This window comes from Muricoprocola aceti (assembly GCF_025567005.1).
In the GTDB taxonomy this organism is placed as follows: Bacteria; Bacillota; Clostridia; order Lachnospirales; family Lachnospiraceae; genus Marvinbryantia; species Marvinbryantia aceti.
On the sequence record NZ_JAOQKE010000003.1, the window covers coordinates 57,672 to 173,014 of the forward strand.

Annotated in this window: 98 protein-coding genes, 3 pseudogenes and 1 riboswitch (2 of these 102 cut by a window edge); of the genes and pseudogenes, 84 read left to right on the forward strand and 17 right to left on the reverse strand. The window is 43.8% G+C overall.

The annotated features are described in order from the left end of the window. The 8 genes from OCV47_RS04155 to OCV47_RS04190 all read left to right on the forward strand — a co-directional run. Positions 1-509 carry the 3' portion of an ABC transporter ATP-binding protein gene (locus OCV47_RS04155; RefSeq protein WP_262653992.1) on the forward strand. 196 nt of this gene lie to the left of the window's left edge, so only the last 509 of its 705 coding nucleotides appear in the window; its start codon lies beyond the left edge, outside the window; the stop codon is at positions 507-509. Positions 510-531: 22 nt separating this feature from the next. Next, complete coding sequence (locus tag OCV47_RS04160; protein ID WP_262653995.1) at positions 532-4,512, forward strand: FtsX-like permease family protein; 3,981 nt, start codon at positions 532-534, stop codon at positions 4,510-4,512. 23 nt (positions 4,513-4,535) lie between these two features. Continuing rightward, a complete protein-coding gene (locus OCV47_RS04165) occupies positions 4,536-6,083 on the forward strand; it encodes an RsmF rRNA methyltransferase first C-terminal domain-containing protein (protein WP_262653997.1) in 1,548 nt (515 codons plus the stop codon). A gap of 68 nt (positions 6,084-6,151) precedes the next feature. After that, positions 6,152-6,739, forward strand: coding sequence for a TetR/AcrR family transcriptional regulator C-terminal domain-containing protein (locus tag OCV47_RS04170; protein ID WP_262653998.1), 588 nt, complete (start codon positions 6,152-6,154; stop codon positions 6,737-6,739). Between the two features lie 147 nt (positions 6,740-6,886). Continuing rightward, positions 6,887-8,032: a lactaldehyde reductase gene (gene fucO, locus OCV47_RS04175; RefSeq protein WP_262654000.1), complete on the forward strand. Its 1,146-nt coding sequence runs from the start codon at positions 6,887-6,889 to the stop codon at positions 8,030-8,032. 137 nt (positions 8,033-8,169) lie between these two features. Beyond that, the gene (locus OCV47_RS04180) at positions 8,170-8,370 is read left to right on the forward strand and encodes a type II toxin-antitoxin system Y4mF family antitoxin (RefSeq protein WP_117449578.1); all 201 of its coding nucleotides are present in this window, start codon (positions 8,170-8,172) and stop codon (positions 8,368-8,370) included. A gap of 3 nt (positions 8,371-8,373) precedes the next feature. Further along, complete coding sequence (locus OCV47_RS04185) at positions 8,374-8,706, forward strand: HipA N-terminal domain-containing protein (protein ID WP_117449573.1); 333 nt, start codon at positions 8,374-8,376, stop codon at positions 8,704-8,706. After that, on the forward strand, positions 8,703-9,677 hold the full coding sequence (locus tag OCV47_RS04190; protein WP_262654005.1) for a HipA domain-containing protein: 975 nt from the start codon (positions 8,703-8,705) through the stop codon (positions 9,675-9,677). Before OCV47_RS04185 ends, OCV47_RS04190 begins: the two co-directional genes overlap by 4 nt. A gap of 34 nt (positions 9,678-9,711) precedes the next feature. Here OCV47_RS04190 and OCV47_RS04195 read toward each other — a convergent pair whose 3' ends face one another. Continuing rightward, positions 9,712-10,560, reverse strand: a complete 849-nt coding sequence (locus OCV47_RS04195) for a glycosyl hydrolase family 28 protein (protein ID WP_317244133.1) — start codon at positions 10,558-10,560, stop codon at positions 9,712-9,714. A gap of 35 nt (positions 10,561-10,595) precedes the next feature. Between OCV47_RS04195 and OCV47_RS04200 the strand changes: the two genes are divergently transcribed. The 6 genes from OCV47_RS04200 (at position 10,596) to OCV47_RS04225 (ending at position 16,068) form a co-directional block, all read left to right on the forward strand. Further along, a complete protein-coding gene (locus OCV47_RS04200; protein WP_262654006.1) occupies positions 10,596-11,480 on the forward strand; it encodes a LysR family transcriptional regulator in 885 nt (294 codons plus the stop codon). Positions 11,481-11,762: 282 nt separating this feature from the next. Continuing rightward, a complete protein-coding gene (locus tag OCV47_RS04205; RefSeq protein ID WP_262654008.1) occupies positions 11,763-12,566 on the forward strand; it encodes a class I SAM-dependent methyltransferase in 804 nt (267 codons plus the stop codon). A gap of 55 nt (positions 12,567-12,621) precedes the next feature. Then, a complete protein-coding gene (locus tag OCV47_RS04210) occupies positions 12,622-13,707 on the forward strand; it encodes an ABC transporter substrate-binding protein (RefSeq protein ID WP_262654009.1) in 1,086 nt (361 codons plus the stop codon). Positions 13,708-13,709: 2 nt separating this feature from the next. Further along, entirely contained in the window at positions 13,710-14,780 is a 1,071-nt protein-coding gene (locus tag OCV47_RS04215; protein ID WP_262654012.1) for a FecCD family ABC transporter permease, read from the forward strand. Next, positions 14,780-15,532: an ABC transporter ATP-binding protein gene (locus OCV47_RS04220; RefSeq protein WP_262654014.1), complete on the forward strand. Its 753-nt coding sequence runs from the start codon at positions 14,780-14,782 to the stop codon at positions 15,530-15,532. The genes OCV47_RS04215 and OCV47_RS04220 overlap by 1 nt, the downstream gene beginning before the upstream one ends. Before the next feature lie 14 nt (positions 15,533-15,546). Beyond that, positions 15,547-16,068, forward strand: a complete 522-nt coding sequence (locus tag OCV47_RS04225; RefSeq protein ID WP_256300593.1) for an FmdE family protein — start codon at positions 15,547-15,549, stop codon at positions 16,066-16,068. 193 nt (positions 16,069-16,261) lie between these two features. On the opposite strand, the gene OCV47_RS04230 is transcribed toward OCV47_RS04225, so the two are convergent. The 3 genes from OCV47_RS04230 to OCV47_RS04240 all read right to left on the reverse strand — a co-directional run bounded on the left by OCV47_RS04230 (position 16,262) and on the right by OCV47_RS04240 (position 17,970). After that, positions 16,262-16,666 carry an ACT domain-containing protein gene (locus OCV47_RS04230; protein ID WP_262654016.1) on the reverse strand — a complete coding sequence of 135 codons (405 nt, stop codon included), beginning with the start codon at positions 16,664-16,666 and terminating at the stop codon, positions 16,262-16,264. Positions 16,667-17,080: 414 nt separating this feature from the next. Next, the gene (locus OCV47_RS04235) at positions 17,081-17,296 is read right to left on the reverse strand and encodes a hypothetical protein (RefSeq protein ID WP_262654019.1); all 216 of its coding nucleotides are present in this window, start codon (positions 17,294-17,296) and stop codon (positions 17,081-17,083) included. 158 nt (positions 17,297-17,454) lie between these two features. Then, complete coding sequence (locus OCV47_RS04240) at positions 17,455-17,970, reverse strand: ATP-binding protein (protein WP_262654020.1); 516 nt, start codon at positions 17,968-17,970, stop codon at positions 17,455-17,457. Positions 17,971-18,261: 291 nt separating this feature from the next. On the opposite strand from OCV47_RS04240, the gene OCV47_RS04245 reads away from it, so the two are divergent. From OCV47_RS04245 to OCV47_RS04285, 9 genes are all read left to right on the forward strand, one after another. After that, the gene (locus OCV47_RS04245) at positions 18,262-19,218 is read left to right on the forward strand and encodes an Rpn family recombination-promoting nuclease/putative transposase (protein ID WP_262654022.1); all 957 of its coding nucleotides are present in this window, start codon (positions 18,262-18,264) and stop codon (positions 19,216-19,218) included. A 794-nt stretch (positions 19,219-20,012) separates the two neighbouring features. Next, complete coding sequence (locus tag OCV47_RS04250) at positions 20,013-21,536, forward strand: 4Fe-4S dicluster domain-containing protein (protein ID WP_262654023.1); 1,524 nt, start codon at positions 20,013-20,015, stop codon at positions 21,534-21,536. A gap of 16 nt (positions 21,537-21,552) precedes the next feature. Continuing rightward, positions 21,553-22,554, forward strand: coding sequence for an ABC transporter substrate-binding protein (locus OCV47_RS04255; protein WP_331481171.1), 1,002 nt, complete (start codon positions 21,553-21,555; stop codon positions 22,552-22,554). Continuing rightward, positions 22,541-23,938: an ATP-binding cassette domain-containing protein gene (locus tag OCV47_RS04260; protein WP_262654025.1), complete on the forward strand. Its 1,398-nt coding sequence runs from the start codon at positions 22,541-22,543 to the stop codon at positions 23,936-23,938. The genes OCV47_RS04255 and OCV47_RS04260 overlap by 14 nt, the downstream gene beginning before the upstream one ends. Before the next feature lie 177 nt (positions 23,939-24,115). After that, complete coding sequence (locus OCV47_RS04265) at positions 24,116-24,958, forward strand: SMP-30/gluconolactonase/LRE family protein (RefSeq protein WP_262654026.1); 843 nt, start codon at positions 24,116-24,118, stop codon at positions 24,956-24,958. Next, entirely contained in the window at positions 24,948-25,715 is a 768-nt protein-coding gene (locus OCV47_RS04270) for an SDR family NAD(P)-dependent oxidoreductase (RefSeq protein WP_262654027.1), read from the forward strand. Before OCV47_RS04265 ends, OCV47_RS04270 begins: the two co-directional genes overlap by 11 nt. A gap of 3 nt (positions 25,716-25,718) precedes the next feature. Next, positions 25,719-27,389, forward strand: coding sequence for a dihydroxy-acid dehydratase (gene ilvD / locus OCV47_RS04275; protein ID WP_262654028.1), 1,671 nt, complete (start codon positions 25,719-25,721; stop codon positions 27,387-27,389). 3 nt (positions 27,390-27,392) lie between these two features. Continuing rightward, positions 27,393-28,082, forward strand: coding sequence for an RraA family protein (locus OCV47_RS04280; RefSeq protein ID WP_256300577.1), 690 nt, complete (start codon positions 27,393-27,395; stop codon positions 28,080-28,082). Positions 28,083-28,097: 15 nt separating this feature from the next. Beyond that, positions 28,098-28,955, forward strand: coding sequence for an AraC family transcriptional regulator (locus tag OCV47_RS04285; protein WP_262654030.1), 858 nt, complete (start codon positions 28,098-28,100; stop codon positions 28,953-28,955). Here OCV47_RS04285 and OCV47_RS04290 read toward each other — a convergent pair. Further along, positions 28,942-30,012, reverse strand: a complete 1,071-nt coding sequence (locus OCV47_RS04290; RefSeq protein ID WP_262654031.1) for an aldose epimerase family protein — start codon at positions 30,010-30,012, stop codon at positions 28,942-28,944. The genes OCV47_RS04285 and OCV47_RS04290 overlap by 14 nt on opposite strands. Positions 30,013-30,314: 302 nt before the next feature. Here OCV47_RS04290 and OCV47_RS04295 point away from each other — a divergent pair, with 302 nt between their 5' ends. The 3 genes from OCV47_RS04295 to OCV47_RS04305 all read left to right on the forward strand — a co-directional run bounded on the left by OCV47_RS04295 (position 30,315) and on the right by OCV47_RS04305 (position 34,063). Then, positions 30,315-31,823: a sugar ABC transporter ATP-binding protein gene (locus OCV47_RS04295; protein WP_262654032.1), complete on the forward strand. Its 1,509-nt coding sequence runs from the start codon at positions 30,315-30,317 to the stop codon at positions 31,821-31,823. Next, positions 31,816-32,823, forward strand: coding sequence for an ABC transporter permease (locus OCV47_RS04300; protein WP_256300569.1), 1,008 nt, complete (start codon positions 31,816-31,818; stop codon positions 32,821-32,823). Before OCV47_RS04295 ends, OCV47_RS04300 begins: the two co-directional genes overlap by 8 nt. 241 nt (positions 32,824-33,064) lie before the next feature. Next, positions 33,065-34,063 (forward strand): substrate-binding domain-containing protein, encoded by a 999-nt coding sequence (locus OCV47_RS04305; protein WP_262654034.1) that lies wholly within the window; start codon positions 33,065-33,067, stop codon positions 34,061-34,063. Between the two features lie 62 nt (positions 34,064-34,125). On the opposite strand, the gene OCV47_RS04310 is transcribed toward OCV47_RS04305, so the two are convergent. Beyond that, positions 34,126-34,989, reverse strand: a complete 864-nt coding sequence (locus tag OCV47_RS04310) for a helix-turn-helix transcriptional regulator (protein WP_262654036.1) — start codon at positions 34,987-34,989, stop codon at positions 34,126-34,128. Between the two features lie 238 nt (positions 34,990-35,227). On the opposite strand from OCV47_RS04310, the gene OCV47_RS04315 reads away from it, so the two are divergent. Further along, entirely contained in the window at positions 35,228-38,527 is a 3,300-nt protein-coding gene (locus tag OCV47_RS04315) for a DUF5107 domain-containing protein (protein WP_262654039.1), read from the forward strand. A 137-nt stretch (positions 38,528-38,664) separates the two neighbouring features. On the opposite strand, the gene yiaK is transcribed toward OCV47_RS04315, so the two are convergent. Further along, positions 38,665-39,666 carry a 3-dehydro-L-gulonate 2-dehydrogenase gene (gene yiaK / locus OCV47_RS04320; protein ID WP_262654040.1) on the reverse strand — a complete coding sequence of 334 codons (1,002 nt, stop codon included), beginning with the start codon at positions 39,664-39,666 and terminating at the stop codon, positions 38,665-38,667. Positions 39,667-40,048: 382 nt separating this feature from the next. On the opposite strand from yiaK, the gene OCV47_RS04325 reads away from it, so the two are divergent. The 4 genes from OCV47_RS04325 to OCV47_RS04340 all read left to right on the forward strand — a co-directional run bounded on the left by OCV47_RS04325 (position 40,049) and on the right by OCV47_RS04340 (position 44,726). Beyond that, positions 40,049-41,047: a LacI family DNA-binding transcriptional regulator gene (locus tag OCV47_RS04325; RefSeq protein WP_262654042.1), complete on the forward strand. Its 999-nt coding sequence runs from the start codon at positions 40,049-40,051 to the stop codon at positions 41,045-41,047. A 38-nt stretch (positions 41,048-41,085) separates the two neighbouring features. Further along, on the forward strand, positions 41,086-42,159 hold the full coding sequence (gene uxuA / locus OCV47_RS04330) for a mannonate dehydratase (protein WP_262654044.1): 1,074 nt from the start codon (positions 41,086-41,088) through the stop codon (positions 42,157-42,159). 436 nt (positions 42,160-42,595) lie between these two features. Continuing rightward, positions 42,596-43,828, forward strand: a complete 1,233-nt coding sequence (locus tag OCV47_RS04335; protein WP_262654045.1) for a glycerate kinase type-2 family protein — start codon at positions 42,596-42,598, stop codon at positions 43,826-43,828. A gap of 247 nt (positions 43,829-44,075) precedes the next feature. Further along, entirely contained in the window at positions 44,076-44,726 is a 651-nt protein-coding gene (locus tag OCV47_RS04340) for an IS110 family transposase (protein WP_262654047.1), read from the forward strand. A 48-nt stretch (positions 44,727-44,774) separates the two neighbouring features. Here OCV47_RS04340 and OCV47_RS16160 read toward each other — a convergent pair. After that, positions 44,775-44,873: pseudogene (locus OCV47_RS16160) on the reverse strand (AraC family transcriptional regulator); the annotation flags it as partial. Between the two features lie 87 nt (positions 44,874-44,960). On the opposite strand from OCV47_RS16160, the gene OCV47_RS04345 reads away from it, so the two are divergent. The 6 genes and pseudogenes from OCV47_RS04345 to OCV47_RS04370 all read left to right on the forward strand — a co-directional run bounded on the left by OCV47_RS04345 (position 44,961) and on the right by OCV47_RS04370 (position 51,016). Next, positions 44,961-45,203: a hypothetical protein gene (locus OCV47_RS04345; RefSeq protein WP_331481176.1), complete on the forward strand. Its 243-nt coding sequence runs from the start codon at positions 44,961-44,963 to the stop codon at positions 45,201-45,203. Positions 45,204-45,402: 199 nt separating this feature from the next. Further along, complete coding sequence (locus OCV47_RS04350; protein WP_117448949.1) at positions 45,403-46,092, forward strand: D-lyxose/D-mannose family sugar isomerase; 690 nt, start codon at positions 45,403-45,405, stop codon at positions 46,090-46,092. 35 nt (positions 46,093-46,127) lie between these two features. Further along, positions 46,128-46,994: a class II fructose-bisphosphate aldolase gene (locus OCV47_RS04355; protein ID WP_262654048.1), complete on the forward strand. Its 867-nt coding sequence runs from the start codon at positions 46,128-46,130 to the stop codon at positions 46,992-46,994. Between the two features lie 64 nt (positions 46,995-47,058). Next, a pseudogene (gene glgA, locus OCV47_RS04360) lies at positions 47,059-48,498 on the forward strand (glycogen synthase GlgA); the annotation flags it as partial. A 794-nt stretch (positions 48,499-49,292) separates the two neighbouring features. Then, the gene (locus tag OCV47_RS04365; protein ID WP_331481178.1) at positions 49,293-50,099 is read left to right on the forward strand and encodes a GTP pyrophosphokinase; all 807 of its coding nucleotides are present in this window, start codon (positions 49,293-49,295) and stop codon (positions 50,097-50,099) included. Beyond that, positions 50,096-51,016, forward strand: coding sequence for a LysR family transcriptional regulator (locus OCV47_RS04370; protein WP_117448946.1), 921 nt, complete (start codon positions 50,096-50,098; stop codon positions 51,014-51,016). Before OCV47_RS04365 ends, OCV47_RS04370 begins: the two co-directional genes overlap by 4 nt. 58 nt (positions 51,017-51,074) lie before the next feature. On the opposite strand, the gene nagA is transcribed toward OCV47_RS04370, so the two are convergent. Together nagA and nagB are read right to left on the reverse strand one after the other, a co-directional pair. Beyond that, positions 51,075-52,223, reverse strand: coding sequence for an N-acetylglucosamine-6-phosphate deacetylase (gene nagA, locus OCV47_RS04375; RefSeq protein ID WP_262654051.1), 1,149 nt, complete (start codon positions 52,221-52,223; stop codon positions 51,075-51,077). Between the two features lie 80 nt (positions 52,224-52,303). Next, positions 52,304-53,032, reverse strand: coding sequence for a glucosamine-6-phosphate deaminase (gene nagB / locus OCV47_RS04380; RefSeq protein WP_117448945.1), 729 nt, complete (start codon positions 53,030-53,032; stop codon positions 52,304-52,306). Positions 53,033-53,209: 177 nt separating this feature from the next. Here nagB and OCV47_RS04385 point away from each other — a divergent pair. From OCV47_RS04385 to OCV47_RS04415, 7 genes and pseudogenes are all read left to right on the forward strand, one after another. Next, positions 53,210-54,134: pseudogene (locus OCV47_RS04385) on the forward strand (MalY/PatB family protein). A gap of 22 nt (positions 54,135-54,156) precedes the next feature. Next, positions 54,157-55,356: a transglutaminase domain-containing protein gene (locus tag OCV47_RS04390; protein WP_262654053.1), complete on the forward strand. Its 1,200-nt coding sequence runs from the start codon at positions 54,157-54,159 to the stop codon at positions 55,354-55,356. Between the two features lie 256 nt (positions 55,357-55,612). Further along, entirely contained in the window at positions 55,613-57,370 is a 1,758-nt protein-coding gene (locus OCV47_RS04395) for an ABC transporter ATP-binding protein (protein ID WP_262654054.1), read from the forward strand. Then, entirely contained in the window at positions 57,354-59,114 is a 1,761-nt protein-coding gene (locus OCV47_RS04400; RefSeq protein WP_262654055.1) for an ABC transporter ATP-binding protein, read from the forward strand. The genes OCV47_RS04395 and OCV47_RS04400 overlap by 17 nt, the downstream gene beginning before the upstream one ends. 29 nt (positions 59,115-59,143) lie before the next feature. Beyond that, entirely contained in the window at positions 59,144-61,720 is a 2,577-nt protein-coding gene (locus OCV47_RS04405; RefSeq protein WP_262654056.1) for a glycoside hydrolase family 3 protein, read from the forward strand. Between the two features lie 27 nt (positions 61,721-61,747). Next, positions 61,748-62,362 carry a uridine kinase gene (gene udk, locus OCV47_RS04410; protein ID WP_262654058.1) on the forward strand — a complete coding sequence of 205 codons (615 nt, stop codon included), beginning with the start codon at positions 61,748-61,750 and terminating at the stop codon, positions 62,360-62,362. A 112-nt stretch (positions 62,363-62,474) separates the two neighbouring features. Continuing rightward, positions 62,475-63,605 carry a BMP family lipoprotein gene (locus OCV47_RS04415; protein ID WP_331481182.1) on the forward strand — a complete coding sequence of 377 codons (1,131 nt, stop codon included), beginning with the start codon at positions 62,475-62,477 and terminating at the stop codon, positions 63,603-63,605. A 72-nt stretch (positions 63,606-63,677) separates the two neighbouring features. On the opposite strand, the gene OCV47_RS04420 is transcribed toward OCV47_RS04415, so the two are convergent. Both OCV47_RS04420 and OCV47_RS04425 read right to left on the reverse strand, forming a co-directional pair. Next, entirely contained in the window at positions 63,678-65,672 is a 1,995-nt protein-coding gene (locus OCV47_RS04420) for a hybrid sensor histidine kinase/response regulator (RefSeq protein ID WP_262654059.1), read from the reverse strand. 66 nt (positions 65,673-65,738) lie between these two features. Continuing rightward, entirely contained in the window at positions 65,739-67,118 is a 1,380-nt protein-coding gene (locus OCV47_RS04425) for a cellulase family glycosylhydrolase (RefSeq protein ID WP_262654061.1), read from the reverse strand. A 340-nt stretch (positions 67,119-67,458) separates the two neighbouring features. Between OCV47_RS04425 and thiM the strand changes: the two genes are divergently transcribed. The 7 genes from thiM (at position 67,459) to OCV47_RS04460 (ending at position 74,329) form a co-directional block, all read left to right on the forward strand. Continuing rightward, a complete protein-coding gene (gene thiM / locus OCV47_RS04430) occupies positions 67,459-68,280 on the forward strand; it encodes a hydroxyethylthiazole kinase (protein WP_256300530.1) in 822 nt (273 codons plus the stop codon). Next, positions 68,267-68,908 carry a thiamine phosphate synthase gene (gene thiE, locus OCV47_RS04435; RefSeq protein WP_262654063.1) on the forward strand — a complete coding sequence of 214 codons (642 nt, stop codon included), beginning with the start codon at positions 68,267-68,269 and terminating at the stop codon, positions 68,906-68,908. The genes thiM and thiE overlap by 14 nt, the downstream gene beginning before the upstream one ends. Continuing rightward, positions 68,905-69,567 carry an HAD family hydrolase gene (locus tag OCV47_RS04440; RefSeq protein WP_262654065.1) on the forward strand — a complete coding sequence of 221 codons (663 nt, stop codon included), beginning with the start codon at positions 68,905-68,907 and terminating at the stop codon, positions 69,565-69,567. The genes thiE and OCV47_RS04440 overlap by 4 nt, the downstream gene beginning before the upstream one ends. Before the next feature lie 104 nt (positions 69,568-69,671). Beyond that, positions 69,672-70,484 (forward strand): bifunctional hydroxymethylpyrimidine kinase/phosphomethylpyrimidine kinase, encoded by an 813-nt coding sequence (thiD, locus tag OCV47_RS04445; RefSeq protein WP_262654066.1) that lies wholly within the window; start codon positions 69,672-69,674, stop codon positions 70,482-70,484. Between the two features lie 3 nt (positions 70,485-70,487). Beyond that, complete coding sequence (gene cytX / locus OCV47_RS04450; RefSeq protein WP_262654067.1) at positions 70,488-71,657, forward strand: putative hydroxymethylpyrimidine transporter CytX; 1,170 nt, start codon at positions 70,488-70,490, stop codon at positions 71,655-71,657. Positions 71,658-71,899: 242 nt separating this feature from the next. Next, positions 71,900-72,080, forward strand: a riboswitch (cobalamin riboswitch). Positions 72,081-72,662: 582 nt separating this feature from the next. Then, entirely contained in the window at positions 72,663-73,949 is a 1,287-nt protein-coding gene (locus tag OCV47_RS04455; protein ID WP_262654181.1) for a sirohydrochlorin cobaltochelatase, read from the forward strand. A 53-nt stretch (positions 73,950-74,002) separates the two neighbouring features. Further along, the gene (locus OCV47_RS04460) at positions 74,003-74,329 is read left to right on the forward strand and encodes a hypothetical protein (protein WP_256301262.1); all 327 of its coding nucleotides are present in this window, start codon (positions 74,003-74,005) and stop codon (positions 74,327-74,329) included. Between the two features lie 160 nt (positions 74,330-74,489). On the opposite strand, the gene OCV47_RS04465 is transcribed toward OCV47_RS04460, so the two are convergent. Together OCV47_RS04465 and OCV47_RS04470 are read right to left on the reverse strand one after the other, a co-directional pair. Beyond that, the gene (locus OCV47_RS04465; RefSeq protein ID WP_262654070.1) at positions 74,490-75,869 is read right to left on the reverse strand and encodes an aldehyde dehydrogenase; all 1,380 of its coding nucleotides are present in this window, start codon (positions 75,867-75,869) and stop codon (positions 74,490-74,492) included. Between the two features lie 3 nt (positions 75,870-75,872). Continuing rightward, positions 75,873-77,105 carry an iron-containing alcohol dehydrogenase gene (locus OCV47_RS04470; RefSeq protein WP_262654071.1) on the reverse strand — a complete coding sequence of 411 codons (1,233 nt, stop codon included), beginning with the start codon at positions 77,103-77,105 and terminating at the stop codon, positions 75,873-75,875. Positions 77,106-77,396: 291 nt separating this feature from the next. Here OCV47_RS04470 and OCV47_RS04475 point away from each other — a divergent pair, with 291 nt between their 5' ends. The 11 genes from OCV47_RS04475 (at position 77,397) to OCV47_RS04525 (ending at position 90,331) form a co-directional block, all read left to right on the forward strand. Beyond that, the gene (locus OCV47_RS04475) at positions 77,397-77,972 is read left to right on the forward strand and encodes a thymidine kinase (RefSeq protein ID WP_117448924.1); all 576 of its coding nucleotides are present in this window, start codon (positions 77,397-77,399) and stop codon (positions 77,970-77,972) included. 249 nt (positions 77,973-78,221) lie between these two features. Beyond that, a complete protein-coding gene (locus tag OCV47_RS04480) occupies positions 78,222-79,037 on the forward strand; it encodes a methyltetrahydrofolate cobalamin methyltransferase (protein WP_117448923.1) in 816 nt (271 codons plus the stop codon). Positions 79,038-79,115: 78 nt separating this feature from the next. Next, the gene (locus tag OCV47_RS04485; protein WP_117448922.1) at positions 79,116-79,757 is read left to right on the forward strand and encodes a corrinoid protein; all 642 of its coding nucleotides are present in this window, start codon (positions 79,116-79,118) and stop codon (positions 79,755-79,757) included. A 99-nt stretch (positions 79,758-79,856) separates the two neighbouring features. Next, on the forward strand, positions 79,857-81,581 hold the full coding sequence (locus tag OCV47_RS04490; protein WP_262654073.1) for an ASKHA domain-containing protein: 1,725 nt from the start codon (positions 79,857-79,859) through the stop codon (positions 81,579-81,581). A 2-nt stretch (positions 81,582-81,583) separates the two neighbouring features. Then, positions 81,584-82,123 carry a DUF2284 domain-containing protein gene (locus OCV47_RS04495; RefSeq protein WP_117448920.1) on the forward strand — a complete coding sequence of 180 codons (540 nt, stop codon included), beginning with the start codon at positions 81,584-81,586 and terminating at the stop codon, positions 82,121-82,123. A 36-nt stretch (positions 82,124-82,159) separates the two neighbouring features. Then, positions 82,160-82,819 carry a cobalamin B12-binding domain-containing protein gene (locus tag OCV47_RS04500; protein WP_262654074.1) on the forward strand — a complete coding sequence of 220 codons (660 nt, stop codon included), beginning with the start codon at positions 82,160-82,162 and terminating at the stop codon, positions 82,817-82,819. Further along, a complete protein-coding gene (locus OCV47_RS04505) occupies positions 82,816-84,369 on the forward strand; it encodes a PucR family transcriptional regulator (RefSeq protein ID WP_262654075.1) in 1,554 nt (517 codons plus the stop codon). The genes OCV47_RS04500 and OCV47_RS04505 overlap by 4 nt, the downstream gene beginning before the upstream one ends. Positions 84,370-84,952: 583 nt before the next feature. Next, a complete protein-coding gene (locus OCV47_RS15985; protein ID WP_416888005.1) occupies positions 84,953-86,026 on the forward strand; it encodes an ABC transporter substrate-binding protein in 1,074 nt (357 codons plus the stop codon). An 18-nt stretch (positions 86,027-86,044) separates the two neighbouring features. After that, positions 86,045-87,055, forward strand: coding sequence for a FecCD family ABC transporter permease (locus OCV47_RS04515; protein WP_262654077.1), 1,011 nt, complete (start codon positions 86,045-86,047; stop codon positions 87,053-87,055). Then, complete coding sequence (locus tag OCV47_RS04520) at positions 87,052-88,158, forward strand: ABC transporter ATP-binding protein (RefSeq protein ID WP_262654079.1); 1,107 nt, start codon at positions 87,052-87,054, stop codon at positions 88,156-88,158. The genes OCV47_RS04515 and OCV47_RS04520 overlap by 4 nt, the downstream gene beginning before the upstream one ends. Further along, complete coding sequence (locus tag OCV47_RS04525; RefSeq protein ID WP_262654082.1) at positions 88,142-90,331, forward strand: alpha-galactosidase; 2,190 nt, start codon at positions 88,142-88,144, stop codon at positions 90,329-90,331. Before OCV47_RS04520 ends, OCV47_RS04525 begins: the two co-directional genes overlap by 17 nt. Positions 90,332-90,430: 99 nt before the next feature. On the opposite strand, the gene OCV47_RS04530 is transcribed toward OCV47_RS04525, so the two are convergent. After that, positions 90,431-91,231, reverse strand: coding sequence for an MBL fold metallo-hydrolase (locus OCV47_RS04530; protein WP_262654083.1), 801 nt, complete (start codon positions 91,229-91,231; stop codon positions 90,431-90,433). Between the two features lie 117 nt (positions 91,232-91,348). On the opposite strand from OCV47_RS04530, the gene OCV47_RS04535 reads away from it, so the two are divergent. The 4 genes from OCV47_RS04535 (at position 91,349) to OCV47_RS04550 (ending at position 94,636) form a co-directional block, all read left to right on the forward strand. After that, a complete protein-coding gene (locus OCV47_RS04535; RefSeq protein ID WP_262654084.1) occupies positions 91,349-91,606 on the forward strand; it encodes a kinase to dihydroxyacetone kinase in 258 nt (85 codons plus the stop codon). Positions 91,607-91,801: 195 nt separating this feature from the next. Then, a complete protein-coding gene (locus OCV47_RS04540; RefSeq protein ID WP_256301237.1) occupies positions 91,802-92,305 on the forward strand; it encodes an L-rhamnose mutarotase in 504 nt (167 codons plus the stop codon). Between the two features lie 183 nt (positions 92,306-92,488). Next, positions 92,489-93,577 (forward strand): M20 metallopeptidase family protein, encoded by a 1,089-nt coding sequence (locus tag OCV47_RS04545; protein ID WP_262654085.1) that lies wholly within the window; start codon positions 92,489-92,491, stop codon positions 93,575-93,577. Between the two features lie 30 nt (positions 93,578-93,607). Further along, complete coding sequence (locus tag OCV47_RS04550; RefSeq protein WP_262654087.1) at positions 93,608-94,636, forward strand: aldo/keto reductase; 1,029 nt, start codon at positions 93,608-93,610, stop codon at positions 94,634-94,636. 107 nt (positions 94,637-94,743) lie between these two features. Here the strand turns inward: OCV47_RS04550 and OCV47_RS04555 are convergent, their stop codons facing one another. Beyond that, positions 94,744-95,331, reverse strand: a complete 588-nt coding sequence (locus OCV47_RS04555; protein ID WP_262654088.1) for a GNAT family N-acetyltransferase — start codon at positions 95,329-95,331, stop codon at positions 94,744-94,746. 332 nt (positions 95,332-95,663) lie between these two features. Between OCV47_RS04555 and OCV47_RS04560 the strand changes: the two genes are divergently transcribed. The 16 genes from OCV47_RS04560 (at position 95,664) to OCV47_RS04635 (ending at position 112,442) form a co-directional block, all read left to right on the forward strand. Then, complete coding sequence (locus OCV47_RS04560; RefSeq protein ID WP_262654090.1) at positions 95,664-96,683, forward strand: LacI family DNA-binding transcriptional regulator; 1,020 nt, start codon at positions 95,664-95,666, stop codon at positions 96,681-96,683. Positions 96,684-96,805: 122 nt separating this feature from the next. Next, the gene (locus OCV47_RS04565; RefSeq protein ID WP_117449428.1) at positions 96,806-97,792 is read left to right on the forward strand and encodes an aldo/keto reductase; all 987 of its coding nucleotides are present in this window, start codon (positions 96,806-96,808) and stop codon (positions 97,790-97,792) included. 28 nt (positions 97,793-97,820) lie between these two features. Further along, entirely contained in the window at positions 97,821-99,341 is a 1,521-nt protein-coding gene (xylB, locus tag OCV47_RS04570) for a xylulokinase (protein ID WP_262654093.1), read from the forward strand. A gap of 15 nt (positions 99,342-99,356) precedes the next feature. Then, a complete protein-coding gene (deoC, locus tag OCV47_RS04575; protein ID WP_330606482.1) occupies positions 99,357-100,052 on the forward strand; it encodes a deoxyribose-phosphate aldolase in 696 nt (231 codons plus the stop codon). A 15-nt stretch (positions 100,053-100,067) separates the two neighbouring features. After that, a complete protein-coding gene (locus OCV47_RS04580) occupies positions 100,068-100,943 on the forward strand; it encodes a D-psicose 3-epimerase (protein WP_262654095.1) in 876 nt (291 codons plus the stop codon). Positions 100,944-101,012: 69 nt separating this feature from the next. Beyond that, a complete protein-coding gene (locus OCV47_RS04585) occupies positions 101,013-102,053 on the forward strand; it encodes a substrate-binding domain-containing protein (RefSeq protein WP_117449432.1) in 1,041 nt (346 codons plus the stop codon). Positions 102,054-102,143: 90 nt separating this feature from the next. Continuing rightward, complete coding sequence (locus OCV47_RS04590) at positions 102,144-103,655, forward strand: sugar ABC transporter ATP-binding protein (protein WP_249307659.1); 1,512 nt, start codon at positions 102,144-102,146, stop codon at positions 103,653-103,655. A 31-nt stretch (positions 103,656-103,686) separates the two neighbouring features. Continuing rightward, positions 103,687-104,655: an ABC transporter permease gene (locus OCV47_RS04595; protein WP_262654100.1), complete on the forward strand. Its 969-nt coding sequence runs from the start codon at positions 103,687-103,689 to the stop codon at positions 104,653-104,655. A 200-nt stretch (positions 104,656-104,855) separates the two neighbouring features. After that, complete coding sequence (locus OCV47_RS04600; protein ID WP_262654101.1) at positions 104,856-105,362, forward strand: flavin reductase family protein; 507 nt, start codon at positions 104,856-104,858, stop codon at positions 105,360-105,362. Between the two features lie 9 nt (positions 105,363-105,371). Next, a complete protein-coding gene (locus tag OCV47_RS04605) occupies positions 105,372-106,220 on the forward strand; it encodes a DegV family protein (RefSeq protein WP_117449435.1) in 849 nt (282 codons plus the stop codon). A gap of 28 nt (positions 106,221-106,248) precedes the next feature. Next, the gene (locus OCV47_RS04610; RefSeq protein ID WP_262654102.1) at positions 106,249-106,644 is read left to right on the forward strand and encodes a VOC family protein; all 396 of its coding nucleotides are present in this window, start codon (positions 106,249-106,251) and stop codon (positions 106,642-106,644) included. A 49-nt stretch (positions 106,645-106,693) separates the two neighbouring features. Continuing rightward, positions 106,694-107,569, forward strand: coding sequence for an aldose 1-epimerase family protein (locus OCV47_RS04615; protein ID WP_262654103.1), 876 nt, complete (start codon positions 106,694-106,696; stop codon positions 107,567-107,569). A 289-nt stretch (positions 107,570-107,858) separates the two neighbouring features. After that, positions 107,859-109,364 (forward strand): class I SAM-dependent methyltransferase, encoded by a 1,506-nt coding sequence (locus tag OCV47_RS04620; RefSeq protein WP_262654104.1) that lies wholly within the window; start codon positions 107,859-107,861, stop codon positions 109,362-109,364. A gap of 3 nt (positions 109,365-109,367) precedes the next feature. Beyond that, positions 109,368-110,378, forward strand: a complete 1,011-nt coding sequence (locus tag OCV47_RS04625; protein WP_262654106.1) for a LysR family transcriptional regulator — start codon at positions 109,368-109,370, stop codon at positions 110,376-110,378. After that, positions 110,368-111,027 (forward strand): phosphoribosylanthranilate isomerase, encoded by a 660-nt coding sequence (locus OCV47_RS04630; protein ID WP_262654108.1) that lies wholly within the window; start codon positions 110,368-110,370, stop codon positions 111,025-111,027. The genes OCV47_RS04625 and OCV47_RS04630 overlap by 11 nt, the downstream gene beginning before the upstream one ends. Positions 111,028-111,452: 425 nt before the next feature. Next, entirely contained in the window at positions 111,453-112,442 is a 990-nt protein-coding gene (locus tag OCV47_RS04635; protein ID WP_262654110.1) for a sugar ABC transporter ATP-binding protein, read from the forward strand. A 24-nt stretch (positions 112,443-112,466) separates the two neighbouring features. On the opposite strand, the gene OCV47_RS04640 is transcribed toward OCV47_RS04635, so the two are convergent. Then, positions 112,467-113,345 carry an alpha/beta hydrolase gene (locus tag OCV47_RS04640; RefSeq protein ID WP_256301206.1) on the reverse strand — a complete coding sequence of 293 codons (879 nt, stop codon included), beginning with the start codon at positions 113,343-113,345 and terminating at the stop codon, positions 112,467-112,469. A gap of 233 nt (positions 113,346-113,578) precedes the next feature. On the opposite strand from OCV47_RS04640, the gene OCV47_RS04645 reads away from it, so the two are divergent. Together OCV47_RS04645 and OCV47_RS04650 are read left to right on the forward strand one after the other, a co-directional pair. Next, positions 113,579-114,589: a sugar ABC transporter substrate-binding protein gene (locus tag OCV47_RS04645; RefSeq protein ID WP_262654111.1), complete on the forward strand. Its 1,011-nt coding sequence runs from the start codon at positions 113,579-113,581 to the stop codon at positions 114,587-114,589. 63 nt (positions 114,590-114,652) lie between these two features. Further along, positions 114,653-115,343 carry the 5' end (the start) of a sugar ABC transporter ATP-binding protein gene (locus OCV47_RS04650; RefSeq protein ID WP_262654112.1) on the forward strand. It continues 794 nt past the right edge of the window, so only the first 691 of its 1,485 coding nucleotides appear in the window; the start codon lies at positions 114,653-114,655; the stop codon falls past the right edge of the window.

A 115,343-nucleotide genomic window follows, 5' to 3' on the forward strand; every position in this document is an offset into this window, starting at 1 on the left:
TGGTAGATGGCAGAGATATTGCAAAATATAATCAGAAGCAGCTGACCGGATACCGGAGAGATGATATTGGCTTCGTTTTTCAGTTTTATAATCTGATTCCGAATCTGACTGCTCTGGAAAATGTAGAGCTGGCGCTGCAGATCTGCAAGCACCCACTGGATGCGGGACAGGTAATGGAAGAAGTGGGTCTGGGGCATCGCATGAAAAACTTTCCGGCGCAGCTGTCCGGCGGAGAGCAGCAAAGGGTATCGATTGCCCGTGCGCTGGCCAAAAATCCCAAACTGCTGTTGTGTGATGAGCCGACCGGGGCACTGGATTATCAGACTGGAAAAGCAATTTTGAAGCTGCTGCAGGATATGTGCAGAGAAAAAGGGATGACGGTGATTGTCATTACTCATAATTCGGCTATTGCACCGATGGCTGACCGGGTGATTAAGATCAAGAACGGAAAAGTAGCAGACATGAGACAGAATGAGTCTCCGATGTCTGTGGCAGATATTGAATGGTAAGTGGAGTATAAAGGAACTGTCTATGAAGAAAAAGGCACTGAGAAAAGATTTTTATATGGAAGTAAAAAAGAGTCTGAATCGATTTATTTCCATTTTTCTGATTGTGGCGCTGGGTGTGGCATTTTATTCCGGCATTCAGTCTGCAGCCCCGGATATGCGGTATTCCGGAGATGCTTATTTTGATCAGCATCAGTTGATGGACCTGAAGGCAATCAGTACCATGGGACTGACGGAAAAGGATGTGGAGGCCATCAGCCAGACGGATGGTGTGGAACTGGCCGAAGCCGGTTATATGACAGATGTGTTATGTGAGAAAGAAACAGACCGGTATGCGCTGCGGGTAGAGTCTGTCACCCCGACATTGAATCAGTTGACCGCCAAAGAGGGACGGCTGCCCCAAACATCCGGAGAATGTTTTGTAGACATTGAGTTTCTGAATAAAACAGATTACAGAATCGGAGATACTATTACCTTTTTTCTGGAGGAAGAGGATGATTATAAGCTGAAGAAAAAGGAGTTTACCATTGTCGGAGCAGGAAGCAGTCCACTGTATATTTCTTTTAACCGGGGAAATACCACGCTGGGAACAGGGGAATTGGCAGGAGCGGCATATATACTGCCGGAAGACTTTGATTATGAAGTCTATACGAATGTGTATATCAAAGTAAAAGAAGCAGATATACTGACGGCTTATACGGATGCCTATGATATGCTGATAGCAGAAGTACAGCAGAGACTGGAAGATATTTCCGGAGAGCGCTGTGAGATTCGTTATCGGGAAATACAGGATGAGGCGAATGAAAAGCTGGAGGATGCCAGAAAAGAGCTGGCAGATGGTGAAGCGGAGGCTGAGAGCGAACTGTCCGAAGCCTGGGATGAGATCTATGATGGAGAGAATGAGATCTATGATGCAAAGCTGAAGCTGGCGAGGGCGAAGCGGGATCTGGAAGACGGGGAGAAAAAGATCCGGGATGGAGAGAAGGAGCTGGCAGACGGCAGAACACAGGTTGCAGAGAATGAGCAGAAGCTGGCAGATGGACGCGCGCAGTTAAATGATGGATGGAATAAACTGAATCAGGGAAAAAAGACACTGAAAAGTAAACAAAATAAATTCGATACCACTTATAAGGAGACCACTGCGAAGCTGGATAGTGCGCAGGAGCAGCTGGATCAGAAAAAAGCAGAGCTGGCAGACGGACGGACGCAGTATGAGGCTGGTAAGAAAGAGTATGAGGAACAGCTTGCTCAGTATCAGGCCGGAGAAGTGGCTTATACAGAGGGAAAAGAACAGTATGATGCGGCTGTGGCAGCCTGGCCGGCACAGAAGGCAGAACTGGAAGCACAGAAGGCAGCCTGTGAGCACGGGCTGGCAGTGCTGCAGAGTAATGTATCTAGCCTGACGGATGCAGTATCTCAGGCACAGGCGGCAGTGGCACAGCTTCAAGATGCGGTAAATGCTGCTTCGGCGAATCTGACAACACTGCAGAATCGAAAGGCAGAACTGGAGCAAAAGAAAGCGCAGCTGGAAGCAGAGAGAAAGGCTGCACAGGATGCTCTGGGAGAGGATGAGACGCTGGATGAAAATAAATATCGATTATCGCCAGAAGAACAGGCAGAACTGGATGCACTTCCTGGGCAGATTGCCAGTGCCAAGGCAGAGCTGGATGCACAAAATGCAGCTCTTGTTCAGGCACAGGAGCAACAGGCACAGGCGCAGGGAGCGTTGGACGAGGTAAACGCACAGATTCAGCAGCTGCAAGGTAATATTGCAGAGATTGAGACGGGAATTGCCACTGCGGAAGCAGCATTTGCAGAAAATGAAGCACAGCTGACAGCTACCAGAGCACAGCTGGACGAAGGAAAGCTACAACTGGATGCAGTACCGGCTCAGCTGGAAGCATCTTTGCAGCAAATTGAAGAGGGCGAGGCTGCGATTGCATCTGCACAGGCTGAGATTGATTCCGGACGGGCGCAGCTGGAGGATGGGAAAAAACAGCTGAAAGAGGCAAAAAAGAAGATCAGAAAAAATGAGCAAAAGCTGAATCATTCAGAAGCAGAATTACAAAGCGGAGCAGCTCAGCTGGCAGATGGAAAAGCAAAGCTGGCAGACTCGGAACAAAAACTTGCAGATGCGAAAAAGAGCGTGGAAGACGGTAAAAAAGAAATCGCAGATGGAGAAAAAGAACTGGCTGAAAATGAGGATAAGCTGGCAGATGGAAAAATCGAGTATGAAAAGGGGAAAAAAGAGGCGGAGGATAAGATCGCTGATGGGAAAAAGAAGCTGGCGGATGCAGAAAAAGAAGTCGCAGATCTGAAGATGCCGGAATGGACCGTCAGCGACCGCAGTGATTTGCCGGAAAATATCGGATATGGAGAAAATGCAGACCGTATGAGAAATATCGGTCAGGTATTTCCGGTAATGTTTTTCCTGGTAGCAGCGCTGATCAGTCTGACCACTATGACACGAATGGTAGAAGAAGAACGGACACAGATCGGTACGCTGAAGGCGCTTGGATACGGAAAAGCAGCCATTGCATCCAAGTATCTTTGTTATGCTTTATTTGCTACATTGGGAGGCAGCCTGGCAGGTATCGCATTCGGAGAAAAATTCCTGCCGTTTGTCATAGTGACATCTTACCGGATTATGTACCATCACATGACCAATATCGAGCTGCCTTATAACATGAAATTTGCAATAATTGCTACCGTTGCGGCTCTGGCAAGTACCATGTTGGCTACGCTGGCGGCCTGCTATAAAGAGCTTGCCACTACACCGGCGGTATTGATGCGGCCGCCTGCACCAAAAGAAGGAAAGCGGGTATTTCTGGAGCGTGTACCGTTTATCTGGAAGCATTTAAGCTTCAGCTGGAAATCAACAGTGCGAAATCTGCTTCGTTATAAAAAGCGATTTTTCATGACAGTATTTGGTATCGGTGGCTGTATGGCACTGATGCTGGTGGGATATGGTCTAAGGGATTCGATTTCCAATATCGGACATCTGCAGTTCAACCAGTTACAGCTTTATGACGCCCTGGTAATTTTAGATACGGATGCTTCGCCGGAAGAAAAAGAGGCATTGAAGGAGCGTGTTGACAAAAATGATATGGTAGCAAATGCTACTGAGGCATTGATGCAGAAAGAAACCGTGAGACGTGATAAGAAGTCCTGGAATGTATACCTGATGGTACCGGAGGATATGGAACAGGTCAGCGAGTTTCTGGTATTTCGTGACCGCGAAAGTGGTGAGCATTATCAGCTGACGGACGAGGGCGCTGTGATTACAGAGAAGATTGCCGATCTGTGTGGCGTAAAAGCCGGAGATACGCTCATACTGGAGGACGAAAAACTGGGAGCTATCGAGGTGCCGATTGCAGCAGTGACAGAAAATTATCTGTCCCATTACATCTATATGACAACGGGATTATATGAAGCATGTACACAAAAAGTACCGGAATACAATGAAATCATGTTCCGGGCAGAAAGTGGCACAGATATGGCATCACTGGAAACGCTCGGCCAGGGCTTTTTGAATGAACCGGCGGCACTGAGTATCAGCTATACTATATCAACAATGAGTCAGATTGACAGTATGCTGTCTACGCTGGATTCTGTAATTGTGGTATTGATTATATCTGCCGGACTGCTGGCCTTTGTGGTGTTGTATAATCTGAGCAATATCAATATCAATGAGCGAAAGCGGGAACTGGCGACGCTGAAGGTACTGGGATTTTATGACCGGGAGGTTGATGCCTATGTGTACCGGGAAAACATACTGATTACAGCGATTGGCATACTGGCCGGCATGGGAATGGGAAAAATACTGCATTACTTTGTTATCACCACAGTGGAAGTAGATGCAACCATGTTTGGACGGAATATTAATCCACCAAGCTATCTGATTTCCGCAGTATTTACGGTTGTATTTTCCGTACTGGTCAATGCAGTCATGCATCAGAAGCTGAAAAAAATCGATATGGTGGAATCGCTGAAGAGTATTGAATAATATGGTAGAAACGAGGAAAGAAAATGGTATCATTACCAAGAGAATTTGAGATAAAAATGAAGAAGCTCCTGGGAGCAGAATATGAGGAGTTCCTGGATTCCTATGACCGGCCGAGAAATTTTGGCTTGCGGGTAAATGTGGATAAGATTTCAACGGAGGAATTTGAAAAAAAGGCACCCTTTCATCTGACAAAAATTCCGTGGACAGAGAATGGATATTATTACGAAGAGCAGGATATGCCTGCCAGACATCCGTTTTATTATGCCGGGTTATATTATCTGCAGGAACCAAGTGCCATGACGCCGGCATCCAGACTGGTGTCACAGCCGGGAGACCGGGTGCTGGATCTGTGCGCCGCCCCGGGTGGCAAGGCAACGGAACTGGGAGCCCGTCTTCATGGAAAAGGGGTACTGGTGGCCAATGATATCAGTGCATCCAGAGCAAAAGCTCTATTGAAAAACGTGGAGGTTTTTGGTATCCGCAATTCCTTTATTGTGAACGAGGTTCCGGCGAAGCTGGCAGAAAACTTTCCAGAATTTTTTGACAAAATTCTGGTGGACGCACCGTGTTCTGGAGAAGGAATGTTTCGAAAGGATCCTGCTGTAGCCAAAGTATGGGAGGGAAATAAACCGTATGAATGTGCAAAACAGCAAAAAGAGATCATTACCAGAGCCGCACAGATGCTGGCACCGGGAGGAGATTTGTTGTATTCTACCTGCACCTTTTCACCTGAGGAAAATGAACAGGTGATACAATTCCTGCTGGATAGCAGAGAGGATATGGAGATCCGGGAAATAAAGCCATTTGAGGGATTTGCACCGGGATGTCCGGATGTGGCTTATGAAGGATGGGACAGTGAAGAGTCTGAAAACAGAAAAATGGGAAGCGCTGACTTGAAAAAGTGTGTTCGTATCTGGCCGCATAAGATGGCAGGGGAAGGTCATTTCCTGGCGCTGCTTCATAAGAGAGTACCTGAAGAAACAGCAGGAGAACAAAAAAACGATAGAGTTGTGTCGAATAAGAGCGAGACAACGGTGGACGAACAGAAGAACCAGGTACAGGGGGGTATTTCTGATATCAAGGGTATCGGCAAGCCGGAGACAAAGGCGTTGACAGAATTTTTTGCAGATGTTTCCATGGAGATGAACTGGAAGCAGGTAGAGGTCCGCAAGGGACAGGTCTATCTGGTGCCGGAAGCACTTGGCGCCCGTAAAGGTCTGGTATTTCTGCGAAATGGTCTGTATCTGGGAGAAATCCGCAAGGATCGTTTTGAACCAAGTCAGTCGTTTGCCATGGCATTGAAAAAAAAGGAGTACATGGCAGTCATCGATCTGGATTACAGTGATATGCGTGTGGAAAAATATCTCAGGGGAGAGACATTGGACGTAGATGATATCGTAGCGAAGAATCTTCAGGCAGCGTCTGAGGCAGACCTGCCGAAAGCAGTCAGAAAGCGGCTGGAAAAGGGCTGGCAGCTGGTATGTGTCAACGGATATCCACTGGGATGGGGCAAGCTGGTGAACGGAACCCTGAAAAATAAATATCATGCCGGATGGCGTATGAAATATTAAGCGGGAAGCCGATGAGCAAGTAGCGAAGCGGATTACGAATGTCCGCTTTAATGGAAAGAGGTGGGCAGATGCCGGAAGATACGGAAATAAAAAAAGGGGAAAAAAGCAGGTACCGGCTGGCAAGGTCTATGAAGGAATGTATGAAGCATGCATCTGTGGAATCCATTACGGTAAAGCAGATCACAGAGAACTGTGGACTGACCAGGCAGACCTTTTATCGGAATTTTCTGGATAAATACGATCTGATTAACTGGTATTTTGATAAACTGTTGATGAAATCCTTTGAACATATGGGACAGGGAAAAACGATATATGATGCACTGGTAAAGAAATTTACTTACATAAAGGAAGAGCAGAATTTTTTTGCGGCGGCCTTTCGCTATGACAGTCAGAATTCCCTGTGGGAGCATGATTTTGAACTGATTCTGGATTTTTATGAAAAGCTGCTCAGGGAAAAGACCGGGAAAGAGCCGGAAGAAAGAGTGCATTATCTTCTGGAGATGTATTGTCGAAGTTCGATCTACATGACAGTACAATGGGTGTTGGGCGAAATAAAATGTACCCCGGAGGGGCTGGCTTATATTCTGGTGGAAGGCATGCCGGGAAAGCTGGCAGATATTTTTACAGAATGTGAAATGCTGGAGGAAAAACTATAGATATTCTGTGATCAGTTGCTATGTTCAGAAAGTGACAGAAAGAGTGACACAAACCTCTTTTTGTCACTTTCTTTTTTCACTTAAATTTGTTAATCTAATAACAAACAAAGACGTAGAAATGAACTATAGAAAGGATGAGAAACGATTATGGCAAACAGAATTAATTTAAACGGAACATCTTATCATGGAGCAGGAGCAATCGCAGAAATCGCAAATGAAGCAAAGACACGTGGATATAAAAAAGCATTTGTATGCTCTGATCCAGATCTGATCAAATTTCAGGTAACCAGCAAAGTAACCGATATCCTGGAACAGAATGGACTGGCATATGAGATTTACTCAGATATTAAGGCAAACCCGACCATTCAGAATGTACAGAATGGTGTAGCGGCATTTAAAAAGTCTGAAGCAGATTATATCATTGCAATCGGCGGTGGATCTTCCATGGATACTGCGAAGGCAATCGGTATCATCATCGCCAATCCGGAGTTCGAAGATGTGAGAAGTCTGGAAGGAACCGCGGCAACGAAAAAGCCTTGTGTTCCAATTATTGCAGTACCGACCACAGCCGGAACAGCCGCTGAGGTAACAATCAACTATGTTATTACAGATGTAGAAAGAAAACGTAAATTCGTATGTGTAGACCCACATGATATGCCGATTATTGCCGTAGTAGACCCGGAAATGATGTCTTCTATGCCAAAGGGACTGACAGCTTCTACCGGTATGGATGCTCTGACACATGCCATTGAGGGATATACCACAAAAGCAGCATGGGAAATGACAGATATGTTCCATCTGAAAGCAATCGAGCTGATCTCAAAATCTCTGCGCGGTGCGGTGGATAATACAAAAGAAGGCCGTGAGGGAATGGCACTTGGTCAGTACATTGCCGGTATGGGATTCTCCAATGTAGGTCTTGGAATTGCACATTCCATGGCTCATACACTGGGAGCTGTATACGACACACCACATGGTGTTGCCTGCGCTATGATGCTTCCGATCGTAATGGAATACAATCAGGAATGCACCGGTGAAAAATATCGTGAAATCGCAAGAGCGATGGGTGTTAAAGATGTAGATTCCATGACACAGGAAGCATACAGAAAAGCAGCTATTGACGCAGTAAAGAAACTGTCAGAAGATGTAGGAATTCCTACGAAACTGGAAGCCATCAAAGAAGAAGATCTGCAGTTCCTGGCAGAATCAGCATATGCAGATGCCTGTGCACCAGGCAATCCAAAAGATGCCAGTGTGGAAGATCTGAAAGAACTGTTCAGAAAGATTATGTAAATAAATGATGTTATAAAAATCCGTTGATACTTTAAAGTGTCAGCGGATTTTTGCAATGAAGATGAGATTATACCCGATCGGGATCTTTTACTTTAATATACTTGAAATTATACCCGAACGGGATTATAATGTATAGCATGAGTAGGATTGGAGAATATATTAAAGAAGAAAGAAAAAAGGCAGGCCTGACACAGGAAGAATTTGCATTCCGTTCAGGTCTTGGTCTTCGATTTGTAAGAGAACTGGAACAGGGAAAAGAAACTGTGCGTCTGGATAAGGTGAATCAGGCTCTGGCTATGTTTGGGTGTGAGGCAGTACCGGGAAAGAAAGAGAGGTAAAACGTGGAATCGGAATATCGGAAAGGCTATGTGTATATTCAGAATCATTTTGCCGGGATGATCGCAGAGACAGAAGAGGGCTATTGTTTTTCTTATGATAGGGAATATCTGAAACGAGAAGATGCAGTATCGGTAAGTCTGACACTTCCGCTGCGTGAGGAGGCGTATGAGACTACGATTCTATTTCCATTTTTTGACGGACTGATTCCAGAAGGGTGGCTTCTGGGGGTAGTTTGCCGAAATTGGAAGATTGACCGAAATGATCGGTTCGGTCTGCTGTTGTCAGCGTGTAAAGATTGTATCGGAGATGTTTGTATCAGAGGAGAAAGAATATGAAGTGCCTGTGTTGCGGTAAAGAAATCTCAAGTAATGCAACAACATCTGAAAAAGACTGGTGTTGGCATAAAAAATGTGTGAAAGCTTTTTTTCATACAAGGGAAATGCCGATATTAGATGTTACAAGAGAACAACTGGAGAAATTAGCTAATGAGGCAGTAAATGAAGGCTTTACGATACCAGGAGTGCAGAAAAAATTGTCACTGCATTTGACCAGTGATACAAATGCCCGACTTACTATTGTGAACTATTCTACTGGATATATTTTAAAACCACAGACAGAAGAATTTCAGAATATGCCAGAATTTGAAGATCTGGCTATGCGAATGGCGGAGCTGATGGGAATTCAGACGGTATCACATGCCCTGATAAAGATGAATGGAGAGTATGCATATATTACAAAAAGAATTGATCGAGAGATAACGGGAAAAGAGACACATCTGTATGCGATGGAAGACTTTTGTCAGCTGTCCAACCGTCTGACACAGGACAAATATAGAGGATCTTATGAAAATTGCGGAAAGATTATAAAAAAATATTCGGATACACCAGGACTGGATCTGATAGAAATGTATTTACGGGTGATTGGATCTTATATCATGGGAAATTCAGATATGCATTTGAAAAATTTTTCTCTTGAAGAAACAGAACCAGGAAATAGAATATTCAGATTGTCAAGGGCTTACGATATGTTGCCGGTAAATGTAATTATGCCAGAAGATCAGGAACAGCTTGCGCTTACCATAAATGGGAAGAAAAGAAATATACACAAAAAAGAATTTCGGATATTGGCGGAATCCTGTGGAATATCGTTGCATGTGGCAGAGCGTATGATAAAGAGAGTTTGTGGATTAGAGGAAAAACTTTTTAAACAGATCGATATGGCATATTTGTCAGAGGAACAAAAAGAACGGGTAAAGATACTTGTGCAGGAACGAATAAGCGTGCTGAAAATGGCAGCGATTTCATGATTGTATGAAATCACTGCCATTTTTTTGAAGAAGCTTATTTATTAACAACTGCATTTTCAAAGCAAATATCGCGATCAACCCATTCCTGCATTTCTTCCTGTACGGTAACTTTTATATTTCGAACAGTTACATCTTTGGCATTTTTTACATAGATTCCGTGAATTTTACCTTCCTGGAAAGAAGGACCGCTGCATGGACGGAAATCGTAGCCTTTGATAGGATATTTTGAATTTTTTTCCAGTGTCAGACGAATGTTGTCCAGAGTAAGATCCTCGATCGGAGAGGAATCTTTTCCGGCAATATAAATACTGCCTTCTCCGATGCAGCGTAAATTGGTAAGAGAGAGCCCGCGGATTTTACCAGATGGAATATCGTCTCTTCGGTTGATGGTGGTAATATTAACAGGCTCGGCACATCCCCACCAGCATTCTGACGAATTCCTGGTCTGGATCATATAATTCGAAATAAGAACATTTTCGATATTGCCCTGATCTCTCAGCTGGAAAGAAATTCCGCGATTGGCGTCATAAATGCTGCATCCTGTGACTACAATATTGCGAAAATCGTTGACACTTTCTGTTCCGATTTTGATGGCAGCACTGGTAGAAGCAAGTGTACAGTTGCTGATCAGAATATCTTCACAATCGCCGTACTGGCTGTTTGCCTCCGTTGTTTTCAACACGATACAGTCATCAGCAGCTTCAATATGGCAGTTTGTGATACGAACATGTTTGCAGTGGTCAGGGTCAATTCCATCACAGTTTGCCATCATGCGATTGTTCAGAATACGAACACTATGGATGTCTACTTCTTCACAAAAAATGCATACACAACACTTTTTGGACTGTAAAATGATTGACTCAGATAAAAGCAAAGAATACAATATGTATTACCACGAAACAGGAAAGAGGACCTCAAATGGAATTACGACAGCTCCAGTGCATGGTGATCTGTGCACAGACAAAATCATTCAGTAAAGCAGCATCGCTGATGTTTACCTCTCAGTCAAATATCAGCAAAATGATTGCCTCGCTGGAAAAAGAACTGGGAAGAAAAGTATTTGAACGAAAACAGCATGGAATTGAACTGACGGATAAGGGGAAACAGATTTATCAGTATGCATTGAGTATGGTAGAATGCAGTGCAAAGATTCTGGATTGCGCCGAGGAAGACGCGACAGAAGAACTGCGAATATCCTTTCAGCCGAGCTCCTGGTTTGCGGATGCATTTTGCGAGTATTATTTGCAGCAGGCGGCAGGAGAAAAGTACAATATCATCAGTGCGCCGGCAGAAGAAATCATCAGAAGGATTATAGCCAGTCAGGATCAGCTTGGTTTTGCATATTTTGAAGAGTCACAGTTGGAAAAAGTAAAAAAGATGTTTCCGGAAAATCATGTCGGTTATTATATTCTGAAAACAACGAAGACGGTATTGTACTGTAGAAATAAGGCAGAGCATGAGAAGCAAAATGAGATCTTACTGATTCAGGGTGTGGAAGACTACTATTCCGGTATCTCTTTATGGAAAAATCAGACGGATGGAGAAGAGGAAAAAAGAAAACTTCAGGTAAAAGTGACAACCAACAGCGACTATATTATGCAGACAATGCTGCAGAAAACAGAACTGGGTAATATCAGTCCCAATTGTCTGAGTCATACTGAGCATACCATATCGCATGATACGATGCAGCTGGAAAATCAGGAACAGTCTGTTCAGTTTGTCTGCCTTTTTCGCAATGACCAGAAAATGGAAAATTTGCCGAAAAGGTTTTTATCATTTATAAAAAAATATATGGAAGAATAAAATCCGGCGGTTCTGATTCATATATCCAAAACAGATACAGGTATTCCATTTATTCATAACAAAAACCCAAATATATCCCCCCGGGAGGCTTGTTACGACATAGAAAATGAGGTATATTAACAGCAGGTTAACTTAAATGTTTCCGATATGATACTCCAGCAAATGCACATATTGGAAATAATGTCATTAGCATCCTTATCTAAAAGAGCAGTTTTTGGTAGGACTGCTCTTTTTTGACGCATCAGATATTCTACAATGGAATATAAAAAAGAGGAAAAAATTATGTTGGGTATAGATACAATCAAAGAATTATGGGGCAGAGAAGTAGAAGATGTGGAAGCGGAAATTGCCTCATGGGACAGTGTGGCATCAGAATATCTTCTTGAAGAAAAAAACAATTTTACGCAAGATCCATTCTTGAAGTTTATGGATGAAAAAGTCCGGTTATGTAAGGACATGCAGATTCTTGATGTCGGTTGTGGTGCAGGAGCGTATTCGTGCAGAATTGCGGAACGTACAGGAAGTGTGACGGGAGTGGATTTTTCATCTCGTATGATAGAAGAAGGAGAAAATTACGTCAGAAAAAATCATATAAAAAATGTAAAATTTCTGAAACGCAACTGGCATACCTGTGATGGAGAAGAGTTTAGGGGAAAATATGATATTGCATTTGCACATACCACACCGGCTGTGATAGATTATGAGTCTTTTAAGAAAATGAATGATGCCAGCAACCGATATTGCTTTATCAGTAAACCTACAAGGCGCCGGGATCCGATTTTTGATGAAATACGCAAAATTGCAGGGGACTCTTCTATGAAAAGGAGAGACGACATGCCACTTTTATTTGACGCACTGTGGCTCTGGGGATACCATCCGGAACTGAGATATGATCCGGTTACCTGGAAGGCAGAGCGGACAGTGAAAGAGGCAGAGCAATGGTATCTTGGCAGATTAAAAGGAATGATGCAGGTTGATGCATCTGTAGAAAAGCAAATAAAAGAATATTTGCGGAGTGTCAGTGTAAACAATGTTGTCTGTGAAACAATTGAAACAACACTTACCAGTGTTTTCTGGCCTGTGTAAAGAAAAAGCAGAATGAAATTGTTGCAGCAACATTATATAAAGGGGGAAAAGAAAAATGAGAAACAAAAAAGTAATGGCAATGGTACTGGCAGGAATAGCTGTGATGGGAACAATGGTATGTTCTGCAGCGGCAGAGGAAGGCGCAACGAGAGTTGTTACGGATGTCTTTGGGAGAGAAGTAGAGATCCCTGAAGAAGTGGATAACTGCGTTGCACTTGGAAGCGCTGCCAGACTGATCGTTTATGCAGGCGGCACAGAAAAGATTATTGGCTGCACAGAAATGGAACTTCGTGGTGACCCGGGAATGCCGTTTGCATATGCAAATAAAGACTTTTTTGCTAATTGTGAGGCGATGGCGTCTGGCGGAAGTGGAAATGCGGACTATGCAGAAGCAATTGTTGCATTAGATCCGGATGTTATTTTCTATCAGGATTCTGATCCGGTTGCAATGGAAGATCTTGCTGCCAAGACAGGTATTCCTGTGATCGGTGTCTATGGAGATGCATTCAATTCTCATTATCTGACAGATTCTATCAGTCTGATCGGTGATGTACTTGGAACAGAAGAACATGCAAAGAATGTGTCAGACGCTATTACAGGATGGGTAGAGGAACTGGATACACTCACAAAAGATATTCCGGATGAAGAAAAACCAACCGTTTATCCGGGTGCGGTGAGCTGGAATGGTGGACATGGATTTACAGGGACGTATGTAAACTACGCACCATTAGAAGCCATTCATGCAATCAGTTTGCCAGATGAATTGGATGCCAATTCTGGTGTTGAGGTAAGTATGGAACAGATTCTGGAATGGGATCCGGATGTAATTTTCCTTAATCCGGGAAACATGAATCTGGTAAACGAAGATTATGCTGCAAATCCAGATGCTATTGACAGTCTTACGGCTGTTCAGGAAGGAAAAGTATATGCGCAGGTGAACTTTAATTATTACTGGTGCAATATGGAACTGGCAATTGTAGACTCTTATTATGCAGGTTCTGTTCTCTATCCTGAGGCTTTTGCTGATATCAACTTTGAAGAAAAAGCAGAAGAGATCTTTAATACGATGATTGGTATGGATTACTTAGACGTATTAGATGAAAATAATTATGGCTTTGGAACGATTACCATTGGAGAATAAAGATGACGGAAGATAGAATAAGGAGCGGTCTGGAATACCGCGCCTTTGTCAAAAAGAAAATATATTTTTTAATGTTTCTGTTTTTATTTACGATTGTTGTATTTTTACTGGCGATTGCGCTGGGATCTTCTTCTGTTCCGCTGGATCGAGTGTTGCGTACACTGTTTGGCTATGGAGAGAAAAAGGATAATATTATTATTTTAAGCATTCGTCTTCCAAGAGCAGTGACGGCAATCGCAGCAGGATTTGGACTGGGAATAGTCGGATGTGTGATGCAGAGTGTTCTGAGAAATCCTCTGGCATCCGCATCTACAATCGGTGTATCGCAGGGAGCTGCGTTCGGTGCAGCGTTTGCAATCATTGCACTGGGAGGCGGAATGATGTCAGCGGGCAGTACCGGTGCCCAGTTAAATGTAAATAATCCGATAGTCACGACGTTGTGTGCATTCTTTTTTGCAATGGTATCGACTATATTTGTGCTGTGTCTGTCGCGATTCAGAGAGATCAATGCAAGTACGCTGGTTCTGGCAGGTGTGGCATTAAGTTCTTTATTTTCTGCAGGAACTACATTACTGGAATATTTTGCAGATGATGTTCGCGTTGCAGCAGTAGTGTATTGGACGTTTGGTGACCTGGGAAGTACTTTCTGGAAAGAAATTCTGATTATGGGTACCGTTGTAATATTTGCGGCAATATATTTTCAACTGAACAGCTGGAATTATAATGCCATGCAGGGGGGAGAGGAAACAGCAAAAGGACTTGGCGTGAAAACACAGAGTACGATATTGTGCAGTATGGTCGTCGGATCCTTTACAGCAGCTGTTATCGTATCGTATATTGGTATTATCAGCTTCGTCGGATTGATTGCACCACATCTTGTGAGGAAATTTGTTGGTTCAGATTATCGATATCTTTTGCCGGCGGCGGGACTTGCAGGAGCTGATCTGTTGCTTTTGAGTGATCTCCTGTCCAGATTGATGATCAGTCCGATCGTGCTGCCGATAGGTGCTATTACATCGATACTGGGAGCCCCGGTGTTCCTTTGGATCATATTGAAAAGGGGGCGACATTGATGGTACATGCAGAGCATGTGAGATTTTCCTATCATGCAGATAAAAATGTCCTGAGGGATGTCTGTCTGAAAGAGGAAACAGGGCACTGTATTGCATTACTTGGGAATAATGGTGTCGGGAAAAGTACGTTTTTAAAGTGTTTTAACAGAATATTAAAACCGGATAGTGGAACAGTGCTGGTAGAAAATCTGAACATCAGTAAAGCGTCCAGAAAAGAAATAGCGCTCACGCTGGCATATGTGGAACAGCATACCTCAGCAGGACGACTGACCGTATATGATACGGTTTTACTGGGACGAAAACCACATATGAAGATGACACCATCGGAAGAGGATTATGCGATTGTGGACAATGCAATCGAACGGTTGCATCTTACCGGTCTGAAATTGAGATATACAGATGAATTATCAGGAGGTGAGCTGCAGAAGGTTATGCTGGCAAGAGCACTTGCTCAGCAGCCAAAGGTATTGCTTCTGGATGAACCTACGGCAAGTCTTGATATTTATAATCAGCATGAAGTGATGAAAATAGCGTCAGGAATAGCATCAGAAGACAATATGACGGTCATGGTTGTAATTCATGATCTGAATTTGGCTTTAAAATACTGCGATCGATTTTTATTGATGCATGAAGGAAAAGCATTTGATTACGGTGATATATCCGTGATCACATCCGAAAATATAAAGGCTGTGTATGGAGTGAATACGGTGATTACCGAAATGGAAGGAAATAAAATAGTAATAGTAAAATAATGGAGGAATTACAGATGACAAAGTGGGAAAAATGTGTTGCATTTCACGGACATGAGTGTGGAGGTCTTACAATAGGATATAAAGCTGCAATTTATGCAGAAAAACTGTTAAACATTACCTTCTCGGAAGATGAAGATGTGGTTTGCATTTCAGAAAATGATGCCTGTGGTGTAGATGCCATTCAGGTACTTCTCGGATGCAGCGTCGGGAAAGGTAATCTGCTGTTCCATATGAGAGGAAAACAGGCGTTTTCATTTTATAACAGAAAAACAGGAAAATCGGTAAGACTTGTTCTGAAAGAAAAACCAGAAGGAATGTCGAGAGAAGAATCTTTTGCATATTATCAGAATACAGAACCGAAAGACATGTTTGAAGTGAAAGAGACTACTATCAAATTACCGGAAGAAGCAAGAATCTTTGATTCTTATAAATGTGAATGCTGTGGAGAAATGACAGGAGCAAACTGGATCCGAATAGCCGGCGGAAAAAAGATCTGCCTGGACTGCTATAAAACCTATGATCGTTTTCAGGTGTAAAAGTGTGGGCAGAACCACTGAATCCAAGGGAAATTTTGGATGCTGCAGAAAAGATAGCTAGACAGAACAGATACGAAACAAAGTAAAGAGACTGTTGCAAAATAACCGCTCCCCAGAGCAGTGATTTTATATAATCCATGCCCTGAGGAGCGGTTTTGTCTAAACAATATGGCTTGAAACAGAATGTATAAGCCTAAATAGCGGAGAATCCTTTGGACAAGATACAGGATTCTGCCTCTTCCATATCTTCGGTATGGAGTACCAGAACCGGTTTGCCGGTGTCGCGGTTAAAGGACAGATATACATAGTCCACGTTGATATTGGAATCAAGAAATGCAGTCAGAAGCGCATTTAAATTTCCCACTTTATCTTCTACTTCCACACCAATTACATTGGTCATCCGGCAAAGATAATCCTGAGCGGAGAGCTCTTTCAGAGCCTTGTCCGGGTCGGATACAATCATGCGAACCATACCGAATTCAGAACTTTCATTAGTAACAGAACCCCAGATATTGATATTGTGGCTGGCAAGAATACCAGTGATATCCTTCATAGTTCCTTTCTTATTTTCTGCATAAACAGTAATCTGCTTTAACATGTAACATGCCTCCCTGTATTTATTAAAAAATGCTGTCACAATTACGCTTTAGCACTTTCAACCATAAAAGCATTGTCGCACATTATCCAGAATAAGTCAACCAGTGGGGACGGAGTTTAGTGGCTTTTTTATTGTCCCTGCTGGCTTTTCAGGATATAAATTTATTGGAAAAATAGCGCTTCACGTGCTAGACTTATTTTGTTTGGAAAGGGTGTCGGAGGTCAATGCCATTTCAGCAGTCCTCCGGGGAGTGTATATTTAGAATCAAAGCTTCTGCATTTCTACAAAATGTGCAAATCTTGGCAGTGCAAAGGAGATCTTTCCATATTCCCTTGTATCAATGACACCTTTCCTTTTCAGATGGTCACGATATACGGAAAAAAGTTCAGAGGACATCTGAAGACGGTCGCGCAGTTATTTTACTTTCAGTTCTTCATCAGGAGAGATGTTTATTAGCACTTTCTGATCAAGGCTGGACAGTTCAGACCAGATTTTACTGTAAACATATTCTTCCAGATACTGGTCGTATTCTGGCAGGATATCTTCTATGTTTTTACAATTCCGATTTTCCCAGTACAGATATCCCAGAACCTGAAACGCAAAAGGATAGCCTTTCGTTAAACCAGTCATTTTTCCAGCTGTCTTTGTATCAATATCGAAAATTTTCTGATAATGATTTCTTACTGAGGAATAATTCAATGGTTCCAGCAGTAACTTTGGCGCGCGGTATAAAAAAGTAAGAGACCTGTCGTTCTGCAGATCATAAATATTCTCATATAATCCAGTCATCAGCAGGAAAATGGGCTAATCCTGACGAAAAAAATCTGAAAGGAACTGGCAAAAATCCGAATATATTCAGAAGGAGTCACTTCGTCCACCGTTACTAAAAGTCGTTTTCCAGATTTTTTGATCTGTTCCAACATTAGTTCCAGAACATTTTCAATATCTGTAACTGGAGCAGTGTTTTCTACAGACACACCAAGACTGAATGCAGAGAAATCCAATCTGGCATTCAGAAAACGGGTATGCATATCTGGCAGGCTATAGATCTTAGCAGCCAGACTTTGCAACAGATCTCTGGCAGGGTTCAGTTCGATTACGATCCATGAATCGTCTTTTTTCAGTTCACTGGCAATGCTGGTCATCATAACAGTCTTTCCAGAGCCACGTACACCGGTGATCATGAAAATCTGAGTGGACGGAACATCAGAGCGGAAGGTCTCCAGAATCTGATTTGTTTGAGAAATACGAGAAATATATTGTAAAGGCTTTTTCCCGAAGGACAGAGTAAAAGGATCGTTCATGTGATTCACCTCTTATATAACTTTCGTCAAACAAAAAAATACAAGCCTGCCTGACAAACCAGATGATAAAGCGATCAGTGAATTTGTGGCAAGTGTAAATGAAAGGGTGGTCAGGGAACTGGGGTCAGTCAGATAGTGAAAAAAGAAAATTTAGTCACAAAATTTGTCGAACGATTTTGTTTGTAAACGTATTTCTTCTGTGATAAGGTAGAATTACATTTCAGGAATTTACAGATCCTGCCATTCGGCATTTATTCCACAGATGTAATAAATAAAAAGGAGAGTTTGCTTATGACAGAGAAAGAAAGCAAAGAATTAGAGCGAGAGAAAGATGAAGCAATTTTGTGTGCAATTGACGTAGAACAAGAAGTTGAGTATGGGTTGACTAATGATTATATGTTTCGTTCCGTATTTCAAACTTCAAAAGAAGCATTGAAAGGGTTGTTAAGTGCATTATTGTACATACCGGAAGAAGAAATATTGTCCTGTGAGATTTGTAACCCTATTATTCTGGGAACTGCCATTGATGAGAAGACATGTATTCTGGATATACGAGTGTTGTTAAATGGTAACAAACAGATTAATCTGGAAATGCAGATGGGATCAGTAGAGAACTGGACAGACCGCTCCGTGTTCTATCTGTGCAGGATGTTCACAGATATGAAAAAAGGCCTGGACTACACTCAGACAAAGCCATCTATCCATATCGGAATCATGATGAAATCTCCGATACCGGAAGATGCGGCATTTTATAACGAATATGCACTGAAAAACCGCAGAACAGGATATGAATTTACTGGAAAAATAGCGCTTCACGTGTTAGACTTGTCTTGTCTGGAACAGGTACCAGAGGAAGAACGAAACAGTGCATTGTACTACTGGGCCTGCGTATTTAAGGCGAAAACATGGAAGGAGGTTCTTGCGATGACAGAACAGTCAGAATCCATAAAAAAAGCAGTAGTTACATTACGCGAATTATCAGAAGACGAAAAAATCCGCCTGCAATGTGAGGCCAGAGAACGCTATCAGATGGATTGGCAGAGTTCCATGAGAACAAGCAGAGAAAAGGGACGAGAAGAAGGAAGAAAAGAAGGAAGAGAATCTGGACGCAAGGAGATAATAGAGTTAATGAACATATTAATAAATTCTGGACGCCAGGAAGATATGAAGAGAGCCATTGAGGATGAAGAATATATGGAGCGTCTGATGAAAGAATTGAAACTGACAGATAAGATTTCTCGGTCATAAAAAATCAAAACATAAAATATCAGGGAGATGGATGGAAAAGCAAAATAATTTTCATCTATCTCTTTTTTTGACCGAAAAAGTGTACCACCATTACGCATTTTCTATTAAAATACTGTTTCTTTATATAAAAAGAGAATACTGGGATAGATGAAACAGCCAGGACTTATACGATAGATATCCCGGATGGTGTATTTTCTGGAGAAGTGCCATTTATGCTGCCTTTATTTCTGAAAAAAGGTATTCGCTCATTGGATCAGGATGAGTTCTATGTCGAAGAAATAAAATAGGCACTTTACAAAAAATGGGGGACTGCCGTTTGGCAGCCCCCGGAGAGTGTATATTCTGTGTCGTAAGTATCAGATTACATGTGATATCCTTTAGCGAAACTATAGTAATATTCGGATAACATTTCTTTAAACTTTTTCATGATCAGTTCCTCCTTTCAACATTATGAGAAATAATAGTTAATTGAGTGATTTCACATCTTGTTAAGTCTGGCCTGACTTTTTATCTGTCTATAATATAGCACGGGATACAATGACTGTGAAATATTTAGTTTAATAGAATAATCATACCTTAAAAGTATGATTAGATGAATTTTGGCTAAAAAATTAATCAGAGTATAGCTCTTATATAACTTTATAATATTTCAATAGCTATTTCAGACTATATTTGTTAAAATAATATCGTGCCGGGGCATCAGAAAAGATGTCCTTTTATGCGGAAATACATATGCGGATAATACAAGTTAATAAGGTATCAGGAGAGTCTATAGAAGCACGGGAGGAAAAAGAGTGCGAGGAGTAGAAACGAGAATACAGGAAATTCGTCATGCGATTTTTACAGAAGTGGCAAAAATGGCTTATGACACGGATATTCCTGCAGCAAACACAGTGGAGGAGATACCTTATCACATTATACCGGGAGAAACCGGAAGCTTTCGAAGTGATGTGTTTCTGGAAAGAGCGATCGTGGGAGAACGGGTACGTCTGGCCATGGGGCTGCCATGCAGAGATGCAACAGAGCATGCACCGATATCTGATAATGTGGAGCTTGCAGATAAGCCGGAGACCTATTATACACCGCCTCTGATTAATGTGATCAAATTTGCCTGCAACGGATGCCATGAAAAAAGAGTATGGGTATCTGATGGCTGCCAGGGCTGCCTGGCACATCCTTGTGTGGAAGTCTGCCCAAAAGGTGCCATCACACTGGACCGGACAAATGGCAGATCCATTATTGACCAGAAAAAATGTGTGAAATGCGGCAGATGTGCAGATGTCTGTTCTTATCATGCCATTATCATACAGGAGCGGCCATGTGCGGCGGCCTGCGGAATGGATGCGATTCATTCTGATAAGAATGGAAAAGCAGAGATTGATTATGAGAAATGTGTATCCTGTGGACAATGTCTGGTAAATTGCCCGTTTGGAGCTATTTCAGATAAGTCCCAGATCTTTCAGGTTATTCGGGCTATTCAATCTGGAGAGCAGGTATATGCAGCGCTGGCGCCGGCGTTTGTAGGACAGTTCGGTGCAAAGGTAACCCCTGGAAAGCTGCGGGCAGCAATGAAAGAACTAGGATTTACCGATGTGTTTGAGGTGGCAATCGGTGCAGACCTTTGTGCAGAACAGGAAGCAGAAGATTTTATAAAAGAAGTGCCGGAAAAGCTGCCATTTATGGCGACATCCTGTTGTCCTGCATGGTCAGTTATGGCCAAAAAGCTGTTTCCGGATTATGCAAACTGTATTTCTATGGCGCTGACACCAATGACCTTAACAGCAAGGTTGATCAAAAAGCAGAATAAAAATGCGAAAGTTGTGTTCATTGGTCCATGTGCAGCGAAAAAATTGGAGGCTATGCGCAGGACGGTAAAAAGTGAAGTCGATTTTGTCCTGACATTTGAGGAGATGACGGGGATCTTTGCGGCGAAAAATATAAAAGTAGAATTACTGGAGGAAGATCCGGCCGGAGTCAGTGATGCATCTGCGGATGGCAGAAATTTTGCTGTATCCGGTGGCGTTGCAAAGGCAGTAGAAAATGTGATACATGAAAAATATCCGGACAGGGAAGTGAAGATTGCCAATGCAGAAGGACTGAAGGAATGCAGAAAGCTTCTGACTGTGGCCAAAGCCGGAAAATACAATGGATATCTTCTGGAAGGAATGGCATGTCCGGGAGGCTGTGTAGCCGGAGCGGGAACCATGCAGTCCATAAAGAAATCACAGACAGCAGTAAATAAGTATGCGGCGATGGCCGGGCATACAGTAGCCAGTCAGACAGAGTATGTAAAAGAACTGGAAAAACTGGTGTATTAGAGAGGGTGATGGAAAGATGGACAGAAAGAAGAATAGAAAAAGATACCGTGCGCTGGCGGTGCTGACAACAGGTGCTATGGTGCTGTGTACAGGAGCAGGTGTTCGGGCAGAAGATTCCGTGAATGTTCTGGCATTAAAGGGACCGACAGCAATGGGAATGGTGTCCCTTATGGATCAGGCAGACCAGGGCGAGATTACAGGGGAAAATTATGATTTTCAGATTGTGGCATCTCCGGATGAAGTATCTCCGGCGATTGCGCAGGGAACTACGGATATTGCAGCTGTTCCTGCCAATCTTGCCAGTGTGCTTTATCAGAAAACGAACGGTGGCGTGCAGGTACTGACGATTAACACATTGGGGGTTTTATATCTGGTGGAAAATGGTGAACAGGTTCAGAGTGTTTCTGATCTGAAAGGAAAAACCATTTATGCCAGTGGCAAGGGCGCTACACCGGAATACGCATTGAATTATATATTAAAAGAAAATGGACTGACGCCGGGAGAAGATGTACAGATTGAATGGAAGAGTGAGCATACAGAATGCGTGGCAGCACTTGCAGAGCATGAGGACGCAGCAGCCCTCCTTCCGCAGCCATTTGTGACGACAGCACAGAGTAAAAATGATTCTCTGCGCGTGGCTCTGGATCTGACAGAGGAATGGGATAAGATTCAGAAAGACAACGGTGGAAACAGCAGTCTGGTGACTGGTGTGACAGTGGTGAGAACAGAGTTCGCCCAGGAACATCCGGAGATCGTGGAAGATTTCATGGGGCGTTATCAGGAATCGGTATCTTATGTAAATGAGCATACCGAAGAGGCGGCAAAGCTGATTGGTGACTATGATATCGTTCCAGAAGAGATTGCGAAGAAAGCACTTCCGGAGTGTAATATTGTATACATAGACGGAGCGGAGATGAAAGAGAAGCTCTCCGGTTATCTGGAGGTTCTGGAGCAGGAGAATCCGCAGGCAGTCGGCGGAGTACTTCCGGCAGACGAATTCTATTATGATGCAGAATAAAAGAAAAAAGCAGAGTAAGATGCGCTGGTGGGCAGTTGCATTCTGGCTGCTGGCATGGCAGATATTGAGTATGCAGATTGGACAGGAGATACTGATAGTATCTCCTGTTGCTACAGGAAAAAGACTGATTTGGCTGATTTGTGGTATTCGATTCTGGAAAATTATCCTACATTCAACGATAAGAATCATGGGAGGATTTTTACTGGGAATCTTTGCCGGAAGCAGCGCAGCAGTACTGGCATTTCGATATAAAAGGATAGAAGAGCTGTGTTATCCTATGATATGTGTGATGAAAACAACTCCGGTAGCATCTGTGATTATTTTGTTATTAATGTGGATATCTTCAGGAAATCTGTCTGTATGCATTGTGTTTCTGATGACATTTCCGATATTATACACAAATGTATTGGAAGGACTGCAGCATCTGAATCCAAAATTGAATGAAATGGCGGAGGTATTTGAACTTCCTGTCTGGGTAAGACTGAGATGGATCGGAATTCCTCAGCTGATGCCTTATATAAAAGCCGGCTGTGCTCTCGGAATCGGTCTGGCATGGAAGGCGGGGACTGCGGCGGAAGTAATCGGAATCTCTGGTGGAACCATCGGGGAAAAGCTGTATCAGGCGAAGATCTATCTGGAAACAGCAGATCTGCTGGCCTGGACGACGATGATTCTGGTAATGAGCTATCTGTTTGAAAAACTGTTCCTTGGAATGCTGGATATGGCAGGAGAACGGCTAAAAAGAATACAGATATCAGATTCAGGAAAAACAGATGAGGTGAAAAACGTCCCAGTAAAAGAGCAGCAGGATATTATACTGACTCATCTAAGTAAAAGTTATGGGGAACATTGCGTCATCCAGAATCTGTCGCGGACATTTCCGCGTGGACAGACAACCTGTATCATGGCTCCTTCCGGCGCTGGAAAGACTACCCTGCTCCGACTGCTTATGGGGCTGGAAGTGCCGAACAGTGGAAGGATAACCGGTATGGATGGACGAAAGAAAAGCGCTGTTTTTCAGGAGCAGATTTTTGGTGAGGATCTGAGTGTCTATGCCAATATTCGGATTGTGAGAAAAAGAAAACTCTTTGAGCCGGAAAAGCAGGAATATGAGAAGATAAAGACAGAACTGGAAGCGGTCGGACTGCTAGACTGCATGGATCAGAAAGTAAAGGAACTGTCCTTTGGAATGCGACAGAGAGTGGCGCTGGTGAGAGCTTTCTATGCAGACTGGGATGTGCTCTTTCTGGATGAGCCATTTCGCGGTCTGGATAGAAGTACCAGAGAACTGGTGATGGAATATACCAAAAGAAAGTGCAGTGGGAAACAAGTGTTGTTTGTCACACATGATGCAGAAGAAAAGAAACTGGTCATCGGAAAATGATGGCCAGTTCTTTTAACCATAGATAAAGAATGTAGCGGAATAAGGATGCGATTTTTTTTGATTAATGATAAGTTCCGTTTTGGATAAATCTGTATCTGATTCATTCCGAAAAGGAGTAGCCATTTATGGAGAAACTTTGTATAATTAGCATAAATATCCGGTTAGGAGATGAAAAAAATGGAAAAAATGACGGATCTACATGGGCGATTACTGGAAGGCTGTATCTGGGATGAGTGTTCTGAGAAGTTATATTTTGTAGATATTGAATGCCGAAAAATATACTGTTTCAGACCGGATTGTGAAAGCCTGAATCAGATGGAGCTGCCGGACTATGTCAGCGACCTTGTGCTGAAAAAGGATGGAACTTTAATCGCTGCATTGCCGGATGGTCTGTATCATGTGGATTTTGACAAACGGACAGCAGACAAAGTCATGGAAAGCTGTCTGCCCGATGGTATCCGTTACAACGATGGCAAATGCGATCCGAAAGGACGCTTATGGCTTGGCAGTATGGCCATGGCGCAGGATGAATCGGCACCTCATGCAGGCGCATTATTTTGTATCGAAAAAGATCAGATCAAGACGATTTATTCCGGATTTACCATACCGAACGGTCTGGCATGGGATACAAAAAAAGCATTGTTTTATCATGTGGATACAGCAACGGATAAGGTGGATCGTTACCGGATGACAGAGGATGGACAGATTACGGAGAAGAGGACAGCCATTGATCTGAAGAAGGAAAAAGGCTCACCGGATGGCATGTGCATGGACAGTGAAGGACATCTGTGGATTGCCATGTGGGGCGGATATCAGGTGATCTGCGCAGATCCGACCACCGGAGAAGTGTTAGAGAGAATTCCGGTACCAGATGCCAATGTCAGCTGCTGCTGTTTTGGGGGAAAGAGCAAAGCGCAGCTCTATATTACAACAGCAAGAGATGACACTGGCAATGGCGGAGAATTATATGTAGAAGAGGTACAGGTAACAGGAGGCGAGGTGTACAGATATGGGGATTAGGAAGACAGCACTGGTAACAGGTGCAGCAAAAGGGATTGGAAGGCAGATTGCTTACTGTATGGCAGAGGCAGGCTATAATGTCATTGTGAATTATCACAGCAACAAAGCGGCAGCCGAAGAACTGTGCAGAGAAATGGAAAAGTTTGGTGTGCAGACCATGACTGTATATGCTGATATGGGAAAAGTAGCGGATATCGAAGAAATGTACCGACAGGTATTTGAAGTCTTTCCGGTGGTAGATGTACTGGTGAACAATGCAGGAATCAGCAGTGAAGTGTATTTCCTGGATGCTACCGAAGAGATGTTTGACCAGATGACCGCGATTGACTGGAAGGGCGTCTACTTCAGCAGCCAGATCGCAGCAAAGAAGATGATTGAACAGAAGGTAAAGGGAACGATCATCAATCTTTCATCGAATCAGATCAACGGATGCTGGCCGAGAGCAACGATCTATGCTCCAAATAAGGCAGCAATCTCTAAATTTACAAAAAACGCGGCAATGGAATTGTCTCTGTATGGCATTCGTATGGCAGCGATTGCACCGGGTTATACCGATGTGGGCTGGGAGCCGGGAGATATTCGTTTGAAAGCGGCAGAGAGACTGCCATTTGGCAGATTTGCAACGACCACAGAGATTGCAAAAGGAGTCGTATATCTGGCATCGGAAGAAGCGGCCTATATTACAGGAACCACACTGGTGATGGATGGCGGCGCTACCCTTCCGGTAGTTGCGGCCAATGATTTCGTGGAGGATTAAGCAATGAGCGAATATTATAACAGTCTGCTGCAGGGAGATAAAGGCGCATTAAAAAGAGCACTGTACAAGGCAATGGGATTTACAGATGAAGCTCTTGGCAAACCGCTGATCGCTATCGTCAATACCTACACCAATGCCACGCCTGGACATTATAATATCAATGAACTGTGTGAGCAGGCTAAGAAAGGCATTGAGGCAGCAGGAGGAACGGCCATGACATTTGGAGATATTGCTCCATGTGATGGAATCGCAGAAGGACATGAGGGTATGCGTTACATTCTGCCATCCAGAGACCTGATTGCTTCAACTGTGGAATGTATGGTGCGGGCGCATCGGTTTGACGGACTTGTTTTGTTGGGATCCTGTGACAAAATCGTACCGGGACTTCTGATGGCAGCAGCCAGACTGGATATTCCGGCGGTATTTTGCAATAGCGGTCCAATGATGCCGGCCTGTTATAAAGGAAAACATTATGATGGAAATATCGTGACAGAAGCCGTTGGCTGGAAACAGCGAGGCGAGATTGATGAAGAAGAATTCCGTAAGATTGAGAATCTGGCGGAACCGTGTGCAGGCTCCTGTGCCATGCTGGGAACGGCGAATACCATGGGATGTCTGGCAGAAGCCATGGGCATGAGCCTTCCGGGAAGTGCAGTGATTCCTGCTGTTTACGCAAAGCGCCTTCAGATGGCATATGAGACCGGACGGGCAGTCATGGGACTGGTGAAAAAAGGCATTACAGCCAGACTGGTGATGACAAAAGAAGCGATTGAAAATGCAATCATGGTGCTGATGGCCATGGGTGGTTCTACCAATGGTATCATGCATCTGCAGGCAATTCATAAAGAAGCCGGTCTGGGCCATCTTCCACTGGAAGCTTTTGACCGGTTCAGCAAGCGAATTCCACAGATCGCTTCCGTTTATCCTGCTTCTCCATATGATATGGTGGACTTCTATGAAGCAGGTGGAGTACCTGCGGTGATGAAAGAACTGGAACCGCTTCTTCACGGAGACTGTATCACAGCCAGTGGAAAGACGGTAAAAGAGAATCTTCAGCATACAGAGTATTCCACATTCCGGGAGGTAATCCGCACCGTGGCAGAACCGTTCCATTCGGATGGAGGTGTGGCAATTCTGACAGGTAATCTGGCACCACTTGGAGCCGTGGTAAAACCGGCAGCGATCCCGGAACATCTGATGACTGTGACTGGGAAAGCCAAAGTATATCAAAGCGAGCAGGAAGCCTGTGAGGCGATTCTGGCCGGAGAGGTACAGCCCAATACCATGGTAGTTCTTCGTTATGAAGGACCGAAGGGAGGTCCGGGGATGCCGGAGATGTATCGTCCGATGAAATGTCTGGAAGGAATGAATCTGTCGGACAGCTGTACGATTGTCACAGATGGAAGATTCTCCGGATCCAACCGGGGATGCTTTGTGGGACATATCTCACCGGAGGCATACGAAGGCGGCAATCTGGCACTGGTAGAAGATGGAGATGAGATCACCATTGATGTGCCGAATCGCAAGATCATCCTCCACGTAAGCGATGAGGAACTGGAAAAAAGAAGAACGTTATGGAAGCCGGTGGAAAAGCAGCTTCCGGACGGCTACCTTAACATATATCGAAAAATCACAAAATCTGCGGCAGAAGGCGCCGTGATGGAAATGGAGTAAGACATGATTACATGGAAAGATGACAATGAGTTATTTGCAATGATGAAAAAAGAACTGTATTCAGCGGTCATTGGAGATATCCTGGATAAGATGAATTATCGTCATCAGTTTCTTCCACAGCGGATTCAGCCAATGCGTGAAGAGATGGTAGTGGCCGGAAGAGCCATGCCGGTACTGGAAGCAGATGCATTTGAAGAATTGTCTGATGGACAGAATCCGATCATGAAAAAGAACTTTGGCCTGATGCTGGAAGCACTGGATGATCTGAAGGAAAATGAAGTCTATATCTGCAGCGGTTCTTCACCAAGTTATGCGTTGGTAGGGGAATTGATGTGTACCAGAATGAAGATCTTAAAAGCAGCAGGTGCAGTGGTAAATGGCTTCCACAGAGATACCAGAGGCATTCTGGAACTGAACTTCCCATGCTTCTCCTATGGAAGATACGCACAGGATCAGGGACCGAGAGGAAAAGTCATTGATTATCGTGTGCCGATCGAGATGGATGGCGTCAGAATCAATCCTGGTGATATCATTTTCGGAGATCTGGATGGTGTTCTGGTCATTCCAAAAGAAGTGGAGACTGAAGTCATCCAGAAAGCTTACGAGAAAGCAACCGGTGAAAAAATGGTTGCAGAAGCAATCCGCGGTGGAATGAGTACGGTAGAGTCTTTTGCGAAACATGGGATCATGTAAAGGACACAAAGAAGCATGAATGAAGTTAAGAAAAAGGCATTGAAATTACTGGAAGAGGAAGAAAGCCTGGCAGAAGTCCGAAAGTCCGGAACTTATCGTTTTCTCCCAAGTTACCGGTATGAAGCGCACAGGCATATCGAGTATGAGATTAATTACGTGCTTCAGGGAAAATGCATGATGATTTTTGACACAGAATATGTTCCCCTGAAAGCTGGAGAATGTATTGTGATTACGCCGTTTCAAAATCATGGATTTCTGGTAGATGCCAAAAGCGGCTGTAAGATTCAGCAGACAGAGATGAGTATTCGGATACCGGAAGATATGAAAGAGATATTTCCTTTCAGCGAAAAAAAGCGAGAATATCAGGTACTGAAAAACTGTGAGGATCTGGTACCGGTTATGGAGCAGATCTCCCGGATCTGCCGTGTGGATAAAGAATCTTATGGGATGACAATGCTGGATCTGTCAGTTCTTCAGCTGGTGGTAGCCCTGGGCTATCATGGAAAGAAAACTCACACAACAGAAGCCGGGATTCGTAATGAGAAGATCCGGGATATTCTGAAATATATTCAGGAGCATTACCAGGAGCCATTGCAGATCGAGGATCTGGCTGCCAGACAGGGTATCAGTTCCCGTTTTCTGCGCCGGTATTTCACACAGGAAATCGGGATGTCCTGCCTGGATTACATACAGGCCCTTCGCCTGAACAAGGCAAAAGAATTGCTGTGGGAGACTTCTAAAAGTGTCACAGAGATCGCACTTGAGACAGGATATGGAACGCCACAGTATTTTAGTCGGATCTTCCGGCAGGAGATCGGAATGACACCATCAGAGTATCGTAGCAGCTGGAAAGAAAAAGTCAGCGGATCGTAAACTGATAACAGATCTGACGTTTCCATGGAGTATTGGCTTTGGTGATATGGTATGGAAATCCATGGTCACCAGGAGCATCCGGATAATCCTGAAATTCAAAAGCCAGGGCACAGGACGGGACAGTATGCTGACCATTGATCAACTGCTGTCTGTCATCGATATAGCCACCGGAATACAGCACCATGCATGGCGCATCGGAAGCAACAGCCATCTGTACGGAACCATCCGGCAGGGTGCAGAGCAGATCCGGAGAGTCGGACGAGTGATTTAGAAGGAATCCATGATTGTATCCCTGATTGCGCCTGATCTGAATATCTCCCGGATACTTCTGAAGTTGTGCAGACAGAGCCAGCGGATGGCGGAAGTCAAACGGCGTACCGGTTACGTCAGCAGTCTCTTCTGGGATAAAGTCTGGAGCGTTACAGATGTAGCGGTCAGCGTGAATCTGAAGAATATGATCTGTGGCCGGACGGGAAAAGTCGCCGGACAGATTAAAGTAACTGTGGTTGGAAATGTTGAAATACGTATCCTGGTCGGAGATGGCGTTGTAATCCATGGTAAGCTGATGGGCTTCTGTCAGAGTATAAGTAACGGTGATATGGCGATTACCAGGAAAGCCATCCAGTCCGTCAGGAAGAGTGCAGGTGAAACTTACCTGTGCATCACCAGAAGGAGTGACTGACGCAGAATGTAATTCCCAGACGAGGAAAGAAGCATTTTCAAAACCGCCATGAAGGGAATGAATGCCGCTCTCATTTCGGGAGAGCTTATACAGATGGTCGCCCACAGGGAGGGAACCATGAGAGATGCGGCCGGCGGTTGGTGCCAGTGTGGCTCCCGCATACAGAGGGTTGGAAAAATAAGTACTTTCCTGCGAAAAAGAAAGAGCAAGATTTTGTAAATCCATTTGTCTGGATGGAAAACCAATCTGCCGAATGGACGCACCGGTGCCAAGAAGAGATACAAAAAAGCCGTCTTCACATATCAGGCGCAACATATAGTTTTTCGGATGATTAGAAAAATGAGTGTCAGTTAAAACTGATTTAGAAATCTGCATAATGATAACCTGCTTCCACTTGTATTTTTTGCTATTTACTGTAACGCAGAATAGAAAATTATGCAAGAAGTGCAGAAAAAAAGTGGGAAAAAGAAAAAAACAAACAAAAGATCTGAAGAAATGGCGGCTGCTATGCAAAAACATATATAAAAAATAACTAAAAAACGAACCATAATAAAAGGACATATACACAGAATATACAAAAATAGCAATTTTTTTAAACTCCATAGCAATTTCAAGTAATGAAATAAGCAGGAGACACGGATATAATAACAGGTAGATAATGTAAGGAGGGAAAGAATATGGGCAGTGTACTTGAGTTTAAGAATATCTCAAAGTATTTCCCTGGTGTAAAAGCACTGGATAATATATGCTTTAAAGCCTATGGCGGAGAAGTCCTGGCATTCCTTGGCGAGAACGGTGCCGGAAAGTCTACGCTGCTGAAGGTACTCAACGGAGATTATCAGCCAACCAGCGGCGAATATTTGCTGGATGGTGTACAGAAGCACTTTAACTCTCCACACGAAGCAATTCAGGAGGGAATCAGTATTATTTATCAGGAACGACAGATTTTGTTGGAACTGAGTGTAGCTGAGAACATATATCTTGGAAGAATGCCGGTTAATAAGTTTGGCATCATTGATATAGCGAAAGCCAATAAGATGGCGAAAGAGATTATCGATGATTTTGGACTTCCGATTTCACCATCTACGAAGGTAAAGGATCTGAGTATTGCTTATCAGCAGATGGTTGAGATCATGAAAGCCTACAGCCGTGAGAACCTGAAGGTCATCTGTTTTGATGAACCGACAGCCAGCTTAAGTGATGCAGAGATAGACAGTTTGTTCGAGATCATTGCCAAGCTGAAGGCACAGGGAAAGATCATCATTTATGTATCCCATCGTATGGCAGAGATCCAGGAGATCGCAGATAAGGTTGCCATTTTTAAAGATGGTCATTATGTAGATACGGTTGTTACAAAAGAAGTGCCAGAGCAGCAGCTGATCAAGATGATGGTCGGCCGCGATCTGGGTGACATCTTTAACAGCCTGGACAGAAATGATAAGATCGGAGATGTTCTTCTGGAAGTGAAAGGTGTTTCTTCCGATTATGTAAAAGAGAATTCTTTCGTATTACATAAAGGAGAAGTACTTGGATTCTCCGGACTGGTCGGAGCAGGAAGAACTGAACTGATGCGCGCCATCATTGGCGCAGACAAGATGAAGAACGGTGAGGTGATCCTGGAAGGCAAGAAGATTGTGAACCGTTCCCCGAAGGAAGCCATGGATAATGGTATCGTGCTGGTACCGGAAGATCGCAAGCTTCAGGGTATCCTGAGCAACTTAAGTGTAGCGGGAAATATCAATATTGCACTGATGGATAAGAATTCCAATAAGCTTGGTATCATAGATGCAAAGAAGGAAGCGGAAGAGGCCGATAAAGGTATTCGGGAATTTAAAGTAAAGACACCATCCCCGGAAAAGAAGATTGTAGAACTTTCTGGAGGAAACCAGCAGAAATGTATCGTAGCCCGCGGTATTGCAACGAATCCAAAGGTACTGATTCTGGACGAGCCAACCAAAGGTATTGATGTTGGAGCCAAGTCTGAATTCTACAACATGATCTGCCAGTTCGCCAAACAGGGACTGGGAGTCATCCTGATTTCATCTGAGATGCCGGAAGTTATGGGACTTTCTGACAGAATTCTGGTTATGAAGTCTCTGAAGATTGTAGGAGAAGTCAGCAGAGAAGAGGCAACAGAAGACAGATTGCTGAGTCTGGGAATGATGGGGGAAGAAGCACATGAGTAATATAGAGACAAAAAAAGAAAAAAATGGAATTTTAAGTAAGATCGGCGGTGACAAGCTCATTCTGATCGGCGCAATTATTGTAGTATTCGCATTATTTACTGCATTGAACAAGAACTTCCTGACATGGACCAACATGATCAACCTGATGGTTGCAGCCTCACTGGTAGGTCTGGTAGCCGTAGGACATACTTACCTGATCATTGCAGGGCAGAACGACCTGTCACCTGGTTCACTGGCAGCTTTCTGTGGAACACTGGCAGCATTATTGCTTTCCAAAGATATGCCGATGATTGTGGCAATCATCATTGTTTTACTGGCAGGCGTTCTGGTTGGACTTTTCAATGCATGGATGGTAAATAAGATCAAACTGGAGGCATTCATTGCCACACTGGTTACACAGAATATCATTCGTGGTTTTGCTTATATCATCTGCGATGGTAAACCGGTATCTATCAGTAACAAAGCATACCTGGCTATTGGAAAAGCAAGATTTTTAACCATTCCGGTATCTGTATGGCTGATGATTCTAGCATTCGTAATCTTTGGATTTGTTCTTGCAAAGACCAAATTTGGCCGCAGCGTATATGCAATTGGCGGAAGCCAGGAAGCAGCCAGACTGGCCGGTCTGAATCCACAGCAGATTGTAACAAAATGTTTCGTTATCATTGGTGTACTGACAGCCCTCGGCGGAATCGTATTCTCATCTCGTATGAACTCCGGACAGCCGGCAGCAAACGTCAACCTGGAATTCGATGCCATCACAGCCGTTATTCTCGGTGGTGTATCTTTCGCAGGTGGTGTGGGTGATATGTTCGGTACTGTACTTGGTGTAATCCTGATCCAGGCATTCAATACAGGTCTGATCATGGTAAATGTGTCCACGTTCTGGCAGTATGTAGCCCGTGGTGCACTGCTTCTCTTCGCACTGACATCTGACTTCATCCGTAAGCAGAGACGTGAGAAAGAACTTCTCGAAGCAAGCATGAGAAACGTGAAATAAGATGCCAGGGTTAGAAGCCAGAGACCACGATGTGCTTGCACGGGAGTGGGCTTGTGGCTGAGTGACCCGCCAAGATATGAGAATAAAAGCGGAATTTATTCCGCGATATTCGAATATCTTGCAGAATTGCGAGAGTGCGAAAGCACGAAGCAATTCGTAGGGCATCTTAGAGTAGAAATGAGGTTTGAGCTTCACACACGCAAGTGTGCAAAATTATATAATTTCAAGGAGGATTTAAAAAATGAACAAGAAAGTGATGAGTGCGGTATTAGCAGCAGCAACAGTAGCGGGACTGGCAGCAGGATGCATGACAGCAAGCGCAGAAGATGATAAGCTGGTAGTATATGGCATTTACAAAGCTGGTGACCAGACATGGTTCATTGATGAAGGTGCAGCAGCTCAGGAAGCAGTAGAAGCAGCAGGTGGAGAATTCATCTACGTTGATGCTAAGATGAACCCGGAAGAATACTTAAAGGCAATTGACAACGCAGTGGCAAACCATGCAAGCGGTATTGTAACCTGTATCCCAGACCAGACACTGTCTCAGGCAGCTATTGACAAAGCCGAAGAAGCTGGTATTCCAATCGTTGCAGCTGATGATGCTCTGCAGGATGATGATGGCAACAAGCTGGCTCCATGGGTAGGTATCAACGCATATGTAATCGGTGAAGCAAACGGCGAATGGCTTGCTAACTACGCAAAAGACAATGATCTGATTGGAAAAGAGGATGTAGGACTTCTGATCATGACAATGGATACCGTATCCAGCTGTGTACCTCGTGCAGAGGGTGAATATGACAAGTTCACAGAACTTTGCCCTGATTTCAGCGAAGACAATATCTTCAAAGCTGACTATGATGGAACAACAGATAAAGGTAACACCGCAGCAGCAGCAGTTATCACAGCGAATCCACAGATCAAGACATGGCTGGTAACAGGTGCTAACGAAGAAGGTACTATCGGTGCATGCCGTGCCCTTGAAACAGCTGGTCTGGATGCTGACGCTTGTGTAGTAGGTCTTGGCGCTTACATGGCAAAAGATGAATGGAATGACAAAGGTGCTGATGGTACATGTATGAAAGCAGCAGCATACTTCTCATCTGACTCTGTTGGTAAAGGTTCTATTGATGTTCTTCTGAAACTGATCGATGGCGAAGACGTTGAAATGGAAACAGCAGTGGACGCAGTTGTAGTTACTCCAGAAACATACAAAGATGAAATGGGTAAAGCAGCAGAGTAAGTAAAATAGCGAACAATAACATCTGTATACAAAAAGACGGGGAGCTGCAATGCAGCTCCCTGTTATCGTATCTGCTCTGGAAACGTCAGATTCCGGTATTCTCCCGGAGTCATATGCTCCCATTTTTTAAATGTAGAACAAAAACTGCTTTCACTGTTGAAACCAGAGCGGAAGGCAATCTCTTTGATCGGAATGCCAGGCGTACGAAGCAGAAACTTGGCAGAATTGAGACGGGTGGCAATCAGATACTGATGTGGTGTAAAGCCAGTCTCGGCAGTAAATACTCTGGTAAAATGAAACGGGCTCATATTGGAGTTCTTTGCAAGAACATCCAGAGAAAGCGGTTCACTAAAGTGTTCATTGATATAGGCAAGAGAGTTCTCCACAATCTGAGAATGGGAAAAATTACTGCCGGTGTCAGAACGAATATTCAGCAAACTTGTGAGCATCTGTGTAATATAAGAAGACACACGGGCTTCTTTGATAGGCTCCGAGTTACGGAACATACTTAAAATCTTATTCATATCATGAATAACCGGATAAAGATTGCCAGAGGAAAAGATATTTCCCTGAGAAGCTGTGATCAGGTCATAATAATTGCGCGCCAGTGGACCGTCAAAATGTATCCAGCATACATTTGAATCCTTGAGGAATCCGTATTCGTGAGGAGAATAACAATCCAGCAGAACGAGCTGATCCTGTAAAACGGTGCCGATCTGATCCGGATGATAAACCTGACAGCTTCCTTTTTCGATATACATCAGCAGAAAGCTGTTATAACTGGAGCGCTTCAGACGATAACCGGACTGGTAATGAAAGCGGCCAAGAGCAACAGGATAGAGATAGACCTTAGAAGCAATTGTGCTTGGCTGGTAGGGAAAGTAATCGGAATCATCTGGTAAAATACCATATTCAATCGGACGCATAAATAGTCTCCTTCTCATCTGTATATGCAGAGCAATTTTTTTAAACTTACAAGCAAAATCAAATAATGACTTTTGTATCAGACGTGAGATATAATCAAACCAGAAACAAAAGGTATATAGTGATAAAATCAGTTCAGAAAGAATACATGACAGTTTTCTGAATCAGATTTCAGATCATATATTATGACAGTAACATAAAAGGAAACGAAAAGCAATAAAAAGATATAAGGAGGTTCCTATGGAAGAAGTAAAAATCTGGGAAGAAGACGTGGTCATCCCTACTTATGAGATCGGAGCAGCAGAGAAAAATCCAATTTTTTCAGAGAAACGTGTATACCAGGGAAGTTCGGGAAGAGTATATCCATATCCGGTCATTGAAAAAATTGAAGATACGAAGCATGATAAAGTATGGAAAGCGCTGTATCTGGAAAATCAGTATCTGAAGGTTATGGTTCTGCCACAACTGGGTGGAAGAATTCAGAGAGCTTATGATAAGACCAACGATTATGATTTTGTATACTATAATCATGTGATTAAACCGGCGCTGGTTGGCCTGACAGGCCCATGGATCTCTGGCGGTATCGAATTCAACTGGCCACAGCATCACCGTCCGACTACCTATCAGCCGGTGGATTATACCATAACTGAGCATGAAGATGGCAGCAAGACTGTGATGGTCAATGATGTAGACCAGATGTATGGCACCAAGGGTATCGCATCTTTCACGTTATATCCGGATAAAGCTTACATTGAGATCCGGGGACAGCTGTATAACCGTACTCCGATGGCACAGACATTCCTGTGGTGGGCAAACCCTGCAGTCGCAGTGAATGATAATACCCAGTCTGTATTCCCGCCAGATGTTCATGCGGTAATGGATCATGGCAAACGTGACGTATCTAAGTTCCCGATTGCGACAGGGGTATATTATAAACATGATTATAGTGCAGGTGTGGATATTTCCCGTTACAAAAATATTCCGGTGCCGACCTCTTACATGGCTGAAAAGTCCGACTTTGATTTTGTGGGCGGATATGATTACGGAAAAGAAGCTGGTATCCTTCATGTTGCGGACCATCATATCTCTCCTGGTAAAAAGCAGTGGACCTGGGGCTGCGGCGATTTTGGAAAAGCATGGGACCGCAACCTGACAGATGAAGATGGTCCATACATCGAGCTGATGACTGGTGTATATACGGACAACCAGCCAGACTTCACTTGGTTAAAACCATTTGAAGAGAAGACTTTCAAGCAGTACTTTATGCCATATAAGAAAGTGGGTTATGTAAAGAACGCTACCATCGATGCTATGGTCAACATGGAGATTCATGATGGAAAAGCAGATCTGTGCGTATATACTACAGGCGAAGAAAAGAATGCGAAGATTGTATTGGAGCAGAATGGAAATGTGGTATGGGAGACAACGGAAGATCTGTCTCCGGTAAAAGTATATGAGACGGAAGTAGAGCTGCAGGTAGAAGATAAGACAAAAGTGACGGTTCGTGTATTGAATGCAGATGGAAGAGAACTGGTATCCTTCACGCCTTTAAAAGAAGAGATCCCGAAGATTCCGGAACCGGCACAGGCAGCAAAAGATCCAAAGGAGATCCAGACCTGCGAGGAACTGTATCTGACTGGTTTACATATCGAACAGTATCGTCATGCTACCTATTTGCCAGATGATTATTATCTGGAGGGATTGAAGAGAGATGAGGGCGATATCCGCCTGAATACTGCATATGGTATGTTGCTTTTACGTCGCGGCCTTCTGACAGAGAGTGAGAAGTATTTCCGTAAAGCACTGGAGCGTATGACCTGGAAGAATCCAAATCCATACAACAGTGAAGCATATTATGATCTGGGTCTTACCCTATTTTATCAGGGGCGTTACGAGGAAGCATACGATGCGTTCTTCAAAGCAACCTGGTCCAATGAACAGCAGGAAATGTCCTTCTATTTCCTGTCAGCCATTGCAGCACGTAAAGGTAATCTTCCACTGGCACTGGAACTGATTGAAAAAGGTCTGGTAAAGAACAGCCACAATATCAAAGCCCGTGGACTGAAGGCAGCGATTTTAAGAAAACTTGGAAAGAAAGAAGAAGCAAAACAGTGGATTGCAGAGAACTTAAAAGTCGATCCATTTGATTATGTATCAGGCTACGAAGCAGTACTTCTGGCTGAAGAGACGGAAAAAGCTGCAAAAGTGCAGACCTTAAAGGCTCAGATGCGTAACTTCCCACAGAACTTTATTCAGGCAGCAATTGATTATTGTGAGAGCGGCTGCTTCGAAGAAGCACTTGGACTCCTGAATCTGTGTGATGCACAGTGGCCGATGCTGGATTACTATCGTGCAGCATGTCTGTATAATCTTGGAAGAGAAGAGGAAGCCAAAGCAGCTGTGAAGATTGCAGATGCAGTCGATCCATATTGCTGTTTCCCGAACCGTCTGGAAGATATCACCGTACTGCAGCTGGCAGCAAAATTGCAGCCTGAATTGCCGAAAGCATATTATTACATTGGTAACCTCTGGTATGACAAACGCCAGTATGAAGCGGCACAGGAAGCATGGGAGACTTCTGCGAAGCTGGATGACACCTATCCGACCGTACTGCGTAACCTGTCTCTGGTATATTACAATCAGAGTGATATGCCGGAAAAGGCAAAAGAAGTACTGGAAAAAGCATTTGCGCTGGATACCACAGATGCACGTATTTTCCTGGAACTGGATCAGTTATATAAGAAGCTTGGCTATTCCGTAGAAGAACGAATTGCATTTTATGAAAAGTATCCGGAGACTTTTGCAAAACGTGATGATGTGTTTATTGAATACATTACCATGCAGAACTTTGTTGGAAATCATGAAAAAGCATATGAGCTTCTCATGAGCCGTAAGTTCCATCCATGGGAAGGTGGAGAAGGAAAGGCAACAACCCAATACACTACTTCTCTGGTAGAACAGGCAAAGAAAGCGATCGCTAAAGAAGAATTCACCAGTGCAAAAGAATTACTGGAAAAGGCACTGGTTTATCCGGAAAACCTGGGAGAAGGCAAACTGGAGGGAACCAAGGACAATCATATTCATTATTATCTGGGACTGGTGGAAAAAGCACTGGGTAATGAAGACAGAGCGAAAGAGCTGTTTGCAACAGCCAGCACTGGTACAGACGAACCAGCCGGCATGATGTTCTACAATGACCAGCCGGCCGATATGATTATGTTCCAGGGCATGGCACTTCGGGAACTGGGAGAACCGGTAGCATCGAACTCCAGATTCTATAAGCTGATCAGTTATGGAGAAGCACATATCTATGATAAAGTGAAGATGGATTATTTTGCAGTATCCTACCCGGATCTTCTCATCTTCAAGGAAGACTTTACCAGAAAGAATCGTGCGCATTGCTGCTTCCTGATGGGACTGGGTAACATGGGACTTGGCAATAACGAAAAAGCAATAGAATACCTGAAAGAAACACTGGAACTGGATCCGCATCACCTGATGGCAAGATTGTATTTGAGAAGTGTGGAAGAAACAAAATAATAGAGTTACTGGATGTATTGTGATGTGCAATACACTGGGCAATGTATAAAGAGATCCCCGAAGCAGTTTAAATGCTTCGGGGATCTCTGGTATGATGAGCGCTGTAGCTGACAACTCTGAAGCAGATGTCTGAATTTCTACATATGTAAGACTTCATCCCAGATTTCTTCCACAACAGGGATTCCAAGTTCTTTATTTTCTTTGATGCTGCGTAAGGCCAATTCTCCAGGATAGTATACTGCCTCTCCTTCTTTGACTGGCTCTGAAGATTTCACATCAGCAAGGATGGCATCTATGATAGCATCGGTCTCTTCAGCAGTGTTAAACCGGGAAGGATCAATGGCAATCATGATCTGGGTCAGTCCCACTTCGTCATCAAAGGTACCGATTTTTGCTACCGAATTCCCATTGGAGAGAACCGTTGCGATCAGGTCAAGAACAATAGACAGTCCGCTGCCTTTCCAGTAGCCCATTGGAAGTACGCGCCAGGTCTTCTCGATCTCAACAGGATCGGTAGAAAGGTTGCCTTTCGTATCATAGCCGCCAGGTACCGGGAGCTGAGTGCCCTGAAGTTTGCACTGTTCGATTTTTCCATAAGAGAACTGAGACACCGCACAGTCCAGCACCACATGTTCTCCATTGGATCTTGGGACAGACATGACCAGGGGATTATTGCCGATTTTCCGATTCTTGCCTCCCCAGGCTGGCATATTTGGCATAGTGTTGGACCAGCAGATGCCGATACATCCCTGATCAGCGGCCTGCCATCCATAGGTACCACCGCGCATCCAGTGATTGTTATTACCAAGGGCTACGATGCCGGCGCCGTTTGCCCTGGCCAGTTCACAGGCACGATCCATGGCACGTTTGGCATTCAGAGGGCCGAAGCCACGGTGGCCGTCCCAGCGCTCCATGATCCCCATACTCATTTCGCAGGTCGCTCTGGCCGATGGATCAATACTTCCTTTTTCCAGGTAGGTGACAAATCTTGGAAAACGATTCAGTCCGTGGGAATACACTCCGGCAAGACTGTTTTGTGCAAAAATCATTGCTGCATCAGCAGCATCCTGTGGAGGAAATCCTTTCTTTTCCAGGACTCTTGTAAACTCTTTGACCATATCTTCATATTTGATTCTCATAATACATGCTCCTCTCAATGAAATATGAAAACGCTTTCAGATAAAACTATTATATCCTGAATTTTTAAGAAGTCAATCTTTTTTGATAAGAAAGAAAAATACTATGAAATTCAACAAAAATGTAAGTAGAATCTCAGAAAATAATATGAAAGCGTTTTCTGCAAATTTTCTTGAAAAATGAAATGTGATGTGATACACTGCAAGAAATAATGACAGACAAAAAGGATATTCCCTGGAAAAGGGAAATAGTGTCAAGATCAGGGTGCAGAGCAGTGAAACGAAAGCAGATCTGACCCCGGAAAATGGGGAGAATGATAAATCCGCGGCTACCAGCACGGAAATTATAGAAAACAAGGTATAGTATCGGGAGAGAAAGAAGAATATGAATATTTATGATATTGCCAGAGAGGCCGGTGTCTCGATCACCACAGTATCTCGTGTGATCAATCATCGGGAACAGGTGAATGCAGTAACAAGAGAGCGGGTGGAAAAGGTTTTAAAAGCACACAATTACAAGCCCAATGCCACAGCCAGGAATCTGGTGACCAAGTCTTCCAGAACGGTTGCAGTGTTAACGATAGATATTCGGGAACCGCATTATGCAAGAACGGCATATACGATTGAACGAGAGCTGAGTCATCGTGGCTATGAAGCCATCATATGCAATACCGGAGGAGAATTGAAAGAGACGGAACGATATCTGCAGTCTTTGATGGAAAAGGATGTGGATGGAATCATTCTGGTAGGATCTGTATTTAATGAAATTGGAAAAGATGCCAGAATCCGGGATATGCTGAAGACGTTTCCGGTGGTATTGGCGAATGGAAGGCTGGATCTGGAGCGTTCGTATTCGGTATTGGTAGATGATCAATATGGCATAGGACTATCAGTGGATCATCTGGTAGAAAATGGACACAGAGAAATCTGTTACTTTATGGATCTGGATACCGGAAGTGCCAGAGAGAAGAAAACAGGATTTATTCAGAGTATGAAGAAGCATGGCCTGGAATGTGGACAGAAACAAGTGATCAAGGTGGCACACTCTGTGGAAGGTGGACGGGTTGGCGTCCAGCAACTAATAGAAGAGAATCGACAAGTGACAGCGATCGTATGTGGCAATGATGAGATCGCGGTTGGGGCAGTAAAGGAGTTGACCAGTCGGGGAATCAAGGTGCCGGAACAGATTTCAGTGACAGGATATAATCATTCCGAATATGCCCGTATCTGCCAGCCAGAGCTGACCACAATTGATAATAAGCCAGAGCTGGTAGCCATGCTGTGTGTGCAGCTGATTATCAGCCTGATTGAAAAGACAGACAGTTATTCTTCCGGAGTGATCCGCCCTGAGTTGGTGCCGGGAAAAAGTGTTGCGCAGTTATAATAGGCGGAAAAATATATATAAACAGGAGGAAAAAGGTTATGCAGATGACATTTCGCTGGTATGGAGAAGGAAATGACAACATTACTCAGGATATGATTCGCCAGATCCCAGGAGTGACGGGACTGGTATGGGCGCTTCATAACAAGCAGCCAGGCGAGGTCTGGGAAGTGGACGAGATTGAAGAGGTGAGAAAACAGATTGAAGGTCACGGATTCCATATGGATGTGGTAGAAAGTGTGAATGTACATGATGATATCAAAGTGGGACTTCCGACCAGAGACAAATATATTGAAAATTATAAGACAACACTGAGAAATCTGGCAAAGTTTGGCGTAAAGGTAGTGACCTATAATTTTATGCCGATTTTCGACTGGACCAGAACAGATTTGTTTCATCCACTGCCGGATGGATCCAATGCTTTATATTATGAAAAAGCAAGAATACAGGATGATTATAAAGAAATGGCACAGTACATTCTGGAAAATCTTCATGGCATGACATTCCCTGGATGGGAGCCGGAACGTATGGCGAAGCTGGATGAATTGTTTGCACTGTATCGTCCGGTGACGAAAGAAAAACTCTGGGAGAACCTGAAATATTTTCTGGAGCAGCTAATGCCGGTGTGTCATGAGACAGGCATCAAGCTGGCAATTCATCAGGATGATCCGCCATGGGACATTTTTGGCATTCCACGTCTCCTGGTAGATAAAGAATCCATAGGGCGTTTTTTGTCCATGGTAGACGATGAATACAACTGTCTCTGCCTCTGCTCTGGTTCCCTGGGAGCCAATCCGAACAACAATGTCCCAGATATCATACGCACGTATTGTGACCGAATTGCATTTGCACATATCCGAAATGTGAAACATTATAACAATGGAGATTTTTCAGAAGTATCCCACAGAGACTGCGACGGAGATACACAGATTCTGGAAATCATGAGAGCATATCATGACTGCGGATACAAAGGATATATCCGCCCGGATCACGGACGCCATCTGTGGGGCGAAGAAAAACAGTGCCGTCCGGGATATGGATTATATGACCGGGCACTGGGAATCATGTATTTGCTTGGATGCTGGGATATGCTGGATCGCATGGATGGAAAATAGCAGCTGGTAGTCAGCCTGGGGAGTAATCCACACTGCCAAAACGGAATAAAAAAGTCCCTGAAGATCGCACCTTCAGGGATTTTTGTTTTGCTGCGTCACTAAGAACACATTTCTTCATTTCGCCTATTAGCATTATGGCATATGAGATTTTAAAGTGCAATATGCGTTTTGAACTTTGAAAATAACCTTTCCGAAATATTGTTGATGTCGATAAAGCGGAAATGGATTTTTCTCTATATGAAAAAGATGTAATAGAAAACCATATTCGAATTCCACAACTTAGAAATTTGTATGAGAAGAAGCGAGAAAAACTCTGAGGACTATGAGTTTAATATTTTTTTATTTTTGTAAAAAAGTGGAATAGATATGTCTGGAAAAGTGTGGTACCGTAGAAATGACAGGAAACAAAAAGAATATATGTGGAGGAAAGCAGGTAATGACATTACGGGAGGATGCAGATTTTATTATAAAAGAGGCAATTCGTCATGTGCTGCCAGACGAGGCAGTAAGGAAGGCTTTAGAGGGAAAAGCATTTGGGCAGGGCAGGTTGTATCTGGTGGCGGCAGGTAAAGCTGCATGGCAGATGGCAAAAACTGCCGGGATGCTGCTGGGGGATCGGCTGGAAAAGGGTGTTGTGATAACAAAATATGATCATGTAATGGGAGAACTGCAGCGAATCAGTTGTTATGAAGCTGGCCATCCTGTTCCGGATGAGAATTCTTTTCGGGCAACGCAGGCGGCTCTGGATCTGGTTATGGATTTGCAGGCGGAAGATACCGTATTATTTCTGCTTTCTGGTGGAGGTTCTGCACTTTTTGAAAAACCGCTGATTTCAGGAGAAGAACTGGCAGATGTTACGAAGCAGCTACTGGCGTGTGGAGCGGATATTGTGGAGATGAATACGATTCGAAAACGTCTTTCAGCGGTAAAGGGTGGAAGATTTGCAAAGTTGTGTGAGCCTGCTAAAGTGTACAGTATCGTATTAAGTGATATATTGGGCGATCCACTGGATATGATTGCTTCTGGTCCGGCTTATCCGGATACATCGACCTGTGAGCAGGCAACGGCGATTGCAGAGAAATATCATCTGAAGTTATCAGAACAGGCGACTGGATTGCTGCGGCAGGAGACACCAAAGATATTGAATAATGTGACGACAGAGATTACAGGCAGTGTGAGAAATCTTTGCCAGGCTGCAAAAGAAGCCTGTGAATCCCTGGGATACGAAGCGGTGATTCTGACAGACCAACTGGATTGTGTGGCAAGGGAGGCAGGAGCTTTTCTGGGGGATATTGCAAAAACCAATCAGATTACAAAGAAGAGTCTGGCTTTTATCGCCGGCGGTGAGACGGTGGTTCATTTGACCGGCTCAGGTCTGGGAGGCAGGAATCAGGAATTGGCGCTGGCGGCCGCTGAAAAAATATCCGGATTAAAGGAGGTAGCAGTTTTTTCAGTAGGATCAGATGGCACAGATGGTCCAACGGATGCGGCAGGAGGTTTCGTGGATGGTGAGACGAAGAAAAAACTGGCAGATGCCGGATACCGGATTGAACAGGTACTGGAAGAAAATGATTCCTATCATGCACTGGAAAAATGCGATGGTCTGATCAAGACCGGAGCTACGGGAACGAATGTGAATGATGTGGCAGTGGTGTTGATAAGAAGGTAGAACTAAAATATTATATGCTATAGGCTATAGAGTGCAGTTCTGGAAAATTATGTAACATGAAAAACCAGTGGAATGTGAAAATGGGGTTCGCATTTCACTGGTTTTGTTATATCAGATGTGAGATGACTCCCACCTCTTTAGATAATATGAAGGACCTCACATTTGTAGCAACGTGGATTTACCTGTATACTAAAGTTTGAACAAGAACAATGGTAACAGGGATTACCGCATACAAAAGGAGGCCACTATGTATAGAATAATCAAAATCGGGATGGATGTCCATAGTAAAAATTACACACTTTGCGCAATGGAGCCAGTGATCGGCGAGGAAGACCGCATTTTTGCAAATATCCAGGTAACGGCAGACTACAAAAACGTTCTGATGTTTATCGAGGAACTGAAATTGAAGCTGGGTCTGGACAATGAATATGATATTGTCTGTGGATATGAGGCGGGCTGCCTTGGATATTCATTATATAACCAGCTCACAGCGGCAGGGGTAAAATGTGTGATTCTTGCGCCGACAACCATGTTGACACAGCAGGGGAAACGGGTAAAAACGGATGCAAGGGATGCCCTGACGATTGCACAGTGTTTATCCTATGGCGGCTACCATGCTGTATACATTCCTACGGAGGATGATGATTCGGTCAAAGAATATCTGCGGATGCGGGATGACCACAAGGATGCACTTAAGAAAATCAAGCAGCAGATTAATGCGCTGTGTCTTCGCCACGGATATCATTATGATGGCACAAAGTGGACAATAAAACATGTGACATGGCTGAGGTGGCGCAGGAGCAAATTAGTATCAGTGGTGGGAGTCAATCCCCCATCTGATATAGCCTCCGGCAGGATTGCAGAGATGCGCAAAAGAAATATGTCATGCTTTGCATGACGCGCATCTCGCAGCAAGAATGCCGAGGCATTCTTGAATTCGGAATCATTAATGTGAAACCGGAATAGAGGTGTTTTTCCGATACTGATTTGGGGTAATACCCATTTTCTTTTTAAAGATAGTACAAAAGTATTTAGCATCAGAGTAACCGGCTTTTTTGCAATTTCACTGATTTGAAAGTTTGTTTCTGACAGCATAATCTGAGCCTGTTCCAGACGACAGACAGGTACACCAGTGATCCGGCCCTATGTGAATGAATTGATGGAAGATCAGTATCTGTTTGGTCCGGATATGGTGGTGGCACCGGTATTGTATGAAGGATGCCAGACACGGCAGATCTATCTACCGGAGGGGGAATGGTGTGACATTCATACTGGTGAAATATTCCAGGGAGAAAATTCTTATACAGTAGATACACCAGTTCAGAAAATACCAGTCTATGTGAGAAAAGAAAGATATAACAGAAATTGCTGTTGAGTATGTTTTGCAGTGTCGATAATTCATTTTTAATGAGTTATCGACACTGCTTTTGTCTAGTATTCTATTTTATAACAGGTCTTTCATTCCTGTGAAAGAGCATAATTCTGAGATTTTTACAAACAGAGGTGGAAGAATATTGAAAAAAATGGTATGATAGAACGGATCTAGAGATTTTCTATCAGAAAGGATGCGGGATATGAAGAGATCAGAAATCAACACGGCATTGAAAAAGATGGAAGATATGGTAAACAGACTGAATTATTATCTTCCACCATTTTGCCAGTTTACTCCGGAAGAATGGAAGACAAAAGGACATGAGTATGATGAAATCCGGGACAATATGCTTGGATGGGATATTACAGATTTCGGACAGGGGAATTTTCAGAAGACAGGTTTCTCTCTGGTGACGATCCGTAATGGTAATCAGAAAATGCAGGATGTATATAAGAAGCCATATGCAGAGAAGCTGTTGTATCTGGATGAAGGGCAGTATGCGATGAATCATTTCCACTGGTACAAGATGGAAGATATTATCAACAGAGGTGGTGGAAATATTCTGATCCGTGTATATAATTCACTTCCGGATGAATCCGTTGATAAGACTGGAGATGTGACGGTACATACAGATGGTCTGACTCGCGTGGTTCCGGCTGGTACACAGATTCGCCTGACTCCGGGCGAGAGCCTGACGATTACACAGGGTATGTATCATGATTTTGAAGTGGAGCCGGGAACCGGTGCGGTACTGATCGGTGAGGTCAGCCAGTGTAATGATGATACAACAGACAACCGTTTCAACCCTCCGGCAGGAAGATTTCCGCAGATTGAGGAGGATGAGCCGCCGTACAGACTGCTCTGTAACGAATACCCACCTGCCAGAGACTGAGAGATACGGAAAAATATAAAAACAGGGAGGCAGAGATGTTAGTTACATTAAAAGAGATATTGAAGATTGCAGAAGAAAAGAATATTGCAGTCGGTGCATTTAATGCTCCAAACCTGGAGTCTCTTCAGGCTGTAATGAGCGCAGCAGAGGAAGTACAGCTTCCGGTGATTATTCAGTTTGCACCGGTACATGAGACGTTTAATCTGCTGGCAGATATGGGGCCACTGATGATGAGTTATGCAAAACGTGTGTCTGTGCCGGTATGTGTGCATCTGGATCACGGAGATACGGTGGAACGTGTACAGCAGGCCCTGGATCTGGGATTCACCGGCGTGATGATTGACGGCTCCACACTTCCATATGAAGAGAATGTGGCACTCAGTAAAAAAGTAGTAGAGATAGCACATGCTGCTGGTGCTTCTGTAGAAGCAGAGCTTGGCTCGATGGGAAGAACTGAAACAGGAAGCGGAGAAGGTACAGGGGCTAACGATGAAACGAAGATCTATACGGATCCGGTACTGGCAAAGGACTTTGTTGCGCAGACAGGTATTGATGCACTGGCCTGCTCTTTTGGAACAACACATGGTATTTATCTGACGGAGCCAAAGCTGGATTTTGATGTAGTAAAGAATGTACGTGCTCAGACTGGCGATATTCCGGTAGTTATGCATGGCGGATCTGGTGTCAGCCATGATGATTATCATACAGCGATTAAATCTGGTGTACGTAAGATCAATTATTTTACTTATATGGATGTGGCTGGCGGAAAGGCAGCTGCAGAAGCAGTAAAAGCAACAGCAGACGGAAAGCCATATTTCTTTACGGAGATGGCAACAAAGGCCAGAGAAGGAATGAAAGCAAATGTGATGGCTGCCATGAAGATGTTTGCATTGCAGGAATAGGCAGAAACAAAGATGTTTGGGAAAAATCAAAATAAAAATTAAAACAGAAAGGAGCAGCAGGGGAATGGCTAGAGAGAAAATATTATTTGTAACTTCAGAAGCAGTGCCGTTTATTAAGACCGGGGGTCTTGCCGATGTTGCAGGCACACTGCCAAAATACTTTGACAGAGAGAAATATGATGTACGTGTAATTTTACCGAAGTATGCATCTATGAAGGGCGAATGGAAAGACAAACTTCAGTACAGAACGCATTTTGAAATGCAGCTGGCATGGAGAAATATGTACGTGGGAGTACTGGAGACGGAGATTGATGGAATTCCGTTCTATTTTATTGACAATGAATATTATTTCAGCGGTGGCTGGCCATATGAAGACATTCGGTGGGATATTGAAAAATTTGCATTTTTCTCAAGAGCTGTCCTGAGTGCGCTTCCATCAATTGATTTCAGACCGGACATTATTCACTGTCATGACTGGCAGGCAGCACTGGTACCGGTATATCTGAACGATGCATTCCAGTCCAACCCATTTTATCAGAATATCAAGACTATCATGACGATTCACAATCTCAGATTCCAGGGAATCTATGATAAGAATATCATTCGGGATATTATTGGTATCTCTGACAGCTATTTTACACCGGATAAGCTGGAAGCATACGGTGATGTGAACCTTCTGAAGGGCGGTATTGTCTATGCGGATCGTGTGACTACTGTCAGTGAGACTTATGCAGAAGAAATTAAGACAGAGTTTTACGGAGAGAAGCTGGATAAGCTGCTGCAGGCACGTTCCAACGTGCTGACCGGTATTGTGAATGGTATTGACTACAATATCTTTAATCCGGAGACAGATATTCATCTTCCATATAAGTTCAACAAAGAAACTGTTACAACAGAAAAAGTAAAGAATAAAGTGGAACTGCAGAGACAGCTTGGCTTAAGAGAAGATCCAAACGTGATGATGATCGGTATTGTGTCCCGACTGACAGATCAGAAGGGATTTGACCTGATTGAATGTGTACTGGATGAGATCTGTCAGGATGAAGTGCAGATCGTAGCACTGGGTACCGGAGAGGAACGCTATGAGAATATGTTCCGTTACTATGCATGGAAGTACCCTGGAAAAGTATCTGCAAACATTTATTATTCAGATGAGCTGTCTCATAAGATTTATGGCTCCTGCGATGCATTCCTGATGCCATCACTGTTCGAACCATGTGGACTGAGTCAGATCATGAGTCTGAGATACGGAACTGTACCGATCGTTCGTGAGACCGGTGGATTAAAAGATACCGTGATTCCGTTTAATGAATTCGAGAACAGTGGAACAGGATTCAGCTTCCGCAATTACAATGCTCATGAGATGATGGCAATGGTACGTTATGCAGAGCGGATTTTCTATGATCAGAAGGATCAGTGGAATGACCTGGTAAAACGTGCCATGAAGGTAGATTTCTCCTGGAACGCATCAGCAGAGAAGTATGAGATTCTGTATGATCACATGTTGGGATGGTACTGGCCAAGAGGAGAAGAACAGGTGGAAGCAACGCAGCCGGCAGAGGCTGCAGAACTGACAGAGGTAAAAGCAGAAGAGGTAAAAGCAGCAGAGGTGGAAGCAACAGAGGTGAAAGAAGCTGCACCTGCAGAGAAGAAAGCACCAGCGAGAAAAACAACTGCCAAGAAGGCTACAGCAACCAAAACGACAACTAAGAAGACTGCTACAGAAAAGAAGACTACCACCAGAAGAACTACAGTTGCGAAGAAAAAAGCAGAAGAACTGAAGAAGGTAGAAGAGTCGGCGAAAGTGGAAGAACCGGAAAAGGCTGTTGAGACAGCTGCAACTGTCGAAGAAAAAGCACCGGTTAAGAAACGCACGACCAGAAAAACTGCGACTAAGAAGGCAGAGGAACCGGTAAAGGTCGAAGAGCCGAAAAAGACAGAAGAACCAGTAAAGGCAGAGGAGCCAAAGAAGGCTGCAGAACCAGTAAAGCCTGAAGAGCCGAAGAAGGATGCGGAACCAGCAAAGCCTGAAGAACCAAAGAAGGCTGCGGAACCAGTAAAGTCTGAAGAGCCAAAGAAGGCTGCGGAGCCAGTAAAGGCAGAGGAAGCGAATAAGGTTGCAGAACCAGAGAAGGTTGTAGAGCCAGTGAAAGCGGCTCCAGCGAAAAAGACTGGAAGAAAGTCCAGAAGAAAAAATAAATAAGAGTTTCTGCACGGAGCTCTTTGCGAGAATAACTCTGGCAGAAATGCCAGAGTTATTTTTTGTCTAACGACATAAATAGAACAGGAGGAGCATACGTGCATGGAACGTATCAGATAATGAAAATGGGGAATATTCAGAAGATAAGAGAACAACTGGATGGCCGGATATTAGAGACGATGGAAGATAAAATAACAGAAAGAGTAAAAGACAGCAGATTAATGGATAATTTCCTTACCAATGAAAAGTTACTGGATAGGATTTCCAGGCGTCTGGAACCGATTGAGCAGATGAATGCGTATTATCGCTGTGCGATCATGGAGATTGAGACGAAATTCAGAGTGCTGAGTGAGCAGTTTTCTCTGAAATATGACCGTAATCCAATCGAGACCATCAAGAGCAGATTGAAGTCACAGGATAGTATTCTGAAAAAGATGAATCGAAAAGGAATACCGGTGTCTCTGGAGGCAATGGAACGAGAAATTGATGATATTGCCGGAGTACGTGTAATCTGTTCTTTTGTGGAAGACGTATATATGCTGGCGGATTGTCTGCTGCAGCAGGATGATATCACACTTCTGGAAAAGAAAGACTATATTAAGCATCCAAAAGACAGTGGATACCGCAGCCTGCATCTGATTGTACAGGTGCCGATTTTTCTGCAAAATGAAAAACGTCCGATGAAAGTGGAAGTACAGATTCGTACTCTGGCTATGGACTTGTGGGCCAGTCAGGAACATAAATTACGTTATAAAAAACAGATTCCGGAAAATGAAGAAGAAGCCATCAGTCAGGAACTGGCAGAATGTGCTCAGATTCTGGCATCGGTGGATAATCGAATGCAAAACCTGCGCGCAAAGCTGAGTGATTCCAGATTTCAGGAGGATGAGAGAAGACGGCCATGACATTAATGCAGTTAAATTATATTATTACGATTTCGGAGACAGGCTCTTTGAACAAAGCATCGGAGCTTTTATATGTATCACAGCCTTCGTTGACCAGTGCAGTGAAAGAATTGGAAAAAGAATTGGGGATTACCATTTTTAACCGCAGTGGAAAAGGTGTGACGCTGACTAATGACGGTGCGGAATTCCTGCTTCATGCCAAAGAAATCTATGGACAATATCAGACGGTTATGGAAAAATATGGGAAAGGCGGCTCTTATAAAAAGAAGTTCGGAGTATCCACCCAGCATTATTCTTTTGCAGTGAAAGCATTTGTGGATATGGTAAAGAGCTATGATATGTCTCAATATGAGTTCGCTATTCGTGAGACCAAAACCAGGGATGTGATCAATGACGTCAGTACCATGCGAAGCGAGATCGGCGTGCTGTATCTGTGTGATTTTAACCGGAAAGCCATCCAGAAGCTGCTCAGCTCGGCTGGGCTGGAGTTCCATCATCTGATTGATTGTCAGGCTTATGTTTATCTGTGGAAGAATCATCCACTGGCAAAGGAAAAGTTCATTTGTTTTGAACAACTGGATCCGTATCCGTGCCTTTCCTTTGAACAGGGAGACAACGGTTCTTTCTATTTTGCAGAAGAGATTTTGTCTACTAATGAATATTCCAGAGTAATTAAGGCAAATGATCGTGCGACCATGCTGAACCTGATGGTGGGGCTGAATGGGTACACGCTTTGTTCCGGTATTATCTGTGAAGAATTAAACGGTACCGATTATATAGCGGTGCCATTCTCTGATGATGAATACAACCATAATACCACTATGGAGATAGGGTATATTGTGCGGAAAAACATGGCATTGAGTAATATGGGAAATCTGTATATAGAGAAAATCCAGAATTATCTGGGAATGAGATGAGACAACTTATCAGGGACGGGAAATCACTCTTTTGAGCCATTTTCCCGTCCCTGATGATTTACGCCTTGCTATATGCCTTGATTCCACAGCAATAGGTGGCTGCTACAGAATAGTCATCTTCCAGGATGGCGAGATCGGCATCGTATCCGGCGCAGATTTTTCCTTTACGGTTGTCTACGTTCAGGATCCGTGCAGGATTCAATGTGCAGGCATGGACAGCAGTGAGTACCGGAACCCCAGCCTCTTCGATCAGAACACGCAGCCCCTGGTTCATAGCCATAGTGCTGCCGGCAATCGTATCGCTGCCCGCCAGACGCGCCAGACCGTCCGCTCCTACTTCGATATCATGTCCGCCCAGCTGATAGTGTCCGCCGGCTGGTGCATGTTTTACCCGGAGAGAATCAGAGATCATAATGCTGCGCTCTGCTCCTTTAGCCTGGAAGAAGATTCCAAGGGCAGCTGGATGAGAGTGGTGCCCATCGCAGATGATTTCCCCGTACAGATCATGAATACGAAGGGCGGCTCCTACCAGCCCTGGTTTACGATGATGAAGCGGTGTCATACCGTTGTAAACATGTGTCATAGAAGAAGCACCGTTGGCCACAGCCATAAGTGCAGTCTCATAATCCGAAGAAGAATGTCCCATGCTGACAACAATGCCATGACGGGCGCAGTATTTCGTCAGTGCAAAATCTTTATCATGTTCCGGACTTAAAGTGATGTATTTAATCCAGCCCTTCGCTGCTTCCTGGTAAGCACGGAACTGAGCAATTGTCGGTTCTGCGATAGCTTCCGGAGGCTGGGCGCCTTTGTAGTCCATATCCAGGAACGGTCCTTCAAAATGAATGCCGAGAATCTCGGCTCCTTCATAGCCGTTTTCAATGACAGAAGCCACATTGGCGGCAGCTTTTGTCAGGACATCTGGCATCTGAGTAACCGTAGTTGGGAGAAATGCAGTAACTCCTTCTTCCGGGATATGGGAAGTCCAGTAGGCCAGGCCCTTCGGATCTGCATCATTGGTGTCAAATCCATAGGCACCATGGGTATGGATGTCAATAAATCCAGGAAAAATACGGTGATTTCCCCAGTCTTCATCGCACTGCTCTGTGCCCCATGGCAGAATCTTTACAATTTTCTGATCTTTCATCTCGATCTGTGCCGGAACAAACTGACCGGCGATCCAGACCCGTTTACTTTGTAAAATCATGTGATAACTCCCTTCATGATGACCAGCGGGGACGGAGTTTTCTGGCTCTAAAGAGCCAGAAAACTCCGTCCCCATTGGCTTTATTCCATCTTGCTCAAAGCTGCCTCATCAGCTACGATAGTTACGTCATTGTGAAGCTGAAGGATAGAAGCCGGAACAGCAGGTGTCACAGGACCCTGGAAAGCGGTCTTTACGATCTCAGCCTTATCTTCGCCTGAGACAACCAGAAGAATCTTTTTCGCCTGCATGATGGTCTTGATTCCCATAGTGTAAGCCTGGCGAGGTACGTCTTCTTCTTTTTCAAAGAAACGTTTGTTGGCTTCAATGGTGCGTTCGGTCAGATCAACACAGTGTGTTTCTTTTTCAAAAGCAGACCCCGGTTCGTTGAATCCGATGTGTCCATTGTGTCCCAGTCCCAGAAGCTGCAGATCAATGCCTCCCACTTCACGGATGATCTCATTGTATCTGGCACATGCATGTTCGCTGTCAGGATCGGTACCATCTGGTACAAAAGTTCTGGATTTGTTAATGTTGATATGATCGAAGAAATTGTGGTTCATAAAGTAACGATAGCTCTGCTCGTTGTCACCGGAAAGTCCCTTGTATTCATCCAGATTCACAGAAGTCACTCTGGAAAAATCCAGGTCACCTTTGTTGTACCATTCAATCAGCTGCTTGTAAGTACCGATTGGTGTGGAACCGGTTGCAAGCCCAAGTACACAATCTGGCTTCATGATCACCTGTGCGGAAATAATATTTGCGGCCTTTCGGCTCATAGAAGCATAGTCTGAAGCACGATAAATAACCATAATAGAAAAACCTCCCTAATAAGTGTGTTATTTTTATTGTACCGTTTTGCAACAGGAAAAACAACCAGAAAAACGGATTTAGAGATAATATATAATGAGAAAGATTAGCATTTGCATCATGTCTGGAAATAGCATATAGTAGAGATAGTTATGGGACGCAAAAAAGGAGAAAGATAAATGAAATACGACTTTACAACGATTATGGACCGCAGGGGGATGGATGCCATTGCGGTGGATAAAATACCATATGAGAATGTACAGGTGGAAGAAGGATTTTCCACGATTCCAATGTGGGTGGCGGATATGAATTTTCAGACGGTGCCGACCATTCCAGAGGCGATGATCGAGAGAACAAAACATGCGGCGTATGGATTATGAGGATATGGAGAAAAAAATAAAAGAAGAACATATCCATGTAGCAATTCTCTGTTCGCCGCACAATCCATGCGGTCGTGTATGGGAGCGCTGGGAACTGGAAAAAGCCATGGAGCTGTATCAGAAGTATGATGTGTACATAGTTTCGGATGAGATATGGTCTGATCTGACACTGACCGTTTATCGACATATCCCGACCCAGATGATTTCGGAAGATGCCAGAATGCGTACGGTTGCATTATATACACCTTCTAAGACCTTCAACCTGGCAGGGCTGGTAGGAAGTTATCATATTATTTACAATTCATATTTAAGAGAAAGGATTCGCAAAGAATCGTCCCTTTCTCATTATAATGCAATGAATGTGCTGTCTATGTATGCCCTGATTGGTGGATACAGTCAGGCGGGCATGGAATGGACAGACGAACTGCGCCAGGTACTGACGGAAAATGTGGATTATGCCTGCGATTACATCCGAAAGCATTTTGACGGAGTGGAAGTATCCAGACCACAGGGAACTTACATGCTGTTTCTGGATTGTCAGAAATGGTGCGAAGCACATGACGTGACCATTGATGAATTGCAGAAAAAAGGTGTCAGAAAAGGCGTGATCTGGCAGGATGGAAGACCATTTCATGGATCATACAGCATCCGTATGAATCTGGCACTTCCAAAGACACTGGTGGAAGAGGCCTTTGAACGTTTGAGAAAATGGGTATTTTGTTGAATTTATGAGGAATAAAAGTTACTTGAAACAACGAATTTTTTTAATCACATATATGATTCTGTTTGTTATTTTTACCATTCAGACAGCTGCTGCAGAGGAAGAGGACTACGATCTTGATCCACGGCTTTATATTTATTATGCGCAGCTGACGGAGGATGAGCGGGATGTTTATGTGCAGGCTTTGGAAGAATTTTCAGCAGGGATTTCTTCATTTGCGCCATGCAGGGGAATTTCCCTGGATTCTGCCAACCGCATCATGCATGCTATCTGCAAGGATCAGCCACAGCTGTTCTGGCTGGATGAAAGCTTTCAGTATAGCTATCGGCAGGGACTTTCCGGGTCAGAAAAAGTGACGGAGATTTCCGCAGATTTTAATTCACTTGCAGATGATCTGGAGACGAACCGCAGTGCGGTAGAGAATCAGAAAGATGTGCTTATTGCAGATCTGTATGACCTGCCTGCCTGGGAACAGGAAAAATATGTTCATGACCGGCTGGCTTCTCTGATTACCTATTCCGGGGAGAGCAGCTATAACCAGACACTCTACAGCGCCCTGTGTCAGCAGGAGACGGTATGTGCAGGCTATGCCAAAGCATTTCAGTATCTGATGACAAGCCTGGGGGTGCCATGTTATTACTGCGAAGGAACTGCACAGGACAGTTCTGCAGAGGATGCTGCCTGGTTGGCACATGCCTGGAATATTGTCTGTCTGGATGGCAGCTATGTAAATGTGGATCTGACCTGGGATGATACCAGCCTTACCAGCGCAGGGCTCATCAGCTATGCACAATATAACCGTACAGATTCTGATGCATCTTTTTTCCAGACGCATCAGCGCAGTGATGACAGTCAGTTCCTTCCTGTCTGTGATGGAGCAGGCTGGTCTTACGAACAGCTCTTTGGTCTCCCGGCAGAACTTGGTGCCCTCACTCAGCTGGAAGATTATGAATCTGTCCGGCATATTACGGATATTTACGAGTACTATGCAGCCATGCAGAACCTGATGATCCAATATGGCACTGGGGAGCATACATTTCGCTTTGCTGTTTACAATAGTGAGTGCAATGACGCAGTTCTTCATGATGAGAACTATCGGGACGGTTACTTAAACACTGTGGCGGATGCTCTCTATCTTGGAAGTTATAATTTTTCTATTCAGACCAGCTCTCTGAGCCTCACCGGGGGCTATTACCTGGTGACGGTTACGGTGGATCTTTCGTGATTTATATGATGCCAGGGTCAAAAGCCTGAAACCACGATGTGCTTGCACGAGAGTGGTTTTATGGCTTAATGACCCGCCCCAAATATGAGCATAAAAGTGGAGCTTAAGCTTCACGATATGCGAATATGGGGCAGGATTGTGAGAGTACGAAGTACGGAACAATCCGTGAGGCATCTTTTGACCTTAACATCATTTATATTTGTAAAACAACATATGACCGAGTATAATGAAAAGAAAAACCAAAGGGGAAAATATTTTGAGAGCACTTTTAAAGTATTTGAGAAATTATAAAAAAGAGACGGTTCTGGCACCGCTGTTCAAACTGCTGGAAGCGTCTTTTGAACTGTTTGTGCCGCTTGTTATGGCTGCTATTATTGACCATGGTATTGGACAGGCTGATGGCGTTTATGTGCTGAAGATGGGGGGTGTACTGATCGCACTGGGCTTGATTGGTCTGGTATGTTCGATTACCGCCCAGTATTTTGCTGCAAAGGCAGCCACCGGATTTTCTACGGAACTGCGTCATGAATTGTTTGAACATATTCAGAAGCTGTCTTACACCAAGATGGATACCATCGGAACCTCCACACTGATCACCAGAATGACCAGTGATATTAATCAGGTACAGTCTGGTGTGAATCTGGTGCTGCGTCTGTTTCTGCGTTCACCATTTATCGTGTTTGGTGCCATGGTCATGGCGTTTACGGTGGATGTGAAGGCGGCGCTGGTCTTTGTGGCAGCTATTCCACTGCTGTCATTGGTGGTATTTGGAATTATGCTGATTACCATGCCATTATACCGTAAGGTACAGTCTAATCTGGATGCAGTACTGGGAATTACCAGAGAGAATCTGACCGGTGTACGTGTCATTCGTGCATTTAATAAAGAAGCGAATGAAAAACAGCGTTTTGAACAGCAGAATCAGATGCTGACAGATGCGCAGAAGTTTGTAGGAAAGATCTCCGGACTGATGAATCCGGTAACGTATATCATTGTCAATGGGGCATTGATTGTCCTGATCTATACCGGAGCACTTCGGGTAGATGCAGGTATCATTACCCAGGGACAGGTAGTAGCACTGGTAAACTATATGTCACAGATTCTGGTGGAACTGGTGAAGCTGGCTAATCTGATTATTACGGTGACCAAAGCATTTGCCTGTGGCAACCGTATTCAGAGTGTTTTTGAAGAAGAGACTGGAATGACAGAAGGAAGCGAGGGCTGGACGGATCCGGGAGAAGCAGATACACCGGTAGTTGAATTCGACCATGTGAATCTGCGTTATGCAGGAGCAGGAGAAGATTCGCTGACGGATATCAGCTTCCGCGCCATGCCGGGACAGACAATTGGTGTCATTGGTGGCACCGGTTCAGGCAAATCTTCTGTGGTAAATCTGATTCCGCGATTCTATGATGCTACAGAGGGAAGTGTCCGTATTCAGGGAAAGGATGCCAGAGACTACCGTCTGGAAGAACTGCGCAGTCATATTGGAATGGTGCCTCAGAAAGCTGTACTGTTCCAGGGCACCATCGCTCAGAACCTGCGCTGGGGTAAGGAAAATGCCACAGAAGCAGAACTGGAGAAAGCCATCGAGATCTCTCAGGCGAAGGAATTTGTAGATGGAAAAGAAGACCGCCTGAATTATCAGATTGAACAGAATGGAAAGAATTTATCCGGTGGCCAGCGTCAGCGCCTTACCATTGCAAGAGCACTGGTAAGGGATCCGGAGATCCTGATCTTAGATGACAGTGCTTCTGCGCTGGACTTTGCTACGGATGCGAAGCTGCGTAAGGCGATTCGCCAGATGGACAGCCATCCGGTGGTATTTATCGTATCTCAGCGCGCTTCCTCTATCCAGTATGCGGATCAGATCCTGGTGCTGGATGATGGAGAACTGGCTGGCATTGGAACTCATGCAGAACTGATGGAAAGCTGTGAGATCTATCGTGAGATCTATGAATCTCAGTTCGAGAAAGAGAAGAAAGGGGTGACGGATCATGGCACAGACAAATAAAGACAAGACAAAACAGAGTGAGACGTTGAAGAAAGTGTTCCGTTACCTTGGAAAGTATCGCATTTATCTGTTGTTTACCATTTTGCTGGCAGCAGTGACCGTGGCACTGACTCTGTATGTACCGAAGCTGACCGGAGCGGCAGTGGATGATATCGTAGCACCGGGGAAGGTGAATTTCCCGGGAGTGTTCCAGATCCTGATCAGGATCGGTGTATGTATCGCCATCACAGCGTTTGCCCAGTGGATGATGAATATCTGTAATAACAAGATGACCTATCAGATTGTACAGGATGTGCGAAATGAAGCATTTCAGAAAATTGAGATTCTGCCATTGAAATATATCGATGGACACTCTTATGGTGAGATTGTCAGTCGTGTCATTGCGGATGTAGATCAGTTCGCAGATGGTCTGCTGATGGGATTTACCCAGTTATTTACCGGTGTGGCTACAATTATCGGAACACTTGGATTTATGCTTTCCGTGAATGTGAAGATCACTCTGGTGGTTGTGCTAATCACCCCAGTGTCCTTCTTTGCAGCGGGATTTATCGCAAAGAGAACCTATGCCATGTTCAAACTTCAGTCAGAGACCAGAGCAGAGCAGACCGGGCTGATTGATGAGATGATCGGCAATCAGAAAGTCGTACAGGCATTTGGACAGAGCGAGCATGTATTACAGAGGTTTGACGAGATCAATGACCGCCTGCAGAAGTGTTCTTTAAGAGCCATTTTCTTTTCCTCGATTACGAACCCGTCAACACGATTTGTCAACAGTCTGGTATATGCAGGTGTGGGAATTACCGGTGCATTTTCTGCTATTCAGGGACGTCTTAGCGTAGGACAGCTGACCTGTTTCCTCAGCTATGCCAATCAGTATACCAAGCCGTTTAACGAGATATCCGGTGTAGTCACAGAATTGCAGAATGCCATTGCCTGTGCAGGAAGAATCTTTGATCTGATCGAAGAAGAACCGCAGATTCCAGAAGCAGACAATGCAGTGACTTTGACAGATGTAAAAGGGAATATTGAGTTAAAAGATGTGAAGTTTTCTTATGTTCCGGAGCAGAAGCTGATCCAGAATCTGAATCTGCAGGTAAAACCGGGACAGAGAATCGCCATTGTAGGACCGACCGGATGTGGAAAGACCACACTGATCAATCTGTTGATGCGTTTTTATGATGTGACCGGAGGCTCAATCGCCGTAGAGGGAACTGATGTAAGAGACCTGACCAGAAGCAGTCTTCGTGCCGGATTTGGTATGGTACTGCAGGAGACCTGGCTGCGCACCGGAACCATTCGTGATAATATCATTATGGGTAAAACGGATGCCACAGAAGAAGAGATCATTGCAGCTGCGAAGGCCTCTCATGCCCACAGTTTTATCCGTCGTCTGCCAAAGGGTTATGATACCTGGATTACCGAAGATGGGGGCAACCTGTCTCAGGGGCAGAAGCAGCTGTTATGTATTACCAGAGTTATGTTGTGCCGTCCGCCAATGCTGATCCTGGATGAAGCTACCTCTTCGATTGATACCAGAACCGAGATTAAGATCCAGAAGGCATTCGCATCCCTGATGGAAGGCAGAACCAGTTTTATTGTAGCACACCGTCTCTCCACCATTCGGGAAGCAGATGTGATTCTGGTCATGAAGGATGGCAATATTATAGAGCAGGGTACCCATCAGGAACTGCTGGATAAGGGCGGATTCTATAAGAATCTGTACGAAAGTCAGTTTGCAGGGTGAACCATAGAAAGGAAAGTGGGGGTAATGGAATGAAGAACTACAGAGCAAATGCAACTTCTGAAATGACGCAGCTGGAGCGGGAGAATGGACAGATTGTCCGGGAGTTGGCCGGAGAATGTATGGTGATTCTGGAAAATGACGGAATCCTTCCGCTGAAAGGAACCTGCAGGGTAGCACTGTATGGAAATGGTGCCAGACATACCATCAAGGGAGGTACCGGTTCTGGCGATGTGAATGCCAGAAAGGTAGTCTGCATAGAAGAAGGGCTGGAAAGCACCGGATTTACCGTAGTGACAGAAAACTGGCTGAATGCCTATGATGCAGAGATCGCAGAAGAGAAAGAAAGACATCAGAAGAAGATCAAAAAGCTGGCAGAGGAACTGCACAAGCCGGAGATTAATGTAGCCTTTGATTATCCTTATGAAGACCCGGATGCACCGGAGATCACAGAAAAAGAGGATGCCGAACTGGCAATTTATGTACTTTCCAGAAATTCCGGAGAAGGAAAAGACCGGTATTGCCGAAAGGGAGATTATCTTCTGACTGACCGGGAAGAGGCCAATATCCGGTTCCTGACAGAACAGTATGAGAAAAGTATTGTGCTGCTCAATACTGGCGGTATCATTGATACCACATTTCTACGTAGTCTGAAGGGCTTAAATGCACTGCTGATTGTGGGACAGACTGGAAGTGAAGGAGGCCATGTTGTGGCAGATGTACTGACAGGCAGAACCATTCCATCCGGCAGATTGACGGACACCTGGGCAAAAGACTATCAGGATTATCCGTCTTCTGCAGACTACAGCCACAACAATGGCAATGTGAATGATGAATATTATAGCGAAGATATCTTTGTGGGATACCGTTATTTTGACACGTTTGAAGTGGAACCGGCGTATTGTTTTGGATATGGAAAGTCTTATACAGAATTTACAATCCAGACAGATCATGTAGAGATAGAAAAATCAGATGTGATGTTCTGGGTAGATGTGAGAAATGTGGGAGATGAATTTGCAGGAAAGGAAGTCATTCAGGTCTATGTATCAGCACCTGGAAAGGACATGGAAAAACCGTATCAGGAACTGGTGGCCTTTCGAAAGACATCCCTGTTGCCACCAAAAGCAGGGGAATGTGTGCTGGTTCGCTTCCCGCTGGCAGCGCTGGCTTCTTACAGCAGTAAAGATGCAGCCTGGGAGCTGGAAGAAGGAGATTATCTGATTCGTGTGGGAAACAGTTCCAGGAATACGCAGCCGGTGGCAGTTCTTCGTATGAAACAAAGTAAAAAAACATCGCAGCTTAAAAATCTGTTTGATGAGGATGATACACTGACAAAACTCGCTGAGACAGAAACAGGAAAGAATGCACTTGCAAAGCGTAACGACCGGGTGAAAAAGGAGACAGAGGCAGCTTTGGCGAATGTACCGGTGCTTACTGTGGATATGTCAAAGATTCGCTGCGAGGAGCCGGGGTATTCTGTCGGTGCAAGAATAGAAATGAAGGATCATTTTCCAGAAAGAACCCTGACTATGGATGAGGTAAAACGGGGCGATGTGACACTGGAAGATCTGGTAGCGCAGCTTACGGTGGAAGAACTGGCTAACTTATGTGTGGGAACGGAACGTCTGGAGGACGATGCCAATGCTGTCGGATGCGCATCTGACAGCGTGATTGGTGCAGCTGGAGAGACCTGGTCAGCTCTGGAAGAAACCAGAAAGATCCCGGCACTGATTCTGGCAGACGGACCGGCCGGTCTTCGGCTTCAGCCACATTTTAAGACAACGTCAGAAGGAGAAAAGATCTCCGGTGGAGAAGTATTTGGAATGGCTTTCCGTCCATTCCCGGAGAATCTGCCGGCAGATACCAGGGACTATTATCAGTATTGTACAGCGATCCCGATTGCCAGTACTCTTGCCCAGTCCTGGGATATGGATTTGGTAAAAAGAATGGGAGAAATCGCAGGTGCGGAGATGAAACAGTTCGGAGTACATCTCTGGCTGGCACCAGGTATGAACATTCACCGTAATCCACTGTGTGGAAGAAACTTTGAATATTATTCAGAAGATCCATATCTGACCGGACGCTGCGCAGCGGCAGACACGCTGGGAGTGCAGTCTTTTGACGGACAGGGAACTACCATCAAGCATTTTGCAGCGAACAATCAGGAGGATAACCGGAATTATACCAATGCACATATCAGTGAACGGGCACTGCGGGAGATTTACTTAAGAGGATTTGAGATCGCAGTAAAAGAAGCTCATCCATATTCGATTATGACGTCTTACAATTTGATCAATGGCATTCATTCTGCGAACCGTTATGATCTGCTTCAGACAGCGGCCCGAGATGAATGGGGATTTGATGGATTTGTTATGACAGACTGGTATGCCACACAGGATACTTCTGTGATGGGACAGGCGCCGGATAAATATACCTGGGCATCTGCGAAACAGGCCATTCATGCCGGAAATGATATGCTGATGCCAGGCTGTGCACTGAATGTCACAGATCTGATCCAGGGTGCAAAAGAAGAGACAGAGATGACGCTGGCCGATCTGCAGCATTGTGTGAGAAATATTCTGAGTATCGGGCTCAGAACCATGAGGTAAAAAAGAGAACGAATAGAGGAAACTATTATGGAATGTGTAATTATTGGAATTGCCGGTGGGTCTGGCTCTGGTAAATCAACCTTTACCAACAAATTAAAAGCACTCTACGGGGACAGAATCACGGTGCTTTATCATGATAATTATTATCGCAGACATGATGAACTGTCACTGGAGGAGCGAAAGCATATTAACTATGATGATCCGGCAGCGCTTGAGACAGATCTTCTGGTAGAACATCTGAAGCAGTTAAAAGAAGGAAAGAACATTCAGTGTCCGACCTATGATTATTCCCTGCATAATCGGAAAGAAGAGACGATAGAGATCAAACCCAACCGCATCATTCTGCTGGAGGGTATTCTTGCACTTCAGAATGAAGAACTGCGGGATATGTTTGATATCAAGATTTTTGTGGAAGCAGATGCGGATGAGAGAATCCTGAGAAGAGTGGTCCGGGATGTAAAAGAGCGTGGCAGAGACCTGGAAGGTATTATTGAACAGTATCTGACAACAGTCAAACCGATGCATTATCTGTATGTGGAGCCAACCAGGGCACTGGCAGATATTGTGATTAACAGCGGACAGAACGAAGTGGCCTTTGACCTGGTGAAAACCAAGATTGATCAGCTGATGGGAGAGGCATAGCAGCTGGAAAACTTTATTTCCAGTTACTTTTCCTTGCCTGGCTCTGGAAAAGATGTTAAGATAAAGATAGCTTTTTAAGAAACGTAAAAAGGGAAAAAAGGAGGATATTTTCATGAAGAAAACAATTTTTGCAGCAGCTGCATTAGGCGCAGCAACACTTTCCATGGCAGCACCTGTTATGGCAGAGGGAGACTACAAAGTAGCAATGGTTACAGACTCAGGCGACATCACAGACCAGTCTTTCAACCAGACCACTTATGAAGCATGCAAGGCATTTTGCGAGGAAAATGGTCTTGACTTCAACTACTACAAACCAGACGGAGATTCTGATGAAGCACGTATTGCCAGCTGTGACCAGGCGATTGCAGATGGATATAACATTCTCGTACTGCCAGGATATCTGTTTGCAGCATCTATAGTAGAAGAATCTCCGGTATATCCAGATGTGAAATTCATCGCTCTGGATATGTCAGAAGCAGATCTGACAGGAGCGGCAGGTGTGGATGATGTGACACAGGCCTATAACACAGAGAATACCTATTGTGCAATTTATCAGGAAGAGATTCCTGGATATATGGCTGGTTATGCAGCAGTGAAGATGGGTTACAAGCATCTTGGATTCCTCGGTGGAATGTCCGTACCAGCAGTTATCCGTTATGGTTTCGGTTATGTTCAGGGAGCTAACGCAGCAGCAGAAGAACTGGGAATCACAGACGAAGTAACCGTAGAATACGCTTACGGCGGACAGTTCTATGGTGATGCTGATATTACAGCAGCTATGGATACCTGGTATTCTACCAACGGTGTAGAAGTTGTATTTGCATGTGGCGGCGGTATCTACACATCTGCAGCAGAAGCAGCAGCTAAGGTAGATGGAAAAGTCATTGGTGTTGACTCTGATCAGGCTCCTATCATTGATGCATATGGAGAAGGTATGACCGTAACATCTGCTATGAAGGGTCTTGCTCCTACAGTAAATACTCTGCTTTCCGCAATCGTTCTGGATGATACATGGTCAGATTATGTTGGAAAGATCGACAATCTTGGTCTGGTATCTGACAACGTAGAAGAGAACTATGTACAGCTTCCATTAGAGAGCACACAGTGGAATGATGGATTCACAGAAGATGATTACAAAGCACTGGTAGCAGATATGGTAGCAGGCAAAGTTACTGTTGACAACAGCATCGATGCTATGCCAGAGACAGCTATCACTGTAAATGATCTTGGAAATATCAAATAATAAAAAAGAAATACGTTTTGAGTGAAAGAAAGCCGCCTGAAATCAGTACTTTGATTTCAGACGGTCTTCTTTTTACCCTTTTTTTCGGTGAACAACTGTGGAAATGGTAGTCAGCATACTGGCAATCTCCACTGGTTTGACAATATAATCATCCATACCAGCTGCAAGGGCTGCCTCTTTATCTTCCTTGAAAGCATTGGCAGTCATGGCAATAATTGGAGTCTGACAACGCATATCAGGAAGCGCCCGAATCGCTTTCGTAGCCTGATAGCCATTCATATGCGGCATCTGGATATCCATCAGAATCAGATCGTAATAACCAGCCGGAGCATTTTCCAGCATGGAAAGAGCAACCTGACCATCGCAGGCCAGATCCACATGAATCTGTGCATCTTCCAGAATAGTCTGAGTGATCTCGGCATTTAAAGCATTGTCCTCAGCCAGAAGAATACGAATCCCTGTCAGATTATCGGAAGGAATCTGAGAGAGACTTTCGGAAGCAATCGGATGCTGGTTCGGAGCAATGCGAAGTGGAAGGGTAACGGTAAAACATGTACCCTTTCCCAGTTCGCTGTCTACTGTAATGCGGCCGTTCATAAGTTCCACAAAAGACTTTACAATTTTCAGCCCAAGTCCGCTTCCGATGATACCACTTTCGGAGGAGTTCCGTTCTCTGGAAAAGGCTTCGAACAGATGAGGCAGATATTCCTGTCCAATGCCGATGCCACTGTCCTTTACAACAATGCGAAGCACGAGATAACCATCCAGATCAGAAGGAAATTCGTCCATGTGCAAAGAGATGGTTCCACCATCTGGTGTATATTTGACAGCATTGCTTAGCAGATTCATTACAATTTCCCGAATTTTCATAGCATCACAGATCACATATGGATGAACAATCTGAAAGTCTTTGTGAATTTCCAGATGCTTACGATGTATTTCATTATCCAGAAGTACATCAACTGTATCTCGTAGATTGGAAATATTCCATGGTTCTTCATGCAGAGTTTCTTTACCGCTTTCCATACGAGCCATTTCCAGAATATTTCCGATTAGGGATAACAGAAATCGACTGGCAGATTGAAGCTTCTTCAAATATCCGTTGGTGAGGGCAGGATTTTCCCAATGTGCTTCCATCAGTTCTGCATATCCAATGATGGCATTCATAGGAGTACGCAGATCATGGGACATGGCAAACAGGAAAGCAGATTTGGCCTGACTTCCCTCTTCGGCTTTCTTTAGTGCGCCCTGCAGAATAACCATATCAGAAACATCCAAGAAAGTTGTCACGACAGCACGTTCTCCACTGGGGATCCAGACAATTTTGGTCTTGGCTACAATATGGCATTCTCGGGCTGAACCATAGTTCAGAATGCACTCATAGTCAACAGAATCATTGACATTACGGAGGTTTTTCAAGGCATCTACTGTAGATGAATCCGGATAATATACCTGGGTGAGCATATGTCCCAGGCAATGCTGAGCCTCATCCATATCTTTCAGTCCATACATGCGCAAAGCCTCAGCATTCATATGAATCATTTTATGACCAGGAAGGGTATAAGCCATAAGACCACAATTCTGAATATCCAGCAGATTATGATAATAATCTTCCTGAATGATCTGTTCCTTGCGAAGTGTCTGATTCATTTCAGCCAGTCGGCGCTCTGCAAATTTATCCTGCTCCAGCCGGGCTGTATCTGAGATATCCTGATGTGTACCGATGATACTGATATAATCTGATACCGAAGCATCGCGACTGCCATTACAACGCACCAGCATGTCCCCCTGGATCGGGTGAATGTAACGATAAACGATCTCCGTATGCTGTTCTGCTAATTTACTGGAATATTCTTCAAAAAGTGCCATATCATCCGGGTGGATATGGGAACGGTGAAAGATAAAACGCTCTTGTGCAGTAAGATTTGCCGGTGCACCGATCAGGAGATCCATAACTGCATCGGCATAGAATCTTGGTGGCTGGCCGTCTTCGAGTTCCACACGCCACAGCCCCATTCGGGAAGAATGTAAAATTTCCTGTATATCTATTTCTTTGAGTAAACTCATAAATGGTATCCTTTCTTTGAAAATGTTTTTCGGTTGTCCAATCGAAATTGGCTGCAATTCGTATGCTCAGAAGTTGTAGATCAGGATAAAACCAATATCTGTCACAGAGGCTCCTGGTGCGATAACGGCATTGTAATCTTTTGAAACGATGTGGAGAGTCTGGCTATCCACGATGGTGTAATCTCCATTCCATCCATCGGATAAAGTAATATTGCCAGAAAATGGGAGATCTATTTCCCAACCAGAGAGTTCTGTGTCAGAAGTATTGGTTAAAGTCAGTTGATATTGATAGTAGTGATCACCATTACTTTCCCATTGATTCACAATTTCTGTGGTACAAGTATAGGCGTTTGTGGATAACTGAGATTTCTCAGCGGAAGGATCAGAACCGAATGATTCGGTTTCTGGTTCCGGAACGTCTGTGCCGGTAAGCATTTCATAGAGCCACCGTCCGGCGGGGCTGAGATCTTCGACAGTAAAATCACTGGTTTTGTCACAGGAGGCATTTAAGAGGGCTGCGGATTCCCTTTTGTTACACAGGCTCCAGTTTACACAGCTGACCTGATACTGATCCAGAAGCTGCATCCAGGCATCGGCCTGTCCGATGTCCAAAGCGCCATTTCCACTGGCATCACAGATACTGTATTCCGATACGAAGACCGGAAGCCCCTGATCCAGTGCAGTCTGTAAGGTATTTCGCAGATCTTCTTTATGAGTAGCAGCATAAAAATGAAGTGTATACATCAGGTTGTCATAATCGGTAATCGGATCAGCAGCCGCCTGATCCACATATTGGGACCAGTTGGGGGTACCCACCAGAATCACAGCATCCGGTGCATTGGAACGAATCACTGGAATCACCTGTTCCGCATAGGATTTTACGTCATTCCAGGTGGTACTGCCGTTTGGCTCATTGCAGATCTCATATAAGACGTTATTGTGATCTGCATATTTTTCAGACATTTCTGCAAAGAAAGCAAGAGCCTGCTCCTTGTATTGATTCGGGTCCTGATCGGACAGAATATGCCAGTCGATGATGACGTACATATCCTCACTGGAAGCATAAGAAACACCCTGATCGATCAAGGATTTCAGATGTCCCTGTTCGCCATCTGTACAGTATCCACCGGATTCTGTTGTATACATAGCCAGGCGGATGACATTCACATTCCATTCCTGACGAAGCTGATGAAAAGCTTTTTGATTGACATAGTCCGGGAACCAGGCAAGACCGTGGGTGCTGATGCCTTTTAACTGCACGGCATTTCCATGTGCATCTGTCAGCTGCCGGCCATCCACATGGAGCGCACCATTTACAGACGGGCAGGCTATGGATTTTACAGAAGCTGGCGCGTCAGCATCTGTGGACTGACTGGCATCAGCATGGAACGCTGGAAATACGGCCAGCAAAAGGAACAAAAGAAAAAGGGAAACATGAGATTTCATGGGAGGAACTCCTTTTCAGCTATTTTCCTCATTATAACATGGAATGAATCATTGGAACGGTGTTTTTGGGCATTTTCGTGCCCTTTTTGAATTTGTAGAAAAAAGTAGAAATTATTTGCAATTCTCAGAAAACAGGACTATACTGTACAAGAATAAGAAAAGGGGAGCTTGCCGTAAGCAGGCTGAGAACAGAATGTTTGGTCTGGACCCGTAACCTGATTTGGATAATGCCAACGTAGGGATAGAGCAGATGCATGTGTTTTATGTGCATGGATTTTTAGCGGATATGTCTTTTTGGCATATCCGCTTTTTATGGTTGTCAGAGAAAAGGAGGAAGAATATGTTAGGAGAATGTCTGAAAAGTGTAAGAGAGCAGGTACCACTGGTGCATAATATTACCAATTATGTAACCGTAAATGATGTGGCGAATGTACTGCTGGCCTGTGGCGGCAGTCCGATCATGTCCGATGAACCGCAGGATGTGGAAGATATCACTACAATCTGTGGCGGATTGAATATTAATATCGGAACCCTGAATGAACGCAGTATTGAGGGAATGTTCGCAGCAGGAAGAAGAGCAAAAGAGCTTGGACATCCGATCCTGCTGGATCCGGTAGGTGCCGGTGCATCAAAGCTTCGTACAGAGACTGCACTGAAGCTGATGGAGGAACTGCATCCGACCGTAATCCGTGGTAATATTTCTGAGATTAAGACCCTTGCATTTGGAAGTGGAACAACGAAAGGGGTAGACGCAGATGTGGCAGATGCTGTCACAGAAGAGAATCTGGATGCATCGGTTGCATTTGTAAAAGATTTTGCGAAGAAGAGTGGTTCCATTATAGCGATTACCGGAGCAATTGATCTGGTCAGTGATGGAGAACATTGTTATGTGATTCGCAACGGAAGACCGGAGATGGGGAAGATCACAGGAACCGGATGTCAGTTGTCCGGTATGATGACCGCTTATATTACTGCCAATCCAGATCAGAGACTGGAAGCAGCAGCGGCTGCAGTCTGTGTGATGGGACTGGCAGGCGAGATTGGCTGGAGTCATATGCAGGAATGGGAAGGTAATTCTACTTACCGCAATCGGATTATTGATGCTATTTATCAGATGGATGAAGCCATTCTGGATGAGGGGGCAAAGTATGAATGTCGATAAAAAAGACCTGCTGTTATATGCTGTGACAGACCGTCACTGGTTAAACGGGCGGACATTGTATTCTGTAGTAAAAGAAAGTCTGGATGGGGGAGTAACCTTCCTGCAGCTGAGAGAAAAAGAGCTGGATGAAGTACATTTTCTGGAAGAAGCAAAAGAGTTACAGCAGCTTTGCCGGGAATATCAGGTACCGTTTATTGTGAATGACAATGTGGATATCGCCATTTCTATGAATGCAGATGGTGTCCATGTGGGACAGAGCGATATGGAAGCCGGGGATGTCCGGGCTAAGCTGGGACCAGATAAGATTATTGGAGTATCGGCACAGACCGTGGAACAGGCAGTCCTGGCAGAAAAGCACGGAGCAGATTATCTTGGCGTGGGAGCAGTATTCCCGACCGGCTCCAAGGATGATGCAGATGATGTATCTTATGAGACTCTGAAGGCTATCTGCGAAGCTGTATCTATTCCGGTTATCGCCATCGGTGGTATCACGCAGGAAAATGTAAAAGAACTTGCGGGCAGCGGTATCTGTGGCATTGCTGTGATCAGCGCAATCTATGCACAGCAGGATATTCGGAAAGCGTCAGAAGATCTGAAAAAAGAGACCCAGAGGATGGTGGAAGCATGATCCGGGGAGCAATTTTTGATCTGGACGGAGTATTGCTGGACTCTATGGCAATCTGGAATGATCTGGGAGCCAGATATCTGCTAAAACAGGGTGTTCGGCCAGAACCCGAATTAAGAGAAGTCTTATTTTCTATGAGTATGGAGCAGGGCGCAGAATATATGAAGCAGCAATATCATCTGGACAAGTCGTCAGAAGAGATTCTGGATGGTATCCAGGAAATGCTTCAGGACTTTTACTTTTATGAAGTACAGGCAAAAGTGGGCGCAAAAGAATTGCTGACTTTTTTGCAGGAAAAAGGAATCCCTATGACAGCGGCCACGTCCAGTCCGCGGGAGCATGTGACAAGAGCCTTAAAGAGAAATGGACTTCTGGAGTTTCTGAAGCGAATCGACACCACCAGTGAAGTCGGGGAAAGTAAACACTCTCCACTGATTTATCAAAGGGGTGCAGAATTCCTTGGAAGCAGACCAGAGGAAACACTGGTATTTGAAGATTCCCTGTATGCACTGCAGACGGCAAAGAAGGCGGGATTCCGGGCGATCGGAGTCTATGACAGCGAGGGCGAAACGAACCAGGCAGGAGTGGAAGAAACCGGAGAGGTGTATTTGAACAATTTAAAAGAGTTTATAAGGTATTATAAAAAACTGGAAAGTGAATAACACTCTGCAGAGAGTGTTTGGCCAGCCGTCTCAGGCTGGCAGCGGCAGATTGGGGGCACCACCTTCTGTCGCGATAGAAAACGTATGCGAAAAGGAGAAGAAAAATGAGAAAAACCGCATTAACGATCGCTGGAAGTGATTCCAGCGGAGGCGCCGGCATCCAGGCAGATATCAAGACAATGATGGCAAATGGCGTATATGCCATGAGCGCCATCACTGCTTTGACCGCCCAGAATACCACCGGCGTGACAGCAATTTTAAACGCAACACCAGAATTTTTAGGACAGGAGCTGGATAGTTTATTTACGGATATTTTCCCGGATGCAGTGAAGATCGGTATGGTATCTGACCGTGAACTGATCTGTATCATTGCAGAAAAACTAAAACAGTATCAGGCAAAAAATATCGTAGTGGATCCGGTGATGGTAGCTACCAGCGGAGCCAGACTGATCAGCGAAGATGCCATTGAAACATTGAAACAGGAGCTGTTCCCATTGGCGGCTATCCTGACGCCAAATATTCCGGAGGCAGAAGAACTGACCGGAATAAAGATTAATAGTGCAGAGGATATGATCTCTGCAGCAAGACAGATATCAGAGACTTATCACTGTGCGGTGCTCTGCAAAGGCGGCCATCAGTTAAATGATGCCAATGATCTGTTGTATGCAAATGACAGTTATCAGTGGTTTGAGGGTAAGCGGATTGATAATCCGAATACGCACGGAACTGGTTGTACTCTGTCTTCTGCCATCGCCTCCAATCTGGCAAAGGGTTATGATCTGAATACTTCTGTGAAACGTGCAAAAGACTATATTTCCGGAGCGCTGGCAGCCATGCTGGATCTGGGTGCGGGAAGTGGTCCGATGGATCATGGATTTGCCATTCACAATGTGTATACAGAGGAAAAGGAGGATTAGCAGATGGAACGACGTACATCTCTTATGGAAAATGGACTGATCTGGTTTGGCGCCGGAGTGTCCATAGCAGAGATTTTGACAGGAACTTATTTTTCCTCATTAGGATTTGGCAAAGGGCTGGCAGCCATCCTGATGGGACATGTGATTGGATGCCTGATGCTGTTCCTGGCTGGGGTGATCGGTGGAAAAAGCCGCCTGAGTGCCATGGAGACAGTAAAAAGCAGCTTTGGCAGCCTGGGAGGACTGGTGTTTGCTTTCTTAAATGTCCTTCAGCTGGTAGGCTGGACTGCGATTATGATTTACGATGGGGCACTGGCAGCAGATGGCATTTTTTCCACAGGCAGATGGATCTGGTGTCTGGTAATCGGTGCCCTGATTATTCTGTGGATCGTGATCGGCATCACCAATCTGGGCAAGATCAATACCATTGCCATGGGACTGCTGTTCCTGCTGACACTGGTTCTCTGTAAAGTGATTTTCTTTGATGGCAATGTGATGACAAACGCAGCAGATGACACTATGTCCTTTGGTGCCGCAGTGGAACTGGCTGTAGCCATGCCGCTTTCCTGGCTTCCACTGATCAGTGATTACACCAGAGAGGCAAAAGAGCCGGTAAAAGCAACAGCGGTCAGCGCTATCGTATATGGTCTGGTCAGCTGCTGGATGTATGTGATCGGAATGGGGGCAGCGATCTTTACCGGAGAGTCTGATATCGCACAGATTCTGTTAAAAGCAGGATTAAGCATCGCAGGGCTGTTGATTATTGTATTTTCCACAGTTACTACCACATTCCTGGATGCTTATTCTGCCGGAATTTCCAGTGAATCTATTGTATCAACGATAAAAGGAAAATATGCTGCCATTGCAGTAACCGTTATCGGTACTCTGGGTGCTATCCTGTTCCCAATGGATGATATTACGGATTTCCTTTATCTGATCGGATCAGTATTTGCACCGATGATTGCTATCCAGATCGCAGACTTTTTCATCCTTCACAGAGATAAAAGAGAAGAAAGTTTCGACTGGCGAAATCTCATTATCTGGATAGTTGGATTTATTTTATATCGTATCCTTATGCGAGTGGATCTTCTGGTGGGAAATACCCTGCCAGATATGGTGATTACTGCAGCGATATGTGTAATAGCAGGAAAGATCTGGAAAGAAAACAAATAGTGTAAAAGAGCCCTTTTGTGTGTTAGACTATTCTTATTTTAACAGGACTATTTGATGAGACGTGGAAGTGAGGTGGAAAATATGTTACTGGTAGAATATGACTATGAGACAGATATAGCAGTGCAGAGAGAAGAGGCCTGGGAAGAAGGAATGGAAAAATGAATAATGTAAATGTAAATGCCTCTTGCACAGCCAAAATGAGTGTGCTATACTTGGCTTTGAACAAAAGAGAGCAATACAATTACATAAGTTAAACAAAAGGTGTCAGACAAATTGTCTGCTGAAAAGAGAAACAGGTGTGATTCCTGTGCGAACTCGTCACCGTATTTTGAGAGTGAAGGCTGATGACCACTGGGTAACTGGGAAGGGGGCCGGAGCGTCTGATCAATAAGTCGGGAGAACTGCCTTTTGTTGTACGGGAACCAGAGGTTCCATGTCACGAGGGATTGGCAGTACATATGAACCGAATGAGAGACGGAATGTATTTTCAGAGAGTGTTTACCTCGTGGTGAGCGCTCTCTTTTTAGCATTTAATTTTTATGCGTCATATGCGCAAGGAGGAAGATTCTTATGAAGAGAAAAATGGCAGTGGTACTTTCCGCAGCAATGGTAGCATCTTTACTGACCGGATGCGGTAGCAGCACGACAAAGACAACAGAAGCTGAGACAAAAGCTGCAACTGAAGCAACTACCGAGGCGAAGACGGAAGCAGAGACCACAGAAGGGGCAACAGAAGCAGAGACTACAGAAGCAGCATCGGAAGAAGAGACAACGGAAGCTGCAACAGAGGAAGCTACTGAGGCAGAAGAGACCGAGGCTGCAACAGAAGAAAAAGCAGAGGCTCAGACAGAGGGAGCAACTGAAAAAGCAGTAGCGGTCGCAGCAAGTGAAGCAGAGTCTGAGGAAGAAACCACAGAAGCTGCAACAGAGAAAGAAACAGCTGCTGAAGCTGCAACCGAAGCCGCTTCAGAAGAAGAAACCACCGAAGCAGTATCGGAAGAAGAAATGACAGAGGCAGCGTCAGAAGCAGAAACCACAGAAGAAGAAACCACAGAAGCAGCATCAGAAGCAGCTGATGATGATCAGGCAAAGGCGGATGAAGTAGCAGATCTGATCGATGCCATCTATGTTCAGGAAAGAACAGATGATACAGATGAACAGTGCAAAGCCGCTAAGGAAGCATGGGATGCCCTGACAGATGAACAGAAGGAACTGGTAGAAGGTGAAAATGCAGATCCTGATTACTTCGGAAGAGATACCGGAGATGCCAGCAAGGATGATCCATTAAATGAAGATGAAATCGGTGAAAACGAACTGCTGGTAGTTAGCTTCGGTACATCCTTCAATGACAGCCGTGTGGCTGATATCGGAGGAATCGAAAAAGCCCTTGCAGATGCATACCCAGACTGGTCTGTAAGAAGAGCCTTTACTGCACAGATCATCATCAACCATGTAGAAGCGAGAGATGATGAATGTATCGACAATATGCAGCAGGCTCTGGATCGTGCAGTAGACAACGGCGTAAAGAACCTGGTAGTACAGCCAACACATCTGATGCACGGAGCAGAATATGATGAACTGACAGAGGCAGTAGAAGAATACAAAGATAAGTTTGATTCTATAGTGATCGCTGAGCCACTTCTGGGAGAAGTTGGAGATGATGCAGAAGCAGTCAACGATGATAAAGAAAAAGTAGCAGAATCTATTACGGCAGCAGCTGTAGCAGAAGCAGGATATGATGATCTGGACGCAGCAAAAGAAGATGGAACCGCATTCGTATTCATGGGCCATGGAACATCCCATACTGCAAAGGTAAGCTACAGCCAGATGCAGACACAGATGAATGATCTTGGATATGAGAATGTCTTCATCGGAACTGTAGAAGGAGAACCGGAAGAGACCGCATGCGAAGCAGTGATTGAAGCAGTGAAAGAAGCAGGATACAAGAAAGTAGTACTTCGTCCACTGATGGTAGTAGCAGGCGACCATGCCAACAATGATATGGCAGGAGATGACGAAGACTCCTGGAAGAGTCAGTTCGAAGCAAGCGGAGAATTTGACAGTGTAGACTGCCAGATTGCAGGACTTGGAGAGATCGCAGATATCCAGCAGATCTATGTAGATCATTCAGCAGCAGCCATTGACGAGATCGGTGGAGAAGAAGAGACCACAGAAGCAACATCCGAGGAAGAAACTACAGAAGCAATCAGTGAAGCAGATTCTGAAGAGGAGACTACTGAGGCAGCCACAGAAGAAACAGAGACAGAAACGGAAAAAAAAACTCTAAATTAGAGAATGCCTTAGAAGATGGTACTTATACCGCTGATTTTGATACCGACAGCAGTATGTTCCATGCCAATGAAGCATGTGATGGAAAAGGTACTCTTACCGTAAAAGATGGTAAAATGACCTTCCATGTTAGCCTGGCATCCAAGAACATCGTGAATCTGTTTGTAGGAAAAGCAGAAGATGCACAAAAAGATGGTGCAGAACTGCTTGAGCCTACTACAGATGAAGTAACTTACAGTGATGGAGAGACCGAAGAAGTATATGGCTTTGATATTCCTGTAGAAGCAGTAGATGAAGAATTTGATCTGGCACTTCTGGGAACAAAGGGGACATGGTATGATCATGTAGTCAGCATTTCCAATCCAGAAAAAACAGAATCATAAGCTTGACATTTGTATTCAATGTGGTAGCATAGGAAATACGAAGACGCACAGACGCAGAGTTCGGATTTGAACTCTGCGTCTTTTTTCTTCATTGGGACGGAGTTTTCTGGCATTAAAGAGCCAGAAAACTCCGTCCCCAATGGCTGTCCCCAATGGCTGTCTACTTCAGAAACATATGGATCAGTTTGTTATGAAAGGCACGATATGGCTGGTATCTCATAGGAAGGTCCAGCCATGTTTTTTTATCTACGATGCTCTTATAATGGCTGAAAGTATCAAATCCATCTTTCCCATGGTAAGAGCCCATGCCACTTTCTCCAAATCCTCCAAATCCCATTTCGCTGGTGGCCAGATGGATAATGGTATCGTTGATGCAGCCACCACCGAATCCACAGCGGGAAGTGACTTTCTGTGCAATAGTCTGATCGGAGGTGAACAGATACAGAGCAAGCGGATGGGGCATGGCTTGGATCTGACTGATGGCTTCATCAAGTGTCTTGTAAGTGAGCACTGGCAGAACCGGGCCAAAGATCTCCTGACCCATGACGGAATCCTGGAAGGTTACGTGATCCATGACCGTAGGAGCAATCCGCAGATGTTCCGGGTTGGTTTCTCCACCGACTACAACTTTAGATGGATCTATCAGAGAACAGATACGTTGAAAATGTTTCTCATTGATAATGTTTCCATAGTTGGCATTGTTTAATGGCTGTTTTCCAAACTGTTTGCGAATCTGATGCCGGATCTCTTTGAGCAGTGCATCTTTCACGGATGCATCACAATAGATATAATCCGGTGCTACGCAGGTCTGACCACAGTTCAAATATTTTCCAAATACGATTCTTTTGGCAGCCAGCTTCAAGTTGGCGCTCTTTTCCACAATGCAAGGGCTCTTTCCACCCAGCTCCAGGGTAACTGGTGTCAAATGTTCTGCAGCTTTTTTCATGACTTCTTTTCCCACAGACTGACTTCCGGTAAAGAAAATATAATCAAATTTTTCTCCAAGAAGGCAGGTATTTTCAGCGCGTCCTCCGGTGATAACAGAAACATATTCTGGTGAAAAACACTCACTGATCATACGGTAAATAACGGCGCTGGTATTCGGGGAGTAAGCACTTGGCTTGATTACAACAGTATTCCCTGCGGCAATTGCATCCACCAGAGGCTCTATGGTCAGCAGAAATGGATAGTTCCATGGACTCATTATCAGCACCACACCATGTGGAGATGGCTTGCGATAACTTCTGGAATGAAACTGTGCCAGAGGTGTGTGAACCCGTTTCTCTTTTGCAAAAGAGCGCACATGCTTCAGCATATAACTGATCTCGCTTAAGGTAAGGCCGGTTTCGCACATATAGCTCTCGAAGTTACTCTTTCCCAGATCTTTTTGAATGGCAGCGTGGATCTCTGATTCATATTTTAAAATAAAAGCTTTTAATTTTTGCAGGGACTGAATGCGAAATTCCACATCCAGAGTATTGCCGGTAAGAAAAAAGCTTCGCTGTCCGTCTACGATACAGCGGATTTCCTGTTCAGTCATTGCTCACACCTCCTGATTTGATTCTTCAGTTTCGTTTTTCTCCATTAAAAGATAATAAAACGATTCCAGCTGTCTGGCATCCATAAGAACTGGTACGGGATAAAGGGGGTTGGCTTCTTTTTCGGCATAAAAAGCCAGCTTTGGAATGTCTTCTTCCCGAATTTGAGGAATGGTATCGCCGATGGAAAAACGTTTCTTCATATCCTTGATGGCCTGAATAAACTGCGTGGCAGCCTGTGACTCCGTGGCAGTCTCGTCTGCGACTCCTGCGGCGATGGCCAGCTGATGAAGCTTTGCATCGATTGTATGTCCGTAAGATTCCAGTACAAACGGGAGCAGGACGGCATTGGCCAGTCCGTGAGGCACATTATATTCTCCGCCCAGTGAATGAGCCACTGCATGAACATATCCCACATAAGACTTGGAAAAAGCACATCCTGCAGAAAAAGCTGCCAGCAGCATATTCTTTCTTGCTCCCAGATCAGAACCGTCACAGTAGGCACGGTCGATGTTTTCAAAAATCATTTTTACAGCAAAAAGTGCATCCGCTCTCGTGCCGGCTGTAGTAGAATTGCCTATATAGGCTTCCACGGCATGCGTCAGTGCATCCATGCCGGTGGTGGCAGTGAGGGCAGGAGGCAGACTGGCAGTGACCTTTGGATCCAGAACGGCGACCTGCGGAATCAGGGGAAAATCATTGATGGGATACTTGTGACGCGTCTCGGCATCCGTAATTACAGCAGCCAGAGTGGTTTCACTTCCGGTCCCGGCTGTGGTAGGGATGGCAATGAGAAGAGGCAGTCTCTTGTGTACCTTCAGAATCCCCTTCATTTTTGCAAGGGACTGATGAGGTTTGGCCACCCTGGCGCCTACGGCTTTGGCGCAGTCGATACTGGAACCTCCGCCAAAGCCAATGATGGCATTGCAGTCGTATTCATGATAAAGGGCAAGTGCTTCATTGACATTCGTAGTGGTAGGATTAGCCACTGTGCCATCATAGATGATATAAGGAATAAAATGGCGGTCCAGGGTATCCTCCAGACGGGTAATCAGGCCGTGACGGATGATACCGGTATCGGTAATAATCAGCACATGATCACACTTTTTCTTTTCCAGAATTTGCGGAATGCCGTGGACAGAGTGGATAATCTCTGGTTTGCGATACGGCAGAAATGGGAGGGCTGCTTTCAGGACAGACTGAAACATTCGACAGTAGGCTTTTTTCAATGGATTCATAATGACATATCTCCTAAAAACTTTTAAAATCAAAACTTTTCATGTTAAAAATATACGCTCAGGAGATACAGTTTGTCAATGTACCGATTGGTATGGAGAAAACGTTGTTGACAAAATGAGTAATGCAGCAGTAAGTAAAATTTGCAATTCTTCATAAGTACTCATAATAATCACACAACATAATACATGAATATAGCAACAAAAAGAAGATATATAAATAACAATATAGACTTACAATTTGACTGTCTCTGTGCTATGATAAAACGAGTAAATAAAGAGATGGAGAACGTTATGGCAAAGTTATATTTCCGGCATGGTGCCATGGGAAGTTCCAAGACAGCCAATGCCCTGATGGTAGTATACAATTATTATGAAAGAGGCAAAAATGCCCTTCTGGTGAAGCCACAGCTGGATACCAGAGACGAGGGCGTGGTACGCAGTCGGATTGGTCTGGAACAAAAATGCAGATATGTGGAAGAACTGGTACAGATGGAAGACAGAGAGATACAGGAATATGACTGCGTGGTGGTGGATGAAGCGCAGTTTTGTAAAAAATCAGATATCGAGTTTTTTGAACATATAGTAGATGATCTGAACATACCGGTGATCTGCTATGGACTGCGTACGGATTTTCGCAGGGAGCCTTTTGAAGGAAGCATATGGCTTCTGGCATGGGCAGATGTAATCGAAGAACTGAAGACGGTATGCTGGTGTGGAGATGGAGCCAGCTGCAATACCCGCTTTAATGAAAAGGGAGAGATTATCCGGGAGGGGGCTCAGGTATTTCTGGGAGCGAATGATGACTACGTGGCGTTGTGTCGCCGCCATTACAAAGCGGGAAACCTTGGACCCCAAATAAGAAAATAAGCAACTGTGAAGGTACCGAACAGTTGCGAAAATAAAAAAGCAGACAGCATCCGGGAAAACTCCCGGATGTATTTATGTTAAAACTTTATCATTCACTAGGTAGCAGAATACTCCTACAAATTGTATGAAAATGTTGGGAAATATGACAGAAAACGTGGCTTGAAAAACTGGAGTAATTTGGTAAAATGTCAATAAAGGTTCGGATTTCGAAAAATCAAAACTGATATCATGTATTTGGAGGAAAAGTAAATGATCGTTATTGGCGAAAAAATCAATGGTTCCATTCCATCTGTAGCAGAAGCTATCGCAAAGAGAGATGCAGACTTCATTAAACAGAGAGCAATTGCTCAGACAGAAGCAGGAGCAACCTTTATCGACTGCTGCGCATCTGTACCGGAAGCAGAAGAAGTAGAGACATTAAAATGGATGATCGAGTGCATTCAGGAAGTCACAGATCTGCCAATTTCTGTTGACAGTCCAAGCCCGGATGTCCTGATCGAAGCATATAAGTTCTGTAACAAACCTGGTATTTTCAACTCTGTATCAGGTGAAGGTGACAAGATCGACAAGATCTTCCCTGAAATGGTAAAACCAGGAAATGAAAAATGGCAGGTTATTGCACTGCTCAGTGATGATACAGGTATTCCAAAATGTGCAGCTGACCGTCTGAAAGTATTTGATAAGATTATGGCAAAAGCAAAAGAATATGGTATCGCACCGAATCGTATTCACATCGACCCACTGGTAGAGATGCTTTGTACATCAGAAGATGGAATTGCTATGAATATTGAAGTAATCTCCACTATTCGTAAGCAGTATCCGACGATCCACATTACAGCGGCTGTAAGTAATATTTCTTTCAACTTACCTGTTCGTAAACTGGTGAACTATGGATTTACTGTACTGGCTATGAACTACGGACTGGACAGTGGTATTCTGGATCCTTGCAACAGAGATATGATGGGTCTGATCTATGCAACAGAAGCACTGCTTGGACAGGATGACTATTGTATGGAATACATCACAGCATACAGAGAAGGACGTATCGGACCGGTTAAAAAATAAGAATTACGAATGAAAAAGTTTGCGGAAACTTTTCATAAATAAATCAAACACCCAAGAAAATATTTAGGAGGTAGAATCATGGGATCAATTAATGAAGTAGCTGAATTAGTAGAAAAAGGTAAAGCAAAACTGGTAGGAGCAGCTGTACAGGACGCACTGGATTCCGGATGTGACCCAACAGAGATCCTGAACAAAGGTATGATTGATGCAATGGCTATAGTTGGTGAAAAATTCAAAAACGGAGAAATCTTCGTTCCAGAAATGCTGGTTGCAGCACGTGCTATGAAGAAAGGTGTAGAAGTTCTGAAACCACATCTGTCTTCAGGATCTACAGGATCTAATGGTAAGCTGATTCTTGCAACAGTAGCAGGTGACCTTCACGATATCGGAAAGAATCTGGTAGGCATGATGATTGAATCAGCAGGTTTTGAAGTAATCGACCTTGGAGTTGATGTTCCTGCTTCTAAGATTATCGAATGCTACAGAGAAAACCCAGATACAAAGATCATCGCTCTGTCTGCTCTGTTAACAACAACAATGCCATCTCTGAAAGATACTGTTGCAGCAATCGCAGCTGAAGATTTCAGAAAAGATATCAAGATCATGGTTGGTGGAGCACCTATTACACAGGAATTCGCTGATGAGATTGGTGCTGACGGATATTCTGAAGATGCAGCTTCAGCAGCAACACTGGCTAAGAAACTGGCAGGTGCAGCTTAAGAAAATATGGAAGGCTGTTGAACCCGAAAAGGTTTAACAGCCTTTTTTTTTGATTAATAATTTGCTATAATAAAAGCAGTATGAGTTTGGAGGCATAAAATGGGTGTAGTTATATTTATCAGAGAACAGAAACAGATCGAAGTCCCAGATGGGACGACCATTCTGGAGGCAGAGATTCAGGCGGGATTGTGTCCGGATGCACCCTGTGGGGGACAGGGTAAATGCGGAAAATGTCTGGTAAAAATAAATGGAGAGATAGTAAAAGCGTGTCAGACTCTGGTACATAGTGAAATGAAAGTAGACACACTGATTTCCAGTCAGAAGCATGCTATTCTGACGGAGGGGCTGAATCGTCCGGTAGCTTTTAAACCAGGACTTTTTATTCATCCGGTGAAACTGGAGAAGGCAATCGCCGGAGATAATCGCTCCGACTGGGAACGTCTGGTGACAGAGGTAAGAAAGACATCCGGTCTGGAAATGACGCATGTGGAGCCCAATCTGAAGCTGGCAGCTTCTCTTTTTGACAAAAGAAAAGAAGGAGAAGACTGGTTTGCGATACATACCAGAGACAGCATTCTGGAATTGAAAAAAGAAAAACCGAAGGCTTATATGACAGCCTTTGACATAGGAACTACAACAGTAGTAGGTTATCTGATGAACGCAGAGAATGGAACGGTATGCGCCATTGAGAGTATGATGAATCCGCAGGCACAGTACGGCGCAGATGTGATCATGCGAGCTAATTATGCATTGGAACATGGCGTGGAAGCACTTAGCAGTTGTATTCAGACAGCGATAGACGAGCTTTTGCACAAATTGGCGAAAAAGAAAAAGATACAGCCGGAAGAGATCTATCAGGTAAGTATTGTGGGAAATACCTGTATGCATCATCTTTTTCTGGGAATTTCACCTGGATCGCTGGTACATGCTCCGTACAATCCGGCATTCAGTGAACGGCTGACGTTGAAGGCGAAGGAATATGGACTGCATATTCATCCACAGGCGCAGCTGCTGATGCTTCCAGATATAGCCGGTTATGTAGGCGCAGATACCTGTGGCTGTCTGTTGGCGTTGCGTCAGGATTTAAAGGATGAGATATCTTTGATGATTGATATCGGTACCAATGGAGAAATGGTGCTGGGGAACAAAGAAAAAATGGCTGCCTGTTCCACAGCAGCCGGACCGGCTTTTGAAGGAGCCAAGATCGAATGTGGAATGCGTGGCGCAGCCGGAGCGGTGGATCATGTAGCTTATGAAGACGGATCATGGACCTATACCACGGTAGATCATCAGCCTGCCATCGGATTGTGTGGATCGGGTCTGATAGACCTGGTTGCGCAGTTGTATAAAGCTGGCCTGATTGATGAAATGGGACATTTGGAAAGTGGTCAGGAAAACGACAGTATTTTTGTTCTGGTGTCACCGGAAAAAGCAGGAAATGAAAAAGGTGTTTATCTGACTCAGAAGGATGTGCGGGAAGTGCAGCTGGCCAAGGCAGCCATTGCAGCAGGCATTCAGCTGTTGATGAAAGAACTGGGAATTACTGAAAAAGAGATCCAGAAGATCTACATTGCAGGTGCGTTTGGCAATTACATGAACCCTGCTAGTGCCTGTGCCATCGGGCTATTGCCGCCAGAATTGGAACATCTGGTAGAGCCTGTGGGAAATGCTGCCGGAGAAGGTGCCAAGATCGCATTACTAAATACAGATGAATTAGAAGCGACAGACAGGCTGGTAAGGGGCATTCGTTTTCTGGAACTGGCTGCATCAGCAGAATTTCAGGATACCTTTGTGGATGAACTGGCTTTCCCAGAGGAGGAATAGAAATGTTAGACTATAAAGAATTGGAAAAACAGGGACTGGCACATGGGTTTTCCCATGTGGCACCGCTGGATTGCAGTACGATAGAATTAATGTCGGAGGTACGGGCAATGTGTGAAAAGAACACCTGCCACCGATATGGAAAGTGCTGGAGCTGTCCTCCGGGGTGTGGAAGCCTGGAAGAATGCCAGAAGATAATAGATGCCTATCAGCATGGTATTATTGTGCAGACTGTGGGAGAACTAGAAGACGAGCTGGACGGCGAGACTATGATGGAGACAGAGGCGCTGCATAAGGAACATTTTCTCAGTCTGGAAAAAGAACTGAGAAAGCAGTATCCGAAGATGAGACCGATCAGTGCCGGAAGCTGCGTAAAATGTAAGGTCTGTACTTATCCGGATGCGCCATGCCGATTTCCGGATGAAGCATTTTCCTCCATGGAGGCTTATGGCATGCTGGTGACGCAGGTCTGTAAGGCCAATCATATGGAATATTACTATGGTCCATGTACGATTGCATACACAAGCTGTTTCTTGCTGGAGTAATACAATATAAATAGAAAAAAGAAAGCAGTAATTTAAATGAAAGAGATTTTAGAACAGATTCGAACAGCAATAAAAGACGGACATCCGCAGGAGACAACGGAACTGGTGAATACTGCCCTTGCTTCAGGAGTTACGGCAAAAGAGATTGTAGATGATGGAATGCTGTCTGCAATGAAAGATATGAGCGAATTCTTTAAAAACGGAGACAGTGATATTCCAAGGATTCTGGCAGCAGCCAGATGCATCCGAAAGGGTTTTGAACTGATTGAACAGGATGACCGTCTGAGTCAGCAGCCACGAATTGGCAAAGTGATACTGGGAACTGTAGAAGGAGATCTCCATGATGTGGGGAAGAACCTTGTAGCATTGATGTTTCGCAGTGTGGGTTTTGAGGTGATTGACCTTGGAGTAGATATTTCAGAAAAGCAGTTTCTGAAAGCAATCCGGGAGAATCCTGATGTATCAATAGTATGTCTGTCATCGCTTCTGAATACATCCATACCAGAGATGGCACAGGTAGTAAAGAGTCTGCGGCGCAATACAAAAAGAACGTATAAGATTCTGGTAGGCGGAGGTGCTGTGACCAGAGAGCTGGCAGAACAGATGGGAGCAGACGCCTATACAGAGACCGCAGCAGATTGTGCCAGTCTGGCAAAAGAGTTGATAGAGAAGCAGTCGGAGGTGGCGAAAAAGTGAAATTATCAAGTGCTTATCTGGCAGACAGATTAAGAGAACGTTATGAGATCGTCTCGCAGGATCATATTTCCGGTGAGGATGAATATTTTCGGCCATTTTTCCTGACATCCGGAGCAGGCGTGCCCCGGGAAAGAGTCTGTGTAATGACGGGAGCCTATCTGAAACAGCTTCAGAAAAATGAAAAAGGAATGCAGATCTTAAAGGAGCTGGATGATGTTCTGCTGATTCTGACGGAATGGAAGTTTGAGGATCGACAGATTCAGGCACCGAAAAGTCCCTACATTCGTTTGAATGAGACAATTCCTGCCATTGATGTATTAAATACACTTCAGCGTATCTTTGACCGGTGCGATGACTGGATAGACCAGTTGAATACACTGGTACTGCAGAGTGGATCAATTCAGCGTGCGTTAAAGTTATCAGCAGAGATGCTGGGAAATCCCCTGGTCGTAATGGGAATGGATTTTACACTGACTGCGGAAGGCAGAATCGGAGCGATCGCAAAAGAAAATCAGCTCTTTACTGATCAGATCGTGAATCTGGAATATATGAATGCATTTATCCAGGACGAAAGCTATAAGAAGTCACTGACAGCAGAGAAGCCAATACTGCTTCCGGCTTTTATTAACGGATGCAGAATGATCAGTATGAATCTGTGGACAAAGGGAGAAGTAACACATCGAGTGGCAGTTCTGGAATCTCATAATAAGCTGTCAGAAGGAGATAAATGTCTTCTTGCGGCACTTGCGTCTTACCTGGAGTATATTTTACTTCATGAACCATCTTTTCAGGAAAAGGATGATCTGGATGATGTATGTCGTACAATTGTGACAGACCGCACGGCAGATTACCTGACAATGAGTAATCGGCTGGCAGCTCTTGGATGGAGCAGCCGGCATGAATATTTTTGCCTTGTGCTTCAGACTGCCAGAGGGGATAAAGAACATACAGCTGGAACCATCTGCAAATATATCAAAAAGCAGTTTCCACATTCTACCAGTTTTCAGGTACATCAGGAGATCGTCTGCTTTTTTAATCTGACCAGGACTGATCAGACAGAAGAGGAAGTAGAAGCATCATTGATCTATTTTATTCGTGACAGTTATCTGAAGGCAGGATACAGCAGAACGATGGAAGGACACATGAATCTGCGCAGGCAGTATCTGCAGGCTAAGATTGCTCTGGATGTAGGTGGCAGGAAAAAGCCATATGTATGGATTCACAAGTTTGATCAGATCGTACTGACATATATTATGGAGCAGACGACCAAGAGACTGCCAGCTTCCATGTTGTGCCATGAACGTCTCCTGGAACTGAAGAAGCTGGATGAGATACACCATTCTGAATATATGCTGACGCTGCGCACCTATCTGGAACAGAACCTGAATGCTACGCAGACAGCAAATGAGATGTTTATTCACCGTAGTACATTCCTGTATCGTCTGGAAAAGATAAAAGCAGTGCTCCAGTCCAGTCTGGAGGATCCGGATGAGATCTTTTATTTAAATCTCTCGCTGCGTCTTCTGGAGCAGGAAGAAAAAGAAGGATAGAAAAGAGGCATAGGAGGACAGTATGAAAAGATGGAGTAGAAAAGTAATGATAGCAGCCGCCGTGATGCTTGCAGGAAGTCTGCCACAGGCTGCAACAGCAGAAGAAAGCCAGACAGCTGAGACAGAGGAAGTAAGCAGTATGGTAACTGTACAGCAGCTGGGGCTGGAAGATGGTACCTATATTGCGGATGGAACTCTGGAAGGAGGAAGCGGAAGAGCTACGATTTCCTCACCGGTGGAGCTAACAGTAAAAGATGGACAGATGACAGCCAGGATTGAATTCAGCAGTCCTTATTATGATTATATGATTGTGGATGGGGAAAAATACGAACCGGAAAATACGGAAGGAAATTCACAGTTTACGATCCCGATGGCCGGATTTGATGCTGGTGTTCCGGTGACTGCTGATACGGTTGCCATGAGTGAGCCACATGAGATTGATTATGAGATCGTTCTGGATTCCGCCACGTTGAAAAGCTGGGATGGACAGACAAAAGAGTCAGAAGCTGTAACAGAGGCAGATACCACCGTACCTGATGAAACAACGGAAAACACCGACGGTGTCAAAAGCACCGGAACCGGGCTGGAGCATGAGATACTGGAGATCCCGGGGCTGACGTATGATCATAGTATGGAACTGGAGTATGCCACACAGTTTGCAGTGGATTACTATCAGGATGACTATGCAGTGATTACGATTGCGCAGGAAGGGTCTTATCTGGTCGTGCCGGAAGGAAAAGAGGCGCCGGAAGGGCTGGATAAAGAGATCAAAGTCTTGCAGCAGCCATTGGATCATATCTATCTGGTAGCGACTTCTTCTATGGATCTGTTCCGCGCCATTGGTGGCATTGAAAATATCACATTGTCAGGAACTGATGCGAATGGCTGGTATATTGAGGAAGCAAAAGAAGCTATGGAAAATGGCAATATACAATATGCAGGAAAATACAGTGCACCAGATTATGAACTGATTCTGGCAAATGGCTGCGATCTTGCGATAGAATCAACCATGATCTATCATTCTCCTGATGTACGGGAGAAGCTGGAAGAATTTGGCATTCCGGTGCTGGTAGAGCATTCCAGCTATGAAAGTGATCCACTGGGACGCATGGAGTGGCTGAAGCTGTATGCAGTACTTCTGGATAAAGAGGAAGAGGCTGATGCGTACTTTCAAAGTCAGACGGATATGCTGACGGATGTCCTGGGAGCAGAAAATACAGAGAAAACGATTGCCTTTTTCTCGATTAACTCCAATGGATATGTGACAGTGCGAAAAACCGGAGACTATATCTCCAAAATGATTGAACTGGCAGGAGGTCGTTATATTTTCCAGAATCTGGGGAATGATAATGCGCTTTCCACCATGAATATGCAGATGGAAGACTTTTACGCAGGCGCCTGTGATGCAGATTATATTATTTACAACAGTGCCATAGAGAGTGAATTGCATTCTCTGGATGAATTACTGGAGAAGAGCAGTCTGCTGGCAGATTTTAAAGCCGTGAAAGAAGGAAATGTCTGGTGTACAGAAAAAAGCCTTTTCCAGGAAACGACAGGTATTGCTACCATGATTTCTGATATGCATACGATGTTGACAAGTGATGATCCAGATCTGTCACAGCTGACTTATATGTATCGGCTGACGGATACGAAGTAGAAAGAAGGAAGCTGACGCATGAAGAAAAAAGCACAGATTCGATATGCGGTATCGTTTGTGATATTAATTGTTTTACTGTTGATGCTGTTTTTCTGGAATATCAACGCAGGCAGTGTACAGATGTCGGTAAAAGAAATCTTTGATATCATAGTGAAAAAGACAGGTGAGCAGACGGCTTACAATATTGTCTGGCAGATTCGTCTGCCCCGTATTCTGGCGGCACTGCTGCTGGGAGGGGCTTTATCCGTTTCCGGATTTCTCCTGCAGACGTTTTTTGGAAATCCCATTGCCGGACCATTTGTATTGGGAATTTCATCCGGTGCAAAGCTGGTGGTATCTCTGGTGATGATTTTTCTTCTCAGCCGTGAGATTGCGTCCAGTTCCCTGGTGATGATTCTGGCTGCTTTTGTGGGATCTATGATATCCATGGGCTTTATCTTGCTGGTTTCCAGAAAAGTAAAGAGAATGTCCATGCTGGTTATCTGTGGTGTTATGATTGGATATATTTGCTCGGCGGTGACTGATTTTGTAGTAACCTTTGCCGATGATTCCAATATTGTGAACCTGCATAACTGGTCACTGGGAAGTTTTTCCGGTACAACCTGGGGGAATGTACAGGTTTGTACGGTAGTGGTATTGATTTCACTTGCCCTGGCTTTTCTTATGTCCAAGCCAATGAGCGCCTATCAGCTGGGGGAAAACTATGCACAGAATATGGGAGTGAATATCAAAGCATTTCGTATCAGCCTTATTTTGCTGTCCAGCGTGCTGTCCGCAACGGTAACAGCCTTTGCAGGTCCTATTTCCTTTGTGGGAATTGCAGTTCCTCATCTGATTAAGTCACTGATGAAGACGGCAAAACCAATTTTGATTATACCTGGATGTTTCCTGGGAGGTGCAGTATTCTGCCTGTTCTGTGATCTGATCGCAAGAACGGTATTTGCACCGACAGAGCTGTCTATCAGTTCCGTGACAGCGATATTTGGAGCACCGGTTGTGATCTATATGATGGTGAGGAAACAGCGATGATGGATGAGAAAAAAGATTATTTTGTATATACAGATAAAATGACGGTGGGTTATAATGGTGAACCGTTGATCAGAGATATTGAGATCCGGCTGAAAAAAGGAGAGATTCTGACGCTGATCGGACCAAATGGCGCCGGCAAATCCACCATTTTAAAAAGTATTACCAGACAACTGACGCTGATTGCCGGAACCGTGTATATTGATCGGCAGTCAATCCGTGAAATGACGGAAAAGGATACCGCAAAGAAGATGGCAGTGGTGCTGACGGAGCGTATCCGGCCAGAGCTGATGACCTGTGAGGATGTGGTAAATACCGGACGTTATCCTTATACCGGGCGTCTTGGTATTTTAAGCGAAGAGGATCATCAGAAAGTGCAGGAAGCTATGAAGCTGGTACATGCGGAAGAACTGGCAGATTGCGATTTCTCTGAAATCAGTGATGGTCAACGGCAGAGAATTCTGCTGGCCAGAGCCATCTGTCAGGAGCCAGAGATTATTATTTTGGATGAGCCGACTTCTTTCCTGGATATTCGACATAAGCTGGAACTGCTGACGATTCTGAAGGATATGGTCAGACAACGGAATGTGGCGGTGATCATGTCTTTGCATGAACTGGATCTGGCACAGAAAATATCTGATCAGGTAATCTGTGTGCACGGCAATAAGATTGAGCGTTACGGAGCACCGGAAGAGATCTTTACGTCTGATTATATTAAGACACTGTATGGAGTGACGAAGGGCAGCTATAATGCAGACTTTGGCTGTCTGGAGCTGGAACCGGCACGGGGAGAACCGGAGGTATTTGTCATTGCGGGAAATGGCAGTGGCATACCGGTATTTCGTAAGCTGCAGCGAAAAGGCATTCCATTTGCAGCCGGTGTGCTGCATGAAAATGATATTGACTGCCAGGTGGCAAAAGCACTGGCGGTAGAGGTAGTAACGGAGAAGGCATTTTGCGAAATCAGTGACAGTACGCTGGACCGGGCGAGAGCATTGATGCATCGCTGTAAAAAGGTAGTTTGCTGCCTGAAAGAATATGGCACCATCAATGAAAAGAACAGACTGTTGCAGGAGGAGGCGGAAAAAAATGGGAATTGTGTATGAAGAAGACCAGAAAGTTTTTGGACTTCATACAAAGCATACCACATATCTTTGTGGACTGACGGAAGATGGTCAGTATCTTGGACATATCTATTATGGAAAAAGAATGACAGACCTGTCAGCATCTTATCTGCTGAGGACAGAAGAACCGCCTTTTACGCCGGAGACAAATGTACGGGAAAAGGCTTCTTTTATCGGGTGTTTTCCACAGGAATATCCGACAGCCGGACTGGGAGATTACCGTGAGACAGCTCTGGCTGTGCGGACAGAAGCGGGGCATCGGGGATGTGAGCTCCATTACGAAAAACATGAGATTTTTCATGGCAAGAAATCGTTGGCAGGTCTTCCTGCAACATTCGGATCTGAAGAAGAATGTGAGACACTGGAGATCACCCTGAAAGATGAACTCCTGGATCTGGAAGCAGTACTTTGTTTTTCTGTTTTTGAAGATGTGGATGTCATAGCCCGAAGCGTGCAGATTATCAATGCAGGAACGGCGCCATTGTATCTGGAAAAAGTATTGAGCGCATGTCTGGATATGGATAACGAAGGTTTTGAGATGATGACACTGACCGGGGCCTGGGCAAGGGAACGGCAGATTGAGAGAACACCGCTTCCCAGAGGAAGACATCAGATTGGCTCCTGGAGAGGAGAGAGCAGTCATCAGGAACATCCATTTCTGGCGTTGGTGACACCTGGAACCAATCAGGATATGGGTGAAGTCTATGCGATGCATTTTGTGTATTCCGGAAACTTTATGGCGCAGGCGGAAGTGACAGAATTCGATACTGTTCGCATGGTAATGGGAATTCATCCAGAAGGATTTTCTTGGAAACTGAATCCACAGGAGACATTTCAGGCACCAGAAGTGGTGATGGTTTATTCTGATGCAGGAATCGGAAAGATGACAAAGACTTTCCATGACCTCTATCGTAAACATTTGATTCGCAGCAAATATCTTCATGAGAGCCGCCCGATTCTGATTAATAACTGGGAAGCAACTTATTTTAACTTTGATACAGAAAAGCTCCTGGATATTGCCAGAGAAGCGAAAAAGTCTGGCATTGAGATGCTGGTAATGGATGATGGCTGGTTCGGAAAAAGAAACAATGATGACAGCTCTCTTGGGGACTGGATTGTGAACGAAGAAAAGCTGCAGGGAGGCCTGAAAGTACTGGTTGACCGGGTAAAAGCACTGGACATGAAGTTCGGTATCTGGTTTGAACCGGAAATGGTGTCACCGGATTCTGAGCTTTTCCGAAAGCACCCGGACTGGGCCATTCAGATCCCTGGAAGAGAGCCATTGATGAGCAGAGCACAGTATGTGCTGGATCTGACCAGGTCGGAAGTGGCGGATTATATTTATGAAAGCGTGGCAAAGATTCTACGGGAGACCGGTATCGATTATGTAAAATGGGATATGAACCGGCAGCTGACGGATATTGGAAGTTATGGCCTGACGGCAGAATGTCAGGGGGAACTGATGCACCGTTATATGCTGGCTGTCTATCAGATGCAGGAACGTCTGGTAACAGAGTTCCCCGATTTATTGTTAGAAAACTGTTCCTCAGGAGGTGCAAGATTTGATCCGGGTATGCTGTATTACAGTCCTCAGATCTGGTGCTCTGACGATACTGATACGATCGAGCGCCTTTCCATTCAGGAGGGAACGGCAATGCTGTACCCGTTGTCTGCCATGGGGGCACATGTCAGTGACTGCCCGAACCACATTACCGGGAGAACAGTACCATTTCAGACCAGAGGGCACATTGCGCTGGCTGGAACATTTGGCTATGAACTGGATATCACCAGAATCTCTGAAGCTGACAGGGCACAGATACCGGAACAGACAGCGATGTATCATAAGTACAATGAGCTGATTCGAGAAGGTGATTATGACCGAATTGCGTCCTGGCGAGAAAATCATTTTTATGACTGCTGGCAGGTGACAGACAAAGAAAAGAGTGAAGCACTGCTGACTTATGTACAGGTGCTGGCACGTCCAAATGTGAAGAGCCGGAGGATTCGCTGGAAGAACCTGATCCCGGAAGCACAATATGTGCTGGAAGAGACCGGAAAAGTATACAGCGGCGAAATGCTGATGCAGGCTGGCATCCTCATTCCACCGCTGAAGGGAGATTACTGGAGTAAGTTATATCATGTGGTCAGGTTATAATAATGCCATACGGATTGCTCCGTACTTCGTACTCTCACATCTCCGTTTCACTCCGGTCGGTGCTAAACATGTGCCACCGGCACATAGCACACTGGCTTATCATAATTCAAACTCGTCCAGATCATCTGGTACATAGAGGGTTCCATGGTAATACATGGAGCCTTCTTCTGTGTACAGCTCCTTCCGATGCTCCAGTGTGGCATCTTCTGTATGATATAAGATCAGATTTTTTATGTGCAGGGATTCTGCCAGTTCACAGGCATCCTTTACCGTAGAATGATGCTTCTTATATGGCTGATATTTGTCAGCCTGCCCATAGAGACAAAATGCCTCGTGAAGCAGCCACTTGCTGTCTTTGGCGTATTTTTCTTCACAAGGATTAAATGGTTCATCACCGCAGCAGGTGAGTTTTTCATCATCACCCAGATCCATGGAAAAACCAAACTGTTTTGCTTTGGTGGACTGGATGTCGAAAAAGGTCACTTTCTGACCAAGAATCTGCCTGCTTTCGCCATCTTTCACTTTGATCATATGAATCTGTTTTCCAATGGCATCACAATGTTTCTTCTGAAGAAGCAGTTCAGCCATAGAATGAAGAATATGAATGACCTCTTCATGACCATAGATGTTCAGCTCACGTTCCAGTCCCTTTTCGGCAATATTTTGTCCGAAGAGACGCATAATCCAGATAATCCCCATGATGTGATCCACATGCTTGTGGGTAACGAAAACATCAGTGATCTCCCGCCAGTCAATATCCGCACCTTTCAGCTGTTTCATAATGGTATTGCCGCCACCACCATCAACCAGAAAATAATGACCGTCTTTTTCAATGGCGAAACAGGTGTTATAGCATTTGGTGACCATAGCGTTCCCAGTGCCTAAAATCGTAAGTTTCATGTTATGGACCTCTTTTCATTTATAGTGAAAATTATTTTAGCAGATAAATTCTAAGCTGTACAGTCATTTGGAGTTAGTGTATAATAACCTCAAATAAACAACAGGGAGGAACAGACAGTGGAACCAATTGAATTTCGATATGATACACAACTTTTAATTGAAGGTGAGAATCTGGATGAGGATGAAATCAGTGAATATTTTACAGAGCATTTTAAGGGAGATTGTCTGCTGGCGGTTGGAGATGAAGAGCTGATTAAGATTCATTTTCATACTAATGAACCGTGGCAGGTGCTGGAGTATTGTGCGAGTCTTGGAGAAATCTATGATATCGTTGTAGAGGACATGGGCAGACAGGCACGTGGACTGAAAGGCTAATTGTGAACCGGCTTCGTACAGAGTGATGGAAAGAATTTAAAACTGTCATACATAATACATATATTGCACAAAAAAATATATAAAAACGATAGAAAAATATTAAAAATAAACAAAAAATGCGATGTTTTTCTTGAAAAAGCACCAGAATTTCATTATAATAAGACCATGCAAAAACAACGCAGGGGGAATGTTGTAATGGAGAATGTAAAAAAGAAAAAGAAACAGGCACGCAGAGTAGAAGAGATCATTTATGTAGTGCCGGAAGAGAGAGAGGAATATCTGAAGACTCATCTGAATCCACCTGAGAAGATTCAGCAGATCATGTGGATGCACGGCATGAGAAAGCAGTTCTATTTTTATCTGAATGATATGATTCTCATGAGTTTTGAATATGTGGGAAAGGATTTCCACGGCGATATGGTGATGATGATGGAACATCCGGAGATGAAGGATTTCCTGATTCCGAAAAGAAGAAGAGATGTACCGGCAGATGAGCTGCTGACAACCAACTGGTGGGCGCCATTGCAGAGAATTGGTGGAGCACTTTTGGAGAGTCCGATGCCAGATGATGATATGGAAGAGATTGCTCAGGAAGAGTATTATCATGCAATGCTTGGCGGATATACGAAAAATGGAGGCCGTGAAGAAGTGGATCTTGCTTATGATGAAGATGACTGGAGTGATTCTATTCATATCTAAGGATATGCAAGTAACCATATGCAAGTAATCATATGACACACAGGGGCTGACAATGGGGAGTTACGCAAAGTGTGAACGGCAGGGAGCTGTTGCAAAGTAGATGGAGAACATCTAAGATGCAGCAGCTTCTTTTGTGATATAATGGGAACAGTGTACAAATGAGAATGGGGAAAGGAGTCGGCCATGAAAAATTTAAGACAACAGTTACATAACATACCGGAACCTTCCATGCAGGAAAAGAAGACAAAAAAGACACTGATAGAGTTCTTGCAAGCAGAGACAGACTTGAAGATTGTGGACTGCGGCAGTTGGTTCTATGCCTGGAAGAAGGGAGTGAATAAGACTGCACAGGGAGCGATTGCTTTTCGGGCAGATATGGATGCGGTCAGTCTGGATGGAAAAACAGTAGGACATTTTTGCGGACATGACGGGCATAGTACAATTCTGGCCATGACAGGGAAAAAGCTAACTGGAAAAACTACGAACCGGGATGTATATCTGATTTTCCAGCCGGGAGAAGAAACTGGTGAAGGTGGAGCCATTTGCAGTACTTTGATCAAAGAAAAAGGAATTGCAGAAGTTTATGGTCTGCACAACATTCCTGGATATGCAAAAGGTGCGATTCTGCTTCGGAAGGGTACCTTTGCCTGTGCATCTACAGGGCTTCGGATTCATATGACAGGAAGCCCAACTCATGCAGCCTATCCGGAAAATGGAAGGAATCCATCTGAGACACTGGCACGTCTGATTTTGGAGGTGGAAAATATTACCAGAGAATTCCAGAGGCAGGGGAAAATCGTCCGCATGACGGTAATTGGCGTGGAGATTGGCAGTAACAGTTACGGCATGTCTGCGTCAGAAGGAGAAGTGCGCTTTACGGTTCGGGCAGAAAAGGAAGCAGAATTTGAGAGTTACCTGAAAGAGATACGTAAGATGGCAGAGGGCATGGCGAGGAAAGGTGGATTCACTCTTGAGATGGAAGAGATTGAGCGTTTTCCTGCTACAGAGAATCACGCTAAAGAGGTGGAAAAGGTAAGAGGGGCAGCGCAGAAACTGGGGCTTCAGACAATGGAACTTTCGGAGCCCATGCGCTGGTCTGAAGATTTCGGATATTATCTGAGAGAATGCAAGGGCGCCTTTTTCGGAATGGGAGATGGAGAAGAGTATCCACAGCTGCATACAGCAGAGTATGAGTTCCCGGATGAGATCATAGAAGATGCAATCATGTTATTTTTCACACTTGCGATAGAGGAAAGAAGTGTATTATCATAAAAAGAGAATGAAAAGGTGAGGAGGAAAAAAATGAATCAGGTTACATTAGGAAAAACAGGCATTACTGTTCCACAGAATGCATTCGGTGCGCTGCCGATTCAGCGTGTCTGTCAGGACTATGCAGTGAAACTGCTGCGCAGAGCTTATGAAGGAGGCATGCGTTTCTTTGACACTGCAAGAGCTTACAGTGACAGTGAGGTAAAAGTAGGAGAAGCCTTTGATGGTATGAGAGAAAAGGTGTACATTGCCACGAAGACAGCGGCTAAGACCCCGGAAGAATTCTGGAAGGATCTGGAAACATCCCTGAAGAACCTGCGTACAGATTATATTGACATTTACCAGCTTCACTGTGTACCACAGTGCTATCGCCCTGGAGATGGTACAGGCATGTATGAGTGTCTGGTAAAGGCCAAAGAAGAAGGGAAAATCCGTCATATTGGTATTACGGCGCATAAGCTGGGAGTAGCAGAAGAGATTATTGAAAGCGGCCTGTATGAGACACTTCAGTATCCATTCAGCTATCTCTCTTCTGAAAGAGAGCAGAATCTGGTAAGAGCGTGCAAAGAAAAGAATATGGGATTCATCGCTATGAAAGGGCTGGCGGGAGGACTGATCAACCGTTCCGAAGCGGCAATGGCTTATATGACTCAGTATGACAATGCCCTTCCGATCTGGGGAATCCAGAAAGAAACGGAGCTGGAAGAATGGCTGAGCTATATGGAACAGACTCCATCCATGACGCCGGAACTGACAGCATACATCGAAAAAGAACAGAAAGAGCTGAATGGTGATTTCTGCCGCGGCTGTGGATATTGTATGCCATGTCCGGCAGGCATCCAGATCAACAACTGTGCAAGAATGTCACTGATGCTCCGCCGTGCACCATCCAAGAACTGGCTGACACCTGCCATGCAGGAAGAGATGCGCAAGATCGAAGGGTGTCTGCATTGCGGCAAATGCAAAAAGAAGTGTCCATATGAGCTGAACACTCCAGAGCTGTTAAAGAAAAATTATGAAGATTACAAGAAAGTGCTGGCTGGAGAAGTGAAGGTACAGTAAAATATGAAAATCGTATCTGTGAAGATACTGAACAGCTAAAAAAATCATGCTTTACAGGAATTCCATTCTGTAGAGCATGATTTTTAAATGTGCGCCGGGAATCAAAATTACAGATTCAAAGTTTCTTCTATTTCTGAAAATGCTTTTACCTCCGGTTGCTTTTCTTTATGTTCCCCAATCGTTTTTTCCATCCAAACGATATCATACCAGCGGTTAAATTTGTATCCGCATTTATGAAAATGAGCGGTATGTGTATATCCCAGATACTCATGAAAATGTACGCTGTCTTCCGTCAGGTAAGGATCTTTACCAATCGGAAAAGCAATACAGGCGTATAGATTCAATATACCCATAGCAGACAATGCCTGCTCCAGAGCATCATGGAGCTTACGTCCAATGCCCATTCTCTTACAATTCTGATTTATATAGATGGAAGTCTCCACCGACCAGTCATAGGCCTGACGGCCATGCAGAATCCCTACATAGCAGTAGCCGACGATCTGTCCATTTACTTCGGCAACCAGATAAGGATATTTTTTTAAAGTCCCCCGGATGCGGTCCGCGAATTCTTCAACAGACGGGACATCATATTCAAAAGACACTGCGGTATCCGTAATATAAGGGGCATAAATGGCAAGTAATGCAGGGGCATCAGCCGGGGTGGCGGTGCGGATGGTAATAGTTGTTGTATTCATGGAAAACCTCCTGCTTGAGTCAAATATGTGTGTAACCTTGTGCTCTGCAAAGCGTTTATCTGTCTACTATTATAGGACGAGTGTAATAGATGTCAATAAAGAAGGCAGGATGAACAGATTATGTTAGAAGAAACTGTATATGTTATCTGTAAATAGTTATTACATGTAAAGGAAACGGTTACATATTTGAAAATCACATTTTTATTGTGCATTATTTATAACAAAACAAATGTAAAACTATTGCAAATATACGAAAAGTAAATAATGTATTGACAGAAGTACAAAACTGATATATGCTTTAAATAACAAGAAAAGGAAACGGTTTCACAATTATGATAACGATCAAAGATGTAGCAGAACTTGCAGGAGTTTCGAAAGCGACAGTATCAAGAGCATTAAATAATAGTGGCTATGTGTCACCAGAGACAAAGAAGAAGATAGATGAGATTATTGAGAAGTATCATTATCTTCCTTCAGCATCTGCAGTAAATTTATCAAAGCAGGAGACAACCACAATCGGAGTGGTTGTACCTGAGATAGGGAATCTTTTTTATGCAGATATTGTTCAGGGAATTACCCGCAAGGCAGATGAGTTGAATCTTTCATTGGTCTTGTTTGATACAGGAAATAACATGGAGCGAGAAGAAAAAGCGATTCGAGTGTTGCAGCAGCAGCGTGTAAAAGGAATCATTTTGGGACCCTCCATTGATTATGCAGAGAGCAAGCGCGGAAAGAAGCTGCTAAAGCAGCTGACAGATATGCATCTTCCAATTGTAATTATTGACCGAGACTTTGAGCAGATGCCATGGGATGCGGTAATCTATGAGAATTATCAGAGTTCTTATCGCGCAGCGCAGGAGTTATATAGAGCGGGGAATCGTACCGCGGCAATGATTGCCGGCGATATGAATCTTAAAATTGGACGAGATCGTTTAGATGGATTCCGAAAAGGTGCTCAGGATTGTGGATTGGAATTAAAAGAAGAAGATATATTTTACGGGAATTTTTCAATGGAAGACAGTTATCAACTGGCAAAGAAATTATTGACAAGAAAAGAACTTCCGGATGCACTTTATACTTGTAATAATGCTACAACACTTGGATTTTTGAAGGCAGCCAAAGAAGTAAAAAGAAAAGCGGGAGTAGATATTGCTCTTATAGGAAATGACCGTATTGATATTGTAGATATTCTTGGAATGAATATCAGCTGGATTTACAGAGATACATATAATATGGGGTACACTGCGATGCAGCTTCTGCAGGAAAGATTTGAGCATCCAGATAAACCAAGGAGTCTGTGTATGATACCATATCAGGTTGAGTTGAACGGATCAGAAAAAAAGAAAAAGTAATTTTTCTTTTTTCTAAAATATGAAACCGGTTACACCATATAGGGACAAAATTCCCTGTTATATATTTTCTAAAATGTGAAACCGGTTACACCAACAGATAGAATATAGAAAGGAAGAAAAATATGATTTACAAAAAAGTCGCAAAGATAAACGAAGAAATATCAGCAATCGGTATTGGATGCTGGAACATGGGGGGTGACTGGGATTCATCAGAGGAAAGTAAGTCTATTGACGTAATACATGCAGCTATCGATATGGGAGTGAATTTATTTGATGTGGCTCCTGTATATGGATGGGGAAATTCAGAAAAAGTTCTCGGAAAGGCATTAAAACAGGATGGCCTGAGAAATAAAGTCCTGATTGCATCAAAAGCCGGATTGACATGGGATAAACCGCATCATACTGCCAACAATCTATCAAAAGAAAGTCTGTTAAAAGAAATCGATGATTCTCTGATGCGCCTTCAGACAGATCATATAGATATTTATCAGATGCACTGGCCAGATCCGAACGTGCCATTGGAAGAAACGGCAGAAGCATTGAATATTATGAAAAAAGCGGGAAAAATTCGTTACGTAGGATTGAGTAATTTCGCACAGAAAGATGTAGAAAAAATGATGGAATATATTTCTGTTGACTGTCAGCAGAGTCTATATAATATGCTTGAGAGAAATCCGGCAACCTATCATGGAATTCCACTGGATTATCGAACAGAGAAAGAAGTATTTCCGGTAGTAAAGAAATATGGTCAGGCATTTTTGCCTTACAGCCCATTGATGCAGGGGCTTTTGGCAGGAAAGTTTCTGGATGGAATGACAATTTCAAAGCATGATATCCGTAATGAAAACCCTAAATTTTCAGGAGAAACTTTTAAAGTATATCAGGAAGGTGCCAGAAAATTAAAGGCATTTGCAGATGAGATTGGAAAACCGATGAATGAAATGACGCTGAACTGGACAAGACAGCGTGAAGAAGTGACATCCATTATTGGAGGTGCATCTTCTCTGGAACAGCTGAAGCACAATATTCATTGTACAGAATGGAATCTGACAGATGAAGAAATTGCAAAGATTAATGAAATTTTAGTACCATTTGAAAATATGGATTAAAGTTTTATTGATGTAATGGGGGAATAAAATGACAAAGTTTTTAATTGCACATGACCTGGGGACTTCGGGTGATAAAGCAACGTTATTTACCACAGATGGAGAACTGGTAAAAAGTATTACATATGTGTATAATACACATTTTTTTAACAGTACCTGGGCAGAACAGAATCCAGATGACTGGTGGAAAGCAATTTGTGAAAATAATGAGGAACTGCTGAAAGAAATAGATAAGAAACAGGTAGCCGGTATGGCTTTCAGTGGTCAGATGATGGGATGTGTTCCGGTTGATAAAAATGGAAGAGCTTTAAGACCTGCGATTATCTGGGCAGATCAGAGAAGTCAGGACCAGGAGAAGCAGATCAAAGATAAAATTGATGAACAGGAATTTTACCGGATTGTAGGACATAAAATAAGTGCTTCTTATAGCATTGAAAAATTGATGTGGATAAGAGATCACGAACCGGAAGTATTTCAGAATACTTATAAGATGCTTCAGCCAAAGGATTATGTGATTTATAAACTGACAGGAAAATTTCTGACAGATTATACGGATGCATCCGGTACAAACTGTTTGGATTTGAATGAACTCAAATGGTCAGAAAGAATTTTGGCAGCGGCAGAAATCGGAGAAGAAAAATTACCGGATTTGTATCCATCTACGCATGTGGCAGGCGAGGTGACAGGCAGTGTTGCAGCAGAATGCGGATTGGCACCGGGAACACCGATTATCATTGGAGGCGGTGATGGAGTATGTGCGGCAGTAGGAGCAGGAAGTGTCAGAGAGGGAGATACTTTTAATTATCTTGGCTCCTCCTCCTGGGTAGCAATGACCAGTGCAAAACCGATTTTTGATCCACAGCTTCGAACATATAACTGGGCACATATGGTTCCGGGAATGTATTCGCCGAATGGAACTATGCAGGCAGCAGGCAATTCCTATCAGTTTATCAAGAAAACAATATGCAAAGATCTGGAAAAAGAGGCAGCAGAAAACGGTATCAGTGCATACGAACTGATGAACCGGGAAATAGAGAAATCACCGGTTGGAGCAAATGGATTATTGTATCTGCCATACATTCTGGGAGAGCGAAGTCCAAGATGGAATACGAATGCAAGAGGCGCTTTTGTAGGCTTGAAAATGGAACATACCAGAGGTGATATGCTCCGTGCCACAATTGAAGGAATTTTGATGAATTTATGTATTATACTGGATGTTTTCCGAAAGGACATGGACATCACAGAGTTAAACGTAATTGGCGGATTAGCAAAAGGCGATGTGGTAAGAAGGGCATTGGCAGACATCTATGGAGTTCGAGCAAAGAGATTAAACTGGCTGGATGAGGCAACTTCCATGGGAGCAGCTGTTTGTGCAGGAGTAGGTGCAGGAGTATTGGAAGATTTTGGAGCAATTCATCGTTTCATCAAAGTAGATGATGTGCTTGAACCAGATATGGAACACCATAAACGCTATAATGAACTAAAACAATATTTTGACGAATGTTACACTGGATTGCTGAAAACTTATGATAATTTGGCACAGTGGAAATAAGAAAGGAGCATGAATATGAACAAAAATGAAATCACACCGGAGAAACTTGCAAAAATGATTGATCAGACGTTACTGAAACCTTATGTAACACTAGACGATCTGAGAGAGCACTGTGAAAAAGCAAAAGAATACAATTTTAAAACCGTTGCGATCAATAATGCACCAGTTCCATTTTGTAAAAAAGTGCTGGAAGGTTCTGATGTGCTCTGTGATGCAGCAGTAAGCTTCCCACTTGGTCAGTGCACGATTGATACGAAAGTGTTTGAAGCAAAGGATGTTATCGAAAAAGGTGCCGGCGAAGTAGATTATGTAGTGAATATTGTAGAATTAAAGAGCGGTAACTGGGATTATGTTGAAGAAGAAATGAGACGAATTGTAGAAGCCTGCAATGAAAAAGGTGTTACCAGTAAAGTGATTTTTGAGAACTGTTATCTTACAGATGATGAGAAGAAGAAACTTTGTGAGATCGCTTTGAAAGTAAAACCTACCTTTATAAAAACTTCTACAGGTTTCGGTACAGGCGGAGCAACCGTAGAAGACGTAAAACTTATGAAGTCCTGTGTAGGAGATGCAGTGAAGATCAAAGCGGCAGGAGGTATTCGAGATTATGACACTGCAATGGCAATGATTGAAGCCGGTGCGAGCAGAATCGGAACCAGCGCAGGAGTTAAAATTGTAGATGAATGCAGGGCCAGGATGGCAGAAAAATAGGAGATAGTTAATTTGATGAAATACGGAATCTATTATGCTTACTGGGAAAAGCAGTGGGGTGCAGATTATCTGAAATATGTAAAAAAAGTAAAAGATCAGGGATTTGATATCCTAGAAATATCCTGTGCCGGATTAAAAGATATGCCGAAAGAAGAAATGGAGAAACTTAAAGCATATAAAGATGAACTTGGTATTGAATTAACAGCAGGATATGGACCAAAGCCAACAGAAGATATTTCTTCATCCGATCCGGAAATTGTAAAAAATGCATTTCAGTTTTGGAAAGAGACATTTCCGATATTAAAAGAACTGGATGTACATATTGTGGGAGGTGGACTCTACTCCAGTTGGCCGGCAGACTATTCTAAGGTGCCGGATAAAGAGGGAGATCTGGATCGAAGTATTCGAAATATGAAAGAACTTGCAAAAATGGCACAGGAATATGAACTGATCCTGGGAATGGAAGTCATGAACCGACACGAAGGATACTTGATTAATACAGCAAAAGAAGGTGTTGCATATGTAGATGCGGTAGGAGCAGAAAATGTGAAAGTAATGCTGGATACCTATCACATGAATATGGAAGAAGATGATTTTGCAGAAGCAATCCTTACTGCAGGAAAAAAACTGGGACATTTTCATGTAGGAGAAAACAACCGAAAATTGCCTGGTCAGGGTCACATTATTCCGTGGAATCAAATCGGAGACGCATTAAGAAAAATCGAATATCAGGGAGCAGTGGTTATGGAACCGTTTGTCATCTGCGGAGGACAGGTGGGGAAAGATATACGAATTTGGCGAGATCTGAAAGATGATTGTAGCGAAGCAATTTTGGATAAGGAAGCAGCTCAATCCGTGCAGTATCTCAGAAAAACATTTGAACAGCAGTAATCTAAATATTTATGAAACAAAGTATCGTTAGTGATACTTAAAAAATAAAAAGTAAAGGAGAAACAAAAAATGAAAAGAAGGTATTTATCAACACTGGCGGGAACAATGGCAGCAGCAATGATGGTTTGTGGGGGAACTGTATTTGCTGAAGAGACTCCGGACTCACTGGACATTGTGTGGGTAACCTGCTCAACAGAATCAGAATTCTGGCAGTATCAGCAGATTGGTATGGAAAATGCCGTAAAGGATATGGCAGAGAAATACGGTATTGAAATCAACTTTACGACCGTAGGACCTGCAACCGAAGCAGAAACAGAAGCTTATATCCGTGCATTTGAAAATGCAGTAGCATCTAAACCAAATGCAATTATTTCAGCAACACAGGTTCCGGATTCTACAATTGCAGTATCCAAAGAAGCAATGGATCAGGGTATTGTAGTAAACTTCACAAACTGTGGACTGGAACCAATGGATTCTGATGAATATTCAGACTGCTACAATCAGTTCTATACCACAGTCAGTGCAGACATCGGTGATATGGCTGGAAAGGTTATGCTGGAATTAATGGAAAAAGCCGGAATTGAAGCAAAGGGAACCGTAGCTATGGAATTTTCAAATGTAAACCCTGCACTTCAGCCACGTATGGATAACTTCAAAGCTTATCTTGAGGCTAATTCAGAATTAACCGTTTTGGATACACTGTACAACAACAACGACCTGAATCAGGGACAGGCAGATATTGAAAATGAAATCGCTACATATGGTGATGATTTAGTTGGTATTTATGGAGCAAATAATACATCTGGTGACGCAATTGCTCTGGCAGTAGAAAATGCAGGCATCAAAGATAAGGTCATTACAATTGGTGTTGACTCTGATCCTACTGAAATTGCAGCACTGGAAGCAGGAACTATTGATTGTATTATCGTTCAGGATGCTTATGGACAGGGATATGCAGCATTGGAAAATGCAGTAGAAACGATTATGGAAGGTGCAAATCCTGAATCAGAACAGAAAGTAGCAATGGCACCTGTAGCAGTTACCACAGATAATATGCATGAAGATGAATATGCAGCTATGCTGGATCCTACTCTTAAAAAAGCAGAATAAGATGTATATTATGTGAGAATGTGAACTGGCGGAATATCATTTCCGCCAGTCATATAAAAGGTAAGCTCAAAGACAGTGGGAGGTTATAGCATGGAACAGGAAGTACTGTTAAAAATCGAAAATGTTGTAAAAACCTATCCTGGCGTTCAAGCTTTAAAGGGAATTACGACAACTATCAAAAAGGGGGAAGTCAGGGCACTCGTAGGTGAGAATGGTGCAGGAAAATCAACATTGATTAAATGTATCATGGGTGTAGAATCTCCAACTGAAGGAAAAGTAGAAATCAATGTAGACGGGACATGGAAGAGCCCGAAAAATGCGATCGAAGCAAAAGATTATGGCATGCATGCCAATTATCAAAATGTAAATATTGCAAAGAACTTAAGTATTGCAGAAAATTATTTCCTTGGAAGAGTTCCATTAAAAGGAAAATTTGTGGATTGGAACACCATGTATACAGAAAGCCAGAAGGTTATTGACAAGTTCCAGTTAAATGTAAATCCAAGAGATACCATAGTATCCTTGCCGGTAGCGATGCAGGCTATGATTACCATCAGTAAAATATCTGTAAATGATAATATCAGATTGGTTATTTTTGATGAACCGACAGCGTTACTGGAAAATGATAAAGTAGAAACATTATTTAAATATATCAGAGAATTGAAAGAAAGTGGTGTCAGCGTAATCTATGTTTCTCACAGACTGGAAGAAATTATGGAGATCTGTGACAGCGTAACCATTATGAAAGATGGAAGCTATGTGGAAACGAAGGATATTAAAGAGGTGGATAAGGACTATTTGATTTCGAAGATGGTTGGAAGATCCATGGTTGACATTTATAATATTGAACGCCAGAAGCCTGGAAAAGAGCTTCTTCGTGTGGAACATTTAAGCGGTGATAAATTTACAGATGTAAGTTTTACGCTTAGAGAAGGAGAGATTCTTGGCTTCTTCGGTCTGGTAGGTGCCGGACGAAGTGAAGTCATGCGGGCAATTTTTGGTGTAGATAAAATACATTCAGGGAAGATATTTGTAAAAGGTGAAGAAGTCAGTATTAACAGTCCAAAACAGGCAATTTTAAAAGGTATAGGTTTCCTGACAGAAGACAGACGAAAAGATGGGCTGGCACTTCAGCAAAGTGTAAAACTGAATACAAATATGTATTCTTACGATATGATCAGTAAAAATGGAATTATTAATCTGAAAAAAGAAACGGATCGTGCTGAGGAATATCGAAAGAAAGTGGCTGTAAAAACACCTTCTGTGAATCAGATTGTAAATAATCTTTCAGGTGGAAATCAGCAGAAAGTAGTTATAGCAAAACTGCTTTGCAGAAATCCGGATATTCTGATCTTTGATGAACCGACCGTTGGCGTAGATGTCGGTGCGAAAGACGAGATATTTAAGATTATCGAAAAACTGACTGCCCAGGGAAAAGGTGTCATCATTGTATCGTCCTATCTGCCAGAGGCAATGGGATTGTCAGATCGGATGATTGTCATGTCAGAAGGGCATGTGGCAGGAAGTCTTGACAGTCAGGAGTTACGTTCTCTTCAGGAAGAAGACGTATTAAGACTGGCGTCAACTGTAAATTTTGATTAGCAAGAGAAGCAGCAGAGGAGGTTTATTCATCATGAATACAGAACAGCAGAAAAAGAATAAAATTATGTCCATTCTTATGAAGACCGAAGTGTCTATGGTGGCAATCATTGCAATTATCTTTATTGCGGCAAGTCTTGGAACGCAGAACTTCCTGACAGCCTATAATTTGACAAATATTTTAAAACAGTGCGCAATTATCGGCATCATTTCCATTGCAGAAACTTATGTTATCATCACAGCAGGTATTGATATCAGTTGTGGAGCAATTGTCGGTATGAGTACCCTGATTGTAGCAATGTCTCAGGCAAAATGGGGATTAAGTGTACCGGTGTCTTTGTTACTTGGTATTTTAGTAGCGATTATTTCAGGTGTATTTAATGCAGCATTAGTATATGAATTCCGTGTTCCGGCGTTTGTAGCAACCCTTGGATCACAGACAATTCTTCGAGGTTTAATCAAAGTAATTTCCAATGGTGGTACTGTAGCGGGCATTAACAAATCCTTTGCAGGATTTGCATCAGCTTCTGTTGGATTTATTCCGAATCTTGCGATTGTATGGTTTGTGCTTGCAGTAATCTGTTTCCTGATTTTGAAATATACGATCTTTGGAAGAAACTTATTTGTACTTGGTTCAGGAGAAGAAGTGGCAAAACTGAATGGTATATCCATCAGAAAAACAATTTATTCCACATATGCTTTTGCAGGACTGCTTTATGGAATTGCCGGTATTCTGTTGTGCGCACGTATCAATTCAGCAATCCCAACCGCAGGTGAAGCGTATGAAACCAATGCAATTGCTGCAAGCGTGTTAGGAGGTGCATCACTGGCAGGAGGCTGTGGATCTGTTTTTGGTACTGTACTTGGAACAATTCTGATTATACTGATTGACAATGTTGGTACTCAGTTCGGTATTGGAGCATTTGTAATGCAGGTGATTACAGGATGTGTTATCGTAATCGCAATTGTAGTTGACCAGTTAAAGAAACGGGGAAAACGTTAAATAATTTATTAGAACAGCAGGAGGATAAGCTCCGGTTGCCAGATTGTAGACAAAGTTGGTGCCTGGTTATGAACCAGGCACCATTGTGTTGTCAGGGTTAAGCTCTGCTTAAAAGAATGCTTTCCAAACGAATTCCTCCCTAGCCCTTCGATCGGTTTTGTGCTATGATAATGGAAGAAAATGACAGGAGGAAATCGAATATGGCATTTCGAGAAATCAAACCGGAAGAACTGAATTTTAATCCATTTCAGAGAATTGGAAAACAGTGGATGCTGATCACTGCCGGAACCGAAGAAGGCTACAACACCATGACGGCCAGCTGGGGCGGTGCAGGAGTAATGTGGGGCAAGCCGGCAGCGACCGCTTATATCCGTCCACAGAGATATACGAAAGAGTTTGTTGACAGAGAAGAGACTTTTACCCTGTCCTTTTATGGGGAGGAGTATAGAAAGGCTCTGAACCTGTTCGGAACGGTATCTGGAAAAGATCGTGATAAGATCAAGGAAGCCGGATTTACCCCATATTTTACAGACGGAACGGTAGCTTTTGAAGAAGCAGAGGTGATTCTGGTCTGTCGCAAGATGTACGCAGATGAGATCAGGCCGGAAAAGTTCATTGATAAACAGGCAGAAGAGAAATGGTATCCACAGAAGGATTATCACACGATGTATATTGCAGAGATTGAAAAAGTTCTGGTAAAAGAATAGGAGTATTCTATGGTTAAGATTCTTTCAGACAGTACCTGTGATCTTTCACAGGAGTTACTGGAAAAGTATGATATTTCCATACTGCCGTTGCATATTTTGCTTGGTGAAAAAGAGTATTGTGACGGCGTGGACATTACACCAGATGAGATTTTTCAGTGGTCAGATGCACAAAAGACCACACCGAAGACGTCAGCTCCGGCGCTGGACATGGCGATGGAGATGCTGGAGCCTTTTGTTAAAGAAAAACAACCTGTAATCTGTTTTTCCATATCGGAGGATATGTCTACTTCTGCTAATGTGATGCGTATGGCAGTCAGTGAACTGGAAGCAGAAGATCTGGTGACCGTGATAGATTCCGCCAGTCTGTCTACCGGAATTGGTCTTCTGGTGCTTCACGCAGCAGAGATGGCGCAGGCAGGAAAGACGGTGGAAGAGATTCAGACAGAGATCGAAGAACTGAAGTCAAAAGTGCGGGCCAGCTTTGTAGTAGATACACTGCTCTATCTTTATCGAGGCGGACGCTGCAGCGGACTGGCTGCTATGTTTGGCAGTGCCCTGCATTTGCATCCGATGATTGTTGTGGAGAACGGTAAGATGCACAGCAGTAAAAAATACAGAGGAAAGCTTTCCAAAGTGATTCTGGACTATGCAAAAGATCTGAAAGAACAAATGGAACAGGCAAGATCAGAACGAGTCTTCATCACCCATTCCGGCTGCAGCCCGGAAGTGGTGGAAAAGGTGCGAAGTTACTTAGAAGAACTGCACATTTTTGATGAGATTCTGATTACCAGAGCCGGTGGTGTGATTTCCAGTCACTGTGGACCTGGTACACTGGGAGTTTTGTTTATTGAAAAATAATAATGATAAATATTGGGAGGATAAGAAAATGGCAAAATTAATGGATTATTGTGATGGAGTACAGCATATCGGTATCCCGACAGCGGACATGGCTGCTACCTGTAAGTTTTATGAGGAACTGGGATTTGAAAATGTGCATCAGGCAGAATTTGGAGAAGGCCCTCAGCATGTCTGCTTCCTGAAATTCCAGAATCTGGTTCTGGAATGCTACGACGAACCAAATCCGGCAGGACAGGCTGGCGCAATCAATCATTTTGCGATCAACTGTACGGATATTGATGGCGCTTACAAGCTGGCACAGGAAAAAGGTTATAAAGTAGTCAGTGAGGGGATTGAAGCACTGCCGTTCTGGGAGAAAGGAATCCGTTTCTTTATTATTGAAGGACCAAATAAAGAAAGAGTAGAGATCGATCAGATTCTGTAATCATATGGGAAAAATATGTGAAGGTACTGAACAGATACGGGAGAATTTTATGTATACTATTAAAAATGAAAAACTGAAAGTAGAGATCAAACAGCCAGGTGCAGAATTACATTCTATTCAGACAACGGATGGATGTGAGTATCTCTGGCAGGGAATTCCGGAAGTATGGGATGGACAGGCTCCGAACCTGTTCCCGTATATAGCAAGACTGACGAATGAGACCTATGTGTATGAGGGAAAAGAATATCACATGAAGATCCATGGATTTATCAAAGACAGTGATTTGACAGTGGATAGTGCAACGGAGAGCAGTGTCACATTTCGTTATGACAGTAATGAAAAGACATTGGTGCAGTATCCATTCGCATTTTCTTATTTCCTGACTTATGAGCTGGATGGCAGTACATTGAAGATTATAAATAAAGTAGAGAATCATGATGAAAAAGCAATGCTTTTTGGCATTGGTGGTCATCCTGGATTCAATGTACCGCTGGAAGAAGGACTTCGCTTTGAAGACTATGTTCTGGAATTCGGCAATCCGGCACATCCGACTCGTGTGGGATTTACGGAAGACTGTCACCTGAATGGTCAGGATGAATTGTATGCACTGGAAGAAGAACGCCGGATTCCGTTGCAGCACAATCTCTTTGATCAGGATGCAATTGTACTGAAGAATATGGATCGTTGTGTGACGCTTCGTTCCGATAAGGGTACCAGGGCTGTAAAGGTAAGATTTCCTCAGTATACGCATCTGGGATTCTGGCATATGCCGCACACCACAGCCCCATATGTCTGCATTGAACCATGGAGTTCATTGCCATCCAGATATGGAGTGGTAGAAGATCTGTCTCAGCAGTCAGATCTGGTTCGCCTGGAGGCAGGAAAGATCTATGAGAACCAGTGGAGTATCGAGATTATAGAATAAAATAATGAGAATCAGAACAAAAATGCCCATGCCGAATGTATTTTATTTCAGCATGGGCATTTTGTTGTGAGTTATGGTTCTATCGCGGTAGCATGAAGAAAAATCTTCAGTAACAAACTTACATGGACAAAATACATCCCCCAATGGGGCTTGCGGCAGATATTTCTTTCTGATAAAATATTCACAACTTAGTGCCTGCGGAGTGAATATGGCACAGAGAAGCTAAAAATAAGATGACTGTTCAGTTGCTATCGATGAAGGTACTGAACAGATATGAAAGAGGTATGATATGGAGTTATTACAGGAGATTGAGTCCTACTGGACTACCCGGACGGACGGCTATTCTGAGGTAAACCAGAAGGAATTGGCAGGAATGCAGAAAGCAGCATGGCTGAAGGTGCTGACAGAACATTTTCCCCAAAAAGAGAAGAAAGATTTACGGATTCTGGATATTGGTACCGGACCTGGATTTTTCCCGACAATTCTGTCAGAGGCCGGATATGAGATTGATGCGGCAGACTATACCCCTGGTATGCTGGAAAAGGCAAAAGAAAATGTAGGAAAATATGTGGATCATGTGCGGTTCTGGAGAGAAGATGCGCAGAATCTGGATTTTGAAAATGAGACCTTTGATGTGATCATTTCCAGAAATCTGACCTGGAATCTGGAAGAACCGGCAAGAGCCTATGCAGAATGGATGCGTGTGTTAAAGCCGGGAGGAAAGCTGCTGAATTTTGATGCCAACTGGTATGGGTATCTGTATGATGACAACAAGCGGGAGGCTTATGAGGAAGATCGGAAAAATGTAGAGAGTGCAGCTTTGGATGATCACTATACCTGTACAGATATCGACCGTATGGAGCAGATCGCCCTTCAGATGCCACTGTCAGCGATCCACAGACCGGTGTGGGATGCAAAAGTTCTTCGTAGTATTGGCTTTACTGAGATCGCTATTGACCAGGAGATCTGGAAAACGGTATGGAGTGAGGAAGAGAAGCTGAATTATGCATCGACACCGATGTTTATGATTGAGGCAGTAAAGCCGGAGATAGAGACAAAGAAGAGAGTGACCAGTTACTGGAGCAAACGAAGCGATGACTTTATGAAGCATAAGAGAGCAGAACTGCACAGTGTACAGGCAGAACGCTGGATGAATGAGATTCATAGATTTCTGCCTGCAGAGCGCCCGTTGAAGATTCTGGACATCGGATGCGGAGCAGGATTCTTCAGTATTCTGCTGGCGAAAGAAGGCCATCAGGTGACTGGTGTGGATCTGACTCCGGATATGGTAGAACGGGCCAGATTTCTGGCGCTGGAAGAGGGAATTAGTGAGGATATTGCCGAAGGAAGCTGTCGTTTTATGGTGATGGATGCAGAAAATCCGGAATTTGCTGATGAGAGCTTTGATGTGGTGATCTCCCGTAACCTGACATGGACATTGCCTCATGCTGACCGGGCTTATGAACAGTGGATTCGGGTGCTGAAAAAGGGCGGATGTCTGATCAATGCGGATGCAGACTATGGTGCAGACAATTTCGCAGATACCTCTGCACTGCCCAAAAGTCATGTACATCATATGGTAGGAAATGAACTGATGGAAGAGTGCGAGACGATCAAGCAGCTGATGTCGATCAGCGAATGCAGGAGACCGGCGTGGGATGTACAGGCGTTAAAGTATTTTGGAATGGAAGAAGTGCAGGCGGATACAGAGCTGAGTAGTCGTTTATATAAGGAAAAAGACGAATTTTATAATCCGACACCAATGTTTCTGGTGTATGGAAAGAAAAAGAGGTAAGATATGACAGATCTCAGACAACTGCAATATTTTATCGCCTGCGTGGAGACAGGATCTTTCAGTGAAGCAGCCAGGATACTGTATACCACCCAGTCCAGTGTGAGTAAGGCTATGAAGGCAATGGAAGAATCCATGGGGCTTCTGCTGTTTGAGCGAATGCCAAAGGGCATTGTCCCTACAGCACAGGGAAGAAAGGTATACCGCTATGCCTGCAGAATTCTCAAAGAAGTGGAAGCTCTGAACCATATTTCCGCATCGGGGGAGACGAAATGGCTGAGGGTATCTACCAATCCAAGTTCCTGGTTTGCAACGCAGTTCGTTTCGTTTTATAATCAGAATTATGAGAAGAATTATCACTGTCAGGTCTATACATCTGGTGTGCGTACTGTGATGGAGCGGGTACGGGATTACAAAGATGATGTAGGGTTTATCTATCTGATGGAACATCGGGAACAGGGATTTCAGTATGAACTTGGGAGAAATCATATGGAATTTGTGCCACTTCATCAGGTAGATGCCATGTTGTATCTGGGAGAACAGCATCCGGATTATGGGGACAGCCGGGAGGTACCATCCTTATCCAGTCTGCGTTTTATTCAGAATTATCAGGATGAGTTCCTGAATGATGATACCTGGGAAGGAGAAGATGGAAGTCTCCTTTCCGAACAGATGGATGTGTCGGTGGTCACCAACAGTGATTACATTATGGAAAGGATGCTGCGGGACGGAAAACTTGCCAACATCAGCGGCAATTATCTTCCTGGCAGTGAACGTAAAACAGACCGGGGAATTCCCCTGAATCTGGAAGGCAGCAAGGTGACATTTGGCTACTTAAAACGAAAAAGAGAACCATTGGATGAGCTGGCACAGGAGTTTGTAGAATTCCTGAAGAAACAGCTGGCAGGGCCAATGGGGACGGAGTTTAATGGCTCTTTAGAGCCAGAAAACTCCGTCCCCACTGGCCTCCCCATTGACCCTCGTCCACGGCAGAGGAGTGTAGAATATGAAGATTAAGATTTGCGGACTGACAGATCTGAAAGAAGCGGAATATGCGAATCAAAATTACGTAGATTTTATAGGAATGGTTCTGTTTTTCCCGAAAAGTAAGCGTAATATTACACTGGAGCAGGCAGCAGGTATTATGAAGTGTCTGGATCCGAAGATCCAGAAGGTAGCTGTTGTGGTTTCACCTTCTCTGGAACAGGTGAGAGCAATAGAGCAGACTGGATTTGATTATATTCAGATCCATGGGGAGATACCATCCGGATATGCAGAAAGCTGTTGTTTGCCAGTATTAAAAGCATTTAACATTCGTGACATGAAAGATTTCTCGCAATACTCTGCAGATCCTGCCGTGGCCGGTTATGTGTTTGATGCCATCGAGCCTGGCAGTGGCCAGGTATTTGACTGGAGCCTGGTAAAAGAAGTGCCGCGGGATGAGAAATTTTTCTTTCTGGCTGGAGGCCTGAATCCGGATAATGTGGCAGAGGCTATCCGTTCGGTTCATCCAGATGGAGTAGATGTATCCTCCGGAGTGGAGTATGGCAGAGAACGCACTGGGAAAGATCCGGAAAAGGTCAGGAAGTTTGTCGAAGCTGCCCGGAAAGCCATTGGGGATAAGGCTGTTTGTGATCAGGTATATTGCAGACCGGAATCATGGTAAGGAATGAGAAAATGAAAAAAGAATTATTGAGACTGGAGCATGTAGTACAGAAGTATGAAGGGCGAAAAGTTCTGAATGATTTCAAGCTTAATTTGTTTTGTGGTGAAATCGTCAATCTGGTCGGAATAAGAGACTATGAAAATGATTGCTTAATGGATTTGTTTTCGGGAAAGATTCGGCTTATGGAGGGAAATTCCTTTTTAGAGGAAAAAACCATAGATTTAATGAAAAAAACCATTCCGGCTGTGATGAAAGTAATATGTATTCAGAAAAAGAATACATTGATTTCCCAGATGACAGTCGGTGAAAATCTGTTTGTTATAAAATCCAATGGTCATAAGTTGTTTCTGAATCATCATGCCTTGCGTCATCAGACGCATTATTTATTGGAGAAAGCGGGAATATCATTACAGGGAAGTGAACTGGTGTCAGATCTTCGACTTGCACAATGCCATTTTATTGAAATATTAAGGGCACAGATACAAAATGCAAGATTGATTGTACTTGAAGATATTACAGGTACTTACAGTGATGTAGAAAAATCTCACTTATGTCAGATGCTGAAAGCAGCAGCAAAAGAAAATGTTGCTATATTGTATTTATCTTTTTACCCGAATGAAATATCTCAAATAGCAGACAGAACAATTCTGGTACACAGAGGACAGCATATTCGAACATATTATAAAGGTGAAATAGAAAATGAAAAACTGACAGAATTAGTTCAGAAATTGAATTATGGAGGAAATACACCTGTTTTGGAACATTCAACAGGGCGGGTTATTTTTGAAATAAAACATCTTAAAACAGAAAGTATGGCTGAACCATTTTCATATGCCTTGCGTGAGGGAGAAATCGCAGGACTTTATGACAATGGACAGAAAATATGTGACGAAATCATTAAAACAATATTTGAAAAAAGAAATTGGAAATCAGGAAATCTGTTATTAGATGGAAAAATAGTAAAGCCATTTCAGAATGTGAATCAGCTGGTTAACAGCGGGATCATATTTCTTCCTGATGCAATAAAAAAGAATATATATATGGATAATGTCTCAGAACAGGAAAATGTATTTTTCCCAATTTTGAAAAAAAATTCTCGATTCTTTTTTCAGAAAAATAAAAGAATGCAGAAATATGTATGGAACGCATTCCAGGAGCTGTTAATGACATATTTTCCGGATGAGACACTAAATGGAAAATATCTCGAGATGAGTATTGGGTATTATCGATACATTATAATGAATCCATATCTGATAATATGTATCAATCCATATCGTTATGCAGACTCACTTATGTGTCGTATAATAGCCTTTTTTATAAAATATGCAGCATCAAAAGGGATTGCAGTTTTAATTATTTCAGGTGAGTATAAAGAAATGTTGCAGGTATGCGATCAGATTGTGGAATTAAAGTAGACAGGGAGCGTATAGCTCCCCGTTTTAGTTTTGGATGCAGTGTTTAAAAAAATCAGCCATAGAATTGATCGCTTCTATAGCAGAAGGAGTGTTATCGTAGGTAAATCCGTGAAGCTCGTCTGGATATTGATGCAGTGAAACCGAGACACCTGATTTTTCTAACATAGAAGCGTACTGTATCCCTTCTTCATAAAGAGAATCGTGACCACAGGTAATAATGAATGCTGGTGGCATATTGTGTAAGTTTTCTGCTTTGGTAAAAATAGGACTTATTTCTGGAAAAGCAGCATCATAAGAACCAACATAGCAGGCATTAAATAATTCGGCAAGATCAGGCGGAATACAACCGGTCGGAGCAGGCTTCTCTTTGGCTGGTGTTTTTAGATCTAAAGGTGGATAATCCAGTATCTGTCCTTTAAAGAAAAACTCTCTTCTTTCCTGGCAACGCAGGCAGGTAACAGTAGCAAGATTTGCTCCGGCAGAATGACCGCCAATCACCATTTTTTCAGTATCAATGCCCAGATCCTGTGCATGCTCAACATAGAATCGAATGGTTTCATAGATAGAATCGGGTGCAGCTGGAAAAGGATATTCTGGTGCCTTTGGGTAGTCAATGCTGATAAATTTTGCATGTGGGACTACTCTGCGCATTTGCAGAATGATTTGCTCATCAACATCTGCGGTGTTAAAGATGAAGCCACCTCCGTGCAAATCAATCATGAATGGCTCTGGTGTATCAGAGCTAAATCCATATTCTAACACGGTAATATCACCAACAGTTGTGGGAACGATACGCTTGTGTGCCATATGTGCAACATCCAGCCCTTTCGCACAATTCTTTTTGTGTTCGCTTTCTCTGGCTTGTTTTACAAGTGTTGAGATATCTGCTTTTATATCTGACATATCATAATCCTCCTTATCGTAAGAGAATCCTGAGATTGTGTTAAAAACTGAGATTATTATAACATACAAACAACATCTGTGGCTGCAAACAGTGAAAAAAGTGAAATTTACCTACCAAAAGATAAAATTGTCACATTGAGAAGAAATGTGCATAATGCTACAATAATTCCAGAATCATTGATGATTTGTGTTAAAAAACTACAATGTATGGAAGATATGAAAGGGGAAAAAAGATGAAAAAGAGATTTAAAAAGAAAGTTTTGTTGTCATTGATGACAGCTGCTGTGACATGTGTTTCAGCAATGGGAATGGTAAATGCAGAAGAAACAAATAGTACAGAAGAAGCAAAAGGTGTGGATGGTTCACTGGTAGGATTCTGTGCACTGGATACAGGAAATGCTTTTGTTGCAGGTCTGGCGGAGGATACGAAGTCACTCTTAGAAGCTGATGGTGCGGAAGTTCAGATTGCGGATGCGTCGCTGGATTCATCCAAACAGATAAGTCAGATTGAAAATTTTGCTGTAATGGGAGCTGATGCAATTATTGTAATTCCAGTAGATCCAGACAGCCTTACAGATTCCATAAAATATGCACAGGAGCAGGGAGCCAAAGTACTGGTTATGAATGGTGATACAAAAGCGTATGACTGCTTTATGACATCGGATCGATATGAAATAGGAAAGGCTGCGGCACAGCTTGCTGCAAACTGGATTGATGAAACATTTCCGGATGCTGAAGATGGATCTGTAGAAGTAGCTATTTTTGAAAGTAGAACAAATCCGGAAGAGGCAAACAATTCAGATGGAATGCATGAGATTACGAATTTGTGTCCTAAGGCCAACATTGTAAAAGTAGTGGATGGAATCGCAACAAATCAGGCGGCACAGGAGGCTGCATCTACACTTTTCCAGACAAATCCAGATGTAAAGGTGGTATTGTGTTTTAATGGAGAAGGATGCCTTGGGGTAAATGAATATGCTATGTCAAGCGGAAATGTGGAAAAAAGTGAATTCGCAACGTTTGGAGCTGACTGGTCAGATCAGATTGCAGAAGAAATACATAAATCTCTGACGGATGAGAGTCTGTATCGTGGAAGTGTAAAATTTGGAAGTGATAATATTCCACAAAATGCATATGAAATTGTTACGAAGATGCTGACTGGACAGCCATATGAAAAAGTTCAGCTTGATCCAATTGTTACTGTTGACAAAACCAATATTGATAAATATTATAAGGCGGAATAGTAAAAGCAGAGAGCAGTGTGGAACTTTTCCCACTGCTCTTTACTATAACAGGGGGGATTAAATTTGGAAAAAGAAATATCTCTGGCATTAAAAAATATTACAAAGCGTTATCCTGGTGTCGTTGCCTTAAATGATTATTCTATCGAATTTTACAAAGGAGAAATTCATGCTCTTGTGGGAGAAAATGGAGCAGGGAAATCAACATTAATAAAAGTAATATCAGGTGCTATTGAACCTGATGAGGGAAGAATCTGGATAGAAGGAAACGAATATCATGCAATGAACCCTGCAAAAGCAAGAGAACTTGGAATAGAAGTGATTTATCAGGAGTTTAATCTGATCGAAACACTTTCAGCAGCTGAAAATATTTTTCTTGGATGTAAAACAGGAAAATTAGTGAATCAGAAGATCATGAATGATAAGGCAAAGCAATTGTTTCAGGAATTTGAAATTGATATAGCCCCGGATTCTATGATTCGAGATTTGTCACCAGCGCAGCAGCAGATAATAGAGATCCTGAAGGCAGTTTCCAAAAATGCACAGATACTGATTATGGATGAGCCAACAGCACCACTTACGATGAAAGAGGTGGAACTCCTTTTTAAAATTATAAATAAGCTTCAGAAAGAAGGAGTAACGATTATTTACATTTCACATCGACTGGACGAAATTTTTGAAATTGCAGATCGTGTAACAGTTATGCGAGATGGAAATTACATAGGGACAAAATTGATATCAGAAACAAATAAAAAAC

Excerpts from the sequence above, each read along its gene's own strand:
- OCV47_RS04180 (WP_117449578.1), top strand. The coding sequence starts at position 8,170 with ATGAGTAGGATTGGAGAATATATTAAAGAAGAAAGAAAAAAGGCAGGC.
- OCV47_RS04210 (WP_262654009.1), top strand. The coding sequence starts at position 12,622 with ATGAGAAACAAAAAAGTAATGGCAATGGTACTGGCAGGAATAGCTGTG.
- OCV47_RS04235 (WP_262654019.1), bottom strand. The coding sequence starts at position 17,296 with ATGACTGGTTTAACGAAAGGCTATCCTTTTGCGTTTCAGGTTCTGGGA.
- OCV47_RS04545 (WP_262654085.1), top strand. The coding sequence starts at position 92,489 with ATGAAAAATTTAAGACAACAGTTACATAACATACCGGAACCTTCCATG.
- OCV47_RS04530 (WP_262654083.1), bottom strand. The coding sequence starts at position 91,231 with ATGAAACTTACGATTTTAGGCACTGGGAACGCTATGGTCACCAAATGC.
- OCV47_RS04260 (WP_262654025.1), top strand. The coding sequence starts at position 22,541 with ATGATGCAGAATAAAAGAAAAAAGCAGAGTAAGATGCGCTGGTGGGCA.
- ilvD (WP_262654028.1), top strand. The coding sequence starts at position 25,719 with ATGAGCGAATATTATAACAGTCTGCTGCAGGGAGATAAAGGCGCATTA.
- OCV47_RS04605 (WP_117449435.1), top strand. The coding sequence starts at position 105,372 with ATGGTTAAGATTCTTTCAGACAGTACCTGTGATCTTTCACAGGAGTTA.
- OCV47_RS04290 (WP_262654031.1), bottom strand. The coding sequence starts at position 30,012 with ATGCAGATTTCTAAATCAGTTTTAACTGACACTCATTTTTCTAATCAT.
- thiD (WP_262654066.1), top strand. The coding sequence starts at position 69,672 with ATGAGAAAAACCGCATTAACGATCGCTGGAAGTGATTCCAGCGGAGGC.
- OCV47_RS04305 (WP_262654034.1), top strand. The coding sequence starts at position 33,065 with ATGAACAAGAAAGTGATGAGTGCGGTATTAGCAGCAGCAACAGTAGCG.
- OCV47_RS04355 (WP_262654048.1), top strand. The coding sequence starts at position 46,128 with ATGTTAGTTACATTAAAAGAGATATTGAAGATTGCAGAAGAAAAGAAT.
- OCV47_RS04480 (WP_117448923.1), top strand. The coding sequence starts at position 78,222 with ATGATCGTTATTGGCGAAAAAATCAATGGTTCCATTCCATCTGTAGCA.
- OCV47_RS04255 (WP_331481171.1), top strand. The coding sequence starts at position 21,553 with ATGGACAGAAAGAAGAATAGAAAAAGATACCGTGCGCTGGCGGTGCTG.
- OCV47_RS04170 (WP_262653998.1), top strand. The coding sequence starts at position 6,152 with ATGCCGGAAGATACGGAAATAAAAAAAGGGGAAAAAAGCAGGTACCGG.
- OCV47_RS04460 (WP_256301262.1), top strand. The coding sequence starts at position 74,003 with ATGTTCCATGCCAATGAAGCATGTGATGGAAAAGGTACTCTTACCGTA.
- OCV47_RS04580 (WP_262654095.1), top strand. The coding sequence starts at position 100,068 with ATGAAATACGGAATCTATTATGCTTACTGGGAAAAGCAGTGGGGTGCA.
- udk (WP_262654058.1), top strand. The coding sequence starts at position 61,748 with ATGGAATGTGTAATTATTGGAATTGCCGGTGGGTCTGGCTCTGGTAAA.
- fucO (WP_262654000.1), top strand. The coding sequence starts at position 6,887 with ATGGCAAACAGAATTAATTTAAACGGAACATCTTATCATGGAGCAGGA.
- OCV47_RS04475 (WP_117448924.1), top strand. The coding sequence starts at position 77,397 with ATGGCAAAGTTATATTTCCGGCATGGTGCCATGGGAAGTTCCAAGACA.
- OCV47_RS04470 (WP_262654071.1), bottom strand. The coding sequence starts at position 77,105 with ATGAATCCATTGAAAAAAGCCTACTGTCGAATGTTTCAGTCTGTCCTG.
- OCV47_RS04405 (WP_262654056.1), top strand. The coding sequence starts at position 59,144 with ATGAAGAACTACAGAGCAAATGCAACTTCTGAAATGACGCAGCTGGAG.
- nagA (WP_262654051.1), bottom strand. The coding sequence starts at position 52,223 with ATGATTTTACAAAGTAAACGGGTCTGGATCGCCGGTCAGTTTGTTCCG.
- OCV47_RS04540 (WP_256301237.1), top strand. The coding sequence starts at position 91,802 with ATGGAGAATGTAAAAAAGAAAAAGAAACAGGCACGCAGAGTAGAAGAG.
- OCV47_RS04160 (WP_262653995.1), top strand. The coding sequence starts at position 532 with ATGAAGAAAAAGGCACTGAGAAAAGATTTTTATATGGAAGTAAAAAAG.
- deoC (WP_330606482.1), top strand. The coding sequence starts at position 99,357 with ATGAACAAAAATGAAATCACACCGGAGAAACTTGCAAAAATGATTGAT.
- OCV47_RS04300 (WP_256300569.1), top strand. The coding sequence starts at position 31,816 with ATGAGTAATATAGAGACAAAAAAAGAAAAAAATGGAATTTTAAGTAAG.
- OCV47_RS04515 (WP_262654077.1), top strand. The coding sequence starts at position 86,045 with ATGAAGAAAAAAGCACAGATTCGATATGCGGTATCGTTTGTGATATTA.
- OCV47_RS04610 (WP_262654102.1), top strand. The coding sequence starts at position 106,249 with ATGGCAAAATTAATGGATTATTGTGATGGAGTACAGCATATCGGTATC.
- OCV47_RS04420 (WP_262654059.1), bottom strand. The coding sequence starts at position 65,672 with ATGAGTTTACTCAAAGAAATAGATATACAGGAAATTTTACATTCTTCC.
- OCV47_RS04455 (WP_262654181.1), top strand. The coding sequence starts at position 72,663 with ATGACAGAGGCAGCGTCAGAAGCAGAAACCACAGAAGAAGAAACCACA.
- cytX (WP_262654067.1), top strand. The coding sequence starts at position 70,488 with ATGGAACGACGTACATCTCTTATGGAAAATGGACTGATCTGGTTTGGC.
- OCV47_RS04240 (WP_262654020.1), bottom strand. The coding sequence starts at position 17,970 with ATGAACGATCCTTTTACTCTGTCCTTCGGGAAAAAGCCTTTACAATAT.
- OCV47_RS04215 (WP_262654012.1), top strand. The coding sequence starts at position 13,710 with ATGACGGAAGATAGAATAAGGAGCGGTCTGGAATACCGCGCCTTTGTC.
- OCV47_RS04335 (WP_262654045.1), top strand. The coding sequence starts at position 42,596 with ATGACATTACGGGAGGATGCAGATTTTATTATAAAAGAGGCAATTCGT.
- OCV47_RS04630 (WP_262654108.1), top strand. The coding sequence starts at position 110,368 with ATGAAGATTAAGATTTGCGGACTGACAGATCTGAAAGAAGCGGAATAT.
- OCV47_RS04285 (WP_262654030.1), top strand. The coding sequence starts at position 28,098 with ATGAATGAAGTTAAGAAAAAGGCATTGAAATTACTGGAAGAGGAAGAA.
- OCV47_RS04500 (WP_262654074.1), top strand. The coding sequence starts at position 82,160 with ATGAAAGAGATTTTAGAACAGATTCGAACAGCAATAAAAGACGGACAT.
- OCV47_RS04525 (WP_262654082.1), top strand. The coding sequence starts at position 88,142 with ATGGGAATTGTGTATGAAGAAGACCAGAAAGTTTTTGGACTTCATACA.
- OCV47_RS04495 (WP_117448920.1), top strand. The coding sequence starts at position 81,584 with ATGTTAGACTATAAAGAATTGGAAAAACAGGGACTGGCACATGGGTTT.
- OCV47_RS04640 (WP_256301206.1), bottom strand. The coding sequence starts at position 113,345 with ATGTCAGATATAAAAGCAGATATCTCAACACTTGTAAAACAAGCCAGA.
- thiM (WP_256300530.1), top strand. The coding sequence starts at position 67,459 with ATGTTAGGAGAATGTCTGAAAAGTGTAAGAGAGCAGGTACCACTGGTG.
- OCV47_RS04415 (WP_331481182.1), top strand. The coding sequence starts at position 62,475 with ATGAAGAAAACAATTTTTGCAGCAGCTGCATTAGGCGCAGCAACACTT.
- OCV47_RS04600 (WP_262654101.1), top strand. The coding sequence starts at position 104,856 with ATGGCATTTCGAGAAATCAAACCGGAAGAACTGAATTTTAATCCATTT.
- OCV47_RS04205 (WP_262654008.1), top strand. The coding sequence starts at position 11,763 with ATGTTGGGTATAGATACAATCAAAGAATTATGGGGCAGAGAAGTAGAA.
- OCV47_RS04625 (WP_262654106.1), top strand. The coding sequence starts at position 109,368 with ATGACAGATCTCAGACAACTGCAATATTTTATCGCCTGCGTGGAGACA.
- OCV47_RS04550 (WP_262654087.1), top strand. The coding sequence starts at position 93,608 with ATGAATCAGGTTACATTAGGAAAAACAGGCATTACTGTTCCACAGAAT.
- OCV47_RS04645 (WP_262654111.1), top strand. The coding sequence starts at position 113,579 with ATGAAAAAGAGATTTAAAAAGAAAGTTTTGTTGTCATTGATGACAGCT.
- OCV47_RS04400 (WP_262654055.1), top strand. The coding sequence starts at position 57,354 with ATGGCACAGACAAATAAAGACAAGACAAAACAGAGTGAGACGTTGAAG.
- OCV47_RS04595 (WP_262654100.1), top strand. The coding sequence starts at position 103,687 with ATGAATACAGAACAGCAGAAAAAGAATAAAATTATGTCCATTCTTATG.
- nagB (WP_117448945.1), bottom strand. The coding sequence starts at position 53,032 with ATGGTTATTTATCGTGCTTCAGACTATGCTTCTATGAGCCGAAAGGCC.
- OCV47_RS04230 (WP_262654016.1), bottom strand. The coding sequence starts at position 16,666 with ATGTTAAAGCAGATTACTGTTTATGCAGAAAATAAGAAAGGAACTATG.
- OCV47_RS04590 (WP_249307659.1), top strand. The coding sequence starts at position 102,144 with ATGGAACAGGAAGTACTGTTAAAAATCGAAAATGTTGTAAAAACCTAT.
- yiaK (WP_262654040.1), bottom strand. The coding sequence starts at position 39,666 with ATGAGAATCAAATATGAAGATATGGTCAAAGAGTTTACAAGAGTCCTG.
- OCV47_RS04265 (WP_262654026.1), top strand. The coding sequence starts at position 24,116 with ATGGAAAAAATGACGGATCTACATGGGCGATTACTGGAAGGCTGTATC.
- OCV47_RS04190 (WP_262654005.1), top strand. The coding sequence starts at position 8,703 with ATGAAGTGCCTGTGTTGCGGTAAAGAAATCTCAAGTAATGCAACAACA.
- OCV47_RS04350 (WP_117448949.1), top strand. The coding sequence starts at position 45,403 with ATGAAGAGATCAGAAATCAACACGGCATTGAAAAAGATGGAAGATATG.
- OCV47_RS04165 (WP_262653997.1), top strand. The coding sequence starts at position 4,536 with ATGGTATCATTACCAAGAGAATTTGAGATAAAAATGAAGAAGCTCCTG.
- OCV47_RS04565 (WP_117449428.1), top strand. The coding sequence starts at position 96,806 with ATGATTTACAAAAAAGTCGCAAAGATAAACGAAGAAATATCAGCAATC.
- OCV47_RS04620 (WP_262654104.1), top strand. The coding sequence starts at position 107,859 with ATGGAGTTATTACAGGAGATTGAGTCCTACTGGACTACCCGGACGGAC.
- OCV47_RS04615 (WP_262654103.1), top strand. The coding sequence starts at position 106,694 with ATGTATACTATTAAAAATGAAAAACTGAAAGTAGAGATCAAACAGCCA.
- OCV47_RS04245 (WP_262654022.1), top strand. The coding sequence starts at position 18,262 with ATGACAGAGAAAGAAAGCAAAGAATTAGAGCGAGAGAAAGATGAAGCA.
- OCV47_RS04280 (WP_256300577.1), top strand. The coding sequence starts at position 27,393 with ATGATTACATGGAAAGATGACAATGAGTTATTTGCAATGATGAAAAAA.
- OCV47_RS04270 (WP_262654027.1), top strand. The coding sequence starts at position 24,948 with ATGGGGATTAGGAAGACAGCACTGGTAACAGGTGCAGCAAAAGGGATT.
- OCV47_RS04370 (WP_117448946.1), top strand. The coding sequence starts at position 50,096 with ATGACATTAATGCAGTTAAATTATATTATTACGATTTCGGAGACAGGC.
- OCV47_RS04485 (WP_117448922.1), top strand. The coding sequence starts at position 79,116 with ATGGGATCAATTAATGAAGTAGCTGAATTAGTAGAAAAAGGTAAAGCA.
- OCV47_RS04465 (WP_262654070.1), bottom strand. The coding sequence starts at position 75,869 with ATGACTGAACAGGAAATCCGCTGTATCGTAGACGGACAGCGAAGCTTT.
- xylB (WP_262654093.1), top strand. The coding sequence starts at position 97,821 with ATGACAAAGTTTTTAATTGCACATGACCTGGGGACTTCGGGTGATAAA.
- OCV47_RS04425 (WP_262654061.1), bottom strand. The coding sequence starts at position 67,118 with ATGAAATCTCATGTTTCCCTTTTTCTTTTGTTCCTTTTGCTGGCCGTA.
- OCV47_RS04225 (WP_256300593.1), top strand. The coding sequence starts at position 15,547 with ATGACAAAGTGGGAAAAATGTGTTGCATTTCACGGACATGAGTGTGGA.
- OCV47_RS04440 (WP_262654065.1), top strand. The coding sequence starts at position 68,905 with ATGATCCGGGGAGCAATTTTTGATCTGGACGGAGTATTGCTGGACTCT.
- OCV47_RS04340 (WP_262654047.1), top strand. The coding sequence starts at position 44,076 with ATGTATAGAATAATCAAAATCGGGATGGATGTCCATAGTAAAAATTAC.
- OCV47_RS04295 (WP_262654032.1), top strand. The coding sequence starts at position 30,315 with ATGGGCAGTGTACTTGAGTTTAAGAATATCTCAAAGTATTTCCCTGGT.
- OCV47_RS04560 (WP_262654090.1), top strand. The coding sequence starts at position 95,664 with ATGATAACGATCAAAGATGTAGCAGAACTTGCAGGAGTTTCGAAAGCG.
- OCV47_RS04220 (WP_262654014.1), top strand. The coding sequence starts at position 14,780 with ATGGTACATGCAGAGCATGTGAGATTTTCCTATCATGCAGATAAAAAT.
- OCV47_RS04490 (WP_262654073.1), top strand. The coding sequence starts at position 79,857 with ATGGGTGTAGTTATATTTATCAGAGAACAGAAACAGATCGAAGTCCCA.
- OCV47_RS04520 (WP_262654079.1), top strand. The coding sequence starts at position 87,052 with ATGATGGATGAGAAAAAAGATTATTTTGTATATACAGATAAAATGACG.
- OCV47_RS04325 (WP_262654042.1), top strand. The coding sequence starts at position 40,049 with ATGAATATTTATGATATTGCCAGAGAGGCCGGTGTCTCGATCACCACA.
- OCV47_RS04585 (WP_117449432.1), top strand. The coding sequence starts at position 101,013 with ATGAAAAGAAGGTATTTATCAACACTGGCGGGAACAATGGCAGCAGCA.
- OCV47_RS04555 (WP_262654088.1), bottom strand. The coding sequence starts at position 95,331 with ATGAATACAACAACTATTACCATCCGCACCGCCACCCCGGCTGATGCC.
- OCV47_RS04310 (WP_262654036.1), bottom strand. The coding sequence starts at position 34,989 with ATGCGTCCGATTGAATATGGTATTTTACCAGATGATTCCGATTACTTT.
- thiE (WP_262654063.1), top strand. The coding sequence starts at position 68,267 with ATGAATGTCGATAAAAAAGACCTGCTGTTATATGCTGTGACAGACCGT.
- OCV47_RS04315 (WP_262654039.1), top strand. The coding sequence starts at position 35,228 with ATGGAAGAAGTAAAAATCTGGGAAGAAGACGTGGTCATCCCTACTTAT.
- OCV47_RS04200 (WP_262654006.1), top strand. The coding sequence starts at position 10,596 with ATGGAATTACGACAGCTCCAGTGCATGGTGATCTGTGCACAGACAAAA.
- uxuA (WP_262654044.1), top strand. The coding sequence starts at position 41,086 with ATGCAGATGACATTTCGCTGGTATGGAGAAGGAAATGACAACATTACT.